Origin of the sequence: Kitasatospora sp. NPDC058032 (assembly GCF_042885845.1) — a bacterium.
Classification (GTDB): domain Bacteria; phylum Actinomycetota; class Actinomycetes; order Streptomycetales; family Streptomycetaceae; genus Kitasatospora.
In genome coordinates, this window is record NZ_JBHVRK010000028.1 from 1 (window position 1) to 93,513 (window position 93,513).

General features: G+C 74.2%; 66 protein-coding genes and 1 pseudogene. 23 read left to right on the forward strand and 44 right to left on the reverse strand.

Translation table 11 applies throughout. From position 1 onward, the window contains the following. Positions 1-245: 245 nt before the first annotated feature. The 4 genes from ACFVUH_RS31425 to ACFVUH_RS31440 all read right to left on the reverse strand — a co-directional run bounded on the left by ACFVUH_RS31425 (position 246) and on the right by ACFVUH_RS31440 (position 3,209). Positions 246-617 carry a hypothetical protein gene (locus ACFVUH_RS31425; protein WP_387916752.1) on the reverse strand — a complete coding sequence of 124 codons (372 nt, stop codon included), beginning with the start codon at positions 615-617 and terminating at the stop codon, positions 246-248. A gap of 104 nt (positions 618-721) precedes the next feature. Then, entirely contained in the window at positions 722-877 is a 156-nt protein-coding gene (locus ACFVUH_RS31430) for a hypothetical protein (protein ID WP_387916754.1), read from the reverse strand. 259 nt (positions 878-1,136) lie between these two features. Further along, positions 1,137-1,964: a lipase family protein gene (locus ACFVUH_RS31435; RefSeq protein WP_387916756.1), complete on the reverse strand. Its 828-nt coding sequence runs from the start codon at positions 1,962-1,964 to the stop codon at positions 1,137-1,139. Between the two features lie 840 nt (positions 1,965-2,804). Then, positions 2,805-3,209 carry a hypothetical protein gene (locus ACFVUH_RS31440; RefSeq protein WP_387916758.1) on the reverse strand — a complete coding sequence of 135 codons (405 nt, stop codon included), beginning with the start codon at positions 3,207-3,209 and terminating at the stop codon, positions 2,805-2,807. Between the two features lie 318 nt (positions 3,210-3,527). On the opposite strand from ACFVUH_RS31440, the gene ACFVUH_RS31445 reads away from it, so the two are divergent. Continuing rightward, on the forward strand, positions 3,528-4,292 hold the full coding sequence (locus tag ACFVUH_RS31445) for a sirohydrochlorin chelatase (RefSeq protein ID WP_387916760.1): 765 nt from the start codon (positions 3,528-3,530) through the stop codon (positions 4,290-4,292). A 49-nt stretch (positions 4,293-4,341) separates the two neighbouring features. On the opposite strand, the gene ACFVUH_RS31450 is transcribed toward ACFVUH_RS31445, so the two are convergent. From ACFVUH_RS31450 to ACFVUH_RS31460, 3 genes are all read right to left on the reverse strand, one after another. Then, positions 4,342-5,358 carry a hypothetical protein gene (locus ACFVUH_RS31450; RefSeq protein WP_387916762.1) on the reverse strand — a complete coding sequence of 339 codons (1,017 nt, stop codon included), beginning with the start codon at positions 5,356-5,358 and terminating at the stop codon, positions 4,342-4,344. Beyond that, the gene (locus ACFVUH_RS31455; RefSeq protein WP_387916764.1) at positions 5,340-6,533 is read right to left on the reverse strand and encodes a hypothetical protein; all 1,194 of its coding nucleotides are present in this window, start codon (positions 6,531-6,533) and stop codon (positions 5,340-5,342) included. The genes ACFVUH_RS31450 and ACFVUH_RS31455 overlap by 19 nt, the downstream gene beginning before the upstream one ends. 136 nt (positions 6,534-6,669) lie before the next feature. Continuing rightward, positions 6,670-6,990 carry a chaplin family protein gene (locus ACFVUH_RS31460; RefSeq protein ID WP_387916766.1) on the reverse strand — a complete coding sequence of 107 codons (321 nt, stop codon included), beginning with the start codon at positions 6,988-6,990 and terminating at the stop codon, positions 6,670-6,672. Between the two features lie 739 nt (positions 6,991-7,729). Here ACFVUH_RS31460 and ACFVUH_RS31465 point away from each other — a divergent pair. Then, positions 7,730-8,965 (forward strand): MFS transporter, encoded by a 1,236-nt coding sequence (locus tag ACFVUH_RS31465; protein WP_387916768.1) that lies wholly within the window; start codon positions 7,730-7,732, stop codon positions 8,963-8,965. A 73-nt stretch (positions 8,966-9,038) separates the two neighbouring features. On the opposite strand, the gene ACFVUH_RS31470 is transcribed toward ACFVUH_RS31465, so the two are convergent. From ACFVUH_RS31470 to ACFVUH_RS31500, 7 genes are all read right to left on the reverse strand, one after another. Further along, entirely contained in the window at positions 9,039-9,899 is an 861-nt protein-coding gene (locus ACFVUH_RS31470) for a helix-turn-helix domain-containing protein (RefSeq protein WP_387916770.1), read from the reverse strand. Between the two features lie 90 nt (positions 9,900-9,989). Then, positions 9,990-10,832, reverse strand: coding sequence for a class I SAM-dependent methyltransferase (locus tag ACFVUH_RS31475; RefSeq protein ID WP_387916772.1), 843 nt, complete (start codon positions 10,830-10,832; stop codon positions 9,990-9,992). Continuing rightward, complete coding sequence (locus tag ACFVUH_RS31480) at positions 10,829-12,340, reverse strand: 4-hydroxyphenylacetate 3-hydroxylase family protein (protein ID WP_387916774.1); 1,512 nt, start codon at positions 12,338-12,340, stop codon at positions 10,829-10,831. The genes ACFVUH_RS31475 and ACFVUH_RS31480 overlap by 4 nt, the downstream gene beginning before the upstream one ends. Further along, entirely contained in the window at positions 12,337-12,945 is a 609-nt protein-coding gene (locus ACFVUH_RS31485) for a flavin reductase family protein (RefSeq protein ID WP_387916776.1), read from the reverse strand. Before ACFVUH_RS31485 ends, ACFVUH_RS31480 begins: the two co-directional genes overlap by 4 nt. A gap of 5 nt (positions 12,946-12,950) precedes the next feature. Then, a complete protein-coding gene (asnB, locus tag ACFVUH_RS31490; protein WP_387916778.1) occupies positions 12,951-14,783 on the reverse strand; it encodes an asparagine synthase (glutamine-hydrolyzing) in 1,833 nt (610 codons plus the stop codon). Next, positions 14,783-15,538: a hypothetical protein gene (locus ACFVUH_RS31495; protein ID WP_387916780.1), complete on the reverse strand. Its 756-nt coding sequence runs from the start codon at positions 15,536-15,538 to the stop codon at positions 14,783-14,785. Before ACFVUH_RS31495 ends, asnB begins: the two co-directional genes overlap by 1 nt. A 243-nt stretch (positions 15,539-15,781) precedes the next feature. Continuing rightward, the gene (locus ACFVUH_RS31500) at positions 15,782-16,735 is read right to left on the reverse strand and encodes a LuxR C-terminal-related transcriptional regulator (RefSeq protein WP_387916781.1); all 954 of its coding nucleotides are present in this window, start codon (positions 16,733-16,735) and stop codon (positions 15,782-15,784) included. Positions 16,736-17,365: 630 nt separating this feature from the next. Here ACFVUH_RS31500 and ACFVUH_RS31505 point away from each other — a divergent pair. The 7 genes from ACFVUH_RS31505 to ACFVUH_RS31535 all read left to right on the forward strand — a co-directional run bounded on the left by ACFVUH_RS31505 (position 17,366) and on the right by ACFVUH_RS31535 (position 24,847). Beyond that, positions 17,366-18,310: an ABC transporter permease gene (locus ACFVUH_RS31505; protein ID WP_387916783.1), complete on the forward strand. Its 945-nt coding sequence runs from the start codon at positions 17,366-17,368 to the stop codon at positions 18,308-18,310. 2 nt (positions 18,311-18,312) lie between these two features. Next, positions 18,313-19,221 (forward strand): ABC transporter permease, encoded by a 909-nt coding sequence (locus ACFVUH_RS31510; protein WP_387916785.1) that lies wholly within the window; start codon positions 18,313-18,315, stop codon positions 19,219-19,221. Beyond that, complete coding sequence (locus tag ACFVUH_RS31515; protein WP_387916786.1) at positions 19,218-20,036, forward strand: ATP-binding cassette domain-containing protein; 819 nt, start codon at positions 19,218-19,220, stop codon at positions 20,034-20,036. The genes ACFVUH_RS31510 and ACFVUH_RS31515 overlap by 4 nt, the downstream gene beginning before the upstream one ends. Continuing rightward, the gene (locus ACFVUH_RS31520; protein WP_387916787.1) at positions 20,033-20,836 is read left to right on the forward strand and encodes an ABC transporter ATP-binding protein; all 804 of its coding nucleotides are present in this window, start codon (positions 20,033-20,035) and stop codon (positions 20,834-20,836) included. Before ACFVUH_RS31515 ends, ACFVUH_RS31520 begins: the two co-directional genes overlap by 4 nt. 133 nt (positions 20,837-20,969) lie before the next feature. Continuing rightward, positions 20,970-22,586 carry an ABC transporter substrate-binding protein gene (locus tag ACFVUH_RS31525; protein ID WP_387916788.1) on the forward strand — a complete coding sequence of 539 codons (1,617 nt, stop codon included), beginning with the start codon at positions 20,970-20,972 and terminating at the stop codon, positions 22,584-22,586. A gap of 28 nt (positions 22,587-22,614) precedes the next feature. Continuing rightward, positions 22,615-23,634, forward strand: coding sequence for an LLM class F420-dependent oxidoreductase (locus ACFVUH_RS31530; RefSeq protein WP_387916790.1), 1,020 nt, complete (start codon positions 22,615-22,617; stop codon positions 23,632-23,634). A gap of 118 nt (positions 23,635-23,752) precedes the next feature. After that, a complete protein-coding gene (locus ACFVUH_RS31535; protein ID WP_387916791.1) occupies positions 23,753-24,847 on the forward strand; it encodes an LLM class flavin-dependent oxidoreductase in 1,095 nt (364 codons plus the stop codon). A gap of 113 nt (positions 24,848-24,960) precedes the next feature. Here ACFVUH_RS31535 and ACFVUH_RS31540 read toward each other — a convergent pair whose 3' ends face one another. Beyond that, the gene (locus ACFVUH_RS31540; protein ID WP_387916792.1) at positions 24,961-26,151 is read right to left on the reverse strand and encodes an alpha/beta hydrolase family protein; all 1,191 of its coding nucleotides are present in this window, start codon (positions 26,149-26,151) and stop codon (positions 24,961-24,963) included. 167 nt (positions 26,152-26,318) lie between these two features. On the opposite strand from ACFVUH_RS31540, the gene ACFVUH_RS31545 reads away from it, so the two are divergent. The 4 genes from ACFVUH_RS31545 to ACFVUH_RS31560 all read left to right on the forward strand — a co-directional run bounded on the left by ACFVUH_RS31545 (position 26,319) and on the right by ACFVUH_RS31560 (position 30,290). After that, the gene (locus ACFVUH_RS31545) at positions 26,319-27,470 is read left to right on the forward strand and encodes a sensor histidine kinase (protein ID WP_387916793.1); all 1,152 of its coding nucleotides are present in this window, start codon (positions 26,319-26,321) and stop codon (positions 27,468-27,470) included. After that, entirely contained in the window at positions 27,467-28,156 is a 690-nt protein-coding gene (locus ACFVUH_RS31550) for a response regulator transcription factor (protein ID WP_355364255.1), read from the forward strand. Before ACFVUH_RS31545 ends, ACFVUH_RS31550 begins: the two co-directional genes overlap by 4 nt. Before the next feature lie 630 nt (positions 28,157-28,786). Then, positions 28,787-29,002 (forward strand): hypothetical protein, encoded by a 216-nt coding sequence (locus tag ACFVUH_RS31555; protein ID WP_355364261.1) that lies wholly within the window; start codon positions 28,787-28,789, stop codon positions 29,000-29,002. A gap of 52 nt (positions 29,003-29,054) precedes the next feature. Beyond that, positions 29,055-30,290 (forward strand): SPFH domain-containing protein, encoded by a 1,236-nt coding sequence (locus tag ACFVUH_RS31560; protein WP_387916795.1) that lies wholly within the window; start codon positions 29,055-29,057, stop codon positions 30,288-30,290. 375 nt (positions 30,291-30,665) lie between these two features. On the opposite strand, the gene ACFVUH_RS31565 is transcribed toward ACFVUH_RS31560, so the two are convergent. After that, positions 30,666-31,031 (reverse strand): hypothetical protein, encoded by a 366-nt coding sequence (locus tag ACFVUH_RS31565; protein ID WP_355364267.1) that lies wholly within the window; start codon positions 31,029-31,031, stop codon positions 30,666-30,668. A 144-nt stretch (positions 31,032-31,175) separates the two neighbouring features. Here ACFVUH_RS31565 and ACFVUH_RS31570 point away from each other — a divergent pair, with 144 nt between their 5' ends. The 3 genes from ACFVUH_RS31570 to ACFVUH_RS31580 are packed head-to-tail and all read left to right on the forward strand — an operon-like array spanning position 31,176 to position 32,931. Continuing rightward, entirely contained in the window at positions 31,176-31,535 is a 360-nt protein-coding gene (locus ACFVUH_RS31570; protein WP_387916797.1) for a hypothetical protein, read from the forward strand. Further along, the gene (locus ACFVUH_RS31575; RefSeq protein ID WP_387916799.1) at positions 31,532-32,545 is read left to right on the forward strand and encodes a hypothetical protein; all 1,014 of its coding nucleotides are present in this window, start codon (positions 31,532-31,534) and stop codon (positions 32,543-32,545) included. Before ACFVUH_RS31570 ends, ACFVUH_RS31575 begins: the two co-directional genes overlap by 4 nt. Beyond that, positions 32,542-32,931 (forward strand): roadblock/LC7 domain-containing protein, encoded by a 390-nt coding sequence (locus ACFVUH_RS31580; RefSeq protein WP_063350516.1) that lies wholly within the window; start codon positions 32,542-32,544, stop codon positions 32,929-32,931. Before ACFVUH_RS31575 ends, ACFVUH_RS31580 begins: the two co-directional genes overlap by 4 nt. A 56-nt stretch (positions 32,932-32,987) precedes the next feature. Here the strand turns inward: ACFVUH_RS31580 and ACFVUH_RS31585 are convergent. From ACFVUH_RS31585 to ACFVUH_RS31615, 7 genes and pseudogenes are all read right to left on the reverse strand, one after another. Beyond that, positions 32,988-33,122: pseudogene (locus tag ACFVUH_RS31585) on the reverse strand (IS5/IS1182 family transposase); the annotation flags it as partial. 1 nt (position 33,123) lies between these two features. Continuing rightward, the gene (locus tag ACFVUH_RS31590; RefSeq protein WP_355364278.1) at positions 33,124-33,624 is read right to left on the reverse strand and encodes a tetratricopeptide repeat protein; all 501 of its coding nucleotides are present in this window, start codon (positions 33,622-33,624) and stop codon (positions 33,124-33,126) included. A gap of 176 nt (positions 33,625-33,800) precedes the next feature. Further along, positions 33,801-35,222 carry an MATE family efflux transporter gene (locus ACFVUH_RS31595; RefSeq protein ID WP_387916802.1) on the reverse strand — a complete coding sequence of 474 codons (1,422 nt, stop codon included), beginning with the start codon at positions 35,220-35,222 and terminating at the stop codon, positions 33,801-33,803. Between the two features lie 9 nt (positions 35,223-35,231). Next, entirely contained in the window at positions 35,232-36,263 is a 1,032-nt protein-coding gene (locus ACFVUH_RS31600; RefSeq protein WP_387916803.1) for a cysteine synthase family protein, read from the reverse strand. Positions 36,264-36,302: 39 nt separating this feature from the next. Beyond that, positions 36,303-37,646 carry a Y4yA family PLP-dependent enzyme gene (locus ACFVUH_RS31605; protein WP_387916805.1) on the reverse strand — a complete coding sequence of 448 codons (1,344 nt, stop codon included), beginning with the start codon at positions 37,644-37,646 and terminating at the stop codon, positions 36,303-36,305. Beyond that, positions 37,637-38,644, reverse strand: coding sequence for an ornithine cyclodeaminase family protein (locus tag ACFVUH_RS31610; protein ID WP_387916806.1), 1,008 nt, complete (start codon positions 38,642-38,644; stop codon positions 37,637-37,639). The genes ACFVUH_RS31605 and ACFVUH_RS31610 overlap by 10 nt, the downstream gene beginning before the upstream one ends. A 53-nt stretch (positions 38,645-38,697) precedes the next feature. Further along, entirely contained in the window at positions 38,698-39,693 is a 996-nt protein-coding gene (locus ACFVUH_RS31615; RefSeq protein ID WP_387916808.1) for a TauD/TfdA family dioxygenase, read from the reverse strand. A gap of 379 nt (positions 39,694-40,072) precedes the next feature. Between ACFVUH_RS31615 and ACFVUH_RS31620 the strand changes: the two genes are divergently transcribed. The 4 genes from ACFVUH_RS31620 to ACFVUH_RS31635 are packed head-to-tail and all read left to right on the forward strand — an operon-like array spanning position 40,073 to position 44,911. After that, positions 40,073-41,632, forward strand: a complete 1,560-nt coding sequence (locus ACFVUH_RS31620; RefSeq protein WP_387916809.1) for an ABC transporter substrate-binding protein — start codon at positions 40,073-40,075, stop codon at positions 41,630-41,632. Then, entirely contained in the window at positions 41,617-42,633 is a 1,017-nt protein-coding gene (locus ACFVUH_RS31625; protein WP_387916851.1) for an ABC transporter permease, read from the forward strand. Before ACFVUH_RS31620 ends, ACFVUH_RS31625 begins: the two co-directional genes overlap by 16 nt. Continuing rightward, a complete protein-coding gene (locus ACFVUH_RS31630) occupies positions 42,630-43,475 on the forward strand; it encodes an ABC transporter permease (protein ID WP_387916811.1) in 846 nt (281 codons plus the stop codon). The genes ACFVUH_RS31625 and ACFVUH_RS31630 overlap by 4 nt, the downstream gene beginning before the upstream one ends. Then, positions 43,472-44,911, forward strand: a complete 1,440-nt coding sequence (locus ACFVUH_RS31635; protein ID WP_387916813.1) for an ABC transporter ATP-binding protein — start codon at positions 43,472-43,474, stop codon at positions 44,909-44,911. Before ACFVUH_RS31630 ends, ACFVUH_RS31635 begins: the two co-directional genes overlap by 4 nt. Before the next feature lie 166 nt (positions 44,912-45,077). Here ACFVUH_RS31635 and ACFVUH_RS31640 read toward each other — a convergent pair whose 3' ends face one another. From ACFVUH_RS31640 to ACFVUH_RS31705, 14 genes are all read right to left on the reverse strand, one after another. Beyond that, on the reverse strand, positions 45,078-45,551 hold the full coding sequence (locus ACFVUH_RS31640) for a MarR family winged helix-turn-helix transcriptional regulator (RefSeq protein WP_387916815.1): 474 nt from the start codon (positions 45,549-45,551) through the stop codon (positions 45,078-45,080). Between the two features lie 200 nt (positions 45,552-45,751). Beyond that, positions 45,752-46,705 (reverse strand): M56 family metallopeptidase, encoded by a 954-nt coding sequence (locus tag ACFVUH_RS31645; protein WP_387916817.1) that lies wholly within the window; start codon positions 46,703-46,705, stop codon positions 45,752-45,754. Then, complete coding sequence (locus tag ACFVUH_RS31650; protein ID WP_387916819.1) at positions 46,702-47,091, reverse strand: BlaI/MecI/CopY family transcriptional regulator; 390 nt, start codon at positions 47,089-47,091, stop codon at positions 46,702-46,704. Before ACFVUH_RS31650 ends, ACFVUH_RS31645 begins: the two co-directional genes overlap by 4 nt. A 385-nt stretch (positions 47,092-47,476) precedes the next feature. Then, positions 47,477-47,944 (reverse strand): multicopper oxidase domain-containing protein, encoded by a 468-nt coding sequence (locus ACFVUH_RS31655; protein WP_387916852.1) that lies wholly within the window; start codon positions 47,942-47,944, stop codon positions 47,477-47,479. Continuing rightward, positions 47,944-48,594 carry a multicopper oxidase domain-containing protein gene (locus ACFVUH_RS31660; RefSeq protein WP_387916821.1) on the reverse strand — a complete coding sequence of 217 codons (651 nt, stop codon included), beginning with the start codon at positions 48,592-48,594 and terminating at the stop codon, positions 47,944-47,946. The genes ACFVUH_RS31655 and ACFVUH_RS31660 overlap by 1 nt, the downstream gene beginning before the upstream one ends. Beyond that, a complete protein-coding gene (locus ACFVUH_RS31665) occupies positions 48,591-48,731 on the reverse strand; it encodes a hypothetical protein (protein WP_387916823.1) in 141 nt (46 codons plus the stop codon). Before ACFVUH_RS31665 ends, ACFVUH_RS31660 begins: the two co-directional genes overlap by 4 nt. 308 nt (positions 48,732-49,039) lie before the next feature. Next, positions 49,040-50,632, reverse strand: coding sequence for an amino acid adenylation domain-containing protein (locus ACFVUH_RS31670; RefSeq protein ID WP_387916825.1), 1,593 nt, complete (start codon positions 50,630-50,632; stop codon positions 49,040-49,042). Next, positions 50,629-53,616: a type I polyketide synthase gene (locus tag ACFVUH_RS31675; RefSeq protein WP_387916827.1), complete on the reverse strand. Its 2,988-nt coding sequence runs from the start codon at positions 53,614-53,616 to the stop codon at positions 50,629-50,631. Before ACFVUH_RS31675 ends, ACFVUH_RS31670 begins: the two co-directional genes overlap by 4 nt. Further along, entirely contained in the window at positions 53,613-57,065 is a 3,453-nt protein-coding gene (locus tag ACFVUH_RS31680; protein ID WP_387916829.1) for an amino acid adenylation domain-containing protein, read from the reverse strand. Before ACFVUH_RS31680 ends, ACFVUH_RS31675 begins: the two co-directional genes overlap by 4 nt. Beyond that, entirely contained in the window at positions 57,062-57,331 is a 270-nt protein-coding gene (locus tag ACFVUH_RS31685; protein WP_355364290.1) for a phosphopantetheine-binding protein, read from the reverse strand. The genes ACFVUH_RS31680 and ACFVUH_RS31685 overlap by 4 nt, the downstream gene beginning before the upstream one ends. Continuing rightward, positions 57,331-59,625 (reverse strand): beta-ketoacyl synthase N-terminal-like domain-containing protein, encoded by a 2,295-nt coding sequence (locus ACFVUH_RS31690; protein WP_387916831.1) that lies wholly within the window; start codon positions 59,623-59,625, stop codon positions 57,331-57,333. Before ACFVUH_RS31690 ends, ACFVUH_RS31685 begins: the two co-directional genes overlap by 1 nt. Further along, complete coding sequence (locus ACFVUH_RS31695) at positions 59,618-62,803, reverse strand: amino acid adenylation domain-containing protein (RefSeq protein ID WP_387916832.1); 3,186 nt, start codon at positions 62,801-62,803, stop codon at positions 59,618-59,620. The genes ACFVUH_RS31690 and ACFVUH_RS31695 overlap by 8 nt, the downstream gene beginning before the upstream one ends. Further along, positions 62,800-64,068 carry an MFS transporter gene (locus ACFVUH_RS31700; RefSeq protein WP_355364299.1) on the reverse strand — a complete coding sequence of 423 codons (1,269 nt, stop codon included), beginning with the start codon at positions 64,066-64,068 and terminating at the stop codon, positions 62,800-62,802. The genes ACFVUH_RS31695 and ACFVUH_RS31700 overlap by 4 nt, the downstream gene beginning before the upstream one ends. A gap of 1 nt (position 64,069) precedes the next feature. Next, positions 64,070-64,933 (reverse strand): aminoglycoside phosphotransferase family protein, encoded by an 864-nt coding sequence (locus tag ACFVUH_RS31705; protein WP_355364302.1) that lies wholly within the window; start codon positions 64,931-64,933, stop codon positions 64,070-64,072. Positions 64,934-65,134: 201 nt separating this feature from the next. Here ACFVUH_RS31705 and ACFVUH_RS31710 point away from each other — a divergent pair, with 201 nt between their 5' ends. Both ACFVUH_RS31710 and ACFVUH_RS31715 read left to right on the forward strand, forming a co-directional pair. Beyond that, positions 65,135-67,000, forward strand: coding sequence for a BTAD domain-containing putative transcriptional regulator (locus ACFVUH_RS31710; RefSeq protein ID WP_387916835.1), 1,866 nt, complete (start codon positions 65,135-65,137; stop codon positions 66,998-67,000). A gap of 549 nt (positions 67,001-67,549) precedes the next feature. Then, entirely contained in the window at positions 67,550-68,467 is a 918-nt protein-coding gene (locus tag ACFVUH_RS31715; RefSeq protein ID WP_387916837.1) for an SDR family NAD(P)-dependent oxidoreductase, read from the forward strand. 90 nt (positions 68,468-68,557) lie between these two features. Here ACFVUH_RS31715 and ACFVUH_RS31720 read toward each other — a convergent pair whose 3' ends face one another. The 7 genes from ACFVUH_RS31720 to ACFVUH_RS31750 all read right to left on the reverse strand — a co-directional run bounded on the left by ACFVUH_RS31720 (position 68,558) and on the right by ACFVUH_RS31750 (position 89,400). Then, a complete protein-coding gene (locus ACFVUH_RS31720) occupies positions 68,558-70,135 on the reverse strand; it encodes an FAD-binding protein (protein ID WP_355364311.1) in 1,578 nt (525 codons plus the stop codon). Positions 70,136-70,235: 100 nt separating this feature from the next. Then, the gene (locus ACFVUH_RS31725; RefSeq protein WP_355364314.1) at positions 70,236-71,426 is read right to left on the reverse strand and encodes a cytochrome P450; all 1,191 of its coding nucleotides are present in this window, start codon (positions 71,424-71,426) and stop codon (positions 70,236-70,238) included. 158 nt (positions 71,427-71,584) lie between these two features. Next, the gene (locus ACFVUH_RS31730) at positions 71,585-76,609 is read right to left on the reverse strand and encodes a thioester reductase domain-containing protein (RefSeq protein WP_387916840.1); all 5,025 of its coding nucleotides are present in this window, start codon (positions 76,607-76,609) and stop codon (positions 71,585-71,587) included. Next, a complete protein-coding gene (locus ACFVUH_RS31735) occupies positions 76,596-83,099 on the reverse strand; it encodes an acyltransferase domain-containing protein (RefSeq protein WP_387916842.1) in 6,504 nt (2,167 codons plus the stop codon). Before ACFVUH_RS31735 ends, ACFVUH_RS31730 begins: the two co-directional genes overlap by 14 nt. Positions 83,100-83,116: 17 nt before the next feature. Continuing rightward, complete coding sequence (locus ACFVUH_RS31740) at positions 83,117-86,560, reverse strand: beta-ketoacyl synthase N-terminal-like domain-containing protein (protein WP_387916844.1); 3,444 nt, start codon at positions 86,558-86,560, stop codon at positions 83,117-83,119. Between the two features lie 749 nt (positions 86,561-87,309). Further along, positions 87,310-88,500 carry a serine hydrolase domain-containing protein gene (locus tag ACFVUH_RS31745; protein ID WP_387916846.1) on the reverse strand — a complete coding sequence of 397 codons (1,191 nt, stop codon included), beginning with the start codon at positions 88,498-88,500 and terminating at the stop codon, positions 87,310-87,312. A 384-nt stretch (positions 88,501-88,884) separates the two neighbouring features. After that, positions 88,885-89,400: a hypothetical protein gene (locus tag ACFVUH_RS31750; protein ID WP_387916848.1), complete on the reverse strand. Its 516-nt coding sequence runs from the start codon at positions 89,398-89,400 to the stop codon at positions 88,885-88,887. A 382-nt stretch (positions 89,401-89,782) separates the two neighbouring features. Between ACFVUH_RS31750 and ACFVUH_RS31755 the strand changes: the two genes are divergently transcribed. Continuing rightward, positions 89,783-93,513: hypothetical protein (locus ACFVUH_RS31755; RefSeq protein WP_387916849.1), on the forward strand; the 3,731-nt coding region annotated here is incomplete at its 3' end.

Genomic DNA, 93,513 nt, shown 5'->3' on the forward strand with positions numbered 1-93,513 from the left:
GGCCTCCCCCCCCCGCCCCCGCCCCCTACCCCCCGTCGCGCCCCCGGGGCGAGACCGCCTCGGGCGGCCCGACACCCGGTGCAGTGTGCCGTCCGTGACGACTGCCGCACCTTGACGTACTCCGCTTCCGCCGTGGCCCGGCGCGGCGCCTGCGCCGGTTCCGCCGCGGCTGCGGCGGTGGCCGCGGCCGTCGGCGCCAGGCGGCGATCGGGTGGCCCAGCCAGGGTCCCCCGTCCGGGACCCTCTCACCGCGCATCACCGGCGAGGCGGGCCCGACCGTGGCGCCGGCGCCCAGTGTCGAGCCCGGCAGCACGATGCTGCAGGTCGCTCTCCGGCAGCCAGTGCGGCTCGCACCAGATCCCGCGGCCGATCTCGGCCCCCAAGCTCCGCGGCCAGAAGTTGAGGTACGGCGTGCCGGTCAGCGTCTGACCGCCCCACGGCATGGCGAGATCCTCCACGAAGGTGTCGTACAGCTCGTTGCGCCGGACGAAGCTGGGCCGGAGCGGGTGCTCGGCGGCCTTGAAGCGTCCGACCAGCAGCCACTTCGCCACCGTGGTGACCAGACGGGCGGCGATCGCGGCGGCGATCAGCACCGCGCCGTCGCGGGCCAGCGTCACGCCACCCCACTCACCCCCAGGGGCCGGGCCACCATTGACCCGTTCGACCTCAGCCGCGGCCTGCTGGCCAAGGGTGGGGCGAACACCTGCCACGTCACCAAGGCCTACGTCGCCCAGTGGACCGACGCCACCCGACAGCGGGGGTCGGTCTTGGCGGAGCCATGCATCCACACGCGCCGCCCGTGCGGGTCGAGGTTGCGGATGCGGGTGTGGTCGATCTCGCCGCTGTGGCCGTCGGCCAGGGCGAGGGCGGCGGTCACAGCGTGGCGGGTGTGCCGGTCGATGAAGGAGGTCTGATGGTGCAGGGTCGGCGGCTTCGATCTAGGTGAGCGGACGGGCGCTTGTGCGGATGCGGGAGGGCAGGTGGATGTCGTGGGCAGGGTCGTGGTCGGTGAGGCGCAGTTCGCGCAGGGTGCGCCAGGCGGACCGCAGGACGGGGCGGCGCAGGGTCTGGGCGGCGAGGGCGACGTCGGTGACATCGCCGTGGCGGCCGCGGCCCGGGGTGGGGGTTGCCTGTGGTCAGCCAGTCTTGGTGAGGTTCTTCTCGAACGCGGCGAGGTAGTTGGGCAGGTGGTGGTCCTTGATGCCGTCGGTCTCGGGGGCGAACATGTCCTGGCGGTAGCCCGTGGCCCGGTCCTTCAGTGCGGAGATGAGCGGCACGGCCTCGTGGAGCTTCCCGTCGGCGTCGAAGTAGCGGAGCGCTTCGACGTGGGTGAAGGCCGGCTCGGGTGGGAGCTGGGGGACGATGTCGTTGTTGTTGACGAAGCGGTAGCAGCGGTTCCTGAAGGCCGCGTTGTGGGCGCCGGCGAGGAGGCGTTCACAGGTGCGGGGTTGGCCGAAGGTGTAGACGCCGTCGGGGAGTTGGCGGGGATCCTCGAAGTACCAGCGGGCTCCGGCCAGCATGGCGAGCGCGCCGCCGAGGCTGTGGCCGGTGAACCAGACGCTCTGCCCGTCGGCGCGCAGTTCCTGGATGGTGTCGCGGATGTCGGGGTAGACGGACTGCAGGGCCTGGTGGAAGCCGTAGTGGACGAAGCCCTTGTTCGCCGGTCCGGGGACTGGCGGGGTGCTGACGTCGGTGAGCCAGTCGTAGATCTTCAGGACCTCGGTGCCCCGGAAGCCGGTGACGATCATGCGGTCGCTGGCCATGGTGTAGGCCTGGGTGTCCTCGATCGGGAACGGCATCTGGTGTGTCGACTCGAAGTGGCGTACCTCGTCGAAGCCCCAGGCGTGGGCCTTGTCCTCGATGCCGGCCCGGTCCAGCATGGCCAGTCCGGCGGCTTGGGCCATCCAGTAGGCGTGGGGGAGGGAGTAGCGGGTCGTTGAGTGGTCCAGGGCAGGGACGGCCATCGGTGTCCTCCGGGAAGCGGGCCAGTGGGTCGCCCAGCAACCTATTCCCGTGTGCGAACGAAGAGGTGGCGTCGGCACCAGAGGTCACCTGGACGGACGCAACCGCCTCGGAGCCCCGATCTGGGCCGGCTGCGAGAGAGCCGTAGCAAGACTCGGAAGCCCTGGTTCGCGACACTGACTGTGGGCTCAGCTCCTGGCGTATTGGGAGGAGCGGCATGGCAGTTGGGTCACTGAACTGGGACCAGGCCAAGGCTCCATCAGGCCCACCCTCAGAGGGGTCGCATGACCTGCGACCACGCATTCGGCGTTCTGACAGTGGGCGAAGCACGTTCCGAGGCTGCTGAAGACGGACCCGCTGAACTGCGGCGATCCGGCCCGAAGGGGTTCTGTTCCAGGAGTTGGTCGGCGGCGGTGGCCTCGACGGGGGGCGTCCTCGCGGCTGAGCAGGACGGCCTGTTGCTCGTGGCCGGTCAGGTTGCCGAGGTCGGCGTTCTCGACGGTGGTGAGCTCGGTGGCGGCCTCGGTGGACTGCTTGCGTTCCTGTTCGCGGTGCCAGCCCTCGGTGTTGTGTTCCAGCGAGTCGGCGGTGCCGGCGGGGTGGGTGCAGGTGCGCCGGGCGGCGTCGGAGAGCTCCGGCCGAGGGTGGCGGCCCCAAGACGATCAACCGCTACGACGACCACAGCCCGACCGTCGCCTTCACCTGGTCCGTGGTCAACCTCCGCAGCTGACACCGCCAGCCCGACACCCCGGTGCTCCCCATCGGCGCACTCCGGTACACAAAGCGGTTGTCCGGCTTGCGCGGGAACGCGGAGCGGGCAGGGCACGGGAGCGGAGGCCCGGTCAGAGGTGTTGGGCGAGGCCGACTCCCAGGGCGATGAGTGCCGCGGCGATCAGGACGGCTCCGGCCCGGGTGAGGTGGGTGCCGGGGGAGGACCGGCCCTCGGCGCCGAGGGCGAGGTGCAGGAAGAAGCCGCCGGACTGGGCGAGCACTCCGGCCAGCAGGAGAATGCCGAAGAGCCATTCGGCCCCGGAGGAGAATTCCGCGCGGGGCAGGTAGAGGAAGTAGGCCAGGGAGAGGACCAGCAGCACGCCGGCGTGGGCGTGCCCGGCGCGGAAGAACCGTTCGCGCAGGGCGGTGAGGGTGCCGTGTTGGACGGCGATCAGCCGCAGCAGGGCGTGCCCGCCGAACTCCACGGTCACCAGTGAGAAGACGGCGATGGTCGGCAGGAGTGTGGACGCTTGCACGGTGGGCCGCCTTCGAGGTGCCGGACAGGGCGAGTGGTCGCAGGCTACGGCGGCACCCGCCGGACTCGCACCGGCCGCGGGCGGACCCCGGTACGGGTCCACCCGGATGCGGGGTGCGAGGAAGGGGACGTGCGGAGGCGAGCGCCCGATGGCGGGAGCGAGGCCTCGGCAGTGTGCCACGGCCAGCGGCTTCGTCCGTTCCCAACGGCTGGTGCAAGCGGCTGTGTCTGCGTGGCGCCACCGAAAAGGCGGCATCACTGACGGTAGCCTTTCCGTCACTTCGATGCAATCGCTCCACATGACGAGGGTGGTACGACCGTGACCGAAGCGATCGAAACACTCCGACCGGTCGCCGAGCCGGCGGCTCCGAGCGCACTGCTCCTGCTGGCGCACGGCAGCCTCGCCCCCGAGGCGCAGGAGTCCACCCGGGCGCTCGCCCGCGGGGTCGGGTCCTCCCTGGGAGGCCGGGTCGAGGTCGCGTTCCTCCGGCACTCCGGCCCCACGGCCCGTCAAGCGCTGGGCACGCTCGCCGGGGCCGGACACGAGCGGGTGGTCGTGGTGCCCCTGCTGCTGACTTCCGCCTTTCACGCTCGGGTGGACCTGCCCAAGGCGCTGTCCGACCCGCCGGCCCGGGCGCCGATCGTGACACCGGTGGTGGGTGGTCCCACCGGCGTGCCCGACGGGCGGTTGGTCGCGGCGCTGCGGCGCCGCCTCGCGGAGCTGGACGTCGAGTTCGACGCGGTGGTGCTGGCGGCGGCGGGCAGTGTCGACGTCGCCGCGTGTTCGGCGGTGACCGCCATGGCGTCCGCGTTGAGCACGGCCCTCGGCCTGCCGTGCCGGGCGGCCTTCGCGTCGACCACCGCACCGACCCCCGGCGAGGCGGTGGAAGCACTGCGCCGTGCCGGGGCCCGCCGGATCGCGGTCGCGTCCTACTGCTTCGCCGCCGGGCTGCTGTTCCGCGTGACCGTCGAGGCGGCGACCGCGGCCGGCGTGGTCGGTGTCTCCCAGCCGTTGGGTGACGCACCCGAACTGATCGAGCTCGTGCTGGAACGCTTCCAGCAGGCAGGTGACACGAAGGCCTGAACGGTGGCGCGTCCGTCCCGCCGGTCGGACCGGCGGGACGGGTACGGGTTCACCGGGATGCGGGGCGCGAGGACGCCGGTGCGCCGGTGCGCCGAGGGCCGAGGGTGTGAACGGCTTCGTCGGGCTGGGGAGGCAGGAGGTCGCCGTGATGCTGCTGGAGGAGGCGTTCGTGCTCGGGGCTGAAGTGCGTGCGCCAGACGCCGACGGGGAGTTCGTCGCTCTCGGGCTCGGGCTCGGGCAGTGCGGCGAGGGCTGCGGCCGGGGCGGGATGGCCGACGGCGGCGAGCAGCCGGTGCAGGGCACGGTCTCGGGCTTCGGCGGTGCCGCCGTGGGCGGCGCCGGCGAGTTCTTCGTGGGTGAGCACGAAGACGGCGGGATGGCGCAGCAGCCACTGGCAGCGGCGGGCCTCGCGCAGACCGGGGAAGCCGGGGTCGGTGAGGGCGAGGGTGATCCTGGCGTCCATGGTGGGCAGGGCACTGACGATGTCGCGGTAGACGAGGTGGTCGGGCAGGGAGCCGACGCGGCCGGCGGGCTGGGAGAGCAGGCGGATCTGCTCGATGATCCGGTCGCGTACGTCGCGGTGGTGGTAGACGATCGGCGGTCGTGCGGTGGCGTGCCAGGCGCGCAGGAAGCCGGCGTCGGCTCGTTCCAGGTCCAGGCTGTTGACGTACCAGCAGCCGCGGCCCGGCAGCAGGCGGGGCAGTTCGCTGTCGGGGACGCGGGACAGGCGGCTTTCGAGGACGGGGTCGACGGGTGAGGCGGCGGTGACCGGTTGGCCCAGGCGAGTCCACCACACCCGCCACAGGGCGGTCACCGCCGGCTGGAAGGCGGCCTCCAGCTCGGTCCGGTCGTCGCGCTGCCGCAGCAGCAGCCGTCCGGCCTTCTCCTGGCCGTAGGCGGCTCGGAGCAGACGGGAGGCCTCGCCGGGGCCGGGCCGGTCACCGCCGTCGTGCTGGACGCCGCTCATGGTGCCGTAGGGGGTGTAGCCGAGTGCGGTGGTGGTGCGGGCCAGCAGCGGTGTGCCGCTGCCGCGCGGCGAGACGACGATCAGCTGGGGCGCGGACATGGGAGGTCTCCCGGGGGCGAGGAGGTGACGTGTGGCGTGTTCGCGGAGGTGAGGAGGAGATCCTCGTAGGTGTGGTGGCGGCGGGTGGTGACGCGCTCGTGCAGCAGGGTGGCCGCGCGGGCGTGCTCGCCGGTGTCGATCAGGGCGCGGGCCAGGGTGTCCTGGACGATCTCGCGTTCCACCCGCACCCCGCCGATCCGTTCCACCTGTGCTCCCAGGCGGGTCAGCAGGTCGACGGCCGCCTGTGGGCGGCCCGCGGTCACGTGGGAGAGGGCCTGGACGACCGGGGCGAGGACGTCGCTGTAGTCGGGGCGCTCGTCGCCGGCGGCCCGACGGGCCAGGGCCTCAAGGTCGTCGGCGGCCGACTCGACGGCCAGGGCCAGGGCCAGGTTGAACGTGTGGAAGACCTCCGCCATTCCGCCCGGTCCGGCCAACAGGCCCCGTACGTGGTCGAGGTCGCAGCGGCCGGCGGGCTGCTGCCCGGCCAGCAGCAGGCGCCAGTTCGTCGCCGACCGCATCCCCACGTCCGCGTGGCCCAGGACCTCGTCGGCCCGGCGGCGCGCGTCCGTGAAGTCCCCGCACGCCAGCGACTGCAGGGCGGCGTGCCAGTTCAGGTGCTTGACCTGGATCGCCTGCGGGTCCTCTGCCAGCCACCGGTCGAGGAACGCGGTGGACGCGGGACCGGCCCCCAGCTCGTGCTCGGCGTGCGCGCGGGCGTGAGCGGCCAGTCCGGCGCGCGGACACCGGGCCAGGGCCTGCTCGGCCAGGTCGAGGGCCTCCTCCGCTCGGCCCTGCTCCGCCCGCGTCCACGCCAGCCTGCCCGTCCACGCCCAGCTGTCCGCACCGGCCAGGGCGTACTGCCGCTCGGCCAGCGCATCGCCGTGTGTCCGGTAGCCGGCGTCCCCGCAGGCGTGGAAGGCGTCCAGCAGCAGCGAGGCCACCTCGTCCCCGGGCCAGCGCGCGAAGTGCGCCACCAGGTGATCGGCCGTCAGCCGGAACTGCCGGTGGGAGTACAGGAAGACGCCGTACACCAGACTCGCCGACCGGGCGTCGGCCGCCCGCGCGTCCCGGTAGGCGACCACCAACTCCTCCCGCAACGCCTCGTCGCTCCGGCCTCCGCCGGTCGCCAGCGCCAGCATGGCCCGCGCCACGCCCAGCCGCGGACACTCGGCCACCCACTCCCGCAGCAATGGCGCCGCGCGCCCGCTCAGAGCCGCCAACTCCCGTAGCGCTGCGTCCTCCAGCGACACACCCGCCACCCCGGGACCGGCCACGACACCACCCGCCTCGCACAACGCCGGGCCCGCCGGGTCAGACGCTGGACATGAACACGGCCGTACAGACGATCCCGCTGCTTCCGCAATGGTTGCGGGGCAGGTCCAGTGGCAGGCCGAGCTGGTTGCCGCTCGCCGTCCCGCTGTCGGCGACGGTGCCCCCGGTGGCCTGCGCGCCGCCGTGGTTCACACAGGAGTTGCCGAACACGGCGTTGCCCACGCCGACGATGTCGGCGTGCGCGGCGCCGGCCGGGACCAGCGCGGCCCCAACGGCCGTACCCAGCACCGCCATCCGCTTGCCCACCGCCCGCGCACCGCTGTCCACGGCCTGGCGCCCCTCACCCGTCGGCATGCTCATCGCGCTCCTTCCTCGCACGACCCCCGGCGAAAGCCGGTGCCCGCGCAGACCGCGCCCCGGGCAACCACCCGGGGCCACGGCCTGGTAAACGACGGAACCGCGCTCCGGATGCGCACCGTCGAGGGGGGCGCCACCGGCTCAGGGACCATCGGGCCGCCGCGCGGACCGTGTGGCGGCCACAGCCGCATCAACCGCCGAGCAGCCCGGCGGGCTGCCACCGGCCGTCGGTGAGCAGAGGGAGGTCAGGGGCCTGGTGCACGCCGGCCAGGACATCCATGGCGGCGGCGCGTACGAAGGAGTCGGCACGGCGCCGCCCCGCGCTCCCGGGGACTGCGGTGGGGGATCTCCCGGTACCAGTGCCTCCGGCGCCACGTGGCGTGGACGTTGACAAGGGTCCTGCGGGCATAGGCCGCAGGGTTGTCCCACGTATCGGAACGCCCCCAGGACATGCAGATCCGCAGCAAGGCGCTCTGAGCCAAGTCCTGGGCGGCGCGGCACGGCTTCACCGTGCTGCGCACCACCCGGACCCCGTGGCCGGGCCCGCCGCACGGCTGCCGCGCCGTCACCACCATGCAGCGGCCGGTGCCGCAGCCGGGGGCCCGCGGGCCGGTGAGGCGGTGGCTGTGAGTGGGGGTCACAGGATGAACGGGCGACTGGTTGGCGGGGCGGCCGGGGGACAGGATGGCCGGGCTGCGCGGCATTTCCTGTCCCTGTGTCACCCCGAAGGCAGTGATCATCCTTGACCAGTACCTCCGCTACCTCCGCAGCCCCGCCCGGTGAGGGTGCGGCCTCGTTCGACCGGTTGCGTTACGCGGGCGTCTTCGTGCTGCTGTTCCTGTTCGGCACCGAGACCTTCCTGGTCTCGCCGCTGCTGCCGACCATCGCGGACTCGATCAAGGTCAGCGAGGCGGCCGCCGCGTCCAGCGTCACCGCGTACGTGCTGGTCTACGCGGTGTTCGCGCCCTTCCTCGGCCTGCTCAGCGACCGCTTCGGGCGCCGCCGCACGCTGGTGGCCGGGACGGTGCTGTTCGTGCTCTCCAATGTCGGGGCCGCCGTCTCCAGCGATCTGGCGGGCCTGGTGCTCTCCCGGGCGCTGGCCGGGCTGGCTGCCGCCGCGGCCGGGCCGGCGATCTGGGCGCACATCGCCGAGACCGCCCCCGACGCCGTCCGGGGCCGGGCGCTGGGTCTGGGCATGGCGCTGTTCTCCTGCGGCCAGTTGATCGGCGTCCCGCTGGGCGGGTTCCTGGCCGGGGCGGCGGGCTGGCGGTCGGCGTTCTGGGCGCTGGCCGTCGGTACGGCGCTGGCCGTGCCGCTGCTGCTGCGGCAGGTTCCGGCGGGCGACCCGGCGGCGGAGCGGCCGGCCTCCGGCGGGGCCGTCCGGGCGTTGCTGGCGGGCTGGGGCGACCCGGTGTTGCGGCGGGCGCTGCTGGTGAACACCGTCTTCAACGCCGCCAACCTGGGGGCGTTCACCTTTCTCGGGGTGGTGCTGGTGCAGCGCTTCGACCTCTCGGTGCAGGCGCTCGGCCTGGTCGGCGTGCTGGTCGGCGCGGGCAGTGTGGCCGGTTCGCTGCTCGGGGGGCGGCTGGGCGACCGGGCCCGCGCCGCCGGGCGGCACAACCTGCCGCTGCTGCCGGTCTGGGGCGCGCTGCTGGCGCTCGGCATCCTGCTCACGGTCGAGGGGCCGGGCCTGGTGGTGGCGCTGGTGGGCGTGGTCGTCTGGTTCGTGGCCAGCGGCGGCTTCGTGACGGACCAGCAGACCCTGGCCGGCACGGTCGCCCCCGAGCTGCGGGCCACCTCCAGCGCCTGGCTGACCTCCACCATGTACGCGGGCACCGGGCTGGGTGCCTGGGCGATCGGGGCCTACGGCGACGCGGCGGACAGCACGCCGGTGGTCGGCACGGTGCTGGCGGTGGTGGCCGCGGCCGGGGCCCTGCTGGTCAGCGCCTCGCTGCGGAACCGGCAGGTGGCCGGCTGAGCGGCGCCGGAGGGGAGCACCGAAGCCCGTACGGGGTTCCGTACGGGCTTCGGCGTGTGCCGGGGCGGTGCGGTCAGCCCGCCTGCTGGACGGGCAGCGGGCGCAGCGGGCGGTCCACCAGGCCGGTCATCCGGCTGCGGTCCTCGGCGGCGACCGGGGTGAAGAGCAGCACCAGGGCGGAGGGGTCGTCCACCGGGTGGAAGGAGGAGAGCGAGAGCCGGACGGGCCCGACGCCGGCCGGCTCCACGGTGACCGTGCGGGCGGTCAGTTCGGCCACCGAGTGGCAGCCCCACCAGTGGCGCAGCTCCGGTGCGTCCTGGTCGAGCCGGCGGTACAGCTCGCCGGTGCGCGGGTCGGCGAGGGCCGGGCCGGCCTGGGCGCGGAAGTGCTGGAAGACGTTCATGGCCAGCGGCTCCCAGTCGTGCAGCACACCGCGCAGCCGGCGGTCGGCCGCCATCAGCCACATCAGGTTGCGCCGGTCGGCGGGGACGGCCTCGGGCGGGCCCCAGAGCGCGGCCCAGGCGGCGTTCCAGCCGAGCAGGTCGAAGTGGCGGTCCAGCAGCACGGCCGGGCTGGCCGGCCAGGAGTCCAGCACCGGCTGGACGGCGCCGGCCAGCCGGGCGGCGGCGCCGTCCGCCGGGGCGGCCGGCTCGTGGTAGCCGGCCAGCCGCATGGCGTGCCGCAGCCCGGCCGCGTCCAGCCGCAGCGCCCGGGTGACCGCCTCCAGGACCTGCCGGGAGGCGGTCACCCGGCCCTGCTCCAGCCAGGTGTACCAGGCCAGCCCGACCCCCGAGAGCGAGGCCACCTCCTCCCTGCGCAGGCCCGGGGTGCGGCGGCGCGCGGTGGACCGCAGGCCGACGTCGGCGGGCTTGAGCTGCTCGCGGTGGGCGCGAAGGAAAGCGCCGAGTTCCTGGCCGGCGAGGGGAGGTGACATGGCGTTGGCTCCTCGGGGGGCGGGGCTGCGTCGTACCTCAGACTAGAGCGGCAGCCGTACGGGCGGGTCGCGCCCGGTGGCGCGGGTGGATCAGCGCGGTGCCAACCGCCAGAGCCGTACCGGCATGTGGCTCACCCAGCCGCGTTCGGCCTGGCGGCGGGCGGCGCTCTCGCCGACGGCCGTGAAGAAGGCGGGCCGCAGGGCGGGGGCCACCAGCCGGCTGTAGTAGTCGCCGAAGGTGGCCGCGTGGAAGTGCTCGTACTGGGCGGCGTCCCGGACGGTGACCACGGCGTCCCGCTCCAGGTACGACTCCACGGTGAAGAACTCGCCGAGCAGTTCGGCCAGGTCCTCGACCGTACGCGTCCGGGTGGCGATCGGCAGCACCTCGCCCTCGCTGAACACCTGCGGCACCAGGGCGGGTTCGGTGCCGGTCGCGATCAGCGCGTCGCGGACGATCTCGTCCTCGCCGCCGAGCCCGTGGGCGTCCCGGGCGGGGTGGTAGGTGGTGAGCAGGAAGCGGCCGTCGGGGGCCAGCCGGTCGGCCACCCAGCGGAAGACGCGGTGCTCCACCGGGTACAGCCAGTGCAGCACCGAGGTCATGGTGACGACGTCGGCCCGGACGTCCAGCGGCTTCGGATCGGTCAGGTCGGCCCGGTGCAGGACGGTGCGGCCGGGGAAGCGGGCCAGCCGCTCGGTGGCCTCGGCCATCCGGTGCTCGGAGCGCTCCAGGCCGACGGCGAGCCGCAGCGAGGGGTGGCGGTCGAGGGCGGTCTCCAGCAGCTGGCCGATGCCGCTGCCGAGGTCGACCAGGGTCTGCGGGCTGCCGGTGACCTGGTCGAGGACCCAGTCGCGGTCCTGGACCTGGCGCAGCCGGCTGGCGTCGGCGTAGCCGGCCAGCGTGCCGGCCTGGATCTCGATGGCGGATGCGGTCACTGCCGGGCCTCCTCGGGGTCGGTGCCGGCCGCGGTGGCGGCGTGCGGCTCGGGGGCGGTGTCGATCAGGCGCAGCAGCCGTTCGCGGGTGCTGCTCTGGTCGTAGCGGTTGAAGATGTTGATCCGGTTGCGGGCGAGGTCGCCGCGGTGGACGTACTCGTAGAGGTCCTGGCGCTGGCCGAAGCCGTCGCCGGTCAGCTCCCAGGCCAGCCTGAACAGGCGGGACTTGTGCTCGGCGTCGATGTCCTTGCCGCGCATGTAGCGGTCGATGTGCGGGCGCAGCCGGGGGTTGGCGAGGTCGCCGGCGGTGGGCTGCATCAGCAGGCCGGAGGCGCCGATCTTCCGGACGATCTCCACCGCGCTCGCCGCCACCTCGGCGGACCAGACCCGGCTGGCGGCGGTGTCTCCCGGGGCCAGCAGCCCGCTGTCGGTGACCCGGGCGCGGGCCTCGGCGGCGTCCAGGAAGTACTCGGTCAGCTCCGCGTACCCGGCCAGCCGGCCCAGGTCCTCCTGGATGTTGCGGAAGCCCTTCACCCCGATCGACTCGGCGACCAGGGTGGCGGTGGCCAGCAGGGTGCGCAGCCGCTCCCGGTAGCGGACGTGGCCGATGTAGGCGCTCCACGCGTTGATCCGGCCCAGGCCCACCCGGGCCAGCTCGCCGTCGCGCAGCAGGAAGACGCGGTCCCAGGGCACCAGCACGTCGTCGAAGAACAGCATCGCGTCCTGCTCGTCGTACTTGGCGCCGAGCGGGTGGTCGTGGCCCCACGGGGTGCTGCCCAGCGGCTCCCGGCAGAGGGTGACCAGGCCGGGGGTGTTCAGCGGCAGCGCGAACCAGACCACGAACTGCTCGCCGCGCCGCTGGGTGAAGGAGGCGGAGAGGTAGACCAGCACCTCGTGGGCCAGCGGGGCGAGGGTGGTGAGCTGCTTGGCGCCGCGCACCACGATGCCGCGCTCGTTCTCCTCCAGGACGCGCAGGGCGAGGTCGGGCTCCTCCACCGGATCGGCGGAGCGGTCGATCTGCGGGTCGCCGAGCGCGTGCGAGAGGACGAGGTCGTTGTCGGCGCAGTGCCGGTACCAGGCCTCCGCGTTGGCGCCGAACCGCTCGTCGTTCCGGGCCAGTTGGTGGCGGAAGTCGTAGACGCCGAGCGCGATGGAGGCCATGAAGGAGGGCGAGCGGCCGTGCTGGCCCAGCGCCTCGGCGTGCCAGAACTCGGCGCTGCGGCGCTGGAGGCGCAAGTCCTCCAGGGTGCGCGGCGGGGCGTAGGCGCGGGCGATCCGGCGGCCGGTGTCCGGGTCCTGCACGGTCAGCAGGGAGCGGTGCTCGGGGTCGTGCTGGAGGTCGAGCAGCCGGGCCAGCTCCAGGGCGGCGGGGCGGAAGGCGGGGTGCTCGGCCGGGTTGGCGACGCGCTTGCCGTCCAGGTAGAGCTCGCGGCCGTCGTCGAGTTCGGCCAGGTACCGCTCGCCGGTGAGCAGTCCCCGTCCGGTGGCCGGCGTGTCCAGCAGGGTCATGCGGTGGCTCCTGTCGAAGTCATGGTCGGGGCGTCGGTGGGCTGCTTGTCGGTGGGCTGTTTGTCGGTGCGGGCGGGTGCGGGACCGGTGAGGGCCGGATCGGTGAGCGGGTCGGCCAGGGCGCGGTAGCGGCCGTCGTGGTACAGCAGCGGCTCGCCCGGGGCGCCGTCGGTGGCGACCACCTCGCCGACCAGCAGGGCGTGGTCGCCGCCGGGCAGGATCGCGTGCAGCCGGCAGTCGAACCAGGCCAGGCAGTGGTCGACCACCGGCGCGCCGGTGACCTCCAGCCGCATCGGCACGGTGGTGAACATGCCGAGCGCCCGGCCCGCGCCCGGGGTGGCGAAGCGGCGTCCGACGGCCTCCTGGCGGGCGCTCAGCACCGAGACCGCGAACCGGCCGGAGTCCCGGACGGCCGCCGCCAGCGGGCTGTGGGCGGCCACCGCCACGCTGACCAGCGGCGGGTCCAGGGAGAGCGTGCCGAAGGAGGAGACCGTCTTGGCGAAGACCTCGTCGCCGTCCCGGGCGGTGAGCACCGCGACCCCGGTCGTCCAGTGGCGGGCGGCCGCCCGGACGTCCTGCGGCTCCACCGGCCGGTGCCTGCGCACGGGGCTCATCGGAGCGCCACCCGGTACGCGCGCAGCCACTCGTCCAGCTGCACCAGGTGGTCCAGGCCGCCGACCGGGTTGGGCGCGGTGCGGGGGCTCGGCAGCGGCCGGCCCTCGGCCAGCAGCCGGCGTACGGCGGCCCGGTCCACCAGGTCGAAGACCGGTGCCTGCGGGTCGGCCAGCAGGGCTTGCGCCCGCTCGGTCAGCACCTCCGTGTAGTGGACGGCCGGGGTGGACGGGTAGCCGCTCTTCGGCCGGTCCGCCACCTGCGGCGGCAGCAGGTCCCGGACGGCGTCCCGCAGCAGGCCCTTCGGTCTGCCCTCCGGTGCCTTCAACGCCCAGGGCACGTTCCACAGGTACTCCACCAGCCGGTGGTCGCAGAACGGCACCCGGACCTCCAGGCCGACCGACATCGACACCCGGTCCACCCGGTCCAGCAGCGGCGGCAGCCAGCGGGTCAGCGCCAGGTGGAACACCTCGCGCACCCGGGCGTCCGCCGCCGACTCGTGGGCCAGGCGCGGGACTTCGGCGATCGAGTCGCGGTAGGCCGCGGCGGTGTACTCGGCCGGGCGGACCTCGGCCGCCACCTCCGCGCGCAGCAGGTCGGCCGGGGTGGCGCGGCCGTGCAGCCAGGGGAAGGTGCCGGAGGCCAGCGCCGCCGCGTCGTGGAAGTACGGGTAGCCGCCGAAGATCTCGTCGGCCGCCTCGCCGGACAGCGCCACCGTGGAACGCCGGCGCACCTCGCGGAACAGCAGGTGCAGCGAGGCGTCCATCTCGCCCCAGCCCGGCCGGTCGCGGGCCGCCAGCACCACGTCCCGGGCGGGCAGCAGGTCGTCGTCCGGCACCAGGACGGCCGTGTGCAGCGTGCCGATGTGCTCGGCGGCGGCCTGCACGTACGGTGCGTCCAGGGTGGTGCGCCAGGCGTCCGGGGTGCGGTCGGCGCTGCCGGGGAAGTCCACCGAGAAGCTGGTGATCTTGCCCTGGCCGGACCGCTCCCGGGCGATCGCGGCCAGCGCGGTGATGGCGCTGGAGTCCACCCCGCCGGACAGCAGGGTGCAGAGCGGCACATCGCTCAGCAACTGCCGCTCCACCGCGTCCGCCAGCAGCTCCCTGACCGTCGCCCGGGTGCGCTCCGGAGAGTCCTCGTGCGGGCGCGACTCCAGCCGCCAGTACCGGACCTCGGTGGTCGCCGACCTGGTCACCCGTACCAGCCGGCCCGGCCGGACCTCGTTCAGCCCCCGGAAGAGCCCGTGGCCGGCGGTCGGGGCGGCGGGCAGCGCGAAGAGCTCGGCCACGCCCTGGGCGTCCAGCTCGGCGCGGAACAGCGGATTGGCCAGCAGCGCCTTCGGCTCGGAGCCGAACAGCACCCCCGAGCGGTGGGCGTGCCAGTAGAGCGGCTTGATCCCCAGGTGGTCCCGGACCAGCAGCAGTTCCTCATCGCGGGCGTTCCACAGGGCGTAGGCGAAGATTCCGTTGAAGCGCTCGGGGGCGGCGGCGCCCCACTGGAGATGCGCGCGCAGCAGCACCTCGGTGTCCGAGTCCGTCCGGAAGACGTGCCCGTGGGCCTCCAACTCCCGCCGCAGCTCGCGGTGGTTGTACAGCTCGCCGTTGTAGCCCAGGACGACCTGCGGGGCGTGCGGGGCGTCCGCCAGCGGCTGCACGCCGCCGTCCAGGTCGATCACCGACAGCCGGCGGTGGCCCAGCGCGAGGTGCCGGGACAGCCACACCCCCTCGGCGTCCGGGCCCCGGCACACCAGGGTGCGGGTCATCTCCCGGACCGTCCGCTCCTCGCGGCGCAGGTCCGCCTCCCAGTCCAGCCAGCCTGTCACACCGCACATCACGCCTCCTGGCGGGGGTCGGAATCGGAAGGGGCCGAGGCCTCCCAGCGGCAGCCGTGGCCCGTCGGGCCGCTCAGCAGCCGGACGGCCGGGCGGAAGCCCTTGGCGCGGATGTTGGAGGACACCGCCTCCGTGCAGTACGTGCAGGGGGAGGCCAGGGTGAGGCGGACACCGGAGCGGCGGGCCTGCTCGCGGTAGTCCCAGATGGCGCAGTGGGTGATGGTCAGCGCGGAGTGCTCCGCAGGGCCCCGGCCGGTGCTGTGGTCCTCGTCGAACTCGTAGTCGGAGCCGTAAAGTTCGGCCTGGCGGGCGAGGCGGTGCATCGGGTCGGCGGCGCCGCGGCCGTAGTCCGGCTCCACCTCGCGGTGCACCTCGGCGTTCGACCGGGCCCACTCGGCGAGCACCGGCTCGCCGTACCGGGACACCAGGAAGCGCTCCATCAGCGCCTGGCCCCGGAAGAACACCCGCTGCCACTCGGGCGCGCCGGCCGAACCCTCCTCGGGGAGGTCCGCGAACACGGCGGACTGCAGGGCGAACCAGTCGGTCAGGTGGACCTCGTCCCCACGGGACACCAGGAACCTGGTCAGGCCGGCCTCGGCCTCGTGCAGGCGGCGGCGCCACAGCGCCGAACGCTCGGCGTCCGACATCGAACGGTACGGGGACGGGGGCAGCTCGGGCGGCAGACCGGGGCCGGCCACCGGCAGAACGGCGGTGGCCGGCGCGGGCGGTACGGCACCCTCGGGCGGAATGCTCAACGGGTCACTCCCTTCGGCGGATCGCGGTGTCGCAACCGTATGAAGGGGAGTGGTGGGGGGAGTAGCCCCGAACGGACCCACTGGTGGCGACGATCGGAGACCGGGAGTGCGCCGAAGGTCGCCCTCGGGGGCGTGCGGTGGCTGGGGCGGGAGCGGGGCGGGTGGGGGGTGTGGGCGGGTCGGGTGCGGGTCGGGGGCCCGGTGCTGCGCGCGGTTCCCCGCGGCCCTGAGGTCGGTGGTGGGTCAGCCGGCGAGGCCGTGGCGGTGGGCGTAGAGGGCGGCGCGGAGGCGGTCGGAGTGGCCGGTCTTGCGCATGGCGGAGGTGAGGTGCTTCTTCACGGTGGCTTCCGCTAGGGCGAGTTCGCGGCCGATCTCGGCGTTGCTGAGGCCCCGGGCGAGCTGGGCGAGGACTTCGCGTTCGCGTTCGGTCAGGCCGACCTGCTGGAGGGCCGGTTCGGCGGCCTGGCCGGCCAGGCTGGCGGGGTGGACGCGGGCCGGGGGCGGGGCGGGGAGGAAGACCGAGCCGCCGGCGGCGGCGAGTTGGACGGCGCCGATGATGCGGTCCTCGGGCAGGTCCAGCGGGAAGCAGCCGACGGCGCCGGCCAGCAGGATGCGGCTGGCCTCGGCGGTGGACTCGGCGCGTCTCAGCAGGACGACCCGGGTGTCGGGGGCGCCCTCCGGCCCGCGCAGGGCGACGGCGGCGGCCAGGTCCTCGCCGAGCGAGGCGCCCCGGCCCAGCAGGACGACGTCCGGCCGGACCCTGCGGACGGCGGCCACGGCGGCGGCCGGGTCCCCGGTGCTGCCGACCACGGTCAGCCCCGGCGCCGTGGCCAGTACGGACCGCAGGCCGGCACTGGCCACGGGGTGCCGTTCGACCAGGAAGACCCGGGTGGTGCCGGCCGCGGCCTCCTCGCTGCCGCACACCGGGTGCCCGCACTCGCAGGCGGCGGCCGGTGCGGCGGGCTGCGGGCCGGGCTCGGCCAGCAGCTGGTGACCGGCGATCAGGTCGAGCGGGTTGTCGATCTCGCTGTGCAGTGCCTCGGCCCCGATCACCGGGCCGACGCCGATGTGCGAGAGCCGGCGGGCGCTGCCCCGGTGCGGGGCCCGGTGCGGATGCGGGTCGCGGGCGCCGGTGGGGAGGGCGCGCTGGGGGGCGTACTGGGCGGGTGCGTACTGCGACAGGGCGTACTGCGGCATGGCGGGTGCGGTTCCCTCGGACGTGGCGGGCCGGCTCGTGGGCACGGTTGCTGCGGCGGGGCCTGGTACGGAGGTCGCGGGCCGGAGGCGGCGGGCGGCGGGGCGTACGGGCCTGGTGCGGGAGCGCTGCTGCCGGGGGTCGGGGCTCGGCGTCAGCGCTGGAGAGCGCGAGGACACAGCTCGTCGAAACACCTGCGGTGCCACGAGCCGCCGATACCGACCAGGGTGTAGCCGGTCCGCCGGATTGCCATGCCGACAGGGTAGTTCCGGGCCTCGTAGCAGGTCAAGGACGGGACGGCGGTCCGGCGGAGGCGGTAGCCGGCTGCCCCGCGCGGCCGATCCTATGACCGGGGGTAACAGCATGAACTGCTGACTGGCTGTCAACGCCGCCCATCCGCGACCTTCATGACGTCGGCCTTCCGCCGCCCACCCGGTGCGCCGAGCCGTTCCGACGTGCCCCGGACCGTTCCGGCGCGTCCCGGCCCGCCGCCAGGGCCGCCCCCTCGAAGGTCCCCCGCAGACTGCCCGCCGGTGCCACCGGCCCCGTCCGGAAAGGAATTCCGCCATGCCCGCCGCCGACCACCGGACGGCCGCCCGACCCGGCGCGGCCCAGCCCCGAGGAGTGCGCGGATGACCGGGTTCCTGCTGCGCCGCCTGCTGCTCGCGGTGCCGACCCTGCTCGGGGTGACGGTGGTGGTGTTCGCCACGGTGGCCCTGGTGCCGGGCGATCCGCTGACCGCGCTGCTGGGACCGGGCGCCCCGCCGGAGGCCCGCCACGAGCTGTCCGAACGACTGGGCCTGGACGAGCCGTTGCCGCTGCGCTACCTCGGCTGGCTGGGCGGGGCGGCCGGCGGCGACCTCGGGGTCTCCATCTCGGCGCAGCGCCCGGTGGCCGAACTGCTCGGCTCCGCGCTCGGCCAGACCCTGCTGCTGGCCGGCGCCGCCTTCCTGCTGGTGCTGGCCGGCGGGGTGCTGCTGGGGGCCCTCGGCGCGCTGCGGCCGAACGGCCCGCTGGGCCGGCTCTGCGACGCGCTGGGCACGCTGGCGGTCTCCGCGCCGCAGTACTCGGTGGCGCTGCTGCTGATCGCGGTGTTCGCGGTCAACCTGCGCTGGCTGCCGGCCGGCGGCACCCACGACGTGTTCGGCGACGGCGGCGCGGGCGACCTGCTGCGCCACCTGGTGCTGCCCGCCGTGGCGGCGGCACTCGTACCGCTGGGCCTGACGGCCAAGGTGTTCCGGGCGGCGCTCTCCACCGTGCTGGCGGGGGAGTTGGCAGACAGCCTGCGGGCCCGCGGCCTGAGCCGGTTCGCGGTGCTGCGGCACTGCGTGCACAACGCCTCGCCGGCCCTGCTGACCATCGGCGGCCTGCAACTCGCCTACCTGCTGGAGGGCGTGGTCTTCGTGGAGACCCTGTTCGCCTGGCCGGGCGTCGGCCGGCTGCTGTACGACGCGCTGACCGCCCGCGACCTGCCGCTCGTCCAGGGCGGGGTGCTGGTGGTGGCGGTCGCCTTCGTCGGGATCAACCTGCTGGTGGACGCCGCGCACGCGGCGATCGACCCGCGCGTGCGGAGCTGACCGTGACGCTGACCACCAAACCCGCCAAACCCGCCGGACCCGTCGAGCCCGGACCCGTCGAGCCCGGAGCCGTCCGGCGCGCCCCCCGGGACGTCCTGCTGCTGCTCTCCGCCGGGGCCGCCGCCCTGCTGGTGCTGCTCGCCCTCGGCGCGCCGCTGGTGGCCCCGTACGACCCGGCGGCCGGCTCGCTGGAGGACCGGCTGCTCGACCCGGGCGCCCCCGGCCACCCGCTCGGCACCGACGGCCAGGGCCGGGACGTGCTCAGCCGGCTGCTCTGGGCCGGCCGGGCCTCGCTGGTCGGCGGCCTGGTACCGGTGCTGGTGGCCGTCACCGTCGGCACCCTGCTGGGCATCGCCGCCGGGCTGGGCGGCCGGGTCACCGAGCAGGTGCTGCTGCGCGCCCTCGACGTGCTGTACGCCTTCCCCGGGGTGCTGCTCGCCATCGCGGTGGCCACCCTGCTGCGGCCCGGCCTGGGCGCCACCGTGCTCGCGCTCTCGGTGGTGCTCACCCCGGCGGTGGCCCGGGTGGCCTTTACCGAGCTGCGGCGCATCCGCACCGCCGAGTACCTGGAGGCCGCCCGGGTCAGCGGGGCCGGCGGGCTGGACCTGGCGGTGCGCCAGGTGGTGCCGGTGGTCGCGCCGGTGGTGCTGGTGTACGCGGCCTCGCTGGTCGGCCTGTCCGTGGTGTACGCGGCCGGGCTGTCCTTCCTGGGTCTGGGCGTGGCGCCGCCCACCGCCGAGTGGGGCGCGATGCTCGACGAACTGCGCCCCAGCCTGTTCACCCACCCGTGGGTGGCGGTGCAGCCGGCCCTGGTGATCCTGCTGGTCTCGGTGGTCTTCAACACCCTCGGCGAGCGGCTGCGCCGACGGATCGGCGACAGCGGAGCACACCTTCCGGAGGCGGGCCGATGAGTGTCCTGGACGTGGCCGGACTGGCCGTGGAGTACCCCGGCGGAGTCCGGGCGGTGGACGGGGTCTCCTTCTCCGTCGACGCGGGCGAGGCGCTGGTCCTGCTGGGCGAGTCCGGCAGCGGCAAGACCACCGCCGCCCGTACGGTGCTCGGCCTGCCCGGGCGCGGGGCCCGGGTCAGCGGCTCGGTGACGCTCTCCGGCACCGACCTGCGGGCCCTGGACGCCCGGGGCTGGTCCCGGGTGCGCGGCGCCCGGATCGGCTACGTCCCGCAGGACCCGACCGGCTCGCTGGACCCGCTGCGCCGGATCGGCCCGCAGCTCGCCGAAGTCCTGCTGCGCCACCGGCGGGCCGACGGCCGCCGGGCCGCCCGGGAGGCCGTGCCCGCCCTGCTCGCCGAGGCCGGGGTGGCGGAGCCGGAGCGCGTCGCCCGCGCCTACCCGCACGAACTCTCCGGCGGGCTGCGCCAGCGAGCGGCCATCGCCATCGCGGTCTGCTGCGGCCCCGAGCTGCTGATCGCGGACGAGCCCACCACCGCCCTGGACGCGCTGGTGCGGGGCCGCGTCCTCGACCTCTTCGACGAGCTGCGCCGCCGGCGCGGCATCGCCCTGCTGCTGGTCACCCACGACCTGACGGCGGCCCGCCGGATCGGCGGCCGGGTGGCCGTGCTGCGGGCCGGCCGGATCTTCGGCACCGGGCCGACCGAGCAGGTGCTCGGCGCGAGTCCCGGCACCGCCGCCGATGCCGATGCCGATGCCGATCCTGCCGCCGATGCTGCCGATGGCATGGTGGCCGCCGAACCGGGAGGCCGTCGATGAGCGCCGAGTCCGCCGCCGGCACACCGCTGCTGGAGATCACCGAGGTCCGCAAGGGCTTCCGCCGGGGCACCCTCGCCCTGGACGGCGTCAGCCTGCGGGTGGCACCCGGCGAGACGGTCGGCCTGGTCGGCGAGTCCGGCTCCGGCAAGTCCACGCTGGCCCGGCTCGCCCTGGGCCTGCTCGCCCCCGACGAGGGCACCGTCCGGTTCGCCGGACAGGACCCGTACGGGCTGCGGGGGCGGCGGGCCCGACCCGTCCGCGCCCGGCTCCAGTTCGTGCCGCAGCACCCGCGCGGCTCCCTCAACCCCGCGCTGCGGGCCGGCGAGGCGGTGGCCACCGCGCTGCGCCTGCACGGCACCCCGCGCCGGGAGCGGCCCGCCGCCGTGGCGGAGCTGTTCGGGCAGGTCGGCCTGGGCGCCGAGCTGGCCGCGCGCTACCCCCGGGAGCTGTCCGGCGGGCAGCTCCAGCGGGTGGCCGTGGCCCGGGCCCTGGCCACCCGGCCGGACCTGGTGGTCTGCGACGAGCCGACCTCCGCCCTGGACCCCGCGGTGCAGGAACGCCTGCTGGACCTGCTCGCCGGACTCCAGCAACGCACCGGCCTGGCCTACCTGTTCATCTCGCACGACCTGGCGGTGGTCCGCCGGATCGCGCACCGGGTGCTGGTGCTGAGGCATGGCCGGGTGGTCGAGGAGGGCAGCGCCGAGACCCTGTGGTCGGCCCCCGCCCACCCGTACACCCGGGCCCTGCTGGCGGCCGCCGAGTGCGGGCCGGCGCCCGTCCTCCAGGGCGCCAGCGACTGAGCCCGTCCACAACCGCACGTCCCGCCGCCCCATCGCCGCCCTTCCAGCCCCTGACCGCGCGCCCTGCCGCCGCCCCTCCGCCGCCCCTTCCCCGTCCCCGTACCGCCGACCCGACCAGCGACAAGGAACAGCCATGACGCACCACCGCCCCGCCCGCATCAGCACCAGAGTCGGCGCGCTGCCGGCCGCCGCCGTCGTGCTGCTCGCCACCGCGGGCTGCGGCTCCGGGACGGAGGCCCCGGCCGCCGGCGGCGAGGGCCGGGGCGGCACCCTGGTGGTCGGCGCCACCGGCAAGCTGCCCAACCCCGACACCGTGATCGGCGGGGCCGGCTTCGAGGGCAAGCGGCTGGTCAGCTTCCAGATCTACGAGGGCCTGACCCGCTACGACCTGTCCGTCACCGACCGCCCGCCGGCCGTCACCGGCGCGCTCGCCGAGTCCTGGAAGGTCGCCGAGGACTCCCGCACCTGGACCTTCAAGCTGCGCCAGGGCGTCACCTTCCAGGACGGCACCCCCTTCGACGCCGACGCCGTGCTGTTCAACCTGGACCGCTACCTCAACAAGCAGAGCGAGCACTACACCGACGCGATCGGCGCCGCCGCCACGGAGTACGCGGGCTCCATCACCACCTACCGCAAGCTCGACGCCGACCACGTCGAACTGGTCACCAAGGACCCCAACGGCCACTTCCCCGAGGACCTGGCGCACGTCCTGATCGCCAGCCCCACCGCGGTGAGGAAGACCGGCTCCAAGGACTTCGCCAAGCAGCCCGTCGGCACCGGCCCGTTCTCCTTCGTCTCGCACACCGAGGGTCAGCAGATCGAACTGGCCGCCAACAAGTCCTACTGGCGCGGCGCGCCCAAACTGGACCGGCTGATCGTCAAGCCGCTGCCGGACGCCGCCGCCCGCACCGCCGCACTGCGCTCCGGCGGGGTCAACTGGATCGAGTACCCCAACCCCGACGACATCGAGAGCCTCCAGCGGGACGGCGTCCGGATCTCCACCAACAGCTACGACCACCTCTGGTACTGGATCCTCGACACCTCCAAGGCGCCCTGGAACGACCCCCGGGTGCGCAAGGCCGCCAACTTCGCCGTCAACCGGCAGGCCATCGCCGAGAAGCTGCTGCGCGGCACCGCCGACCCGGCCCTCCAGGCCGCCCCGCGCGCCACCTTCGCCTACGACCCGGCCGGCGACGCCTACGGCTACGACCCGGCCAAGGCCAAGGCGCTGCTCGCCGAGGCCGGGGTGGCCGGCGGCTTCAGCACCTCCGTCACGGTGCCCACCGGCGGCTCCGGCAACCTGCTGCCCGTGCCGATCGCCGAGGCCATCCAGCGCGACCTGGCAGCCGTCGGCATCAAGGTCGAACTGCGCACCACCGACTGGTCCACGCTGATCGGTGCCGAGGCCAAGGGCCAGGTCGCGCTCGGCTCGGACGCCATCGCGCAGTCCACCACACTGTTCCAGTCCGAGGCGCTGCTGCCGCTGTTCATCGGCTCCAACAGCCCGTTCTGGACGGGCCACTACAGCAACCCCAAGGTCGACGAACTGCTGAATTCCGCCTCCGCCCAGCCCGACCAGGCCAAGCGGCAGGCCGACTACCGCCAGGCGCTCTCCCAGGTGACCGCCGACGCGCCCTGGCTGTTCGTGGTCAACGACCGCAACCCGCGCGCCCTCTCGCCCAAGGTGCAGGGCCTGGTGCAGCCGCAGTCCTGGTTCATCGACCTGACCACCGTCTGGATCGGCAAGTAGTGACCCCCGTACGAGAGAAGGCCGCTCGATGACCACCCCGCACGCACCCGACCGCCGCGCCGAGCCGCCGAAGTGGGGCATCACCCTCCCGCTGCCCGGCCTGACCATCGACCGGCACCGCTTCATCGTCGAACGGCTGCCGGAACTCGGGTACACCGACGTCTGGAGCGCCGAGGGCGGCGGCACCGACGCCTTCACCCCGCTGGCCGCCACCGCCGCCTGGTCCCCCTCGCTGCGGATCGGCACCGGCATCGTCCCGGTGCACACCAGGGGCCCCGCCGTACTCGCCCAGACCGCCGCCACCCTGGCCCAACTCGCCCCCGGCCGCCTGCTGCTGGGAATCGGCGCCTCCGTGCCGGCGCACGTCACCGACATCAACGGCATCCCCTTCGACGAACCGTTCAAGCGCACCCGGGACGTGCTGCGCTTCCTCACCCGGGCACTGCGCGGCGAGCACATCGCCGGGGACTTCGACACCTTCTCGATCACCGGCTACCGGCTGCCGCACCCGCCCGTCGAACCGGTCAAGGTGATCCTGGGCGCGCTGCGCCCCGGCATGCTGAAGCTCGGCTTCAACGAGGGCGACGGCGCGATCACCAACCTGCTCTTCCCCGAGGACGTGCCCAAGGTGCTGGACGCCGTCGGGCCGCAGCCGCCGGGCAAGGAACTGGTGGTCAAGGTGTTCGTCTGTCCCACCGAGGACGCCGACTACGCGCACCGGGCCTCCCGGCCGTTCCTGGCCTGGATCCTCAACCGCGAGCCCTACCGCAAGTTCCACGAGTGGCTGGGCCACGGCGAACTGCTGAAGGAGACCCACGAGCGCTGGGCGGCCGGCGACCCGGAGGGCTCGCAGCGGGCGCTGCCGGACGAGGTGGTCGACGGCCTGTTCGTCTCCGGCTCGCCCGAGGAGTGCCGGGAGCGCATCCTGCGGTACCACCGGCCCGGCGTCACCACCATCCAGCTGTACGTGTCGCTGCCGCCCGAGGTGTTCGTCAGCCGGGCCCGACTGCTGGACACCCTGGCCCGGCTCGGCCCGGCCGCCGGGTAGCGCCGCCGGGCAGCGCGCCCCGGTCCATGGCACCCGGCCCCTGCCCAGGGACGGCCCGGCAGGGGCCCGGGCAGGGCGCGCACCCCCCCCGTACACCCGCGAACGCGGAGGCAGAGCAATGGAGTTGGAGATCCGGGGCGGCGTGAGAGCCGCCCCCGTACACGGCCGGACACCGCGCGAGCGGCAGGCGCTGCGCTTCGCCCCGGACCTGCGGGAGCGCGCCGCCGACCCCGGGCACGTCGCCCGGACGGCCTGCGAGAACGAGGAGGACGGGCTGGACAGCGCCCTCGTGGTGCAGTCCAGCTCCTGGCCGGACCCGTGGCTGGTGGCCACCTGGGCCCTGGCCGCCACCAGCCGGCTGCGGATCGCCGTCGCCCACCGCGTCGGCACCACCGCGCCCACCGTCGCCGCCCGCCAACTAGCCACCCTGGACCGGCTGTCGGGCGGCCGGGCGGCGGCCCACGTGATCGTCGGCTCCAGCGACCTCGACGTCGCCCGGGACGGCGACCTGCTCGGCAAGCAGGACCGCTACCGGCGCGCCGACGAGTACCTCACCCTGCTGCGCCGCTCACTGACGGCGGAGGAGGAGTTCGACCACAGCGGCGAGTTCTACCGCGTCCAGGGCGCCCGCCCCGGGCTGCGGCCCGAGCCGCGCGGCGAACTGCTCTCCTTCGGGGGCTCCTCCCCGCAGGGCGTACGGCTGGCGGCCCGGCACGCCGAGGTGTACGCCGTACCCGCCCTGCCGCTGCCCGACACCCGCCGCCGGATCACCGAAGTGCGGGAGGCGGCCGCCGGGTTCGGGCGGGTGGTGCGGATCTGGCGGCACCTCACCCTGGTGCTGGCCGACACCGACGAGGCCGCCCGGGACAAGGTCCGCGAGCTGCGCCGGGAGGCGCTGCGGCTCACCGCCGGTCCGGACGGCCACCGGTTCGTCCAGGCCGTCGCCCTGGACCGCGACCGCGAGCGGGGCCGGGCCGCCGAGGAGCGGCCGGGCGAGCAGGTGGCCGCCTACGTCCGCCGCTCCTTCGCCGCCGCGTACGCGGGCTCGCCCGCCACCGTCGCCCGCCGGATCAACCTGCTGCGGGCGGGCGGGGTGGACATCGTCCAGCTCGACCTGTCGACCGAGACCGACCAGGACCGGGCTCTGCGGCGGGAACTCGTCGCGCTGCTCCGCTCGCCCGGGGCTGCGGCCGCCCGACAGCGGGGCTGGTAGCCGCGGGCCCGTCCGGGGTGCCGCTTTCCTGTCGGGATGGCGGAGGCGCCGCCCCGCCGGATTGCCCGGGTCGTGATCCTCCCCGCGCAGCCGAGGAGACCGACGACCCTCGCTCACCGGGCGTAGTCGACCTCGGGGAAGTCGGGGGAGGGGCCGTCGAGCAGCTGCCCCTGGTCGCGGAGGTGGAGGTCGAAGAAGGCTCGCGGGTAGGCGCGTTGGAACGCGTGTGCCCGGTGCGCGGGGATCGTCCCGACCTCTTCCTCCAGATCGGCCGGTGACCTGCCCAGGAGAGGGGCGATCAGCGGCAGGATCAGCACATCGTCGCCGAACGACTGGTGCGCGGCTCCCCGTACGGTCAGATGCAGGCGCCAGCCGCGCAGACGCGACCAGAACGCGCGCAGGGCGGGGTTGCTCTCCATGCCGCCCTTGCCCGGGGTGTCCACGACCAGGAACGGGCGGTCGAGCCCGGCGTCCACCACCGGGCCCGCCGCGCCCCCGTCCAGGCTCGCTCCCGCCGTGATCCGCCCGTCGGTGAGCATCGTCGCGGCGGTGGTGGCGCCGCCCAGGGAGTGGCCGAGCATGCCGACGCGCCGCAGGTCGAGCGCCCCGCGCATGCCGGTGGGCAGCGGGGTGCGGCAGACGCCGGGGTGGCCACCCGCGCGGAGGACGGCGAGCCGGTCCAGGACGAAGCGGATGTCGGCGGTACGGACCGCGAGGGCCTTGGCGTAGTCGCTGATCCCGCCCAGCGGATTCGTCTCGACGCGTCCACCGGGGAAGGCGACCACCGCCGCGTCGTAGGTGTGGTCGACGGTGACCACCAGGAAGCCGTGACTGGCGAGGTCTTCCACGACGCCGGTGCCGAACGACCGTGACGCGTCGGAGCCGGGAGAGTAGAGCACGACGGGCAGGGGGCCTGGTGGGCCGCCGACGGGAGCGCCCTCGTGGCCGTGGGTGCCTCCCAGTCGTACCCGGCCGGGAGGCAGGCCGAGGAGGCTCAGGTACCGGTCGGCCGCCGCCGGAGGCATCCAGGGAGCAGTGGGGCGGGCCGCGCAGTCGCGGGCGGGGTACCAGATGCTGATCATCAGCTCACGGCAGGGGCGGGAGGGTACCCAGGGGTCCGGCCGTGCGGTGTCGGCCAGGTGCAGCGCGATCGTGCCCAGCGGGTACGGTCCGTTCGGGGCGGGCAGCTGGAACCGCACGGGTTCCTCCTGCCTCGGCCGCGCGACGGCCACCGGGGCGAGCGGACCCGAGACCATGGCGGCGGCCAGTCCGGCGCACGAGGACAGCAGTGTTCTCCGATTCATGGCTTCACTGTTCCGTCCGACGAGCCCGGCGGCTTCGCCCCCGGGGAGGAACCCGGTGTCAGCCCAGGAGGGTACGACGGGCATCAGCCGCGTGGATGACTCAGCCCGGGAGATGACGTCCTCCGGGCTGACAGGCCCCGGGCCCCCGTGTGGATAGCGTGGCCGGCATGGGCGACGGGGAGTCACGGCCGCTGGTGGCCGGACGTCTGCGGGACGGACAGTGGCACGGCGTGGACACGGTCGCGGCCGTGCTCCTCGCCCTGGCGTTCGGCGCGAGCGAGACGTGGAGCGGTGGCTGGGGCGCGGGAGCCGTGGCGGCGGTGGTCTGGCTGCCGGTCGCGGTGCGGCGTAGACGGGCCGTCCGGGTTCTGTACACGGTCCTGGCCGGAGCGGTCCTCGCCATGGTGTTCACCGGATGGGAGGAGTCCTGGATCCCCGTCGGGGCCGCCCTGTACACGGTGGCGGCGCGGGAACCGCGGCGCCGGTCCGCGACGGCGCTCGGCTGCTCGCTGGGCGCCGTCGCGGCGGCCATGGCCCTCGTACCGCGACCGGTCCCGGCCTCCGGGGTCGCGTGGGGCGTCGTCTTCGCGTCTTTGATGATGACCCTGCCCTGGCTGGTGGGTACCGCGCTGAGAGAGCAGCGGTCGTACGCGGAACTCGCCGCCCGGCAGGCCGTGACGGACGAGCGCCTGCGGATCGCCCGCGAGCTCCACGACGTGGTGGCCCACCACCTGACCGTCATCGCGGTACGGGCCGAGGTGGCCTGTGCGGTGGCCTCCACCAACCCGCAGGAGGCCGAGCGGACCCTCGCCCTGGTCGGGAAGGCGGGCCGGACGGCGCTCACCGAGATGCGCCGCATGCTCGGCGTTCTGCGATCACCCGGTGACGGAGCCGAGTTGGGGGCCGCCCCCGGTCTGGCGGACCTGCCCGCGCTCGCGGACGGCGCAGGCCCGCGGGTGGAGCTGTCCGTCGACCCGGATCCACCGCTCCCCCCGGGGGTGGAACTGGCGGTCTACCGGATCGTTCAGGAAGCCCTCACCAATGTCGTCAGGCACGCGGGATCGGCGGACTGCCGGGTGAACCTGTTCCGGGTGGGTTCCGAGGCGGTCGAGATCGAGGTCGTCAACGACGCGCCGTCCCCGCTCCCGTCCCGGCTCCCGTCCCGGCTCCCGTCCCGGCGTCCTGGCGGCGGGCACGGACTCATCGGGATGCGGGAGCGGGCGGCCATGTGCGGCGGGACCCTCTCCGCCGGCCCCCTGGCGACGGGCGGATTCCGGGTGCATGCGTGGCTGCCCTGCGGATCGGAGACAGCACGGTGAACCGGCCGGTCCGGGTTCTCATCGCCGATGACCAGGCGCTGTTGCGGGCGGGCTTCCGTCTGCTCATCGAGAGCGTGCCGGACCTCACCGTCGCAGGTGAGGCCGGCAGCGGTGAACAGGCCGTCGAACTCGCCCTGCGACTGCGGCCCGACGTCGTGCTGATGGACATCCGGATGCCGGGCACGGACGGTCTGGAGGCCACCCGGCGCATCTGCGCGGACCCGGACGCCGTCGGCACCCGTGTGCTGGTCCTCACCACGTTCGACCTGGACGAGTACGTGTACGCGGCACTCCGCGGCGGAGCCAGCGGATTCCTCCTGAAGGACATCCTCCCCGCCGACCTGCTGACAGCCTTGCGGGTGGTCGCCTCCGGCGACGCCCTGCTCGCGCCCGCGGTCACCCGCCGTCTGATCCGCGAGTTCGCCGGACGCCACGAGCCGGGCCCGCGACTCGCCCGGGAGCTGGCGGGCGTGACCCCACGGGAACGGGAAGTCCTCCGCTTGGTGGCCCGGGGACTGCCCAACCTCGTGATCGCCGAGCGACTGGGGCTGAGCGTCGCGACCGTCAAGACACATGTCCGGCGGCTGCTGGCCAAGCTCGACGCCCATGACCGGGCCCAGATGGTCGTCATCGCCTATGAGACGGGCATGGTCACCGCGGGTGGGAACCTCCCGTCCACGGGTTGACGCCTCACCGGCCGGGACGGTGGACCTGAAGGGGACGCCCCGGCGGGTTGCCGAGTTCGGGGTTGTCGAGGGGGGAGGGCACGTCCGACTCGGTGGGCGGATCCGAGGACGGGGCCGTAGGAGACGATCACCGAGCCGCCGCTGGGCAGGTTCGGCTTGGCGATCGCGTCGGCGGCGATCAGCGTGGACACCGGTCTCCGACCTCGACCGTACCGACAGGCCCCTCGACTGGATCGCGGCCGGACAGCACCGGCGCGCCCGGGGCCGCCGACGTCGGCAGCAGGGCCCGGCCCGGCCGCAGGTCACGCACCGAACGCCGGGAGCGACGCTGTGTGGCGTTCGCCCGCCGCCTTGACGACGGTGCCGACGTCATCCGGGCGGCCCGGCAGTCCGCCGATACGGGTGGTCGGCGGCCCAGCCTCCGAGCCGGGTGCCCGGGAAACGCCTCCCTGCTGCGGCCGGAGTACCGTGGAAGGGGTCGGGCGGTCGCGCCGCGCGCGCTGCTCGCAGGCATTCTGCCGAAGGACTCGACCGGGGGCCCGGCGCCTCCAGGAGGGGTGCTGCCCGTGGCCGTTCGTTCTCCGGCCGCCCACTGCGCCGTCGTGTCGCACGGCGCGAGGTGTCATGTACGTGGCTGACGACTCCCGGCAGAGCCCGGTCGGAGCCGTCGGGAGGGTGACGGTGCCGATCCCGACGGACGGGCCGGGCGAGGTGCTGGTCGGCCTGCGTGGGGGGTCGGAGGTGTTCGCGGCTTGGTCCGCCGGGCCGATCGCGGTCAACACCCGGGTGGTCGTGATCGACACGATCTCCGCCCGGTCGGTGCTCGTCGAGCCAATGCCGTCCTGAGTCCGGCGGCCCCTGCGGCCCCGTCGATCTGTTGCAGGTCAGGTGGTTCGTCATGTTGTTCTGGCACGTGCCCGCGCCCAACGAGGCCATGCTCATCTCCGGTTCCAAGCGGCAGTCGCAGGACACCCAGTTCCGGATCGTCACGGGCCACGGGAGCTTCGTCGTTCCCGTCAAGCAGAAGGCCCGCATGCTGTCCCTCGCCCTGCAGGAGGCGGAGATCGCCGAGGACTGCGTCACCCAGCAGGGGATCCGGCTCACGGTCCGCGCGGTCTGTGTCTTCAAGGTCGGCGACGACGCCGTGTCGATCGCCAACGCCGCCCGGCGCTTCCTGTCCGAGCAGGACCAGATGCAGGAACTGGTCGGACGGATCTTCGCAGGCCACCTGCGCTCCATCATCGGCGGGCTGACCGTGGAGCAGATCATCAGGGAACGCAGCCGGGTCGCCCAGGAAGTCATGGCGGGCAGTCACGGCGAGATGGAGAAGCTCGGCATCGTGGTGGACGCCCTGCAGATCCAGGAGATCGAGGACGCCACCGGCTACATCGACAACCTCGCCGCACCGCACGCGGCGGCGGTGGCCAGTCAGGCCCGGATCGCCCAGGCCAAGGCCGACCAGGAGGCGAGCGAACGGGAGCAGCAGGCCGCCGCGCTCAAGGCCGAGTACGAGCGGGACACCGCGATCAAGCGGGCCGGCTTCCTCGCGGAGACCGAGCAGTCCAGGGCACGCGCCGCACAGGCCGGGCCGCTCGCCGAGGCACGAGCCACCCAGGAGGTCACCGAGGAACAGACCGCCCTCGCGCAGCGCAACGCGGCGCTGACGGCGCAGCGGCTGGAGGCGGAGGTGCGGCGCCCGGCCGACGCCGAGGCCTACCGGAAGCGGACGCTGGCCGAGGCGGACCGCGACCGGGTGAAGTTCGAGGCCGACGCCGGCGCCTACACGGAACGGACCCTCGCCGAGGCCCAGGCGGACGCCAACACCGCCCGCGCGGCGTCGCTGCGGGACGGCAACCAGGAGCTGATCGCGGCCAACCGGATCGTGGAGAACCTTCCCGCACTCGCCGACGCGGCGGCCCGGGGCATGGCGGGCGCCGATCTGACCGTCCTGAACGGCACCGACGGGGTGAACCAGATCGCGGCCGGCATCGCCGGCCAGGCGCTGGCCATACTACGGTCCCTCCAGCACTCGACAGCGGCCTCGACGGCCGGCGCGTCGGTCGCCCCCGGCGCGTCGGCCGTCGACCCGAACGTTCACGGCCGCCCCGCGCCCCGGCTCCCGAACCGGAGCTGACCCGGATGTGTGCCGCGCGCGGCGTGGTCGAGCCGATTCCGCGGCACCGCCGGAGCACCGGCGCTTCGGCGGTTCGACGGTTCGACCACGGTATTCCGGCGCTCCGTCGCCGGCCGGACCAGCCGGGGGTGAATATGACGCTCAGTCATCGGAAAGTCACGCAATTCCGTGGCCGGCGTACACCCGCGATATTCGCGGTCCGATTCCCGCGGACGGATCTCCGTCGTCGGTTCGTTGTGCTCCGCATTCGCTCCGCCCGGAGTTCCACGCGCGAGTCGCGGCCCGCGCGGGCCTTCCGGACAGCCCTTCGGGCAGAGCCTTCGGGCGGGCCTTCCGGGCGGGGTGCGGACACCCGGGCCGCCGGCCCGGCCTCGGCTAGACGTCGAGAGCGGCCTCGATGCGCTTGAGACCGTGCCGGGCGAGCGCGAGGTTGGAGCGCGAGCGGTCCAGCGCCAGGTAGAGGAAGAGCGAGCCGTGACTGCGGGTCAGCGGGCGGATCAGGTGGTACTGGGTGCCGAGGGTGATCAGGATGTCCTCGATGACATCGTCGATCGACAGCGCGGCCAGGGCGCGTATCTTCGCGCGAACGACCTCGGTGTTGGCGGCGGCCGCAATCTCCAGGTCGAGCTGCGGCCCCCCGCCGAGGAGCCCGAGTGACATACCGCTCTCGTAGTCGGCCACGGCCACTCCGATGGCCCCCTCGATGGCCATCGCGTCCTTGAGTGCGTCGTCAATGTTCATGCGCTGTTCGTCCTTTGCGTGACTTCCGGGCAGAACTCCCGTGTGCGGTAACAAAGTAGCAAGAAGCCACCGGTTGTGGTCACCTCGTGAAAATGATGGAATAAAGTACGCTGCCGGGGTTCAGAACGTGAAGGGGTACTACTGGTGCGGGCACTCGAAGCTTCCCTCTCCGATGTGCTCGGCTCCCCCGGAGTGGTCGGTGCCGCGCTCGTCGACGCCGTCACAGGTCTCGGCTACCAGTCCGCCGGGGACCACCGGCTGCTCGGGACCGGAGCCGAACTCGCCGAGCTGACCAACCTGATCGGCGAGCGGCTGTACGAGGCAGGGGCGGAGAGCGAGTTGGAGAGCCTGGTGGTCACCAGCACCCGCCATCACCAGGTCGTCCAGGTGGTGTCCCGGCAGGGCGACCCCCTGCTGCTGGCCACCGTGCTGGACCGGGAGCGGACCAACCTGGCGCTGGCCGTCCGCCAGACCGCCGACAGTGCGCAGGACTTGCTGGCATGACCGACCGGTCCCACGACACGGCGCCACCCGCCATGCCCGCAGTTCCCACGACGCCGGCTCCGCCCACCGCGCGCAACGTGCCCGCGCTGCTGCTCGCGCTGCGCCGGACGGAGTTCACCGGCTCGGTCACCGTCTCCAGCGCACCGGGCGGCACGATCCACCTGGAGCAGGGACTGGTCACCGCGATCGAGACCCCCGGGGCCCCGACCGCCGAGACCCTGCTGCTGAAGTCCCGGCGCGTCGGCGAGGAGGAGTGGGCGTCCGCCGAGACGGCCGTGTCCGCAGGCCGGCCGGTCGACGCTCCCCCGACCTGGGGCGGCGACCTCGGCGCGGCTCTGGTGGCTCAGGGGTCGATCGGCGCCGCCGAGCTCGAAGCCGTCTGCGCCGCCGCCGCCTTCGACGGGGCCTTCGCCCTGGTGCTGAGCCCGCCCGGCAGTTGGGAGACGGTCGAGGCGGCGCCGCCTGCCAGGATCGCGCTGCGCCCGGGCATCGAGCCGGAGCGGCTCTTCGAGGAGACCGCCCGGCGGACGGCCCTGCTGACCCGCCTCTGGGGACCGCCCGGCGAACTGGCCCGCATCCGGATCCGTCCTGCCGCCCGGGCCGAGTCCGGCGCGCTGCGGATCCCGGTCCGCTACCAGGAGGTCCTGGCCGCCGCCACCGGCCGCCGCACCGCGCGCGACCTCGGCTTCGCCCTGGGACGCGGTGTGTTCGCGGTGCTCCTCGACGTCGTACGGATGGACGCCCGGCACCTGCTCCACCGGGAACCGGAGCACCCGGCTGCCCTGGCCCCGAGCGTGGCCCCGCGCATGCCGACGAGCGAACCGCCGCCGGCCGACACCGGGCCGCTGCCGCGCCGCGTCCGCAGCGGACGAGGCGCGGGCGGCCCCGGCGGCCTGCCCGCCCGATCCGAGGGAGCGGCGGCCGCTTCCGGTGGTCCACCGAACGCACACCGCGCCGAGCACACCGCGCGCACCGAGACGACCGAGCAGAGCGAGAAGAGCGCACCATGAGCAGCCAGACACCGACCGCCGTGCTGGTCGACGAGTTGAAGTCCCTCCGCGACCGGGTCATGGGCATCTCGGAGAGTGTCATCTCCACCACCGACGGCCTGTTGGTGGCCGCCGACACGGCCGCCGTCCACCCCGAGTCGGCCGCCGCCCTGTCGGCCGCCATGCTCGGCCTCGGCCGGCGCACCGCGGCCGAGGTTGGCGTGGGTGGCCTGCGCGACGTGGTCACCCGCTGCAACAGCGGCTACGTCGTGGTGCTGGCGATCGGGGAGCAGGCGCTGCTGATGATCCTGGGGGACGAGGGCCTCGACGTCGCCGGCCTGCACCGCGAGTCGCCCGCCACGGTCCGCCGCCTGAGCGAGTTGCTCGGGATGGTCCCCGCGGTCTGAAGCCTGTTGCAGACGCCCGGGTGCGGGCAGGGCGGTGTTCGCTCTGGCCTGCTGGTTCAGGTGGTTCGGGCGAGGCTGTGCATGGGGGCGACGGCCTGCACCGCGTGGTGCAGGCCGTCGCCTTTCTGTCGGCGGTCTCGGAGGATCTTGTCGTTCTTCACGCGGGCGAAGGTGTGCTCGACGCGGGCGCGTTCAGGCGGTGTGGTGCAGGTCCTTGGCGTAGTACGCGATGGCGCGGCGGTAGCGCCGCACGTCCGGGTCCTCGCTCGTGGTGGCGAGCAGGTCGAGCAGCAGGCTCATCGCGCCGTGGTGGTCGCCGACGTTGAACAGGGCCATGCCGAGGAAGGTGCGCAGGGCGCCGTCGTTCGGGTGGCGTTGGACGCCGGCGCGCAGCGTGTCGACCGCTTCGGGGTAGCGGCCCAGGACGCGGTAGGTGCTGCCGAGACCGAGGAAGGCGCCGCGGTGGTCCTCCTCGGACAGGCCGGTGGTGGCGAGGCTGCGTTCGTAGAAGGCGACGGCCTCGGCCTCCAGGCCCATCCGGTCGTGGACGGATGCCGTGATGTAGGCGATCTCGGCGTCGTCCGGGAAGCGCGCGGACAGTTCCAGCAGGAGTGTCCGGGCTTCCTCGAAGCGCTCCTCGCCGCGCAGACGAGCGACTTCGGACAGGTCGGCTTCCTTGGTCTGTGTGCCCATGCACACATCGTCGCAGAGCCCGGGGCGGCTTCTCTCCAGGAGGGAAGGCGGGGGGAACGAAAGGGGAAGCGGTGTCCCGATGCTCGGCGCAGTTGTCCGGTGTTCGGCGCTGGAGGGCGGCAGTTCGCCCCAGGCCGCCTCGACGAGGCGGCCACCGGGACGACGCGGCCGTTGACTCACACCGCGGGTACTGCGGCCGGGCGGCCCTCCGCACGGGCGGTGAGCGCTTGCTCGTAGCGGCGCAGGAGCAGGACGGCGGTGGTGGCGAGGCCGATGAGCAGGCCGAGCCACAGGCCGCGGGTCTCGCCGTCGAGGGGGTGGGCGAGGAGCCAGGAAGCGGGCAGGCCGACGGCCCAGTAGCCGATGAGGGTGAGGCGGAAGCCGCTCTTGGTGTCGTCGAGTCCGCGCAGGAGGCCGACCCCGATGTTCTGGGCGCAGTCGAAGAACTGGAGGAGGGCGACGACGGCGAGCAGGCCGGTGGCGATGGCCAGGCCCTGCTGGTCGGTGGCGGAGTTCGGGTCGAAGTAGGGGCGCAGGACGAGGTCGGGGAGGGTGAGGTAGAGGGCGCCGACGACGGCCATCACGGCGGCGCCGCAGGCCAGGGCGGTGTTGCGGATGCGGCGGGCGGCGGCGTACTCGCCGAGGGTGATCTCGCGGCTGACGTTGATGGACGCGGCGTGGGACAGGCCGACGGAGACCTGGAAGACGATGTAGACGAGCTGGTTGACGGCGGTGTGCGCGGCGAGGGCGGCGGGGCCGAAGGTGCCGGCGAGCAGGGCGGTGGTGGAGAAGAACCCGGCCTCGGAGCCGTAGGTGGCGGCGATCGGGGTGCCGAGGCCGAGCAGTTTGCGCACGGTCTTCGGGTCGGCCTTCCAGAAGGCGAGGCTGAGCAGCGGGGCGAGCTGCGGGTCGCGGCGGGCGGCGGCGAGGAGGGCGAGCAGGGAGAGGAGGTGGACGCTGCTGGTGGCGACGCCGATGCCGGTGAGGCCGAGGGCGGGCAGGCCGAGGCTGCCGTGGATGAACGCCCAGTTGAGGGCGGCGTTGACGGCGACGGAGACGATGGTGATCCGCAGGAGGGCATGGGGGCGGCGCATGCCGACGGTGAACTGGCGGATCGCCTGGAACCACAGGCAGGGCACCAGGCCGGGGGCGAGGGCGTAGAGCATGTGCTGGGCGCGGTCGGCGACGGTGGCGTCCTGGCCGAGCCAGGTGGCCGCCTGGCCTATGAGGATCATCAGGACGGCTCCGGCGAGGCCGGCCAGGGTGGCCACCGCCAAGGCCGCGCGGACCAGGCCGCGGACCTCACGGTCACCGGCATCGGCGGCGGACTCTCCGGGGGTGGTGGCGAGTTCGGCGCGGGCGGCGGCCGAGGCGATCTGGTTGCCGACGGAGGTGGTCAGCCCCACGCCCATGGTCCGCAGCTGGTTGAAGATCACCAGGGCGAGGCCGCCGGCGGCCAGGGCCTCGGTGCCCAGGGCGCCCATCATGACGGTGTCGGTGGTGGTGAGGGCGACCTGGGCGAGCTGGGTGAGGGCGAGCGGGACGGCGAGCGCGGCGAGTGCGCGGCTGTCCCGGGCCAGGGTGTGGAGCTGGTGCATGACCGTCTTTCAGTTCCGGCGGAGCTTGGCGAGGGTTTCGTCGATCTCGGCCTCGACGGCCTCATCGATGAGGCCGCGGGCGTTCATCCACTCGTCGTTGAAGACGGTGTCCATGTACTTCTCGCCGCCGTCGTTGACGAAGGCGACCATAACGGCGTCCGGCGGCAGGGTCCGCAGGCGGGTCAGGGCGTCGTGGACGACGCCGCCGGCCGAGCCGCCGATGAGCAGGCCGGTGCGGCGGGCGACGACGCGGGCGGTGGCGAACGCCTCGATGTCGCCGACCTTGACGCCTTCGTCGATGAGGTCGTAGTCGACGAGCAGGCCGATGGTGGCGCCTTCGGGGGTGCCGGTGCCGGACTGGTAGTAGTCGTGGGCGGGCGGGCCGAACGCGATGGAGCCCTTGGGTTCGACGCCGACGACCGTGACGCCGGGCACGTGCTTCCTGAGTTCCAGCGCGGTGCCGCACAGGCCCCCGCCGGTGCCGACCGCGCCGACGAGTACGTCCACGCGGTTGTCGAGGGCCCGGGCGATCTCCCGGCCGACCGCGTAGTAGCCGACGGCGTTGCTGGGGTTGTTGTGCTGCTCGGTGAAGAAGGTGTTGTCCTTGCCCTTGGCCATCTGCTCGGCGAGCTCCTCGCGGGCCGCGGTGTGGAGCTCCTCCCCGTCGGTGTCCTCGTCGACGTGGACGAGTTCGGTGCCCATGGCCTTCATGGCGCGCAGTTTGTCGGCGGCGGCGTGGCTGTCGACGACGGCGGTGAAGCGGTAGCCGCGTTCGGCGGCCACCACCGCGAGACCGAGGCCGGTGTTGCCGGAGGTGGATTCGATGATGTGGCCGCCGTGGCGCAGGTCGCCGCGCCGCTCGGCGTCGAGGACCATCTGGCGGGCCATGCGGATCTTGGCGCTGCCGGTGGGGTTGAACATCTCCAGCTTGAGCAGGAGGCGGGCGCCGTTGTCGGCGCGGGCGAGCTCGAACAGCGGGGTGCGGCCGATGAGGTCGGAGATGCGGGTGACCACCGGCGGGCGGTGCAGGGCGTCGGTCATGGCGGCGGGGGCTCCCTCGGAAGCGGCGCGGTGGCGGGGTCAGGAGGCGGGGCGGCGGTCGAGGTGCCAGCGCAGGCGGCCCCCCTGGCGGTGGATGACGACCTTCATCGGCAGCGGCAGGTCGTGGAAGGGGGACTCGTTGGAGTCCATCTGGTAGCCGGCGGTGTTGGGGTAGACGAGCAGGTCTCCGGCGCGGGGGCGGCGGGGGAAGGCGATCTTGCGCCAGGTGAGCAGGTCGGAGTCCAGGCAGCTGGCACCGCCGACGCACGCCCGGTACTCTCCCGCCGTCGGCTCGGGCCGCTCGCCGAGGAGCCGGGGCTCCGGCAGGTACTCGCTGTCGAACCACTGCTCGGACAGGCTCAGGCTGGTGCCGTCGACGGTGACGATGCCGTACGCGGCGCGGTCCTTGACGCCCTGGACGGTGAACACCGAGGATCCGGCGCCGGCCAGCAGGGCGCGGCCGGGCTCCAGCAGCAGCATCACCCCGGCCTCGCGCAGGCGCTCCGCGAGCGGCGCGCCGGTGCCGTGCGGGCGGGCGGCGAGGACGGCGCGCAGGGCGTCGGCTCCGGCGACGGGCGAGTGGTAGGGGTAGAAGTCGTCTGCGTTGAACGCCTTCTGGGCGTGGTAGTCGTCGGGGCCCTGGGCAGCGAGGAAGGTCCGCCAGGAAGCGGCGGACGCGTAGTCGACGGCGAAGCCGCCGCCGATGCTGATCCGGTCGGCCCGCAGGCCGAGCGTGCGGGCCTTGAGGCACAGCTCGACGAGTTCGCCGGCGAGGTCGGCGCGGGGCTGCACCGCGTAGCCGGACAGGTGGAAGCTGAAGCCCTCCATCCGCACCCGCTCCCCGGCCGCCGCGCAGCGCTCCAGCGCTTCCTCCAGCTGTCCGTCGTCCATTCCGAACCGGCTCGTGGGCTGGCTGGGCGGGAAGCGGCGCAGCAGTGTCCGGACGGGCCCGGGCACGTCCAGGGCCAGGGCGCGGTCGAGTTCGTCGGGCGAGTCGAGGGTGATCAGGGCGCCTTGGAGCGCGGCGACGCGCAGGAGTCGGTCGCTCTTGGCGGGGCCGGTGACGACGAGGTCTTCGCCGCGAACGCCGTGGCCGAGGGCTTCGCGCAGTTCGCCGTGGCTGGCGACGTCGACACCCGCACCGGTGCGGGCGCAGCGCTCGACGAAGGCGGCGGCCTTGTTGGCCTTCTTGGCGAAGTACACCTTGCCCTCGACGGAGGCCTCGTCGAGGGCGGTGCGGAAGGCGGCGAGGTTGGTGTCGAAGCGTTCGGGCAGCACGTAGTGGAACGGGCCGCCGAGGGCGTGGGCGAGGTCGTGCAGGAGGCCGGAGGCGGCGAGTTCGTCGTCGAGCGGGTCGGGGTGGGCCGGGAGGGTCAGCGCCACAGCGGGACCTCGGTGCCCAGGCCCTGCTCGGCGGCGAGCTGGGCGAAGCGGTGGCCGAGCGCGATGTCGGTGACGACCAGTCCGCTGTTGTAGGCGAAGATGCGCTGGCCGGGGGCGGTGCGGGCGGTGGAGGCGCCGGCGAGGACGGCGGGCAGTTCCAGGTCGACGGCGGGGAGCCTGCCCTCGTCGTCGACCATGTCGGTGCCGGTGACCTGCATCTGGGCCTCGCTGGTGGCGATCACGCGGTCGGCCTGGTGCAGGGTGGAGGGGGCGAGGCCGTGGCCGACCAGGATCGTGACGGCGCCGGGCTTGAGCCAGCCCGCTTCGACGGCGGCGGGGGTGTGGCCGCCGGCGGTGGCGACGATGACGTCCGCGTCGCCCGCGGCGCGCTCGAGGTCGGTGACCAGCTCCGGCTCGCGGCCGGGGAAGTGACGCTCCAGCTCGGCGCGGACGGCGGCGATGCCCTCGGGGTGGGTGCCCGACAGCAGCAGGCGCTCCAGTCGGGGGAGGGTGGTGAGGAGGAAGGGCAGGGCGAGGCGGCCCTGGGTGCCGGTGCCGATGACGAGCGCGGTGCGGGCGTCGGGGGCGGCGCACTCGCGGGCCAGCAGGGCGGAGACGGCGGGGGTCCGCAGGGAGCCGATCCGGGAGCAGTCCATCATCGCGACCGGCAGGCCGGTGACGTCGTCGTAGATGCTCAGGGTCGTGTAGTAGTGCTGCTCCTCGCGGCCCTTGTCGAGGCCGTGCTTGTAGGAGGTCTTGACGGCGACGACGTCGCGCACGCCGTCGCGGCCGAGCATCGCGTAGGAGACGGAGTGGCCGTCGGCGGGCTTGACGGTGAGCTTGCGCGGGTTGTCGGACTGTCCGGCAGCCAGGGTGCGGTAGGCCTGTTCGACGGTGTCGACCACGTCGGCGAGGGTGATGTCGATGCCGGCGAGGTCGCTGGTGCTCAGGACGCGCAGGGACCCGTCGTGGGGCTTCACGGTGTCCTGGGTGCTCATCTTGGCTGTCCCTTCTGGGGGTCGGGCGCGGAAGGGGTGGTGCCGTGGGCGGCTCAGGCGGCCCAGGCTTCGAGGGCGGCCTGGCCGTAGCCGTGCTCGTGCTGTTCGGCGTCGGGGCGGGTGCGGCGGCCGGGGACGCGGACGGAGGCGCGCTTGAGCCAGCGGTCGGTGCCGTCGTAGCGGGCGGTGAAGGGGACCCGGCCGTGGACGGCCATGTCGTTGTCGACCACCAGGACGTCGCCGGGCCGGAGGCTGATCGCGACGGAGACGCGGGCGAGTTCGGCCGCCAGGCGCCCGTACGCCGCGCGCCAGGTCTCGTCGGCCTCCTCCAGCGGGGTGTAGGCGGGGTCGTAGCGCAGCGTCAGGCCGTCGGCGGCGGCGAACAGGGTGGGGACCGGGTCGGGCTTGCCGCCGAACTGCCGGGCTTCCTCGTAGGCGTCGTCGGGCAGGATCGGGGCGACCGGCCGGGTGAGCCGGGCGAGGTCCTCGTCGGAGAGAGTCGCCAGGCGGATGCCGGCCGCGGTGGTGGCGACGGCGTCGTGGTTGCGCATGCAGCACAGCAGCAGCAGGTGGGCGCGGCCGGGGTGGAAGGCGTCCTCGGTGTGCGGGGTGAGCAGCACGCTGCTGGAGGCGCCGGTCTGTACGGTCTCGTGTCCCGGGGAGGGGACGATGTTGTGGACGAAGCGTCCGTCCTGCTGGCCGTCCCAGGCGATCGGGGTGCCCATGAGGGTGGAGACCACGAGCAGGACGACGTCCCACAGGGCGCCGGCGTCGCCGACGGTGGACCAGTGGCCGGGTGTGGCGCCGAGTTCGGTGTCGTCGATGGTCAGGCCGCGCACGACGAACAGGCCGTCGGCGGTGTCGACGGGGCGCAGCACGTGGTGCAGGCCCCGGCTGAGGCGGGTGCGGACCCGGGGCAGGTCGGCGAGCAGCGCGGGGCTGGTGGCCGCGCCGTGGATGTCCAGCAGTTCGGCCGCGACGGCGGTGAGCTCGGCGACGTGGTCGGCTTCGAGCCGGCGTACCGGGGCAGGGGCGGCGGCGGTGGGCACGGTGGCACCTTCCATGGCGGACGCAGGGCGGGATCCGGGCGCGGCGGGGGAGCGACCCGGTGAAGGAGTGGTGGGGAGCGCGAGGGGCGTCAGGCCCGGCGGCCGGGCAGTCAGGAACGTAACAACCCCTTCTTGGTAAGGCAAGCCTTACCAAGAAGTTTGACTACATCTGTGTCATCGGTCACAGCGTCCGTGCGCCGCAGGAGTCCGTCGGCCTCAACGGTTGCTCCCACCACGCGATTTGGCGTCCCGTCGGGACAGGTCGCCCGTCGGCCGAGTTGCCGCACCGGCGTTGCGAAGGGTCCTCAACTTAGGATAGGTAAACCTAAGTAACCTCTGCTCGATCTGAAAATCGCACGACCTGAAACGAGGAACGACCGTGAGCGTCACCAGACGACAGCTGCTGTGGGCCGGTGCCGGGATCGGGGCGGCCGGTGCGCTCGCCGCCTGCAGCAGCACCGCCACCGGTTCCGCGGACCCGGCAGCATCGGGTTCGGCCTCCGAACAGCCCCGAAGCGGTGGGACGTTGAAGGTCGGTGCACTCGGCAAGGCGGCCTCCGTCACCCGCGACCCGCACGGCTCCCAGGCCAACGAGAGCGACTACCTGATCCTCAGCCTGATCTACGACACCCTCGCGGTGCCGGGGGAGAAGACCAACACCGCCCCGCGCCTGGCGGCGAGCTGGACCCCGTCGGCGGACCTGAAGACCTGGCGCTTCACCATCGCCGAGGGCGCCAAGTTCCACGACGGCACCCCCGTCACCGCCGACGACGTGGTCTTCTCCCTCAAGCGCCTGCGCGCCACCCCGGCCGGCAAGAGCCGCCTGCCCGGCATCCAGCCCGAGGGCATCAGTGCCGCCGACGCCAGGACCGTGGTCCTGGTCTCCGACTACGCCAATGCCGACCTGCCGCTGCTCACCCGTCTGACCACCTTCGTCGTCAAGAAGGACACCACGGACGACGCCATCGCGAGCGCGCCCGGCACCGGCCCGTTCAAGCTCGACTGGTTCCGCGACGGCAACGCCCGCCTGGTGCGCAACGACGACTGGTACGGCGGCAAGGTGCTGCTGGACGCCATCGAGGTGCGGATCTTCGAGAGCCCGCAGGCCATGGCCAACGCCCTGCTCGCCGGCCAGATCGACGTCGCCTCCAACGTCGGCGCCGTCGCGGCCCGAACCGCCGAGGCCCGCAAGGACGTCCAGATCCTGCGCCGCCCCAACGACATGGCGATGCCGATCGTGATGCGCGCCGCCGACGGCCCGTTCGCCGACCCGAGGGTCCGGGAGGCGCTGCGGCTGGCGGTGGACCGCGAGGCGATGGTCAAGCAGGTCCTCTCCGGCTACGGCACGATCGGCAACGACATCCTGGGCACCGGAGACCCCGCCTTCGCCAAGGACATCCCGCAGCGGGGGCGTGACCTCCCCAAGGCCAAGCAACTGCTCACCGAGGCCGGCTTCGACACCGCCGAGTCCTACGACCTGCTCACCACCGAGGACATCCCGGGCCTCGCCGAGTCGGCGACGCTGTTCGCCACCCAGGCCCGCGAGGCCGGGGTGAGGATCAACGTGGTCAAGCAGGACTCCAAGGTCTTCTGGGACGAGAGCTGGCTCAAGGCCCCGCTCTACACCAGCTACTGGGGCACCAACGACTCCGTGGTGTTCTTCGCCTCCAAGACGATGCTCTCCGACGCCGGCCAGAACGAGGCCGCCTTCAAGGACCCCGCCTTCGACGAGGCGTACCGCAAGGCCATGGGCACCGCCGATGCGGCCGAGCGCGCCACGGTGCTGCACGAACTCCAGGAGATCGAGTTCGCCAGGTCCGGCTACCTGCTGTGGGGCATGGCCGACGGCATCGACCTGGCCGGCGCCGCGGTGCGCGACCTCCCCAAGCTCCCCGGCTACGGGCGCGTCCAGCTCGAGAAGACCTGGCTGGCCCGTTGATCCAGGGAACCCCCGGCGACGGCGCCACCGCGCTCAAGGCGCCGCCCGGCCCGGCCCGCATCCTTCCCGGTGCGGGCCGGGCCGCCGCCCTGGCCGCCCGGCGCCTGCTGATGCTCCTGCTGCTCCTGGCCGCGGTGTTCGCCGCGATCGAGGTGCTGCCGGGCGACGCCGCCAGGTCCGTCTCCGAGCGCGGCGAGAGCGCCGCCGACCTCGCCGCCCGCCGCGCCGCCCTCGGCCTCGACCGGCCGGTCGCGGCCCGGTTCCGGGACTGGATGACCGGCCTGCCCACCGGTGACCTGGGCACCACCGCCCGCGGGCAGAAGGTCACCGACGTCCTCGCCGGGCCCTTCCCCAACACCCTTCTGCTCGGGGTCCTGGCCCTGCTCCTGAGCGTCATCGGGGCACTCGCACTGGGCAGTTGGGCCACCTTGCGCCCCGGCGGGCGGATCGACCGGATCATCGCCGTCGCCGCCACGGCCGCGTTCGCGCTGCCCGAGTTCGTCGTCTCCGTCGCCCTGCTGCTCCTGCTCTCCCAGTGGACCGGCTGGCTGCCGGCCGTCACCCTCACCGGCCCCGACGGCGCACCCGCCTCCTGGGACATGCTGGTGCTGCCCCTGCTGGCCCTGGCGATCCCCCAGATCGGCTGGAACACCCGGATCGTGCGCGGCGCGCTGGCCGACCAGGCCGCCCTGCCCCACGTGCAGGCCGCCATCCTCGACGGCCTTCCCCGCCGCCGCGTCCTCACCCACCACATGCTGCCCGGCGCGCTTCCCGCCGTCGCCGTCTCCACCGCCACCTCGGCCGGCATGCTGCTCGGAGGCGCCGTCGTCGTCGAGACCCTCTTCAACTACCCCGGCATCGGCGCCGTCCTGGCCACCGCCATCACCGACCGCGACACACCGCTGGTCGCCGGAGTCGTCGCCGCCACCGGAGCCACCGTCAGCGTCCTGCTGCTCCTGGCCGACCTGATCCGCGACCGCGTCCTGGGAGCACGTCCGTGACCGCCGCCACCCCCTCCGCCGCAGTGCGCCAACACCCCTCCCGCGCGCGGGTGCTGACCCGGGCGGTACCCGCGCTGCTGCTCGTCGCCCTCGCCGTCACCGGGCCGCTGATCGCCCCGGAGGCGATCGACAAGCCCGTCACCATGCCCTACGGCACCCCCGACTCCGCCGCCGCCCTCGGCGGGGACCTGCTGGGCCGCGACGTGCTCAGCCGCCTGCTCGCGGGCGGCGCACCGCTGATCGCCACCGCCCTGGCCATCGCCGTCCTCGTCACCTCCGCCGCGACCGTGCTCGGCATCCTCGCGGCGCTCCGCCCGCGCCTGGGACGGTGGCTGGAACGCGCCGCCGACCTCGCCATCCTGCTGCCCGCCGTCCTCGGCATCATGCTCATCGCCCTCGCCTGGCCCGGCGGCGGACGCCTGGCCGTCGGCGCCGCCGCCACCGTGCTCGGCATCCCCTACGCCGTGCGCGTCGTCGCCGCGGCCGCCGCCCCCGTCGCCGCCACCGGCTACGTCGAGACGGCCGCCGCCGGCGGCGAGCGCCTGTGGTACCTGATGGCCCGCGAGGTGCTGCCCAACCTGCGCGCCACCCTGCTCGCCCTGTTCGGCCTGCGCTTCGTCGAAGGCGTCTACGTCGTCTCCGTCGCCGCCTTCCTCCAGCTCGGCCCACAACCCCCCGAAGCGGACTGGGCCTTGATGATCCGCGAGAACGCCCCCGGCATCATGCTCAACCCCTGGGCAGTGGCCGCTCCGTGCCTGGCGATCGGCCTGCTCGCCGTCAGCGTCAACCTCGCCGCCGACGCCCTCGCACCCGCCCGGCCCACCCCGGAGGCCCCCCTGTGAACACCACCGCCACGGTCACCGGCCTCACCGTCGCCCTGACCGACGGCACCGCGCTGCTCCGCGACACCACTTTCGCCCTGGAGCCGGGCCGCGTCCACGCCGTCACCGGCCCCTCCGGCTCCGGCAAGACCACCCTGCTGCGCGCCCTCGCCGGAGCCCTTCCCCCCGGCGCCGTGACGACCGGCCGGGTCACCGTCCTCGGGCACGACATCCTCGCCCTCGCGCCCGAGCCGCTGCGGCGCCTTCGCCGCCACCGCCTCGCCTACCTCGGCCAGGACCCCGGCTCCGGCCTCAACCCCCGCATGCGCGCGGGGCGCCTCATCACCGAGACCGCCACCGACAAGTCCCCCGCGGCCCTGCACCGCCTCCTGACGCAGGTGCGCCTGCCCACCGACCAGCAGATCGAACGGCGCCGCCCCGCCGCCCTGTCCGGCGGCCAGCAACGCCGCGTCGCCCTCGCCCGCGCCCTCGCCCGCCGCCCCGACCTGCTCCTCCTGGACGAACCCACCGCCGGCCTGGACGCCGCCCTGCGCGACGAGATCGCCGACCTCCTGCGCGACCTCGCCCACCACGACGGCATCACCATCGCCCTCACCAGCCACGACCCCGACTTCGTCGCCCGCTGCGCCGACGCCACCCACACCCTGCACGCCCCCGCCCCGCCCGCCGGGGCGGTCCCGGTCCAGCGCGGCACCACACCCACCACGCCCCCGGGGCCGGACGGCGACGGCGTTCTGACCATCCGGTCACTCACCGCGCACGTGGGCACCGGCCGCGCCCGCCGCCAGGTCCTCACCGGCATCGACCTCGACGTGCGCCCCGGCGCCCTGACCGCGATCGTCGGCCCCTCCGGCTGCGGCAAGACCACGCTGCTGCGCACCCTCGCCGGCCTCCACCCCGCCACCACCGGAACCCTCACCCTGGACGGCCGCCCGCTCACCGGCACCCACCGCTCGCGCACCCGCGAACAGCTGCGCCGCGTCCAGCTGGTGCCGCAGAACCCGCTCGGCGCGCTCAACCCCGCCCGTACGGTCGGTGCCACCCTCACCCGCCCGCTCACCCTCCACCGCACCGCGCCCCCCGAGCAGCACCCCGCCCGGGTCTCCGGGCTGCTCACGGCGGTCGGTCTGCCCGCCGAGTTCGCCACCCGCTACCCGCACGAGCTCTCCGGCGGGCAGCGTCAACGGGTCTCCATCGCCCGGGCCCTGGCCGCCGACCCCGCCGTCCTGCTGTGCGACGAGGTCACCTCCGCCCTGGACACCGCCACGGCGGACGGCATCATGGCCCTGCTGCGCGACCTGCGCAGCACCAGGGGCCTCGCGGTCGTCCTCGTCACCCACGAGCTCCACCTGGTCCACGCCCACGCCGACCACACCGTGATCCTCGACGACGGCGCCGCCGAGCCGTCCGGGACGGGTCGGTCCGTCGCACTCTGACGGGCCGCCAGGCACCACGCCGGACCCGGTGGACCCCGGTGCTGCCGCTCGGCCCGACCAAGGAGAACATCGTGGTACCGGCCGGTGGCCCGCTCGCCACCGCCACCCTCCACACCGGCGGGCCGTCACCGGCGCAGCCGCAGCGGTACGTCACGGCCGGGCGGGCTCAGCCTCCGGGGACCGCCTTCCGGCGGCCGCGGGCCGGGGCGGTGGCGCACACCCGGCGCAGCAGGTAGCCGAGCTGACTGCGCTCGCCCTTGGTGAGGGAGGTGAGCAGCACCGCTTCGACGTGTCCGGTGTCGGTCTGCAGGTGGTCGAGTGCGGCCTGTCCGGGCGGGGCGAGCAGGACGAGTTCCTGACGGCCGCCGGCATGCACCACCATCGAGGTGACCAGGGTCTTGTCCAGCAGGTCGTCGACCACCCCGGAGGTCTCCTCGGGGGTGGCGCCGACCTGCGCGGCGAGGTCGGGGCGGGCGTGCGGACCGTGTTCGGCCAGGGTCTGGAGGACCTGCTGGTGAAGGCGGCTGAGCCCCCGGTCCGCGAGGAGGTCGGTGAGCAGGCCGTCGGCGGCCCGGGCGGCGGTGGCCAGCAGGTGGATGACGTGGTCGGAAGGCTGTGAGCCTTTGCCCCTCTCGTACACACCGCTTCCAATCCGGGGAGCGCGACGCCCGCTCCGGAGGGAGCCCCAACGTCGCGCGCCGGCGGCACACCAGTGTGCTGCTGGGCCGGCCGGGCCGGGCGTTGGCGGCGCTCCCGATGGCGGGCACGCGAAGTAAACCGAGGCTCACCGTACCCGCGCCCCGCCCGCTTGGTCTACATCAATGTCGTCACCCGGGGGCGTCAGCGTCCCCGGATCCCCTCCGCCGCCAGCTCGACGTACTCGTGGAGGCCGTAGGCGATGGCGACCGCCGCGACGGCGCACGCGAGCACCGACAGGACCAGCCCGAGGGCGGCGGCGCGCGCGGAGGGCGCTTCGGGCCGCACGGGCAGGGGACCGAGGAGGGCTTCGACACGCTGCGGGACCGGTCCGCTGTTCACCGCCAGCAGCGGGCCGCGCGCCGGGCGGGCGGCGGAGGCTCCGGCGAGGGCGGCGCGGGCGATGGCAGCCGCGGCCAGGCGGCGGTTGCCGACCGCACGGGCGGCGGCTTCGTCGGCCCACCGTTCGAGGTGGAAGTCCAGCGCCGGGCGCAGGGAGCGCAGGGCCGGGTGGACGGCTGCGGTCAGGTGGACCGCGACGGACAGCAGGTGGTGGCGACCGGTGAGATGGGCCCGCTCGTGGGCGATGAGCACCTCGCGTTCCCGGTCCCCGAGAGCCTGGAGCATGGCACGGGTGACGACGATGCGCCCCGGCCGGCGGTGCCGGCCGGGCAGGGCGTAGGCGTCGGGGCACTCGCCCGGTACGACCAGCAGGTCGCCGTCGACCTCGCCGTCGACCTCGGCGTCGGCGGCGGCGACCCAGGCGCGCGCCAGGAGCGAGCGGTGCTCGAACCAGCGGCGGATCACGAGGACGAGCTGGATGGCCATGACGACCGCGGCGAGGGCCGCCACCGGCAGGGCGGCGGGCCACTCGGTGGCGACCTGGGCGAGGGTGAGCTGTTCGAGGCCGGCGAGGAACGGGACATGGGCGAGACCGAACAGGGCTGCCCCCGTGCCGCCCGCGGCCAGGACCGCCGCCGAGGTGATCGCCGCGCACGCCTCCTTCGGCGGGAGGACGGCGGCGAGGCGGCGGGCCGCTGCGGCCGCGGCCCAGGGGAACGCCAGAGCCGCGGTGACCAGGAGCAGGACGAGGGTCACGGGCCTTCCCCGGCGCTCTCGGCCTGCTCCAGCAGACGGCGCAGCACGTCCTCGTCGCCGTCGGAGAGGGAGGAGACGAACCGCTTGAGAACCAGGTCGCGGTTGGCGCCGGCGTCGAGTTCGCGGCGCATCCGGCCGGCGGCGAGTCCGGCGGCGTCGTCCGCCGCCGAGTAGGCGTAACCCCGGCCGGAGCGGACCCGCACCACGGTGCCCTTCTCGTGCAGGCGGATGAGGATGGTGGCCACCGTGGTGCGGGCCAGGCCCCGGCCGAGCGCGGTGTTGACCTGCTGGGGAGTCATCGGGCTCTCGGCGGCCCACAGGGCGGCCAGCACGTCGGAAACGAGCTCGCCGTGCGGGCGCCTGGCTTCCTGGTTGTCGTGCCCCATGCTGCTCCCGTCCCGCTGGTCCGGCGGCCCCGGTGCCCCGGACGGCCACTTAGGTATGCCTCATCAAACCTTACGGGCGCGGGCCGCGGCGGTTGAACGGACCCCGGTGCGCACCCGGCCGGGCCGCGAGTGGGGGCCTCCTCCGGTGGTGCCAGGAGAAGCCGGCCGCCCACGGCTGGAGCGAGGACCAGCCGTGGACCGGTGCGCGGGTGGCCCACCCCGATCGGCCGGAGGTTCCACGTCTCCTGCAGCGTCCCGGGTGCCACCCGGCCGATGCGCCGGGTGTTCGAGTTCCTGCCGGCGGTGGAGATCGAGTCGTCCCGTGCCGGTGCCGCTCGGACGGCGATCCGAGCGGCACGGGTGTCAGGGGGTGTTGCGGCCTTGCTCAGAGGACCTCGTAGTTGGCCATCATGGCCATGTCCTCGTGTTCGAGGTTGTGGCAGTGGAGCATGTAGCGGCCTCGGTAGCCGTCGAAGCGGACGAGGACCTCGACGACCTCGTAGGGGCGGACGTCGACGGTGTCCTTCCACCCGGCGCCCGTCGGTGCCGGGGGCTTGCCGCCGCGTGACAGGACCAGGAAGTGGGCGAGGTGGAGGTGGACCGGGTGGTGGAAGTCGCTGCTGAAGCGCCATCGTTCGACGGTTCCCAGGCGGGGGTTCGCCAGGGTCTCCGAGCTGTTGAAGGGCTTGCCGTTGATCGTCCACATCGCGTTCCCGTCGTCCCCGCCGCTGCGGCGGAAGTCGAACTGGCAGGTCCGCGTGGCGGTCTTGGGGTCGGGCGAGGCGGAGCTCTTGGACAGCTGGGCGGGAATCCGGCTCGTGTCGTTCTCCTGGCGGGTGACGCGGAAGCGCATCACCTGGCGCATCCTCCCGTCGGCCAGGGTGTTGACCAGGGTGACGTGGCTGCCGACGGGGCATGCGGCGAAGTCGACGACGACGTCGAAGCGTTCGGCGGGTGCGACGGGTATCGCGCCGAGGGTCCGCGGCGCCGCAGGAGTCCCGCATCGCTGCCGACCTGGACGAACGGCAGGTCGTCCCCGTGCTCCCGTTCCAGTGCCAGGCGGTAGCGGCGGGCGTTGGAGGCGTTGAGCAGCCGGAGCCGGTAGCGGGTGGCCGAGACCTCCCGGACGTGCATGGACGTGGGCACGGGCAGTGTGTTGGCCAGTTGGACGACCATCGGTCGCCCCGACCGGCCGATGAACGTCGGGCCGGGGAAGATGCCGTCGTACCCCCACACGGTCGTCCTCGTGCCGGGCACGATCTCGACGGCCGCCTCGCGCTGGGTGAGGTCGTAGTAGTCGGTGCCGTTGACGGTGCGGACCGGGGCCGCGACGGGCGGGAGGGCCAGCGGCACGGTGAAGGCTTCGGGCAGCCGCAGGGCGCTGGTCAGCACCTTGCCGGTCTTCTCGCCCGTCACCGCGGCATACGTCGCCGCACCGAGGGGGACGGCCAGGCCCGCGCCGGCGCCGGCCGCGAGTGTGAGGAACCGTCGGCGGGAGGTCACTGGCCGTCCTCCCGGGCGGGGTTCCGGGGCCGGCCCGGGCGGAACGTGAAGGCCCAGTACGTCAGCGCCGCGCCGAACCCGAAGACGGCCATGCCCAGGGGGAGGTGTCCGCCGAGCATCCGGCCCCGTCGTGTCACGGGGACGCTGGTGCTGCGGTGCGGGCGCGGCTGCTCGGGCCGGGTCCGCACGCAATTGGCGTGAGGCGAGGAGAGTGAGGGCTCCGGCCGCGGCCAGGACCCCGAAGGCCGGCCGGTAGGACGTGCTCTCGGCCTCCGCACCTCCGAGGTGTTCGGCGGCGTTCAGGGGGACCGTCCCCGCCTGGTGTTCCCGGGCGCCGGGACCGTGACCAGCCGGCGTGCAGGCCGAACTCGACGGGCACCGGACCTCGGACAGCGGACAGCAGGGCCCCGGTGGTGCCGGGGCCCTGCCGTGGCTGTGGATGTGGTTACGGCCGGGGGCGGCGGCGGGGTGGTGGGGGGAGGGCGGTGCGGTCGGCCTTGCCGTGGGCGGTGGTGGGGATCGCGGCGAGCGGGACGATGCGGGCGGGCACCATGTGCTCGGGCAGGTGGTCGGCGAGGTGGCCGCGGAGGGCGGTCTCGTCGAGCTGGTCCGGGGTGCCGTCGGCGGGGACGGCGTAGGCGACCAGGGTCCGGCCGTCGCGGAGGACCGCGACCGCGTTGCGGACCCGGGGGTGGCGGCGCAGGGTGGCCTCGATCTCGCCGAGTTCGACGCGCTGGCCGCGGATCTTCACCTGGGTGTCGATCCGGCCGAGGTGGTCGAGGTGGCCGTCGGGCGACCAGCGGGCCAGGTCCCCGGTGCGGTAGACCCGCTCGGTACGGCCGGCGATCGGCAGTTCGACGAAGCGTTCGGCGGTGAGGTCCGGGCGGCCCGCGTAGCCGCGGGCCAGGGAGGGGCCGGCGAGCAGGAGTTCACCGGGGACGCCGACGGGGGCGAGGTCACCGGACTCGTCGACGACGTAGGCGCGGACGTTGGAGAGCGGACGGCCGATCGGGACCAGGTCCCCGTCCTCGTGCGGGCGGCAGGCCCAGCCGGTGACGTCGATGGTGGCCTCGGCGGGTCCGTACATGTTGTGCGCGGCGGCCTGCGGCAGGGCGGCGGTCAGGGTGTTGGCGAGTTGGGGCGGAAGGGCTTCGCCGCCGCACAGCACCGTGCGGAGGGTGGTGCAGCGCTCGACTCCGGGCTCGGTGACGAACAGCGCGAGCATCGACGGGACGAAGTGCACCATGGTGACGCCGTGCCGCTGGATCAGCTCGACCAGGGCCTGCGGGTCGCGGTGGGCGTCCGGCGGCGCGACGGCCAGGGTGCCGCCCGCCAGGAAGGCGAGCAGGAGCTCCCAGATGGAGACGTCGAAGGTGTACGGGGTCTTCTGCAGGAGGACGTCGGCGGGGCCGAGGCGGTGGCGGTCGAGCATCCCGGCGAGCCGGTTGGCGAGGGCGGCATGGGTCAGTTCGACGCCCTTGGGCTCTCCGGTGGAGCCGGAGGTGAAGATGACGCAGCAGAGGCCGTCGACGACGGCGGGCTCCGCGCGGTGGTGCCGCCAGTCGAGCGGGGCCGGGGCCGGGGCGGTGGCGGACGGTGCGCCGGTCAGCGGGAGGACCGGGACCGGGTGCCCGTCCGGCAGGGGTGGCGCGGTGGCGTCGGTGAGCAGCAGCGCCGCCCGGGTGGAGTCCAGCATGGTGCGGAGCCGGGCCGGCGGGTGCCGCGGGTCCAGCGGGACGTACGCGGCGCCGGAGAGCAGGATGCCGAGGACGGCGGTGACCAGGCCGGGGCCGCGGCGGGCGGAGAGGCCGACCAGCGCGCCGGGGCCGATGCCCCGGGCGGCGAGCCGGCCGGCCAGGGCGGCGGCGGCGTCCAGGAGCCGGCGGTAGGTGAGGGTGTCGTCCCCGTACCGCAGGGCGATCGCGTCGGGGGTGCGTGCGGCCTGCCGGCAGATCGCCTCGTGGACGGGGGTGCGCGGGGCGGGTGTCGGGTCGGGGTTGAAGCCGAGCAGGGTCGGCAGGTCGGTGCGGTCGCTCATCCGGCCACCGCCTGGGCGGCGATCGCGCGCGGGGTCGGGGACCCGGCGAGGGCGGCGATGTCGATGGGGGTGGCGAGTGCGCGCTGGACCTGGGAGATCATCCGGATGAAGAGCAGGGACTCCCCGCCGAGCGCGAAGAAGTCGGAGTCGGCGCCGACGTCGGGGACGCCCAGCAGGGTGCGCCAGATGGCGAGGACCTGGCCGAGCGGCGCGTCGACGGCGGAGGCGGAGGGGGAGGCGGAGGCGGAGGCGGTGGAGGGGGAGGCGGAGGGAGAGGCGGAGGAAGGAGCGGAGCGGGCATCGGCGGGAGAAGCGGCGGGGGCGGCGTCGAGCCAGTGCCGGGTGGCGGCGAACGGGTGGGTGGGCAGGGCGGCCCGGTTGGCGGGGGCGCCGGCCCGGACGGCGGGCCAGTCCAGGTCGACGCCGTGCGCCCAGAGCTGCCCGAGGCCGCCGAGCAGGTCGGCGCGCCGGGGCTGCAGGGCGACCATGGCGGCGTGCCGGGCTGCGGGGATCTGCCGGGCGCTGCCGATCAGTCCGGTGCCGGGACCGACCTCGACCAGGACCAGCCGGGAGCGGTCCGCGACGGCCTCCACCGCGTCCTGGTAGCGCACCGCGCTGCGCAGCTGCTCGGCCCAGTAGCCGGCCCGGCGGACGCCGCCCACCGGCAGCAGGCCGCCGTCGACGCTGCTGACCACCGGGACGGTGGCGGGGCGGGCCGGGACGTCCGCGGCGACGGCGCCGAGGGCGGTGGCGGCGTCGGCCATCATCCGGGAGTGGAAGGCGCGCCGGGCGGGCAGCGGCCGGTGCGGCACGCCGTCGGCCTCGAGCCGTTCGCGCAGTCGGCCGATCGGGGCGACGGGGCCGGAGACCACCACCACCTCGGGGGCGTTGAGCGAGGCGAGGTCCAGCTCGTCGAGGTCGGCGAGGTGGCGGCGGACCGTCGGTCCGTCGGCGAGGACGACGACCATCCGGCCCTCGGGGGCACGCTGCATCAGCGCCCCGCGTTCGACCACCAGTCGCAGCATCTCCTCCGGGGTGAGTTCCCCGGCGAGCGCGGCGGCGGCGAACTCGCCGACCGAGTGGCCGATCAGCGCGGCGGGCTTCACCCCGAGGGAGAGCAGCAGCCGGCCGAGCGCGTACTCGTGCAGGACGAGGGCGGGCTGGGTGAGGTCGGTGCGGTGGAGCAGTCCGTCCGGGTCGCTGCCGAGCAGCAGGTCGCGCAGGTCGACGCCGAGCAGGCCGTGGACGTGGTCGGCGCCCCGGTCGAGGTCGGCGGCGAATCCCGGGAAGCGGTGGTACGGCCAGGCGGACATGCCGGGGGCCTCGGCGCCCTGGCCGGGGAGGAGCAGGACCACCTCGGGCCGGCGCAGCGCGGTGCGGCGGGGAGCGACGGCCAGCGCCCGGGCGGCGGCGGCCGGGTCCCCGGCGACCACGGCGAGCCGGTGCGGGAAGTGCCGGCGGTGTTCGCGGCTCGTGGTGGCGGCGTCGCGCAGCGGCAGCCCGGGCCGCGCGTTCAGGTGGGCGGCGAGCCGTTCGGCGGCGGTCCGCAGGGCGTCGTCGCTGCGGGCGGAGAGCACCAGCAGTTCGGGGCCCGCCGGTGGTTCGGGGCCGTCGGCCGCGCGCACCGCGTCGGTGGACGCAGCCCCGGTGGACGCAGTCCCGGTGGGTGCAGTCCCGGTGGGTGCCGCCTCGGCCGTCGGGGCCTCGGTGAGCACCACATGCACGTTGGTACCGCCGAGGCCGAAGGAACTCACGGCGGCGCGGCGGGGCGTCCCGGGTGCGGCGGGCCAGTCGCGGGCGACCGTGTCCACGGTGAACGGACTTGCCGGGTCCAGCAGTTCGGCGCGCGGCTGCCGCACTCCGGCGAGTGGCGGGAGCTGCCGGGAACGCAGCGCGAGTACGGCCTTGATCAGCCCGGCCACCCCGGCGGCGGCCGACAGGTGCCCGATGTTCGCCTTGACCGAGCCGAGCGAGCAGCGGGCTCCGCCGGCCTTGAACACCTCGTGCAGCGCCGCGAGTTCGATCGCGTCGCCGACCTCGGTGGCGGTGCCGTGCGCCTCCAGGTAGCCGACGGTCGCCGGGTCGACACCGGCCCCGGCGTAGGCGCGGGCCAGGACGTCGACCTGGCCGGCGACGCCGGGAGCCGTGTAACCGACCTTGGCGGCGCCGTCGTTGTTGATCGCGGAGCCGGAGATCAGCGCGTGGATCAGGTCGCCGTCCCGGCGGGCGTCCTCGGCGCGTTTGAGCGCGACCACGCCGACGCCGCTGCCCGGCACCGTCCCGTTGGCGGCGGCGTCGAACGGCCGGCAGCTCCCGTCCGGCGACATGATGCCCTTGGGCTCGTACTGGTAGCCGGACTGCTGGGGGAGCGCGAGGTAGGCGCCGCCGGCCAGGGCGAGATCGCAGTCGCCGGTGCGCAGGCTCTGGCAGGCCAGGTGGACGGCGGTCAGCGAGGTCGAGCAGGCGCTCTGGACCGTGATCGCCGGGCCGCCGAGGCCCAGCCGGTACGCGATCCTGGTCGCCAGGTGGTCCTTCTCGTTGGCGAGCACCACGGAGAGCAGCCCGTCCGTCTCCAGCACGGCCGGGTCGGCGAGCACGTGCTGCTGGAGGTAGTAGTTGTAGCCGGTACCGGCGAACACGCCGACCCGGCCCGGCGGACCGTCGGTGATCAGGCCGCCGGACTCCAGGGCCTGCCAGGCGGTCTGCAGCAGCAGCCGGTGCTGCGGGTCCATCAGGTCGGCCTCGCGCGGCGGGATGCCGAAGAAGGCGGAGTCGAACAGCTCCGGGTCGGCGAGCGTGCCGCGCACCGGGACGTAGCCGGGCTCGTCCAGCTGCGCGGCGGGGACGCCGGCCGCGAGCAGCTCGGCGCGGTCGAGCCGGCTGACGCTGATCCGGCCGGCCACCAGGTTCGACCAGTACGCGTCCAGGTCGGCGGCGCCGGGGAACCGGCCGGCCATGCCGACGACGGCGATCTCCTGGCTCATCGCGGTCCTCCCGTGGTCGTCGCGCGCAGGTGGGCGGCCATGGTCCGCACGGTGGGGAAGCGGTAGAGGTCGGTCAGCGGGATCGGGCGGCCGTCCAGCTGCTCCTGGAGCCGGCGGCGGACCAGGGCGATGCCCAGCGAGTCGCCGCCGACGTCGAAGAAGCCCTCGTCGGTGTCGAAGTCGTCGGTGCCGAGCACCCCGGCCCAGACCTTGGAGATCAGCTCCTCCAGATCGCCGACCGGGCCGGCGGACGCGGCGGCGGTGGCGGCAGCGGTCGGGGCGGAGGGGGCGGAGGGGCCGGCGGGGGCGGACAGCGCCCCGAGGGCGCGCAGGTCGACCTTGCCGTTGCGGTCCAGCGGGAAGGCGTCCACCGCGAGCCAGCGCTGCGGGCGCTCGTACGGGGCGAGCCCGGGTTCGACGGCGGCGCGGATCCCGGCGAGCAGGTCGGCGGGTGCCTTGACGGCCGCGCACAGCCGCTCGGCGGCGACGAACACCACGGCGTCCAGGACGCCGGGCCGCTCGCGGATCCGGCGCTCCACGTCGACCGGTTCGACCCGGTGGCCGGCGATCTTCACCTGCCGGTCGGCGCGGCCCAGGAAGCGCAGCCGCCCGTCGGCGCCCCAGCGGACCAGGTCGCCGGTGCGGTACTCGCGCTCGCCGGAGCGCTCGCCGGAGCGCTCGCCGGAGCGTCCGCCGGAGTGCTCGCCGGAGCGTTCGGTGAACGCCGCGGCGGTGCGCCGCGGGTCGCCGAGGTAGCCGTCGGCGAGCCCGGCGCCGCTGGCGCGCAGTTCGCCGACGGCGCCGGGCGGTACGGGGCGGCCGGCGTCGTCGGTGATCCGCACGCCGGTGCCGCACACCGGTGAGCCGATCGGGAACGGGTCGGGCACCTCGTGGGCGCCGTCGGCGTGGAAGACGGTGGTGAAGGTGGTGTTCTCGGTCGGCCCGTAGCCGTTGGTGATCCGCAGCCGGCCGCACCGCCGCAGCACCCGGCGGACGTGGTCGGGTGAGACCACGCCGCCGCCGGTGAACAGCTGGCGCAGGCCCGCGAACGCCTCCGGCCGGTGGTCGGCGACCAGGTGGAACAGGCCGGAGGTGAGCCAGGCGTGGGTGGTCCGGGAGGCGGGGAGGAAGTCGGCCAGGCCGCCGGGGGTGGGCTCGCCGGGCGGGTGCACGACCACCGTGCCGCCGGCGGCGAGCGGTACCAGCAGCTCCAGGGTGGAGGCGTCGAACGCCAGCGGGGAGAGCCGCAGCATCCGCGCCCCGGCCGGGTGGGCGAACAGCTGCCCGTCGTCGGCCAGCCGCAGCACCGCCCGGTGCGGGACCACGATGCCCTTGGGCTCGCCGGTGGTGCCGGAGGTGAAGGAGATGTACGCGGCCGCGCCGGGCCCGGCCGGTCCGCCGGTCCGCGGCGGGGCGGGCGCGGTGTCCGCCGCGAGGCCGGCCGACGGGCAGCGGGGGACGGCGGCGAGGGCCGGGTCGTCCGGGGCGCCCCCGATGCGGGCGGTCGGGGCGACGGCCTCGGCGATGCGGGTACGGCGGTCGGCGGGAACGCCGGGGTCGACGGCGACATAGGTGGCGGGCAGGCTCAGGACACCGAGCACGGCGACGGCCTCGGCGGCCGAGCGGGGCAGCTCCAGCACCACCCGGTCGCCGGGCCGGACGCCGAGGGCGCGCAGCCGGTCGGCCTGCGCGAGGGCCAGATCGAGGAGCTGACGATACGTCAGAACCGTTCCGCTGTGCGGATCGTCGACGGCCACCGTGTCGGGCCGGCGCCCGGCCTGCCGCTCGAACCGGGTCCACAGGTCCTCTTCCCCGGTGAACTCGCCGCCCCGGCCGAGCTGTTGGAGCCTGAGCCGCTGCCCGTCGGAGATGCCGGTGACCTCGCCGAGCGGGGCGTCCGGCCGGGCGGCGAGTTCGCCGAGGACGGTCCGGAAGGACTCGGCGAGTTCGCCGACGTCGGCCGCGTCCTGCGCCGAACTCGCGTACTCCAGGGCCAGCCTGGGCCGCCGCGACCAGTCCTGGACGAACAGCACGGCGTCGAAGACGGAGCCGTGGCAGTGGCCCTCGTGCACCCGCCACTCGCCCTCGGCGGTGTCGAAGCGGTCCGGGACCAGGTCGTGGTGGGCGGCGAAGCCGAGCTGGGCGACCGGGTTGCGGGCGGCGTCGACCTCGCCGGCGAGCGCGTCGACCACCCGGGCGAAGGGCAGGTCGGCGTCGCTGACGGCCTCGGCGAGCGCGGCCGCGGTGGCGCGTACGTAGGCGGTGCCCGGCTGCCGGTCGTCGATCCGGCAGCGGACCGGGACGATCCGGGTGCACAGGCCGATGAGGTCGGCCATGCCGGCCTCGGACCGGCCGGCGGCGGCCACGCCGAGCAGCAGGTCCGAGGTCCGGGCACGGCGGGCGGCGGCCAGGGCCCAGGCGGCGAGCAGGACGGCGGTGACGGTGGCCCGGGCACGGCGGGCGAGCCCGTCCACGCCCTCGGCGACGGCGGGCTCCAGTTCGAAGACCAGCCGTTCGCCGCGCCCGTCGGCCTCCTCCGCGCGGGGGCGGTCGGTGGGCAGGGTGGCGACCAGCGGGGCGCCGGCCAGCCGGGCGGTCACCCGTTGGGTGGCGGCGGCGAGTTCGCCGGCGGCGTCCCTGGCGGCGAGCCGGGTGGCGGTCCATTCGGGGGACGGTCCGGTGGCGGGCAGCGCGCCGGGTCCGTCCTGGTGGAGGCGGGCGAACTCGCGCCAGAGCACGCCGATGCTCCAGCCGTCGGCCAGCGCGTGGTGCAGCAGCACGGTGAGCAGGGTCCGGTCCCCGGCGTCGGTGCGCACGAACACCACCGGCGGCTGCTCGAAGGGGCGCAGCAGTTCGGCGGCGCGCCGCCCGTACAGCTCGTGCACGGCCCGGACCGGGTCCGTGCCGGCGGGCAGGCGCTGGTGCAGCAGCCGCGGGCTGTGCCCGGGGGGCAGGACGGTCCGGCGGGCGCCCCGGCCGTGCTCGCTGAACAGGGTGCGCAGCGACTCGTGCCGGGCGGTGAGCGCGCGCAGGGCGGCCTCGGTGCGGTCGGGGTCCAGCCCGCCCGGCGGCTGCAGCGTGAACATCAGGTGGTACGACTGGTCATGGCCGGCCAGATGAGCGGCCAGCATGGCCTTCTGGCCGGGCAGCAGCTCCCGGTCGAGCGCCTCGGCGGCCGGCTCGCGCGGCGCGGGCTCGGTGCGGACGTAGTCCGTCGCCCCGGCCAGTGCCTCGGCCAGCGGGAGCGCCCCGAGCAGCCGGGCGACCTCGACGTCCCTGGCCAGTTCGCGCTGGCCGCCCGCGGTGAGCGCGATCGCCTGCAGTGAGGTGCCGCCCAGGGCGGTGAAGGACTCCCGCGAGGACCGGTCCGCGACCTCCTCGGCCGGAAGGCCGAGGAGGTGGGCGATCAGGGGGGTCCACTCGGCGAGCGGGCCGACCTGCACGGTCATGCCCGGCCGCCTTCGGACACCCGCTCCGGCCCGGCCTTCTCGGCGACGGCCAGCAGGTCGCCGAACCGCGGGTTCTCCAGCACGTGGTTGAGCTCGACGGCGATGCCGAGCTCCTGGCGGGCCAGCATGGACAGCCGCAGGGCGCTGAGCGAGTGCCCGCCGAGGTCGAAGAAGTCGTCGTCCTGGTCGACGGCGTCCACGCCCAGGACCTCCATCCAGATCTGTTCGAACTCGGTGGCCAACGCGGTCTCCCGGTGCTCGCTCATCACAGGTGCCTCTCCTTGGCCGTGGGCGGGATGTCGAGGTAGTGGCGGGTCGGGGCGAAGGGGTAGCCGGGGGCGGGGACCCGGCGCAGGCCCCGGTCGAGCTCGGGGTCCCAGGGGCCGCCGATGCCCATCTCCCAGAGCAGGCCGACCGAGGCGAGCAGCCAGTCGTAGCCGTTGGACACCGGTGGCGGCTCGACGTCGAGACGGGGCAGCACCTGGGTGCCGATCTCCAGCCAGGCGGCCGGGGACGGCCCGGCGGCGGGCGGGGCGAAGCTCCGGTCGTGCTCCTCGTGCAGCCGGGCCGCCCAGTAGCCGGGGTCGGTGGCCTGCGCGGAACCGATCGCGGTGCCGTCCGGGGTGTACAGCGGGACGGTCGGCTCGGCGCAGCGCAGGCCGTCGGCGGGCCGGCCGAGGGTCAGGCCGATCGCGTCGGTGAAGTCCAGCACACCGGCGGCGCAGGCTGCGGCGAGGGCGCCGACGCCCTGGCCGACCAGCGCGGACGGGCGGACGCCGCGCCGCCGCAGGGCGTCGATCCAGGCCAGGGCGACGGCGAAGCGACCGGCCAGCTCCCGGGTCTCCAGGTCCGGAACGCCGTCCACGGTGCGCAGTTCGGCGTAGCCCCGGTCGACGATCTGCCGGAAGTGCGGGTCCAGGTTGTAGGTGTGCGTGCTTCCGGGCAGCCGTCCGCCGCCGGTCAGGAAGTAGCCGGCGCCGCGCTCGGCCTGCACCGCGGTGGCCCGGCGCACCGGGCGCAGCGGCTTGAACTCCTCGTCGGGCGTGCGGATCAGGCAGCCGCGCCAGGGCAGCTCGGCCCGGCCGGTGCGCAGGGTGTAGCCGAGGTCGGGCAGGTCCGCGGCCGGCAGGCCGGCCAGGTGCCCGTTGATCCGGGCGAGGCTCTGCGTGGCGGCCTCCTCGGTCTTGGCGGAGACCAGCAGCAGTTCGCTGCCCTCCCGGCGCCTGGGCCCGCTGCGGTGGACCGGCGGGGCCTCCTCCAGCACGACGTGGGTGTTGGTGCCGCCGATGCCGAAGGAGCTGACGCCGGCCCGGCGCACGCCGTCGATGGCCGGCCACTCGTGCGCCTCGGTGGGCACGTACAGCACCGACTTGTCGAGCCCCAGGGCGGGGTTGGCCTCGGTGAACCGGGCGACCGGCGGAATGGTGCGGTTCTTCAGGGCGAGGACGGTCTTGACCACGCCGACCACGCCGGCCGCGGTGTCCAGGTGGCCCATGATCGACTTGAGCGCGCCGAGGGCGACGGGCTGCCGGTCCGGGCGGTCGGTGTCGAAGACGGTGCGCAGCGCGGAGACCTCGATCGGGTCGCCCAGGACGGTGCCGGTGCCGTGCGCCTCGACCAGGCCGATGGCGTCCGGTTCGAGGCCGGCGACGGCCAGCGCCGTGCGGACGGCGGTGGCCTGGCCCTCCGGTCCGGGGGCGGTGAAGCCCGCCTTGCGGGCGCCGTCGTTGACGGCCGCGGTGCCGGCGATCACCGCGTGCACGGTGTCGTTGTCCCGGATCGCGTCCTCCAGCCGCTTGAGCACCAGGATGGCGCCGCCGTCGGCGTCCACCGTGCCCTGGGCCTGGCTGTCGAAGGTCCGGCAGCGGCCGTCGGGGGAGAAGATCCCGCCGGGCTCGTGGAAGTGGCCGCGCCGGGTGGGCGGCCCCACCGAGGCGGCGCCGGCCAGCGCGATGTCGGCCTCGTGGGTGAGCAGGCTCTGCACCGCCAGGTGGACCGCGACCAGCGAGGTGGAGCAGGCGGTCTGCACGGTGAACGCGGTGCCCTGCAGGTTGAGCTTGTAGGCGATCCGGGTGGCGGCGAAGTCCTTGTCGCTGGAGACCAGGATCTGCAGGCCGCCGGCGGACTTCACCGCGCGGGCGTTGGGCCACAGGATGTCCAGCAGGTAGACGTTCAGGCCGGTGCCGACGTGCACGGCGATCCGGTTGCCGTCCGGGGCGATCGGCGGGTGGCCGGCGTGCTCCAGGGCGCTCCAGGCGCACTCCAGCAGCACCCGCTGCTGCGGGTCCATCAGGACGCAGTCCTGCGGGGAGTAGCCGAACAGCCGGCCGTCGAAGCAGTCGTAGTCGTCCAGCACCGAGCGGGCGGGGACGAAGTCCGGGTGGTCGATCACCTCGTCCGGGTAGCCCCAGCTGCTCAGCTGCTCGCGGTCGAAGAAGCTCATCGCCTCCACGCTGTGCTCGATGTTGTGCCAGAAGCGGTCCAGGTCCCGGCCGGCGCCGGGTAGCCGGATCCCCATCCCGATGATGGCGATCCGGTCCTGCCCCAGGTCGTCAGGCATGCTCGTCCCCTCTCATCAGTCGACGCCGGCGGGCGAGCTGTTCGCGGCCCTGCCGGCGCTGTGCGAGCCGTTGGTCGACGACGGGTGCGGTCGCCTCCGGCCGGAAGTGGGCGGCGCAGGCCGCCGCCGTGCTGAAGCGGAAGAGGTCGGTCACCGAGATCTCCAGGCCGATCTCCGCCATCCGCTGCTGCACCGTGATCAGGGCGAAGCTGTGCCCGCCCACGTCGAAGAAGTTGTCGCCGGGCTCCAGGTCGGGCCGGCGCAGCACCTCGGCCCAGAGCGCCCGGATCCGCTCGGTCAGCGAGTCGTCGCCGGACCGCACCGGGGCGGGCGCGGCCGGTGGCACGGTGCGCTCGGCCAGCAGCCGGCGGGTGTCGACCTTGCCGTTGGCGTTCAGCGGGATCCGCTCCACCAGGACGATCCGCGAGGGCACCATGTAGCCGGGCAGTTCCTCGCGGACCAGGGCGCGCAGCTCGCGCTCGCCGCCGAGGCCGGGGTCGGCGACCACGAAGGCGAGCAGTTCGTCGCCCTCGGCGGCGGCCACGCAGGAGCGCACGCCGGACTGGCGCAGGAACGCGGCCTCCACGTCGGCCGGTTCGACCCGGTAGCCGCGGACCTTGACCTGGTCGTCCTCCCGGCCGAGGTGGACCAGCCGGCCGTCGGGTGCCCACTTGGCGAGGTCGCCGGTCCGGTACAGGGTGCCGGGGGCGTACGGGTCGGGGCCGAAGCGCTCGGCGGTCAGCTCGGGCCTGCCGAGGTATCCGGCGGCGACCAGGTCGCCGCCGACGTACAGCTCGCCGGGCACGTTGACCCCGGTCGGCCGCCCGCGGGCGTCCAGGACGTAGCAGCGGGCGGAGGGCAGCGGCACCCCGATGTCGCCCTCCCGCACCCCGCCGAGGCCGGCGGCCGGGACCTGGGCGATGGTCACGTGGATGGTGCCCTCGGTGATCCCGTACATGTTGACGAAGACCGCGGCCAGCCGCTCCGGGTCGACCAGCGAGGCCAGCCGGGACCAGCTGAGCGCCTCGCCCGCCAGCACCACGTACCGCACCGGGGACCTGCCCGGGCCGAGGGTGTCGAAGAACGGCGGCAGCACCCGGTACAGGGCGCCGGGGGTGAGGCTGAGCACCGTCACCTGCTCGGCGTGCACCAGCCGGGCCAGGCGCGGCGGGTCGACCAGGTCGGCCTGGTCGGCGATCACCAGCCGGGCGCCGGAGGAGAGCGCTCCCCACATCTCCCAGACCGAGACGTCGAAGGAGAAGGAGTGGGCGCCCAGCCAGCGGTCCTCGGGGCCGGTCTCCAGGCCGGCCGGGGTAGGGTCGCAGAGCGCGTCCAGGCCGCGGTGGCGGACCATCACGCCCTTGGGCACGCCGGTCGAGCCGGAGGTGTGGATGAGGTACGCGAGGTCGTCCGGGTCGGGCAGGACCTCGGGCGCGGGCCGCGGGCCGTCCAGTGTGCGGGCGTCCAGCAGGGTCCGCTGCCCGGCCAGCCCGCCGGCCTGGCCGAGGGTGTCCGGCTCGACCAGCAGGACGGCGGGCTCGGCGCTCGCCAGGATCAGCTCCAGCCGCTGCTTCGGGTACTCGGGGTCGAGCGGCACGTACACCCCGCCGGCCTTCCACACGCCGAGGATCGCGGCGACCACGGCCGGCGAGCGGCCCAGCAGCAGGCCCACCCGCTCGCCGCGGGCGAGGCCGGTGGCGGCCAGCCCGGCGGCGATCCGGTCGGACCAGCGCTCCAGCTCGCCGTACGTCACCCGGTCGCCCCGGTGCACCAGTGCCACGGCGTCCGGGGTGCGGGCGGCATGGCCGCGGAACGCGCCCAGCACGGAGGGGTGTTCGGCGCGCCGCTCGGGAACGGGCGGGTTCCACCCGAGGGTGAGCCGGTGGTGCTCCTGCGGGGAGACCGGGCTGGGCTCGCCGTCGGAGACCACCGCGGCCAGCAGGGTGTGGTACTGCTCCAGCAGCCCTTCCGCGGTGGCCGGTTCGAACAGCTCGGTGGAGAACTCGGCGCGCAGGAACGGCGCCCGGGTGGAGACGTCCACGGTCAGTGCGAGGTCGAACTTGGCGGCCTCGATCTCGACGTCCACCTCGGTGGTCCGCAGCGCGGCGAACTCCGGCACGGTGAAGCTGAAGTTCTGCACCGTCAGCATGGTCTGGAACAGCGGGGCGTGGCTGAGCTGCCGCTCCTCCCCGACGGCCTGCACGATCTGCTCGAACGGCACGTCCTGGTTGCCGAGCGCGGTCAGCGCGGTGCGCCAGGTGCGGGCGGTCAGCTCGGCGAAGTCCGGGTCTCCGGACAGGTCGACCCTGATCGGCAGGGTGTTGACCAGGCAGCCGACCAGCCGCTCCTCGGCCTCGTCCAGCCGGTTGGCCACCGGGACGCCGATCACCACCTCCTGCTGACGGGCGTAACCGGCCAGCAGCTTGGCGTACGCCGTGAGCGTCACGCCGAACAGGGTGGTGCCGCGCTCCTTGGCCCAGGCGGTGAGCCGGGCGACCAGCTCCGGGTCGAGGGGGCGGCGCAGCACCGCGCCGGCGAAGCTCAAAACGCTCGGCCGGGGGTGGTCGGTATGCAAAGTCAACTGCGGTGCGCCGATGAGCAGTTGGCGCCAGTTCTCGAGCCGTCGGGTGTTCTTCGACCAGAGCGCGCGCTGCGCCTCGGCGTAGTCCAGGTAGCTGGGTCCGGCCGGTGCGCCCGCGCCGGTGTTGTACTCCTCGGCCAGGTCGTCCAGCAGCAGGCCCACCGCCCAGCCGTCGCAGGCGATGTGGTGCACCAGCACCACCAGGGCGTGCCGTTCCCGGTCCCAGGAGACGAGGTGGGCGCGCAGCACCCGGCCGCCGGCCAGGTCGAACGGGCGGGCGGCCTCGGCGGCCACCAGCTCGCGCAGCTGGGCGTCCTGCCCGGCGCGCTCGGCGGGGCCGCCGTCCAGCAGGGTGATCTCCGGCTCGGCGTCCTCGACCACGCACTGGACCAACTCGCCGTCCCGCAGCGCGAATCCGGTGCGCAGGACCTCGTGCTTGGCGGCCACCCGGCGCAGCGCTGCGCCCAGGGCCGCGCGGTCGAGCCCGCCCTCCATGCGCAGGGCGAACGCCACCACGTAGGCGGGGTTGCCCGGCTGGAGCTCGTTGAGGAAGTAGAAGCGCTCCTGGGCGAAGGACGCGCGTGCGGTGCGGGTCATACCGACTCCTCCGTCTCCACCGCGGCCTGCGGGCCGGCGGCGGCCATCGCCTCGGCGCTGCGCCGGGCGGCCGGTCCGATCAGCAGGGCGGCGGCTGCCACCAGCGCGGCGACCGCCGCCCAGCCCCAGAAGCCCTGGGCGATGACCAGGCCGGAGAGCAGCACCGGGCCGGCCACGTTCTGGGTCGCCACGTGCAGGTCGAAGGTGCCCAGGTACTCGCCCTCGGCGTGTTTGGGGGCGAGGCCCAGCGCCAGGCCCCAGGCGGAGGCGGACTGCATCACCTCGGCCACCGACAGGGCCAGGACGGCGGCGACGATCGCGGCCACCGCCAGCGCGGTGTGGTGCCAGACGGCGGTCAGCGACACCGCGAGGCAGCCGGCCGCGATCCACAGGCCGGCCCTGCGGCCGATGGCGGCGGCGCCGGGCAGTGTCTCGGCGCCCTTGCTGGCCCGGACCTGGAAGAGGATCACGAAGCCGGTGTTGATCACCAGCAGCAGCGGGACCAGGAACGGCCGCACCTCGGTCCGGTTGACCGTCCACAGCGGCAGCACCACCATCAGCAGGCTGATGTGCGAGGCGAGCAGCGCGGACAGGCCGACGACGCTCAGGTAGCGCAGGTCGCGGATGGCGCCGAACCGGCGGGGGCGGCGGGCGGCGGGGACGGGTGCGCCGACCGGCAGCCGGGTCGCCAGGGCCGCCGCGGCGCCGAGCAGCACCGCCGAGCCGACCGGGATCAGCACCAGCAGCCGCGAACTGAGCGCGGCGAGCGCGGCGATCCCGATGCCGACGCTGAAGCCGATGTTCAGCATCGAGCGCATCATGGCGTTCAGCCGGACCCGCTCCCCGTCCGGGACGAGGGTGGCGACCATGGCGCTCTCGGTCGGGCCGGTGCCGTAGTCGAGGAAGGCGATCAGCACCACCAGGGCGTAGAACTCCGCCGCGTTGGAGACCACCGAGTACAGGCCGAACCCGACCGCGACCGCCGCGAACAGCACGCACAGCAGGGTGCGCTTGGGCATCCGGTCGGCGATCATGCCGAACAGCACCGAGGAGACCAGTCCCGCGAAGCCGGCCGCGGACAGGCCGATGCCGACCTGGCCGGCGGACAGTCCGACGTGCAGGGTGAAGTAGACGACGCTGCCGCTGAGGAACACGCCCTTGCCGGCGGCTCCGGCGAAGCGGATGGCCAGCAGGCGGCGGCGCAGCGGGTCGGCGGGGATCAGCCGGGCGAGCCGGCCGGCGGGCACCGTGTCGTTCCCGCTCACGTCAGTACTCACCGCGTGCGAAGGCGAGCAGTTCGAAGACCCGCTCGGGGATGGTGGAGCGGGACGCGCCGAGCGGGGCCAGCGCCCGGCACCAGGCGTCCAGCCGGTCGGCGTCCAGCCCCGCCTCGTCGGCGAGTTCGTCGCGCCGCCGCACCATGACGGTCCGGTCCCAGCCCTCCAGGACGTAGTCGGCGGCGTCGAAGCAGCGCTCGCCGACGCAGGCGATCGGGCTGCGGGCGACCAGGCCCCGGGTGTCGGAGGCCAAGACGTTGCCCAGGTGCAGGTCACCGTGGAGCAGCACCCGCTCGGCCGGGTCGGCGAGCAGTTCGGCGGAGATCCGGCGGGAGGAGGCGCAGTCCAGGCCGCCGCGCTCGCTCCAGCCGTACAGCACCTGCAGCCAGTCGGCGATCCGGCGCGGCGCGGCCTCCGGGTCGCCGACCGCGTGCAGCTCGTTGAGGAAGCGGGCGTACTCGGCCGGGTCGGGCTGCTCGGGCAGCGGCTCCACCGAGGTGCCGGGGACGACGGCCTCCAGCAGGGCGGCGCCGCGGGCGGCCGCGAGCACGCCCGGCACCCGGCCGCTGGGCGCGAACTGCCGGAGCATCGCGACCTCTTCGGCCAGCGCGTAGGAGTCGGCGGCGAGCTTCAGGCTCGCCGCGCCGTGCGGTCCGGTGCAGGGCAGCAGTACCGAGGAGACCCTTGCGGTGAAGTCGGTCTCGATGTCGGCGCCGATCTCCAGTTCCCACTCCCGGGCCAGGGCCGCCACCTGTTCGGGCAGGGTGCCCAGCCAGCGGTGGTTGACCTTGCCGGTGCCGGCGTAGTCGGCGGTCGCTTGGAATTTCGCGGTTATCTCGTCCAGATCGAGCAACGGGGATCATCACCAATCGGCAAGCGGCGGACGATCTTTGAGGCGATCAACGGCGACAGCCTGGCGGACCCGCGTTCAAGCCGGATGGAAGCCGCGTGCAAATTCCGTTCAAGGGATGGCCCTTATGCGTCACTCCTTGACTGGAAGTGTTCAAGATAGGTTCAATCGCAGCCATAACCGTGCAGTAACTGGGGAGATACGGTGGGTGGAACGATCTGGTTCGGCCTTCTGGGGCCCCTGGAGATCCGCGTCGCCGGAGCGGCGGTCATGGTGCCGTCCCGCGTCCGGATCCTGCTGGCGAGCCTGCTGTGCCGCGCCAACCAGACGGTCGGCGTGGAGGAACTGGCCGACGCCGTCTGGAGCAACCAGCCGCCGCGCGCCGCCGCCACCACCCTGCGCAGCCACGTGCTGCGGCTGCGCCGGCTGCTCGGGGAGGCGGCCGAACGGGTCGAGACCACCGGATCCGGCTACCGGATCGGCCTGGACCCGCACACCGAACTGGACGCCACCATCTTCACCGCGCGCGGCGAGTCCGCCCGCGCCGCCGCCCGGCGCGACGACTGGCAGACCGTCTCCCGCTCGGCCGCCGCCGCCCTGGAGCTGTGGCGCGGATCGCCGCTGTCCGACGTGCCGTCGGATCCGCTGCACCGGGACGAGGTGCCGGGCTGGCTGGAGGCCCGCATCGAGCTCGCCGAACTCGCCGCCTGCGCCGACCTGCGGCTCGGCCGCACCACCGAGGCGATCCGGGTGCTCCGGCGGCTGGCCGCCGAGGAGCCGCACCGGGAGGGCGTGCACGCGCTGCTGATCGAGGCCCTGGCCGCCGCCGGGCGGCGCGGCGAAGCACTCGCGGTCTACCGCCGGGTGCGCGCGGCACTCGCCGCCGACCTCGGCATCGAACCCGGTCCGCAGATCGCCGCCGTGCACCAACGGGTGCTCGGGCCGGGCGGCGCCGCGCCCCCGCCGGACACCCGCCGTGTTCCCGGCTCCGCCGAACCGGCCGAACCGGCCCGCCGGTCCCCGCCCTTCCCGGTCACCGTGCTCCGCCAACTCCCCGCCGACCTGCCGACGTTCACCGGACGGAGCGCCGAACTCGGGGTCCTGCTGGACTCGGCCACCGCGCCGGTCGGATCGCCCGCCACCGTTCAGGTCATCGCGATCGAGGGGATGGCCGGCGTCGGCAAGACCCGGCTCGCCGTCCGCGCGGCCCACGAACTCGCCCGGGCCGGCCGGTTCAGCCAGCTCCAGCTCTACGTCAACCTGCGCGGCTTCGACCCGGACCACCGCCCGCTCGACCCGTCCGACGTCCTGGACGGGCTGCTGCGCGCCCTCGGCGTGGACGAGTCCCGGGTCCCGGCCGGACTGGACGCCCGCGCCGCGCTGTTCCGCGACCGCCTGCACGGCCGCGAGGCGCTGCTGCTGCTCGACAACGCCGCCGGAGAACCGCAGGTCCGCCCGCTCGTACCGGCCGGGCCAGGCTGTCTGGTCCTGGTCACCAGCCGCCGCCGACTGGCCGGCCTGGAAGGCGCGAGCGCCCTGCCGCTCGACCCGCTCGGCCCGCCGGAGGCCGTCTCGCTCCTGGCCGCCGCCGCCGGACCCGACCGGGTCGCCGCCGCGCAGGAGGCCGCGGAGCGCATCACCCTGCTCTGCGGCCGCCTCCCGCTCGCCCTCGCGCTGGCCGCCTCCCGACTGCGCGCCCGCCCGGCGTGGGGCCTGGCCGACCTGGCCGAACACCTCGAGCACGGCGGCATCCGGGCGATCGTGGCGGGCGACCGCTCGCTCTGCACCGCCTTCGACCTCTCCTACCGGGGCCTGCCGGAACCCGCCCGGCGACTATTCCGGCTGCTCGCCGACCACCCCGGCCGCGACTACACCGCGCGCTCCACCGCCGAACTCGCCGCCCTCGACCCGGCCTCCGCGCGCGAGGCGCTGGAGTCGCTGGTCGACGAGAACCTGCTGATCCAGGAACGGGCCGAGCACTACCGGCTGCACGACCTGCTGCACGCCTTCGCCGTCGAGGCCGCCGCGGGGCGCCTGGAGGTGGAGGGAACCCCCTTGGGGATGCGGTGAGTTGACGCACCGTCGGCAAGGAGTGCCGATCAGGTGTGCGCTCGTGGTTCCGGACGGCGGCGTCGAGCGGGACCGGCGCCGTGAACAGCCGTCCCCGCGGACCACCGCCTGGGTGGGGCACGCCTGTCTGTGCTTCCCCACGACCGTGATCCCGAAGAACCGGGCCACCGGCCGCTGCCTGGACGCGGACGGCCCGTCCGGCACACCCGGTCGGAAGTCCCGCCTGATGCAGTGGGACTGCATCACCACCGACGAGGCGTGGAACACGGCGAAGCAGAGCCGGAGCCTCCCGTGGCCGAGCCGAATGACGGCCCCGAAGGGCGGACGGCCGGGTGGCCGCCCGCCCTTCCGTCGTACCCGGCGCATTTCCGGAGGGGGGTCGTCCGATCTTGGCCATTTCTTCACGACGACGCGTGACCGGTCCATGCCGGGAGGATATTTCCGGCAATCGAAGGAAAGGATTCGGGAATACGGCTCTGGTATTCTGATGGGCAGTCAGACGTATCGCTGCGGGCGCATGATTGCCATCACCACAGAGAAGAGTCGACCTTGAAGAAGTCCGTCATCATCACCGGTGCCTCCTCGGGACTGGGGCTGGCCACCACGCGCGAACTCGCCGCTGCCGGAAGCCATGTGATCATGGCCTGCCGAAGCGTGCCGAAGGGGGAGGCCGCCGCGGCGGAGATCCGCGCGGCGATTCCCGCGGCGAGTCTGGAGGTGGTCGAACTCGACCTTTCCTCGCTCTCGTCGGTTCGGGCCGGTGCCCGGGAAATCCTCGCGAAGTCCGACCGGCCGCCACTGCACGTGCTGATCTGCAATGCCGGAATCCAGGTGGTGAACGGTGTCCAGCGATCCAGTGACGGTTATGAACTGACGTTTGCGACGAACCACCTCGGGCATTTCCTGCTGACCCAACTCCTGGTCGACCACATCGTCGAGCCGGGCCGGGTGATCCTGGTTTCCAGCGAGGTCCACCAGGGGCCCCGGAAGTCGATGGGATTCCCGGCCCCGCGCTGGGAGGACCCGCAGGCGCTGGTCGATCCGGACCGCTCCGTGCTGGGCGATTCGGCCAAGTCCGGCCGGATCCGTTACGCGACCTCCAAGCTGGCGAACCTGTACGCCACCTACGAGCTGGCCCGGCGGGTCGTGCCGCGCGCGATCACGGTGAACGCCTTCGACCCCGGGCTGATGCCCGGCACCTCGCTGGACCGCGACTGGCCGCCGCGCATCCAGCGGGTCTACGCCCAGCTGACCCCGTTGCTGGTCAGGACGCTGCCGGGGGCCCGGTCCGTCGAACAGTCCTCCGCCGACCTGGCCTGGCTGGCCACCGCGCCGGAACCGGCCGGGACCACCGGCACCTACTTCTCCGGCCGGCAGCCGCGCGAGAGCTCCAAGGAGTCGCACGACCGCACCCGGGCCGCCGAACTCTGGACGGCCTCCGAGCGGCTGGTCGCCGCACACGCCTGACCCGGGCGGCACGTCGAGGGCCGTTCCGGAGACCGATTGGTCTTCCGGAACGGCCCTCGACGGTTCGACCCCCGTACGCCCGAAACGCGTTCAGGAGAGCGCCAGTACCGTCCCGGTCGGGCCCGACGAGGTCAGCCGGTGCAGCGCCCGGTCGACGCAGCGGTCGGCCAGCGCCGTCACCGTCAGCGCCGGCGGTACCGCCCCGGTCGAGCCGGGTATCAGCGAACTGTCGATCGCGAACAGGTTGTCGTAGCCGAGGACGTCGCCCGCCTGGCCGGTGGCCTTCCCCAGGACCACCCCGCCCAGGCAGTGCGCGGTGAGCGCCGGCGTCACCACGTCCACCCTGATCCCGGGGTTCGCCCGGTCCAGCTTCGACGTGGTCGCCGACATCGCGTCGGTGACCCGTTGGATCCGCGGGTCCGACTTCGGCCAGGTCAGCTCGACCTTGCCGGTGGCCGGCCGGTAGTCGAAGCGGCCGAGCGCCGGCGGCACGGACAGGCCCAGCATGGTGCCGGCGAGCGAGCCGAGCTCCGGGTAGCCGAGCGGGAACCCGAGGAAGGTCACCGGGGTCTCGGGGTCCGCCCAGTCGGTGGCCACGATGTGCGAGGGCCCGCCCTGCGCGGTGTCCCGCAGCGGCAGCCCGGCGCGGACGATGATGTGGTCCCCGCCCGTTCCCCAGTTGCGACCCACCTGGTCGCCCAGCTTCGGGAGACCGCCCCTGGCCTTGGCCCGGACCAGCAGCCTGGTGGTGCCGAGCGAGCCGGCCGCCAGGAAGACGTAACGGGCCGCGAACTGCGGACGGGCCGAGACCAGCCCCTGCTCGTCGATCCGCTCCGCCGAGATCAGGTACCGGTTGTCCACCGTGCTGATGTCCGTCACCTGGTGCAGCGGCAGCACCGAGACCCGTCCGGTGGCCTCGGCGGTTGCGAGGATCGAGCGGTCGACGCTGCGCTTGGCCCCGCTGTTGACGCCGAAGTCCGAGTGGCCGAGGATCGCCGACCGCACGGCGGTGCCGGCGATCTCGTTGCGGACGATCTGCCAGTCCACCGCCATGTCCGGGCGCAGCGTCGGCAGTCCGGCCCGCGCCGCCTCGGCCAGCAGGTCCCGCGCGTTGGCGTAGTAGGGGGAGTTGAGCACGTCGTCCGGGATGGGGGCGACGCCGATCAGGCCGCGCGCCCGCGGGTACCAGACGTCCCGCATCTCGGCGTAGTCGAGCGACTCGCCGAAGCTGCGGCGGAAGAAGTCCTCCCGGGGCGCCATCATCACCGCGTTGTTCACCAGTGAGCCGCCGCCGACGCCCGCGCCGGCCAGGCCGATCACGCCGTCGGCCACGAAGGCCTCCAGCACCCCGGTGAACGGGTGGAAGCTCTGGTTGGTGAACGGCGAGGTGGTGGCGAGCCACGCGGCGCGGCCGTCCGGGGCCTGCGGGGTGCAGAAGGTGTCGCCCGCGGGCGTGATCGGCCAGCGGCGTCCGCGCTCCAGCAGCACGCTGCTGAAGCCGGCCTGGGCGAGCCGGAGCGCCGCCACCGATCCGGCGTACCCGCTGCCGACGATGACCACGTCGACGGGCTCGGCGGCCCGGGCGACACCGCTCAGCAGGCCCCCCGACAGGGCGGCGGCGCCGGTGGCCACCGCTCCGTAGCGGAGAATCTGCCGTCTGTTGAACACGGGTCCGTTCACTTCGTCCTCTCGAATGGTGCCGACGGTGGCGCCGGTGGTGGCGCCGGTGCCGGCACGTGGTGCCGGCGGTGGGCGGGCCGGGGCTTCCTCAGGCCGTCACACGGACGCCCATGCTCGCGATCCCGTACGAGCCCTGCGTGGTGCGCAGGCGCGGCGGGTCCTCCGGGTCCAGGGCGAGCCGGTCGAGGTGCGGGTAGAAGGAGCGGAACGCCGTCTCGGCGAGCAGCCGGGAGAGCGCGGCGCCCGGGCAGAAGTGCGGTCCGGCTCCGAAGCCCAGGTGATCGCCCTTGGTGTCGCGGTCCAGGTCGAAGACGTCGGGGTTCTGGAACTTGCGCGGGTCGCGGTTGCCGGAGCCGATCAGCACGTGCACCAACTCGCCGGCGGGGATGGTGACATCGTGCAGGGTGACGTCCTCGGCGGCCCGGCGCAGCAGCCACTGGGTGGGGCTGTACAGCCGCAGGTACTCCTCGATGAAGTCCCGGGTGAGGCCGGGCTCGGCGGTGAGCCGGTCGGCGAGCGCCTTGTCGGTCAGCAGCATGTGCACGCCGCCGCCGAGCAGGTTCATCGTGGTCTCGTGCCCGGCCGCGACGAACGACCAGGCCATGGTGACCAGTTCGTCGCGGGTCATGTCCCCGGCCTCCAGCTGCACGACCAGCTCGCCGAGGATGTCCTCCTGGTTGGGCTTGCCCTTGCGCTGGTGGGCGAGTTCGCCCATGTAGTTGCCGAATTCCACGATGTCCTCGAAGAATCCGGGCGCGAGGTCCGGGTCCATCCCGGCGGCGACCGCGAAGGACGCCATCACGGCCCCCGACCAGCGGCGCAGGTCCGCCTTGCGGTCGAGCGGGATGCCGAGCATCCCGCCGACCACCTTGAGCGGCAGCGCGGTGGTGAAGGCCTCGACGAACTCGACCTGCTCCTGCGCCAGGATCTCCTCGATCAGCTCGTCGACGATCTCCTGCACCCAGCCGCCGAGGGTGCGGACCAGCCGGGCGTTGAACGCCTTGTTGGCCATGTGGCGCAGCCGGGTGTGCTCGGGCGCGTCCCGGTTCACCAGCATCGGGAGGTTGAGGTAGTCGCCCTTGCGGATCTGCGAGGAGAAGAGCTTCTTGTCCTTCAGCGCGAGCGAGACGTCGTCGTAGCGGCTGAGGACGTAGAAGTCGGACCCGTCCCACATGCCGCCGGGGGCGTGGAACACCGGGTTCTCGTCCCGCAGCCGCACGTAGGTCGGCCAGGGGTTGAGGTGGTACTCGGGGTCACCCAGGTCGATCGTGATGGTCATGGTTGCCCTCTCTGTCAGGCATGGCTGTCCGGACTGCTGCGACGTGCGGGGACGTGCGGGGACGTGCGGGATCGTGCGGGGACGCGCTGGGGAAGGGGGAGTGGGACGGGGCCGGCCCTGCCCGCCGCTGCAGGGCGGGCGGGGGCAGGGCCGGCGGCTCAGCCGGCCGCCGGGCTCTCCATGAAGCCGCTGGCGGTGAAGGACTCCAGGTAGGTGCGCACCAGCGCGGCGTCCAGCGGCGGGCAGCTGATGCCCGTCCCCTCCAGCGCCGCCCGGGTGTCCTCGGCGGCGGACTTCGGGAGCCGGACGTCGTCGACCGCGTCGTTGAGGAAGGGCACCAGACCGAGCAGCGCCATGGTGCCGGCCTCGCGCCCGGTCACCTTCTCCTTCCAGCGGGCGAACGTCATCCGCTCCATCGGGTAGCCGTACTCCTCGACCAGGTCGAAGAATTCGATCCAGGTCAGCTTGGTGTCATTGACCAGGTGGAAGGTCCGCCCGCTCAGCTCCGGGCGCCCGGCCAGCTCCACCACCGCGCGCGCCACGTAGTCGATCGGCGCGGGCTGCAGCGGCATCTCCACGTGGTCGGGCGCGATGCCGGCCTCGGCGCAGCCCTTGATCACCATGCTCAGGTGGTCCAGCCGGTTGAACGCCCCGGAGCTGCTGTGCGGGCCCGAGTTGATGCGGTGGATGGTGACCGGCACCCCGCGCCCGTGCGCGGTGCGGACCATGTGCTCGGCGACCCACTTCGACTGCGCGTAACCGACCACCAGCGGGCCGCTGGTCAGCAGGTCCTGGCTCTCCGGCACGCTGTCGGCCTCGAACTCCTTGGAGGAGAACACCCCGACGGTGGAGATGAAGTGCACGGGCCTCGCCGCTCCGGCCGTCGCCAGCCGCAGCACTTCGCGGGTGCCGTCCACGTTGGCGGCCTCCAGGCCGCTGTAGGGGTACGTCCACTTCACGGTCGCGCCGCAGTGGAAGATGTCGCCGATCCGCGCGTGCAGGCCGGTGAACTCCTCCTCGCCGAGGCCGAACCGGGGCTTGGAGAGGTCTCCGACGACCGGCACGATCCGGGCCGCGGCATCGCCGACGTCGACCCCGTAGGTGGTCAGGTTGGCGAGCACCCGGCGGAGGGCGTGCTGCTCGTCGTCGGCCCGGACCAGGCAGTGCACCGTGCCCGGGCGCCGCTCCAGCAGTTCGGCGAGCAGGAAGGCCCCGACGAAGCCGGTGGCACCGGTGAGCAGGACGTCCTGCGGGGCGGTCCCGGCCGGCTCGGGCGGCACGGTGGCGGTGATCGACGCCTCCAGCTCCGCCTTCTCCACCATGTCCGCCACGGTCATCGAGCGCACCCGGCGGCTGCCGAGGCCGCGCGGGCGGGCCGCGGCCCGCGGTGCCGCGGGCGCGGCGGCGGCGGTTCCCGCGCCGGCCGTCGCGGCGGAGGCGGGGGCGGCCGGGGCGACGGCGGCGGCGGGCGCGCTGCCGGGCGACGGCTCCTCGCCCGCCGGGGCCGGTGCGGGAGACTGCTCCAGCTCGCCCGCGACCCACTCCGCGAGGTCGGTCAGCCGGCCGCCGCCGAACACGATCTCCAGCGGCAGGCCCACCTCGAAGTCGCGGTCCACCTGGCTCTTCAGCTCGGCGAGCATCAGCGAGTCGGCGACGGCCGTGACCTCGGTCCCGGGGTCGACCTCCTCCGGCGCGGAGCCGAGTACGGCGGCCAGCAGCCGGACCAGGTGCTCGGTGACCGCCCGCTCCCGTTCGGCGGGCTCCGCCGCGCGCAGCGCGGCCAGGTCCACCGGTCCGCCGGCTCCCGCGGCCCCCTCGGGCCGGCCGCTCGACACCATCCGCTCCAGCATGGCCTCGCTGACCGGACGGAACGACACCCCGCTCAGTTCGGCGACCAGCGAGCCGTCCGGCGCGGCCAGCCGCAGGTCCCCGGCCAGGGAGCCGTCGGCGGTCGCCCGGGTGACCACCGTGCACAGCACCTCGTCCGCCGCGACGGCGCCGTGCACGACCATCCGCTCGTAACCGGTGCCCAGGTGGACCGGGCGCTCGGCCCAGTCGGCCGGCTGCGGGTGCCCGGCGATCGCGACCAGTTGCACACAGGCGTCCAGCAGCAGCAGGTCGGCCCGGACACCGGCCGCGACACCCCTGGTCCGCGCGTCCGGCGGCACCAGCCGCCCGACCGCGACGCCCGGCCCCCGCCGGGCGGACTCCACCAGCTGGAAGCTCGGGCCGAGCCGGAACGCGGGGTGCCAGGCCCGGCGGTAGAACTCCGCGCCGTCCAGGGTGTCCTGGCAGCGCGTCCCGGCGTCCTCGAAGAGCGCCGCGGGTGTCACCTCGGCCGGGTCCCCGCCGGCCGGGGCCGCCGGGACGACCAGCGCCCGCAGGTGCTGCTGCCAGCCGGCCACCGGGTCCTTGCTGTGCACCCGGACCTCGGTCTTGCCGTCCGTCAGCGGGCCCAGCACCACCTGGACCGTGCGGGTGTCCTGGTCGGAGAGGACCAGCGGACGGGAGATCGTGAGGTCCTCGATCCCGACCGGTCCGTCGAAGGCCCGCTCGGCGCAGCGCAGGACCAGCTCCAGGTAGACCACGCCGGGCACCACGAGCCGTCCGTGCACCCGGTGCTCGGCGAGGAACGGCAGGGCGGCGAGGGAGAGTTCGCTCTCGCCGATCACCTCGCCGTCCGCCGTCTCCAGGATGTGCGGGCGCAGTGCGCGGCCGCTCCGCGAGGCGGTGGCGGTGCCCGCGGAGGTGTTCCGCGGCCAGTACTCCTGGCGCTGGAAGGGGTAGGTGGGCAGCTTGGCCGGGGAGGCCGGCCGGGTCACCACGGCGGACCAGTCGACCTCCCGGCCGCAGGCCCACACCTGGGCGAGCGACTCCAGCAGCACCCGGTGGGCCGAGGGCCCGTCGGCCGCCGGGGCCAGTCGCAGGACGTCCTGGTCCCCGCCGCCGACGGCGAGGGCGCCGGTGCCCAGTTCGAGGATGATCCCGACCCCGCTGTCCAGGGCCGCCGCCGGCGCCGCGTCGAGCGCCGCGGGCCTGTCCGGAGCGCTGTCCGCGGAGCGGTTCCAGTACTCGGCGGTGGCCACCTCGGGACCGGCCGGGCCGGTCCGGTGGTCGAGGACCAGGTCGACGGCCGGGATGCGCAGCCGTACGTCGGCCAGGTCGGCCGAGCGGCCCGCCAGGGCCAGCCGGGCACCGTCCGCGATGCTGAAGACGCCCGCGAGGGCCGCCGCGGCGTACGCGCCGGAGCCCTGGCCGACGATCACGTCCGGTTCGACACCGACCGAGCGCCACCAGGCTCCGAGCGCCACCGTGGCCGCGTAGCGCGCGGCCGGGCCGTCGCCGGCGGCCAGTTCCTCGCCGGGGACGCCGAGGGCGGCGGCCACCGCGTCCACGGTCGCGGTCACCACCGGCAGCTTCCCGTACAGGCCGTCGGCCCGGGCGCCGCTGTCGGTGGCCACGAAGGCCGCCTGCGGCACCGGCCCGGCACCGCGGCGACCGGTCACCACGCCGGGGGCGTCGGCCCCCTCGGCCACGGCGCGCAGTCCCTCCGCCAGGTCGGCGGAGGTCTCGACCACCACGGCGGCGCGGTCGCTGAGGTCGGCCCGGCCGACACCGGCCGACCAGGCGAGGTCGGCGGGCGTGAAGGCGTCGGCGGTGGCGGTGAACTCGGCCAGCCGGGCGGCCGATGCGCGCAGGGCCACCGCACCGGAGCCGGAGACCTTGACCACCACGGGCCCGTCCGGGGCCGGTTCGGCGGCGGTTTCCCGGACCGGCGGGGACTCCAGTACGACGTGGGCGTTGGTGCCGCCGAACCCGAAGGCCGACACACCCGCGATGCGCCGCTCCTGCTGCCAGCGGGTCAGCTCGGTCGGCACCGAGACCGGCAGATCCGCCCAGGCCACGTGGGGGTTGGGCTCGACCAGGTTCAGGTGCGGGGGGATCCAGCCGCGCTGGACCGTCAGCACCGCCTTGATGAACCCGGCGATGCCCGCCGCCGCCTCCAGGTGGCCGATGTTCGTCTTCACCGACCCCAGCGCCACCGGGCTGTCCGGTGCCCGGCCCTCGCCCAGCACCCGGCCCAGCGCCCGGACCTCGATCGGGTCGCCGAGCGGCGTGCCCGTCCCGTGCGCCTCGACGAAGCCGACCTCGGCGGCGGCGATCCCGGCCACCGCGAGCGCCCGCCGCACGACCTCCTGCTGGGAGGAGGCGCGCGGGACGGTCAGGCCGGAACTCTTGCCGTCCTGGTTCACGGCCGAGCCGCGGACGACGGCGAGGATGTCGTCACCGGCGGCGAGGGCGTCGGAGAGGCGCTTGAGCACGACCACGCCGGCGCCCTCGCCGCGGACGTAGCCGTCGGCGGAGGCGTCGAAGGTGCGGCAGAGCCCCTGGGCGGAGAGCATCCGGCCGCTGGACAGGGCGACCGAGGAGTCGGGGGAGAGCATCACGTTGACGCCGCCGGCCAGGGCCGTCCCGCACTCGCCCGCGCGCAGGCTCTGCACGGCCAGGTGCAGGGCCACCAGGGAGGAGGAGCAGGCGGTGTCCACCACCATGCTCGGTCCTTCCAGGCCCAGCACGTAGGAGAGCCGGTTGGCGCCGAAGTTCCCCGAGCTTCCCGTCGCCGAGTAGGCGTCGATCAGCGACACGTCCCCGGCGCCCAGGCGCTGGAAGTCGTTGCTGCCCATGCCGACGAACACGCCGGTGCGGCTGCCGCGCAGCGAGTCGGGTGCCACCCCGGCGTGCTCCAGGGCCTCCCAGGCCACCTCCAGCACCAGCCGGTGCTGCGGGTCGATGCCCGCCGCCTCGCGCGGCGGGATGCCGAACAGGCCGGCGTCGAAGCCCCGCACACCGTCGAGGAACCCGCCGTGGCGCACGTACATCCGCCCCGGTGCCCCGGCCTCCTCGTCGAAGAACTCCTCGATGTCCCAGCGGTCCTCGGGAATCCCGGTGATCCCCGAGCCCCCGCGGGCCAGGAACTCCCAGAAGCCCTCCGCGCCCGTCACCCCGCCCGGGAACCGGCACCCCACGCCGACGACGGCCACCGGCTCGTCACGGGCCTGCTTGGCCGCCGCCACCTCGGCGCGCGCGGCCTTGAGTTCGACGAGGGCGCGGCGCAGCACCTCCTGGCGTTCGGGCGCGACCGCCCCTTGGGTGACCATGGTCCGCTCCTCAGTTGTTGTCATGGTGGCTCTCCTGGTTCAGCTCGGACTCGAGGAGGTCCAGCAGCTCCGACTCGGACAGCTGGGCGAGTTCCGCCGACAGCTCGTCGACCTCGGCGCCCTGCTCCGGGAGCGGGTCGGCCAGGCCGAGGACCTCGCCGAGCAGGTACGCGCCGAGCGCGGTGACGGTGGGGTGTTCGAAGGCCACCGTGCCGGGCAGCTCCTCGCCCACCAACTGCTCCAGCCGGAACTTGAGTTCGACGCTCATCACGGAGTCCATCCCGGCCTCGAAGAAGCCGAGGTCGGCATCGATCCCGCTGCCCGGCTCCCGGCCCAGCACCTGCGCGACCTCGGCCTGCAGCGCCCGCTCCAGCAGCCTGGTCCGGGCGGCCCGGCTCTCCGCCTGACGCAGCCGGCCCAGCAGCATCGCGTCGCCGCCGGCCCGGCCGGCCGCGGCCCGGGTGCCGAGGTGGGTGAGCAGCGGGCGGCGCCGCTTGGCCTCCATGACCGGGCGGAACCTCGCCCAGTCCACCGGTGCCACGGTCAGCTGGTGGCGCCCGGAGCCCAGGGTGCGGCCCAGGGCGGCGAGGCCGGTCTCGTTCGGGAGGACGTACAGGCCCATCGACTCGAAGTACTGCTCGTGGTGGCCGGCCATCTCGCTCTCCTCCCACCAGCCCCAGTTCATCGCGAGGCCCGGCAGGCCCCGGCTGACCCGGTCGTGGGCCAGCACGTCCTGGAAGTAGTTGGCCGCCACGTAGTGGCCCGCGAGCGCGGAGCCCCAGACCGAGGAGGCGGAGGAGAACATCACGAAGAAGTCGGTCCCGCCGGCCGCGGTGAGCGCGTCCAGCACCAGGCTGCCCTCGACCTTGGGCCGCAGGACGTCCCGGAAGTGCTGCCAGTCCAGGTCCACGACGGCCCGGGGCTCGAACAGCCCGGCCGCGTGCACCACGCCCTTGACGGCCGGCCAGGGGGCGGCGGCGTCGAAGACCGCGGCCATCGCGGCGGCGTCCGCCACGTCGGCGTGCGGGGTGTGGACGCTGACGCCGGCCGCCCTCAGCTCGGCGAGCGTCGCCAGCAGCTGACGGTCCGCCTCCGGAAGGTCCGGGCCGTCCTCGGGGACGGGCCGCCGGCCCAGCAGCACCAGGTGGCGGGCACCGCGCCCGGCCAGCCAGCGGGCCACCCGCAGGCCGAGGATGCCCCGGCCGCCGGTGATCAGGTACGAGCCGTCCGGGCCGACCACCGTCGGCGAGGGTGCGACGGGCAGGTTCTCCACCCGGCGCAGCCGGGCCGCCTTGCGCAGGCCCGAGCGGTAGGCGACCTGGTCCTCGCCGTCGGGGGCGAGCAGCTCGGCGGCGATCGCCGCGGCCTCCCGCTCGGGGTCGGCGCCGGCCGGGTCGAGGTCGACCAGGCCGCCCCAGATCTCCGGGTGCTCCAGGCCGACGGCCCGTCCGAGACCCCAGGCGGGGGCGTGCGAGGCCGCCATGGCCGCGCCGTCGGTGCCGACGCCGCCGCGGGTGACCACCCACAGCTGGGGCGCCGGGGCGCCCGGGCGGGCCCGCAGCACCTTCGGTGCGAACAGCAGCGGCCCGCAGGCCAGCGCGAGCGCGCCGTCCAGCTCCGGGCCGGGCAGCCGCGGGTCCGCCGCGTCGTGCAGCGCGCCCAGGTGGACCAGGCCGCGCACGGACGGTTCCTCGGCCAGCGCCCCGGCGACCAGTTCGCGCAGCCGGTCCGGCCCGTCCTGGCAGAAGGCCGCGGCCGTGCCCGGCTCCGCCACCGTGAGGATCCTGGCCCGCGCGCCGTGGGCGGCCAGCTGCTCGGCGACCCGGCGGGCCAGACCGTGCTGGTCCTCGATCAGCAGCCAGGTGCCCGGGGAGCGCGCGGCGCCGCCCGGCTCCAGGACGGGCGGCTCGACCCGTTCCCAGTCCACCTCGTACACGTCCTGCGCGAGCGGGTCGGGCGCCTGCCCGTGCGGCACCGGCTTGCCCGGCAGCCAGTACCGCTGCCGCTGCCAGCGGTAGCCGGGCAGGGCGGCGGTGCTCGGCCCCTCGCCGTGCAGGGCCCGCAGGTCCACCGGCCGGCCGGCCACGTGCAGGGCTCCGGCGGCGTCCAGCATGGTCGTCCTGGCCTCGGCACCGGCCCGCATCGAGGCGGCCGTGCCGAGGCCGGCGACCTCGCCCTCCAGCGTCTGCCGGACCGCGGTGGACAGGACGGCGTGCGGACCGACCTCGAGCACCAGGGTGTTGCCCTCGCCGGCGGCGGCCCGCAGCGCGTCGGCGAAACGGACGGGCAGCGTCATGTTGTCCGCCCAGTAGCGCGCGTCCAGCGCGTCGGGGGCGGCGGCTTCGCCGGTGACCGTGGAGTAGAGCGGGACGCTGCGGCCGGCAGGCGTCAGCAGGCCCAGCGCGTCGACGAGTTCACCGCGCAGCGGGTCCAGGACGGGGGTGTGGAAGGCGTACTCGCCCGGCATCGCCATCCAGAACGCCTTGCGGCCGCGGACCAGCGCCTCCAGCGCGGCGACCTCCTGCGGCAACCCGCCGACCACCGTGTTGACCGGGCTGTTGACGGCGGCGACGAACAGCCGCCCGTCGAACGGCTCGATCAGCGTCCGGACCTCGGCGACGGGCAGGCCCACCACCGCCATCTGGCCCTGACCGTGGCTGCGGGCCATCACCCGGCCGCGGAGCACCGCGATCCGCAGGCCCTCCTCCAGCCCGAAGGCACCGGCCGCGACGGCCGCCGCGATCTCCCCGACGCTGTGCCCGACGACCGCGTCCGGCTCGACGCCCCAGGAGCGCCACAGCGCGGTGAGCGCCGCCTCCACCGCGAAGATCGCCGGCTGGGTCACCTCGGTGTCGTCCAGGCGGGAGACCTCGCGCGGGGCCTCCAGCTGCTCCAGCAGCGACCAGCCGGCCAGGTCCCGGACGATCTCCTCGCAGCGCAGCAGCACACGCCCGGCCACCGGGTCGGCCAGCAGGCTCCGGCCCATGCCGGCCCACTGGGATCCCTGGCCGCCGTAGACGAAGACCAGCCTGCTCCGGGCGGGCCGGGGCAGCACACCCTGGCGCACCTGGTGGCGCGCCCCGGTCAGCAGCTTGCCGAGCTGCTCGGCGGCCTGCGCCGGCGAGGAGGCCACCAGCGCCATCCGGGCCGCGAAGTGGTCGCGGCGGACGGCCGCCGTGCGGACCGTCTCGGCCCAGGCCGAGCGGCCCCGGACGGACCCGCCGTCCGCCAGGTACGTCCGGTACGCCTCGGCGGTCTCCCGCAGCCCCTCGGGGGTGCGGGCCGAGAGCAGCAGCAACTCCGGCCGCTCGTCGGCCTGTTCGCCCGGCTGTTCGTCCGCGCGGCGCCCGGCCGGCTCGGGAGCCTGCGCGAGCACCACGTGGGCGTTGGTGCCGCTGAAGCCGAAGGAGCTGAGCCCGGCGACCCGGTCCCGGCCGTCGGTGGTCCACGGCGTGAGCTCCGTCGGCACGGTGACCGGCAGCGCCGCCCAGTCCACCAGCGGGTTCGGGTCCCGCAGGTGCAGGTGCGGCGGGATCTGCCCGTGGTGCAGCGACAGGGCCACCTTGACCAGCCCGCAGATGCCCGCGGCGGCCTCCAGGTGCCCGACGTTGGTCTTGGCGGAGCCGACCAGCAGCGGCGGCGCCCCGCCGTCCTCGGGCCGCAGCGCCTCGGCCAGCGCCTGGACCTCCATCGGGTCGCCGAGCGCCGTCCCGGTGCCGTGCGCCTCCACGTAGCCCACCTCGTCGGGCGAGGTGGCGGCGTCGCGCAGCGCGTCGCGGATCACGGCCTGCTGCGCGAGGCCGTTGGGGACGGTCAGGCCGGCGCTGCGGCCGTCCTGGTTCACCGCCGTACCGCGCAGCACCGCCCAGATGTGGTCCCCGGCCGCCTGCGCGTCGGAGAGCCGCTTGAGCACGACCACGCCGGCGCCCTCGCCGCGGCCGTAGCCGTCCGCCGAGGCGTCGAAGGTCTTGCACCGCCCGTCGGGCGAGAGCGCCCGCAGCCGGGAGAGCCCGGCCGTGGTGGCCGGGGCCAGCATCAGGTTCACCCCGGCCACCACCGAGAGGTCCGACTCGCCGGAGCGCAGGCTCCGGACCGCGAGGTGGGCCGCCACCAGGGACGAGGAGCAGGCCGTGTCGACGGCCAGGCTCGGTCCCTGGGCGCCGAGCAGGTAGGACAGCCGGCCGGCCGCGACGCTGAAGGTGTTGCCGGTCGCCAGGTGGGCGCCGTCGTCGGCGGTGCCCTCCGCGACCAGCAGCTGCAGGTAGTCGGAGGTGTTGATGCCGACGTAGACCGAGGTGCGGGAGCCGTCGAGCTCGGTGGCGGTCACGCCCGCGTCGGCGAGCGCCTCCGAGGCCACTTCGAGCAGCAGGCGCTGCTGCGGGTCCATCCCGCGGGCCTCGCGGGCCGAGATGCCGAAGGCGTCGGCGTCGAACTCGTCGACCCGGGTGGTGAGGAAGCCGCCGCGCCGGGTGGAGGTCTTGCCGGTGGCGGCCGGGTCGGCGTCGTAGAACGCCTCCCGGTCCCAGCGGTCCTCCGGCACCTCGACGGTCGCGTCCCGGCCGTCCCGCAGCAACTGCCAGAACCCGTCCAGGTCGTTCGCGCCGCCGGGCAGCCGGCAGCCCATGCCGACGATGGCGATGGGCTCGGAGGGCGCGACAGCCGGTTCGGCGGCCGGCGGGGCGGCCTCGGGCTGCGGCACGGCCTCGTCGGGCTGCGGGACGGCCTCGCCGGGCTCGGCGGCGCGGGAAGCGGCGGCCCGCGGGGCGGCGGGCGCCTGCCGGAGCCGGCGGTCGGCCAGGTAGCCGGCCAGCCTGCCGATGGTGGGGTGGTCGAAGACGGCGGTGGTCGGGATGTCCCGGTCGATCAGGTCCTCCAGCCGGACCCGCAGGGCGACCACCATCGCCGAGGTCAGGCCGAGGTCGAACAGCCCGGTCTCGGCGTCGAGTTCGTCCGGGTCGGCGAGGTCCAGCAGGACGGCCAGTTCCTCCTGGAGCCGGCGGAGCAGGTCCTCGGGGGCGGGCTGCGCGGAGGCGGGTTGCGCGGTGGCGGGCCGCGCGGAGACGGGCCGCCCGGTGGCGGGAGCCCCGGCGGGCGCGGCCTGCGGCACCGGACCGGCCGGCCGTACGGCCGCGGGTCGGTCGGCGCCCTGCCGGACGGCCGGCGCGGGGCCGTAGTCCTGCCGCTGGAACGGGTAGGTCGGCAGCTTCACCGAACGGGCCGGGCGCGGGCCGACCGCCCGCCAGTCGACCGGGCACCCCTCGGTCCACAGACGGGCCAGCGAGCCGAGCAGCCCGCGGTGCGCGGAGCCGCCGGCGAACGCCGACGGGACGCAGACCGGCGCGCGGCCGGGTGCGGTGGAGGCCGCCGGGCCGAGCAGCCCGCCGGTGCCGAGCTCGACCAGGATCCGCACGCCCCGCTCCCACACGGTCCGCATCGCCTGCTCGAACCGCACCGGCTCGCGGGTGTGCCGGACCCAGTACCCGGCGGTGGTGATCTCCTCGTCCGCGAGCAGACCGGTGGCGTCGGACACCAGCGGCAGACCGGGGAGGTTCATCGTCAGCCCGGCGAACTCCTCGGCCAGCCGGTCCAGTACGGGCTCCATGGCGGCGGAGTGGAAGGCGTGCGGCACGGCGAGCCGGACACCGCGCACGCCGCGGCCGGCCAGCTCCTCCGCCACCGCCGTGACGGCCTCCACCGGGCCGCTGACCACGGTGTCGCGCGGCCCGTTGAGCGCCGCGATCCCGACCTCGCCCGAGACCAGCCGCTCGATCCCGGCCAGCTCCTCCGGCGCGCAGGACAGCGCCACCATCGCGCCGCCCTCCGGGAGTCCGGCCATCAGCCGCCCTCGGGCGGAGGTCAGCCGGGCGCCGTCCTCGACCGTGAACACCCCGGCGAGCGCGGCCGCCGCGTACGCCCCGACGCTGTGCCCGACCACGGCGGCCGGCTCCACGCCGACCGAGCGCCACCACGCCCCCAGCGCCACGGCGGCGGTGTAGAGCGCGGGTTGGGCCACCTCGGTGGCGGCCAGCGCCTGCCGCGCCTCCTCGCCGCCCGACAGCAGTGCGGACAGCGGCAGTTCGGTGACCGGGCCGACCACCGCGGCCACCGCGTCCACCGTCTCGGTCACCACCGGCACCCGGCCGTACAGGCCCGCCAGCACGCCCGCGACCTTGGCGCCGTGGCCCGGGACGACGAACGCCACCCGCGGTGCGGCGCCGACGCCCCGGCGGCCGGTGACCACGCCGGTGGTGCTGCCGCCCAGGGCCACCGCGCGAAGGCCCGCCGTCAGTTCCGTCCTGGTCGCGGCGACCACGGCCGCCCGCTCGCCGAGGTCCGCCCGGCCCACGCCGGCGGCCCAGGCCACCTGCTCCGGGGTGACCCCGTCGGCCGTGGCGACGAAGTCGGCCAGCCGTCCCGCCGCCGCCCTGAGGGACTCGCCCTCCGCCCCCGACACCTTTACCAGGACGGGGGAGCCGTCGGGGTCCGGCTGCCCGGCAGACCCATCTGGCGTCACGTCAACACTCCTGTCGATCATCGCGTTCCCTCCAGCACGACGTGTGCGTTGGTGCCGCCGAATCCGAAGGCGGAGACTCCGGCGATGCGCCGTTCCTGTTCCCAGCGGGTGAGCACGGTGGGGACCGCCACGGGCAGGTCGGCCCATTCCACGTGGGGGTTGGGTTCGACCAGGTTGAGGTGCGGGGGGATCCAGCCGTGGTGGACCGTGAGGACGGCCTTGATGAACCCGGCGATGCCCGCCGCCGCCTCCAGGTGGCCGATGTTGGTCTTCACGGAACCGAGCGCCACCGGGCTGCCGGGGTCCCGGCCCGCACCGAGGACGCGGCCCAGCGCCCGGACCTCGATCGGGTCGCCGAGCGGCGTGCCCGTCCCGTGCGCCTCGACGAAGCCGACCTCCGAGGCGGCCACCCCCGCCGCCGACAGCGCCCGCCGCACCACGTCCTCCTGCGCGCGGCCGCTCGGGGCGGTGAGACCGTTGCTGCGGCCGTCCTGGTTGACGGCGGAGCCGCGGACGACGGCGAGGATGTCGTCACCGGCGGCGAGGGCGTCGGAGAGGCGCTTGAGCACGACCACGCCCGCGCCCTCGCCGCGGACGTAGCCGTCGGCGGAGGCGTCGAAGGTGCGGCAGAGTCCCTGGGCGGAGAGCATCCGGCCGCTGGACAGGGCCACTGAGGAGTCGGGGGAGAGCATCACGTTGACGCCGCCGGCCAGGGCGGTCCCGCACTCGCCGGTGCGCAGGCTCTGCACCGCGAGGTGCAGGGCCACCAGGGAGGAGGAGCAGGCGGTGTCCACCACCATGCTCGGTCCTTCCAGGCCCAGCACGTAGGAGAGCCGGTTGGCGCCGAAGTTCGCCGAACTGCCGGTCGCCGAGTAGGCGTCGATCAGCGAGACGTCGCCCGCGCCCAGGCGCTGGAAGTCGCTGCCGCCCATGCCGACGAACACGCCGGTGCGGCTGCCGCGCAGCGAGTCGGGTGCCACTCCGGCGTGCTCCAGGGCCTCCCAGGCGACCTCCAGCATGAGCCGGTGCTGCGGGTCGATGCCCATCGCCTCGCGCGGCGGGATGCCGAACAGGCCAGCGTCGAAGTCCCGGACGCCGTCGACGAATCCGCCGTGGCGCACGTACATGCGTCCCGGTGCGCCGGCCTCCTCGTCGAAGAACTCCTCGATGTCCCAGCGGTCGCGGGGGATCGCGGTGATCCCCGAGCCGCCACGGGCCAGGAAGTCCCAGAAGCCGTCCGCGCCCGTCACCCCGCCCGGGAACCGGCACCCCACCCCGATCACCGCGATCGCGTCCTCGGCCCCGCCCCGGACCGTCGGCGCCGTCCGCGCCGGGTCCTGGGCCGGGTTCTGGGCCGGTTCCTGGGCCGGGGACGACGGGGCGTTCGCCGCCCGTAGTTCCTCGGCCAGTGCGCGGGCCGCGGCGGCCGGCGTGGGGTGCTCCCAGACGAGCGTGTCGGGCACGTGGTGCCCGAGCCAGTCGGAGAGCGTGCCGGCCAGCGAGACCGCCTGGATCGAGTCGATCCCGTACGAGGTGAACGACTCGTCGGCGGCCACCTCGTGCAGGCCGAGCCGGGCACCGGCGGCGATCAGCTCCCTGAGGCGGTCCTCGATCTCGGCGGCGGTCCTGGCCCGCACGGCGGCCGTCCCGCGGCCGTCGGCCGGCTGCCCGACCGGGGCCGGGGTCGGGGTCGGGGCCGGGGTCGCGGCCGGTTCCGGGGCCGCGGCGGCGGGGGCCGGACGGGCGGCCGCCGGACGGACCACGGGCAGCGAACCGTCCAGGTACTGGGCCTTGCACGCCCGGCGCTGGACCTTGCCGCTGGAGGTGGTGGGGATCTTGCGGGCCGGTACCAGCACCACGTCGTGCACCTGCAGTTGGTGCACCTCGGAGATCCGTCGGCGGATCGTCGTGGTGAGCCCGCTCGCCAGCTCGGCGCTCACCCTCCCGCGCGGCAGTTCCTGGACGACGACCAGCACGTCCTCGCCGTCCGCCTCGACCGTGAACGCCGCGGCCCGGACCGCCCCGAGCGAAGGGTCACTGTCGGTGCAGGTCGCCTCGACGTCCTGCGGATAGACGTTGCGCCCACGGAAGATCATCAGATCGGTGGCCCGGCCGGTGACGAACAGCTCGCCGTCCATCAGCACCCCGAGGTCGCCGGTGCGCAGGTACGGACCCTCGCCGTTCGCCAGCCGGAGGCCGAAGGTCTCCGCCGTCGCCTCCGGCGCCTCGAAGTAGCCGGCCGCGACGCTCTCCCCGCGGACCCAGATCTCCCCGACCTCGCCCGGCGGCAGCACCTCACCTCGCTCCCGGGCCACGATCGCCACCTCGGTTTCCGTCGCGACCTCGCCCGAACTCGCAAGCGACTGAACCGAGTTCAGGTCATGAGGTGGCCTGATCCGGCCCTGCTCCAGCTCCGGCTTCGAGACGTGGCGCACCAGCGGATCGCCCTGCGGCCGCGCGCCCGAGACCAGCAGGGTGCTCTCCGCCAGCCCGTAGCACGGGTAGAAGCTGCTCCGGCGGAATCCGCAGCGCTCGAAGGCCGCCGCGAAGCGGTCCAGCACCTCCGGCTGGACCGGCTCGGCCCCGTTCAGCGCGGAGACCCAACTCGACAGGTCCAGCCGGTCCTTGACCTCGTCCGTCACCCGCTCGACGCACATCCGGTAGGCGAAGTTCGGTGCCGGGCTGACGGTGCCGCGATAGCGGCTGATCGCCTCCAGCCACACCGCCGGTTCCCGGACGAAGGACACCGGGGCCATCAGAGTGACGGTGTAACCGGTGTGGATCGGGCAGATGATGCCGCCGATCAGCCCCATGTCGTGGTACGGCGGGAGCCAGCTCACCGACTGGCTCTCGACGGTGAGCCCGAAGGCCTCCTGTGCGGCCCGGGCGTTGGCGATCAGGTTCCGGTGGGTGACGATCACCCCCTTCGGGGTGGCGGTCGAACCCGAGGTGTACTGCAGGAACGCGGTGTGCTCACCGGTGAGGGGCGGAGCGCTCCAGTCGTCCTCCCGGCCGTCCAGCACCCGGTCGTCGGCGGGCAGCCAACGGGCCCGCGACAGCGGGGACACGAGGGCGTCGCCGGCCGTGCCGTCGCCGATCGCCGGGGCGATGTCCGCCAGGCCGGAGGACTCGTCCGTGAGCACGATCTGCGCACCCGAGTTGAGGGCGATCGCCTGTACCCGACCGACGTGCTTGGCCGTCCCCGGCGGATAGGCCGGCACCGGGACGAATCCGCCGTAGAGGCAGCCGAAGAAGTAGGCCACGTAGTCCAGCCCCGGCGGGCAGAGCATCAGAACCCGGTCTCCCGGGGTGCCTTCCGCCCGCAGGGTGACGGCAACGGCTCGTGCCCAGGCGTCCAGCCGGCTCCAGGTCAGCAGCGATTCCTCCGGCTGCCCGGTGCCCGAGAAACTCAGGAATCGGTATCCGACCTGGTCGGGCTGATGCTCGGCCCGGTACCGCAAGAGTTCGACAAGCGTCCCGGCCGCTGATTTTGGGCGCGTCGACATCGGCTCTCCCCCCATGCGCAAATGAATGTTGGTGATTCCGGACGGTTCGCCGCAGGAGCCCGTTCCCGAGCCCCCTGAAATGGGCCGGGCGCTGCGGCGTGCAGTTCTGGACAGCATGACGACGGCCCCGCATGCGGGAGCCGGTGAATCAGAGCAGGAAGAAGGGTCTTGAAATCCCGAAAGCGCCTTTGCGTGCAATCGGCCAGGGAAAGTTCCCGGCAGAGACATAAGTAGCGAAAAGGAAACCCGGAGCAAGTGCCGCTCACAGACCGCGGTACGTATCTTCACCCCGTTGTACCGCAACCAGGCCGCGGCCAGGCTATGAGCAGTACTTGCAGCCTGTCAAGAAATAAAGATCCCGCCGAGCTTGTATGACACTGCGTCAACTAGCGTCCTTGGAAACCTACTTCATGACACATGAAAGCGGGTAAACATGCGGTAAGCGGCTGGTTGACGAGGTCGTCGACGCGGCGGTCGCGGCGGATCGAATGGGCCGGCGAACGCCTTCTGTCCCGGCCGGGCACGGGATACGCTCGTGCCCGGGAGTGTTCGGCCTTGTCATCGGCCCGCGCCGACGGCAAGGCGAACACCGCGCGTGCACCGCTATTTCTGTCGTGTCCATGGCATTAAATGGGGGACCAATGAAACGGCTTTCGGCCCGGCGCTCCCGTGCGACTTGAGCGAATTCCCGGCGGCCCGGGAATCTAGGCGGTCCGGCCGGTGCAGGCCGCGGCGGTCACCAGGGCGGTGAAGGCGGCCGCGGAGGCGTCCGGTCCACCGGAGTCGTACGGGTTGCGCGAGAGCACGACCTGGCGCTTCCCGGTGTCGTCGCTGAGCATGACGCTGCTGTAGCCGATGCTGTCGCCGCGGTGGCCCCAGAAGTCTCCGCACGGAGTGGGTGTGCGTTCCAGGCCGAGGCCGTAGTCGGCGCCGAGGCCGAGGCCCGTGGTCCGCTTCATCTCGGCGAGCTCGGCGGATCCGAGCAGCCGGCCCCCGAGCAGGGCGGCCATGAAGGTGGCGAGGTCGGCGGTGGTGGAGATGCCGGCGCCGGACGGGCCGGCGATGCTCGGGTTGAACAGCGTGATGTCCACCGGGCCGCCGGGCAGACTGGCGTAGCCGTGGGTGTGGCGGCCGGGCACGGTGGGGTCGTTCTCCGGCATCGTGGTCTCGCGCAGGCCGAGCGGCCGGATGATCCGGCGGTCCACCTCCTGCTGCCAACTGCGGCCGGTGGTCCGCTCGATGAGCATGCCGAGCAGGATGTAGTCGGTGTTGGAGTAGTGCCAGTCCTGCCCCGGCGGGAAGTACGCCGGGTGGGACTCGGCGACGGCGACGAGCTCCGCCTGCGTCCACGACTTCCAGCGGTCGGTGCTGAGCCACGTCCGGAAGGAGGCCTCGTCCTCATAGGCGAAGGCCGGATCCGAGGTGTAGTTGAAGATGCCGCCGGTGTGGTTGAGCAGTTGGCGGAGGCTGATCGCGGCTCCGTTGTGCACGACGCCGGGCAGGTGCTTCTCCACCGGGTCGTCCAGGCCGATCCGGTGCTCCGCGACCAGCTGGAGGACGACCGTCGCCACGAAGGTCTTGGTGGCGCTGCCGATCCGGAAGCGGTCGCGGGCCGCGGCGGGCTCGCCGGTGGTGAGGTCGCCGGTTCCGGCCGCGCCCCTCCAGAGGGTCCGGCCGTTCTCGCTCACCCGGCCGAGCGCGGCGGTGGCACCGCCCGGCGCCACCACCGCCTGCAGGCCGGCGTCCAGCGCCGCCCGGTCGACCCGCCGTTCCGCGTCCGTCACCGGGCCGGCGGTGCCCTGCGCCTGCGCCGCCGGGACCATGCCGATCACCAGGCCCGCCCCCGCCAGCGCGACCGCCGCCAGGCGGACGGCTCCGTTCCTTGACGTCCCCACTGCGCCAACCTCCCCTTGGCCGGGCGGAAGGTGTCTACAACTCCCGCCATTCGTCCGGTGGTTGAAACTCTCCCAGCACCCGGATGACTGTTCGTCAGACCGGGGTCCGACCTCTTCTCCCCATCAAGTCGCACGGCTTCGGCCGGGCGACTACGCCTTGGGGAGGGGGTGGCCCCCGACCGGCTCCCCGGGGTGGTGTCCCGATCCCCTAGGGGATGCCCGCCGCCGGGATCGGGGTTGGCCGTCTCCCTCGCCGGTATCCGGCTGCGGCGCGAGCAGCCGCGTCCGTCGGCCCGGGTGCACGTGGGGCCCGGCCCGTGCGGAACGGCCGGAGGCGGTTCGCTCGTGGAGAGCGGACCGCCTCCGGCCGTTCCCGTGGCGCGGTCAGCGCACCCAGCCGGTCATGCTCTGGCCGACGGTCTGGACCTTCCCCGCCGGGCGCGGCCGTGCGCCGGCGTCCACCGCGCCCGCCACCGCCCGCACCAGCCAGGCGTTGACCGACAGCCCCTCGCGGCCCGCCGCCTCCTCGGCGCGCGCCTTGAGGTGGGCCGGCAGTCGCAGGTTGACGCGGGCGGTGGCGCCCTCCTCGCCGTCGGCGGGCACCGGCACCGTGAACGGTTCGACCGATGCGGCCGGCTCCGCGGGCCCGGGGGCGGCCGGCGGGAGGGTCACCACGAAGTCGGGGTCCAGCCCGCGCAGCCGTACGTCGACCGAGCCGGGGGCCAGCTCGCGGGTGATCTCGTCCGACGCGGCGGAGAGCACGTTGAGCATGGTCAGCCGGGCCGCCGACTCCAGCGGCGCGGTGAGCCGCTCGGCCAGCGCGCGCGCTTCCTCCCCGCCGGCCTCGGCGGCCACCGCGAGTTCGCGACGCAGATTCTCGACATACGGAGTGAGGTCCATGGCGCCATGGTGGCACCATCATGGCGCCATGCGCAAGCCGGGTGGCGTCGCCCCGGTCGGACCTCCGGCATGCGGAGCTCCGGTCACGCGCAGTGGCGATCACTCGGTCCGACCGGTTTTCCGTCAAGCCGTGGCACCCGTCTGAGTGCTCCTGGGTGGCCGCAGAGTGAACCTGAGCTTTGTCATACAAATCGGACGCCTCGTCAGAACATCATCAACTCGAACTGTGCTCTTTCTGGCTTCCCTTCCCCGCCATCCCCCGAACACGAGCGCAGGGTCGAAAGGACTTCTGATGACGCGCTGTCCGCCCACACCCCCGGATCAGGGTCAGAGACCTGACGGACGCTCCGCCCACCGACCACCGGGCCGGCTCGTCACGCTGGTGGCGGCCTTCGCCGCCGCCGTCGCGTCGCTGACCACCCCGGCCCTCGCCATCGGCCACGCCGCCGCGGTGACCGACCGCCCCGCCGCGGCACACCCATCGGACCGTCAGGGAGACCGGCAGGGCCGGCAGCAGCCGGTGACCCTGGAGAAGACCGGCACCGACATCACCACCGGCAGCACGACCACCACCACCCACGGCGACACCATCCGCTGGGTCGTCTCCGCCACCAACCCGGACAACGTGCCGGTCTCCACCACCGTCACCGACCCCATCCAGGGCGGCCCGGGCAGCACCCCCCAGTCCCAGACCTACGTGCCCGACACGCTCCAGGCGCCGCCGGGCTTCACCAGGCAGTGGTCCACCGATGGTGGCGCCACCTTCTCCACTACCGACCAGGGCCCGGCCACCAACGTCGTCCAGGCGACCAACCCGAGGCTCTCCGCACCGGCCACCGGCAGCGTGGTCCAGATCCCGCCGCCCCTCACCCCGGTCAACACGGCCACCGGCGGTGACGGCTTCACCCCCATCCTCTACACGGCCACGATCAACGGCGTCGCCACGCCCGAGGCCTGGAACATCTACCACCACGGGTACTCGAACACGGCCAGCGTGGTCTGCACCGACCTGCTGTCCAACGGCCCCTGCCCGACCCCGAGCGGCGCCCCCGCCAGCTGGCCCCAGCCGCTGAACTCCTCGGCGCCCAACGGGACCACCGGAGACCTCGGCAGCACCCGGACCCCGACCTACGTGCAGTCCGGCTCCAAGCTGTACTACGCCGCCGTCAGCCGGGTCACCCCCGAGCTCATCGGCATCGGCTGCATCGACCTCCAGGCCCAGGCCAGCTGTGGCTTCACCCCGCTCCAGGAGGGCACCGGCACGGTCATCGGCGGTGTGGTCGAGGTCCCCGGCGGGTTCGACTACGTCGTCTCCGGCACCGGCGAGATCCTCTGCTACGACCGCGCCGCCAACGCCCCCTGCGGCACCTTCGACATCGGGCTGCCCCCGAACGAGGGCCAGGGCGGCTTCCCCGGTGACTACGTCGGCACGATGACGGTCATCAACGGCAAGGTCTACGTCACCGACAACCAGCGGGCCCCGCTGCCGTCGCTGATGGGTTGCTTCGACCCGGCGACCGGCCTCGCCTGCGCCGGCTGGACCGTCCCGAAGACCTTGGTCACCCCCCTCGGCGTCGACCCCGCCCGGGTCGACAACGTCTTCGCGATCTACAACTCCTCGGGCACGGCCATCGGCGTCTGCACCGTGGTGGGCGGCGTCGAAGGGCGGGTCACCCCGCCGGTCGGCACCGTCGTCTGCTTCGACTTCGCGGGCGACCCGATCGCGGCGCCCCCCGGCCTGCAGACCCTGGTCAGCACCAACGTCGCCCCCGGCGAGGCCAACTACCAGGTCCCGCTGACCATCACCGCCCCCAACGGGCACCTGGAGACCGAGTTCCCGTTCTGGATCTACCAGGGCAACACCCCGACCCTGAACAGCTCCGAGTTCTGCTACGACTGGAACACCCAGGCCCCCTGCTCCCAGTACGGGACCAACGGCGTCGTCAACGGCCCGCTCAACGTCAACGGCGGCAACACCAGCCCCTACGGCTTCGCCTACGACGGCCAGTGCAAGTACAGCCTCGGCGACACCGGCGTCCTGTTCTCCATCGACCCGATCACCGGTGCCTCGCCCTGCCTCAAGACCAAGGCCCAGAGCACCATCAACCCGTCGGCGTACTACTGCGACGGGGCGACCGGGCACGTGAGGTCCTACGGGACGGTCAGCCTCGTCGGCATCGATCCGACGACCGTCGACTTCGCCAACTCCACGGTGACCGTGCTGTCCGCCGGCGGCACCCCGATCGGCACCTTCCCGTTCGACCCGGCCACGGGCACGGCGGACATCTCCTCCGTCCCGATCGCCGATCAACCGATCCAGGTGATCGGCAACATCGACCTCGTCAACGGCTCGTCCTTCACCCCGGACAACCACCCGCTGATGCAGGTGACCTTCGTCGGCGACGCCCCGCAGATCTGCTACGAGACCAAGGTGACCACGGACTGCTCCGTCACCTCCATCTCCAACCAGGCCTACGCCGTCACCGACGGCGGGATCCCCGTCACCTCCAACACCGTCACCTTCGAGGTGACCCCGGGCCCGGAGTGCGCCCCGAAGCTGGAGATCAACAAGGAGATCTGCACCTCGGCGAACGCCGCCGACTGCGCGAGTGGCGGCCCCGGTCCATGGGCGAAGAACGCGACGCTCGTACCCGGCGGTACCGCCCACTGGCGGATCACGGTGACCAACACCGGCGCGACCCCGATCACCGGGATCACGCTGGCGGACAGCGTCTCGCCCTCGTGTGTGACCGCTGCGGGGACCTTCGATCTCGCGGTGGGGGCGTCCCACCAGGTCTTCTGCGACCTGGCGAACATCACCCAGCACACCGTGAACACCGTGACGGCCTCCTTCCCCGGCCCGGGTGGGGAGATCATCACCACGCCTCCGTCCGAGGCGACGGCGGACGTGCAGTCGCTGGAGATCAACAAGGAGGTCTGCACCTCGACCAACGCGGCCGACTGCGCCGAGGGTGGTGCGGGTCCGTGGGCGAAGGGCACCACGGTCGTGGCCGGGAGCACCGCGTACTGGCGGATCACGGTGACCAACACCGGGACCGTTCCGGTGAACGGGATCACGCTGGCGGACAGTGTCTCGCCGTCGTGTGTGACCGCTGCGGGGACCTTCGATCTCGCGGCGGGCGCTTCTCACCAGGTCTTCTGTGATCTGACGAACGTCACGCAGCACACCATCAACACGGTCACGGCATCGTTCCCCGGTCCTGCCGGGGAGGCGATCACGACGCCGCCGTCGGAGGCGACGGTGGAGGTGACGCCGCCTCCGCTGCCGGAGCTGAGCATCAACAAGGAGGTCTGCACCTCGACCAACGCGGCCGACTGCGCCGAGGGTGGTCCGGGTCCGTGGGCGAAGAGCACCACGATCCCGTCCGGCAGCACCGCCCACTGGCGGATCACGGTGACCAACACCGGCACGATCCCGGTCACCGGGATCACGCTGACGGACAGTGTCTCGCCGTCCTGCGTCACGGCCGCCGGCACGTTCGACCTCGCGGTCGGCGCGTCGCGTCAGGTGTTCTGTGACCTGGCGAACGTCACGCAGCACACGGTGAACACCGTGACGGCGACCGCCCCGAGTCCGGACGGCCCGATCACGACCCTGCCGTCGGAGGCGACTGTTGATGTGCCGGCGGTTGTTCCGTCGGTGAGTATCAACAAGGAGGTCTGCACCTCGACGAATGCGGCTGACTGTGTCGAGGGTGGTGCGGGTCCGTGGGCGAAGGCCACGACGGTTCCGTCCGGGAGCACGGCGTTCTGGCGGATCACGGTGACGAACACGGGCACGGTCCCGGTCACGGGGATCACGCTGTCGGACAGTGTCTCGCCGTCCTGCGTCACGGCTGCCGGGTCGTTCGATCTGGCGGTGGGTGCTTCTCACCAGGTGTTCTGTGACCTGGCGAATGTCACGCAGCACACGGTGAACTCGGTGACGGCCTCGTTCCCGGGTCCGGAGGGTCCGATCACGACGCCGCCGTCGGAGGCGACTGTTGATGTGCCGGCGGTTGTTCCGTCGGTGAGTATCAACAAGGAGGTCTGCACCTCGACGAATGCGGCTGACTGTGTCGAGGGTGGTGCGGGTCCGTGGGCGAAGGCCAC

Coding starts and splice junctions, on each gene's coding strand:
- ACFVUH_RS31435 (WP_387916756.1), bottom strand. CDS start 1,964: ATGGCCGTCCCTGCCCTGGACCACTCAACGACCCGCTACTCCCTCCCC.
- ACFVUH_RS31450 (WP_387916762.1), bottom strand. CDS start 5,358: ATGTCCGCGCCCCAGCTGATCGTCGTCTCGCCGCGCGGCAGCGGCACA.
- ACFVUH_RS31460 (WP_387916766.1), bottom strand. CDS start 6,990: ATGAGCATGCCGACGGGTGAGGGGCGCCAGGCCGTGGACAGCGGTGCG.
- ACFVUH_RS31470 (WP_387916770.1), bottom strand. CDS start 9,899: ATGTCACCTCCCCTCGCCGGCCAGGAACTCGGCGCTTTCCTTCGCGCC.
- ACFVUH_RS31480 (WP_387916774.1), bottom strand. CDS start 12,340: ATGACCCTGCTGGACACGCCGGCCACCGGACGGGGACTGCTCACCGGC.
- asnB (WP_387916778.1), bottom strand. CDS start 14,783: ATGTGCGGTGTGACAGGCTGGCTGGACTGGGAGGCGGACCTGCGCCGC.
- ACFVUH_RS31500 (WP_387916781.1), bottom strand. CDS start 16,735: ATGCCGCAGTACGCCCTGTCGCAGTACGCACCCGCCCAGTACGCCCCC.
- ACFVUH_RS31505 (WP_387916783.1), top strand. CDS start 17,366: ATGACCGGGTTCCTGCTGCGCCGCCTGCTGCTCGCGGTGCCGACCCTG.
- ACFVUH_RS31515 (WP_387916786.1), top strand. CDS start 19,218: ATGAGTGTCCTGGACGTGGCCGGACTGGCCGTGGAGTACCCCGGCGGA.
- ACFVUH_RS31520 (WP_387916787.1), top strand. CDS start 20,033: ATGAGCGCCGAGTCCGCCGCCGGCACACCGCTGCTGGAGATCACCGAG.
- ACFVUH_RS31525 (WP_387916788.1), top strand. CDS start 20,970: ATGACGCACCACCGCCCCGCCCGCATCAGCACCAGAGTCGGCGCGCTG.
- ACFVUH_RS31530 (WP_387916790.1), top strand. CDS start 22,615: ATGACCACCCCGCACGCACCCGACCGCCGCGCCGAGCCGCCGAAGTGG.
- ACFVUH_RS31535 (WP_387916791.1), top strand. CDS start 23,753: ATGGAGTTGGAGATCCGGGGCGGCGTGAGAGCCGCCCCCGTACACGGC.
- ACFVUH_RS31540 (WP_387916792.1), bottom strand. CDS start 26,151: ATGAATCGGAGAACACTGCTGTCCTCGTGCGCCGGACTGGCCGCCGCC.
- ACFVUH_RS31545 (WP_387916793.1), top strand. CDS start 26,319: ATGGGCGACGGGGAGTCACGGCCGCTGGTGGCCGGACGTCTGCGGGAC.
- ACFVUH_RS31560 (WP_387916795.1), top strand. CDS start 29,055: ATGTTGTTCTGGCACGTGCCCGCGCCCAACGAGGCCATGCTCATCTCC.
- ACFVUH_RS31565 (WP_355364267.1), bottom strand. CDS start 31,031: ATGAACATTGACGACGCACTCAAGGACGCGATGGCCATCGAGGGGGCC.
- ACFVUH_RS31575 (WP_387916799.1), top strand. CDS start 31,532: ATGACCGACCGGTCCCACGACACGGCGCCACCCGCCATGCCCGCAGTT.
- ACFVUH_RS31580 (WP_063350516.1), top strand. CDS start 32,542: ATGAGCAGCCAGACACCGACCGCCGTGCTGGTCGACGAGTTGAAGTCC.
- ACFVUH_RS31590 (WP_355364278.1), bottom strand. CDS start 33,624: ATGGGCACACAGACCAAGGAAGCCGACCTGTCCGAAGTCGCTCGTCTG.
- ACFVUH_RS31595 (WP_387916802.1), bottom strand. CDS start 35,222: ATGCACCAGCTCCACACCCTGGCCCGGGACAGCCGCGCACTCGCCGCG.
- ACFVUH_RS31600 (WP_387916803.1), bottom strand. CDS start 36,263: ATGACCGACGCCCTGCACCGCCCGCCGGTGGTCACCCGCATCTCCGAC.
- ACFVUH_RS31610 (WP_387916806.1), bottom strand. CDS start 38,644: ATGAGCACCCAGGACACCGTGAAGCCCCACGACGGGTCCCTGCGCGTC.
- ACFVUH_RS31650 (WP_387916819.1), bottom strand. CDS start 47,091: ATGGGGCACGACAACCAGGAAGCCAGGCGCCCGCACGGCGAGCTCGTT.
- ACFVUH_RS31655 (WP_387916852.1), bottom strand. CDS start 47,944: ATGCGCTTCCGCGTCACCCGCCAGGAGAACGACACGAGCCGGATTCCC.
- ACFVUH_RS31670 (WP_387916825.1), bottom strand. CDS start 50,632: ATGAGCGACCGCACCGACCTGCCGACCCTGCTCGGCTTCAACCCCGAC.
- ACFVUH_RS31675 (WP_387916827.1), bottom strand. CDS start 53,616: ATGAGCCAGGAGATCGCCGTCGTCGGCATGGCCGGCCGGTTCCCCGGC.
- ACFVUH_RS31680 (WP_387916829.1), bottom strand. CDS start 57,065: ATGACCGTGCAGGTCGGCCCGCTCGCCGAGTGGACCCCCCTGATCGCC.
- ACFVUH_RS31685 (WP_355364290.1), bottom strand. CDS start 57,331: ATGAGCGAGCACCGGGAGACCGCGTTGGCCACCGAGTTCGAACAGATC.
- ACFVUH_RS31690 (WP_387916831.1), bottom strand. CDS start 59,625: ATGCCTGACGACCTGGGGCAGGACCGGATCGCCATCATCGGGATGGGG.
- ACFVUH_RS31695 (WP_387916832.1), bottom strand. CDS start 62,803: ATGACCCGCACCGCACGCGCGTCCTTCGCCCAGGAGCGCTTCTACTTC.
- ACFVUH_RS31725 (WP_355364314.1), bottom strand. CDS start 71,426: ATGACCATCACGATCGACCTGGGTGACCCCGAGTACCACCTCAACCCC.
- ACFVUH_RS31730 (WP_387916840.1), bottom strand. CDS start 76,609: ATGACAACAACTGAGGAGCGGACCATGGTCACCCAAGGGGCGGTCGCG.
- ACFVUH_RS31750 (WP_387916848.1), bottom strand. CDS start 89,400: ATGGACCTCACTCCGTATGTCGAGAATCTGCGTCGCGAACTCGCGGTG.